The sequence below is a fragment of the Labrenzia sp. THAF187b genome (genome assembly GCF_009363375.1).
GTDB lineage: Bacteria > Pseudomonadota > Alphaproteobacteria > Rhizobiales > Stappiaceae > Roseibium > Roseibium algicola.
The window spans coordinates 3,394,503-3,509,845 of record NZ_CP045344.1; the positions used below are offsets into that span (position 1 = coordinate 3,394,503).

Annotated in this window: 97 protein-coding genes (3 of these 97 running past the window's edge); 47 read left to right on the forward strand and 50 right to left on the reverse strand. The window is 58.8% G+C overall.

The features are described 5' to 3' along the window. Positions 1 to 433, reverse strand: partial view of an Lrp/AsnC family transcriptional regulator gene (locus FIV03_RS15605; protein WP_023000605.1) — the 5' portion only. The gene continues 38 nt to the left of window position 1, outside the view; 433 of the gene's 471 nt are visible here — the first part of the coding sequence; it begins with the start codon at positions 431 to 433; its stop codon lies beyond the left edge, outside the window. Positions 434 to 615: 182 nt separating this feature from the next. Here FIV03_RS15605 and ald point away from each other — a divergent pair, with 182 nt between their 5' ends. Next, the gene (gene ald, locus FIV03_RS15610; RefSeq protein WP_023000606.1) at positions 616 to 1,755 is read left to right on the forward strand and encodes an alanine dehydrogenase; all 1,140 of its coding nucleotides are present in this window, start codon (positions 616 to 618) and stop codon (positions 1,753 to 1,755) included. 208 nt (positions 1,756 to 1,963) lie between these two features. Here ald and FIV03_RS15615 read toward each other — a convergent pair whose 3' ends face one another. The 6 genes from FIV03_RS15615 to FIV03_RS15640 form a co-directional block, all read right to left on the reverse strand. Beyond that, on the reverse strand, positions 1,964 to 2,236 hold the full coding sequence (locus FIV03_RS15615) for a hypothetical protein (protein ID WP_006932815.1): 273 nt from the start codon (positions 2,234 to 2,236) through the stop codon (positions 1,964 to 1,966). A 193-nt stretch (positions 2,237 to 2,429) separates the two neighbouring features. Continuing rightward, positions 2,430 to 2,699 (reverse strand): lipoprotein, encoded by a 270-nt coding sequence (locus tag FIV03_RS15620; RefSeq protein ID WP_023000608.1) that lies wholly within the window; start codon positions 2,697 to 2,699, stop codon positions 2,430 to 2,432. A gap of 43 nt (positions 2,700 to 2,742) precedes the next feature. Next, entirely contained in the window at positions 2,743 to 3,012 is a 270-nt protein-coding gene (locus FIV03_RS15625) for a glycine zipper domain-containing protein (RefSeq protein WP_023000609.1), read from the reverse strand. Positions 3,013 to 3,062: 50 nt separating this feature from the next. After that, positions 3,063 to 3,332: a glycine zipper domain-containing protein gene (locus tag FIV03_RS15630; protein ID WP_055655348.1), complete on the reverse strand. Its 270-nt coding sequence runs from the start codon at positions 3,330 to 3,332 to the stop codon at positions 3,063 to 3,065. Positions 3,333 to 3,564: 232 nt separating this feature from the next. Further along, positions 3,565 to 5,187, reverse strand: coding sequence for a glucose-6-phosphate isomerase (pgi, locus tag FIV03_RS15635; protein WP_152510202.1), 1,623 nt, complete (start codon positions 5,185 to 5,187; stop codon positions 3,565 to 3,567). 149 nt (positions 5,188 to 5,336) lie between these two features. Continuing rightward, positions 5,337 to 6,128: a delta-class carbonic anhydrase gene (locus tag FIV03_RS15640; protein ID WP_152510203.1), complete on the reverse strand. Its 792-nt coding sequence runs from the start codon at positions 6,126 to 6,128 to the stop codon at positions 5,337 to 5,339. Between the two features lie 236 nt (positions 6,129 to 6,364). On the opposite strand from FIV03_RS15640, the gene FIV03_RS15645 reads away from it, so the two are divergent. From FIV03_RS15645 to FIV03_RS15655, 3 genes are all read left to right on the forward strand, one after another. Continuing rightward, positions 6,365 to 6,991, forward strand: a complete 627-nt coding sequence (locus FIV03_RS15645) for a PilZ domain-containing protein (protein WP_209009674.1) — start codon at positions 6,365 to 6,367, stop codon at positions 6,989 to 6,991. A 405-nt stretch (positions 6,992 to 7,396) separates the two neighbouring features. After that, positions 7,397 to 8,245, forward strand: coding sequence for a PRC-barrel domain-containing protein (locus FIV03_RS15650; protein WP_286202196.1), 849 nt, complete (start codon positions 7,397 to 7,399; stop codon positions 8,243 to 8,245). A 207-nt stretch (positions 8,246 to 8,452) separates the two neighbouring features. Then, positions 8,453 to 8,650: a CsbD family protein gene (locus FIV03_RS15655; RefSeq protein WP_031269168.1), complete on the forward strand. Its 198-nt coding sequence runs from the start codon at positions 8,453 to 8,455 to the stop codon at positions 8,648 to 8,650. An 80-nt stretch (positions 8,651 to 8,730) separates the two neighbouring features. Here the strand turns inward: FIV03_RS15655 and eda are convergent, their stop codons facing one another. The 8 genes from eda to FIV03_RS15695 form a co-directional block, all read right to left on the reverse strand. Next, entirely contained in the window at positions 8,731 to 9,369 is a 639-nt protein-coding gene (gene eda / locus FIV03_RS15660; RefSeq protein ID WP_023000616.1) for a bifunctional 4-hydroxy-2-oxoglutarate aldolase/2-dehydro-3-deoxy-phosphogluconate aldolase, read from the reverse strand. A gap of 104 nt (positions 9,370 to 9,473) precedes the next feature. Next, complete coding sequence (edd, locus tag FIV03_RS15665; RefSeq protein WP_023000617.1) at positions 9,474 to 11,294, reverse strand: phosphogluconate dehydratase; 1,821 nt, start codon at positions 11,292 to 11,294, stop codon at positions 9,474 to 9,476. Positions 11,295 to 11,432: 138 nt separating this feature from the next. After that, the gene (gene zwf, locus FIV03_RS15670) at positions 11,433 to 12,908 is read right to left on the reverse strand and encodes a glucose-6-phosphate dehydrogenase (RefSeq protein WP_152510204.1); all 1,476 of its coding nucleotides are present in this window, start codon (positions 12,906 to 12,908) and stop codon (positions 11,433 to 11,435) included. A 97-nt stretch (positions 12,909 to 13,005) separates the two neighbouring features. Next, on the reverse strand, positions 13,006 to 13,953 hold the full coding sequence (locus FIV03_RS15675; RefSeq protein WP_152510205.1) for a carbohydrate kinase: 948 nt from the start codon (positions 13,951 to 13,953) through the stop codon (positions 13,006 to 13,008). A gap of 682 nt (positions 13,954 to 14,635) precedes the next feature. Continuing rightward, positions 14,636 to 15,433, reverse strand: a complete 798-nt coding sequence (locus tag FIV03_RS15680; protein ID WP_208984213.1) for an ATP-binding cassette domain-containing protein — start codon at positions 15,431 to 15,433, stop codon at positions 14,636 to 14,638. Further along, the gene (locus tag FIV03_RS15685) at positions 15,409 to 16,491 is read right to left on the reverse strand and encodes an ABC transporter permease (protein WP_152510206.1); all 1,083 of its coding nucleotides are present in this window, start codon (positions 16,489 to 16,491) and stop codon (positions 15,409 to 15,411) included. Before FIV03_RS15685 ends, FIV03_RS15680 begins: the two co-directional genes overlap by 25 nt. A gap of 81 nt (positions 16,492 to 16,572) precedes the next feature. Then, positions 16,573 to 17,589, reverse strand: a complete 1,017-nt coding sequence (locus FIV03_RS15690) for a sugar ABC transporter substrate-binding protein (RefSeq protein WP_023000622.1) — start codon at positions 17,587 to 17,589, stop codon at positions 16,573 to 16,575. A gap of 24 nt (positions 17,590 to 17,613) precedes the next feature. Then, positions 17,614 to 18,936: an ROK family transcriptional regulator gene (locus tag FIV03_RS15695; RefSeq protein ID WP_201030462.1), complete on the reverse strand. Its 1,323-nt coding sequence runs from the start codon at positions 18,934 to 18,936 to the stop codon at positions 17,614 to 17,616. Between the two features lie 363 nt (positions 18,937 to 19,299). On the opposite strand from FIV03_RS15695, the gene ade reads away from it, so the two are divergent. Further along, entirely contained in the window at positions 19,300 to 21,021 is a 1,722-nt protein-coding gene (gene ade / locus FIV03_RS15700; RefSeq protein ID WP_152510207.1) for an adenine deaminase, read from the forward strand. Positions 21,022 to 21,030: 9 nt separating this feature from the next. Here ade and FIV03_RS15705 read toward each other — a convergent pair whose 3' ends face one another. Next, on the reverse strand, positions 21,031 to 21,573 hold the full coding sequence (locus FIV03_RS15705) for a hypothetical protein (protein WP_023000625.1): 543 nt from the start codon (positions 21,571 to 21,573) through the stop codon (positions 21,031 to 21,033). An 81-nt stretch (positions 21,574 to 21,654) separates the two neighbouring features. Between FIV03_RS15705 and FIV03_RS31880 the strand changes: the two genes are divergently transcribed. From FIV03_RS31880 to FIV03_RS15715, 3 genes are all read left to right on the forward strand, one after another. Continuing rightward, positions 21,655 to 21,789, forward strand: coding sequence for a hypothetical protein (locus FIV03_RS31880; protein ID WP_023000626.1), 135 nt, complete (start codon positions 21,655 to 21,657; stop codon positions 21,787 to 21,789). 13 nt (positions 21,790 to 21,802) lie between these two features. Next, complete coding sequence (locus tag FIV03_RS15710; protein WP_152510208.1) at positions 21,803 to 22,960, forward strand: AAA family ATPase; 1,158 nt, start codon at positions 21,803 to 21,805, stop codon at positions 22,958 to 22,960. 305 nt (positions 22,961 to 23,265) lie between these two features. Next, positions 23,266 to 24,936 carry a long-chain fatty acid--CoA ligase gene (locus FIV03_RS15715; protein WP_173013864.1) on the forward strand — a complete coding sequence of 557 codons (1,671 nt, stop codon included), beginning with the start codon at positions 23,266 to 23,268 and terminating at the stop codon, positions 24,934 to 24,936. Between the two features lie 166 nt (positions 24,937 to 25,102). Here FIV03_RS15715 and FIV03_RS15720 read toward each other — a convergent pair whose 3' ends face one another. Further along, on the reverse strand, positions 25,103 to 25,768 hold the full coding sequence (locus FIV03_RS15720; RefSeq protein WP_152510210.1) for a YafY family protein: 666 nt from the start codon (positions 25,766 to 25,768) through the stop codon (positions 25,103 to 25,105). 136 nt (positions 25,769 to 25,904) lie between these two features. Between FIV03_RS15720 and FIV03_RS15725 the strand changes: the two genes are divergently transcribed. Beyond that, positions 25,905 to 26,543: a hypothetical protein gene (locus tag FIV03_RS15725; protein WP_286202197.1), complete on the forward strand. Its 639-nt coding sequence runs from the start codon at positions 25,905 to 25,907 to the stop codon at positions 26,541 to 26,543. A gap of 54 nt (positions 26,544 to 26,597) precedes the next feature. Here the strand turns inward: FIV03_RS15725 and FIV03_RS15730 are convergent, their stop codons facing one another. Beyond that, the gene (locus FIV03_RS15730; protein WP_208993494.1) at positions 26,598 to 27,572 is read right to left on the reverse strand and encodes a DMT family transporter; all 975 of its coding nucleotides are present in this window, start codon (positions 27,570 to 27,572) and stop codon (positions 26,598 to 26,600) included. A 193-nt stretch (positions 27,573 to 27,765) separates the two neighbouring features. Between FIV03_RS15730 and FIV03_RS15735 the strand changes: the two genes are divergently transcribed. The 7 genes from FIV03_RS15735 (at position 27,766) to FIV03_RS15765 (ending at position 36,238) form a co-directional block, all read left to right on the forward strand. Then, complete coding sequence (locus FIV03_RS15735; RefSeq protein WP_152510211.1) at positions 27,766 to 28,353, forward strand: VOC family protein; 588 nt, start codon at positions 27,766 to 27,768, stop codon at positions 28,351 to 28,353. A 215-nt stretch (positions 28,354 to 28,568) separates the two neighbouring features. Next, positions 28,569 to 29,042 carry a RimK/LysX family protein gene (locus FIV03_RS15740; protein WP_208984212.1) on the forward strand — a complete coding sequence of 158 codons (474 nt, stop codon included), beginning with the start codon at positions 28,569 to 28,571 and terminating at the stop codon, positions 29,040 to 29,042. Positions 29,043 to 29,132: 90 nt separating this feature from the next. After that, positions 29,133 to 30,038: a 30S ribosomal protein S6--L-glutamate ligase gene (gene rimK, locus FIV03_RS15745; RefSeq protein ID WP_006932769.1), complete on the forward strand. Its 906-nt coding sequence runs from the start codon at positions 29,133 to 29,135 to the stop codon at positions 30,036 to 30,038. Further along, positions 30,035 to 31,096, forward strand: coding sequence for a succinylglutamate desuccinylase/aspartoacylase family protein (locus FIV03_RS15750; RefSeq protein WP_152510212.1), 1,062 nt, complete (start codon positions 30,035 to 30,037; stop codon positions 31,094 to 31,096). Before rimK ends, FIV03_RS15750 begins: the two co-directional genes overlap by 4 nt. A gap of 282 nt (positions 31,097 to 31,378) precedes the next feature. Further along, on the forward strand, positions 31,379 to 33,676 hold the full coding sequence (locus FIV03_RS15755) for a xanthine dehydrogenase family protein molybdopterin-binding subunit (protein ID WP_152510213.1): 2,298 nt from the start codon (positions 31,379 to 31,381) through the stop codon (positions 33,674 to 33,676). 198 nt (positions 33,677 to 33,874) lie between these two features. Further along, entirely contained in the window at positions 33,875 to 35,131 is a 1,257-nt protein-coding gene (gene sbmA, locus FIV03_RS15760) for a peptide antibiotic transporter SbmA (protein WP_152510214.1), read from the forward strand. A gap of 105 nt (positions 35,132 to 35,236) precedes the next feature. After that, positions 35,237 to 36,238, forward strand: coding sequence for a DMT family transporter (locus FIV03_RS15765; RefSeq protein WP_051990128.1), 1,002 nt, complete (start codon positions 35,237 to 35,239; stop codon positions 36,236 to 36,238). A gap of 232 nt (positions 36,239 to 36,470) precedes the next feature. On the opposite strand, the gene FIV03_RS15770 is transcribed toward FIV03_RS15765, so the two are convergent. Both FIV03_RS15770 and FIV03_RS15775 read right to left on the reverse strand, forming a co-directional pair. After that, positions 36,471 to 36,878 carry a hypothetical protein gene (locus FIV03_RS15770; protein WP_023000640.1) on the reverse strand — a complete coding sequence of 136 codons (408 nt, stop codon included), beginning with the start codon at positions 36,876 to 36,878 and terminating at the stop codon, positions 36,471 to 36,473. Positions 36,879 to 36,898: 20 nt separating this feature from the next. Then, complete coding sequence (locus tag FIV03_RS15775; RefSeq protein ID WP_023000641.1) at positions 36,899 to 37,135, reverse strand: Lrp/AsnC ligand binding domain-containing protein; 237 nt, start codon at positions 37,133 to 37,135, stop codon at positions 36,899 to 36,901. Positions 37,136 to 37,507: 372 nt separating this feature from the next. Between FIV03_RS15775 and FIV03_RS15780 the strand changes: the two genes are divergently transcribed. After that, positions 37,508 to 38,707: a DUF6538 domain-containing protein gene (locus FIV03_RS15780; RefSeq protein ID WP_152510215.1), complete on the forward strand. Its 1,200-nt coding sequence runs from the start codon at positions 37,508 to 37,510 to the stop codon at positions 38,705 to 38,707. A 116-nt stretch (positions 38,708 to 38,823) separates the two neighbouring features. Here the strand turns inward: FIV03_RS15780 and FIV03_RS15785 are convergent, their stop codons facing one another. Then, a complete protein-coding gene (locus FIV03_RS15785; protein ID WP_152510216.1) occupies positions 38,824 to 41,061 on the reverse strand; it encodes a CHAT domain-containing protein in 2,238 nt (745 codons plus the stop codon). A 173-nt stretch (positions 41,062 to 41,234) separates the two neighbouring features. After that, complete coding sequence (locus FIV03_RS15790) at positions 41,235 to 44,165, reverse strand: DEAD/DEAH box helicase family protein (protein WP_152510217.1); 2,931 nt, start codon at positions 44,163 to 44,165, stop codon at positions 41,235 to 41,237. Positions 44,166 to 45,420: 1,255 nt separating this feature from the next. Between FIV03_RS15790 and FIV03_RS15795 the strand changes: the two genes are divergently transcribed. Further along, positions 45,421 to 47,910, forward strand: coding sequence for a DNA-directed RNA polymerase (locus tag FIV03_RS15795; RefSeq protein WP_152510218.1), 2,490 nt, complete (start codon positions 45,421 to 45,423; stop codon positions 47,908 to 47,910). Between the two features lie 99 nt (positions 47,911 to 48,009). On the opposite strand, the gene FIV03_RS15800 is transcribed toward FIV03_RS15795, so the two are convergent. The 4 genes from FIV03_RS15800 to FIV03_RS15815 form a co-directional block, all read right to left on the reverse strand. Beyond that, positions 48,010 to 48,738 carry a SprT family zinc-dependent metalloprotease gene (locus FIV03_RS15800; protein WP_286202198.1) on the reverse strand — a complete coding sequence of 243 codons (729 nt, stop codon included), beginning with the start codon at positions 48,736 to 48,738 and terminating at the stop codon, positions 48,010 to 48,012. Between the two features lies 1 nt (position 48,739). Continuing rightward, complete coding sequence (locus FIV03_RS15805; RefSeq protein WP_152510220.1) at positions 48,740 to 52,057, reverse strand: HsdR family type I site-specific deoxyribonuclease; 3,318 nt, start codon at positions 52,055 to 52,057, stop codon at positions 48,740 to 48,742. Positions 52,058 to 52,193: 136 nt separating this feature from the next. Continuing rightward, complete coding sequence (locus tag FIV03_RS15810; protein WP_152510221.1) at positions 52,194 to 53,408, reverse strand: restriction endonuclease subunit S; 1,215 nt, start codon at positions 53,406 to 53,408, stop codon at positions 52,194 to 52,196. Then, positions 53,405 to 54,919, reverse strand: coding sequence for a type I restriction-modification system subunit M (locus FIV03_RS15815; protein ID WP_152510222.1), 1,515 nt, complete (start codon positions 54,917 to 54,919; stop codon positions 53,405 to 53,407). The genes FIV03_RS15810 and FIV03_RS15815 overlap by 4 nt, the downstream gene beginning before the upstream one ends. 78 nt (positions 54,920 to 54,997) lie before the next feature. On the opposite strand from FIV03_RS15815, the gene FIV03_RS15820 reads away from it, so the two are divergent. From FIV03_RS15820 to FIV03_RS15845, 6 genes are all read left to right on the forward strand, one after another. Further along, a complete protein-coding gene (locus tag FIV03_RS15820; protein WP_152510223.1) occupies positions 54,998 to 55,570 on the forward strand; it encodes a hypothetical protein in 573 nt (190 codons plus the stop codon). A gap of 70 nt (positions 55,571 to 55,640) precedes the next feature. Then, a complete protein-coding gene (locus tag FIV03_RS15825; protein ID WP_152510224.1) occupies positions 55,641 to 56,693 on the forward strand; it encodes a hypothetical protein in 1,053 nt (350 codons plus the stop codon). A gap of 413 nt (positions 56,694 to 57,106) precedes the next feature. After that, a complete protein-coding gene (locus FIV03_RS15830) occupies positions 57,107 to 57,880 on the forward strand; it encodes a hydroxyethylthiazole kinase (protein ID WP_152510225.1) in 774 nt (257 codons plus the stop codon). 36 nt (positions 57,881 to 57,916) lie between these two features. Continuing rightward, positions 57,917 to 58,723 carry a bifunctional hydroxymethylpyrimidine kinase/phosphomethylpyrimidine kinase gene (gene thiD / locus FIV03_RS15835; protein ID WP_152510226.1) on the forward strand — a complete coding sequence of 269 codons (807 nt, stop codon included), beginning with the start codon at positions 57,917 to 57,919 and terminating at the stop codon, positions 58,721 to 58,723. Between the two features lies 1 nt (position 58,724). Beyond that, on the forward strand, positions 58,725 to 59,831 hold the full coding sequence (locus FIV03_RS15840; protein ID WP_152510227.1) for a TRAP transporter substrate-binding protein: 1,107 nt from the start codon (positions 58,725 to 58,727) through the stop codon (positions 59,829 to 59,831). Between the two features lie 668 nt (positions 59,832 to 60,499). Beyond that, positions 60,500 to 61,705 (forward strand): OmpP1/FadL family transporter, encoded by a 1,206-nt coding sequence (locus FIV03_RS15845; protein ID WP_209009676.1) that lies wholly within the window; start codon positions 60,500 to 60,502, stop codon positions 61,703 to 61,705. Positions 61,706 to 61,773: 68 nt separating this feature from the next. Here FIV03_RS15845 and FIV03_RS15850 read toward each other — a convergent pair whose 3' ends face one another. Then, positions 61,774 to 62,553: an SDR family oxidoreductase gene (locus tag FIV03_RS15850; protein ID WP_152510229.1), complete on the reverse strand. Its 780-nt coding sequence runs from the start codon at positions 62,551 to 62,553 to the stop codon at positions 61,774 to 61,776. Positions 62,554 to 62,822: 269 nt separating this feature from the next. Here FIV03_RS15850 and FIV03_RS15855 point away from each other — a divergent pair, with 269 nt between their 5' ends. From FIV03_RS15855 to FIV03_RS15870, 4 genes are all read left to right on the forward strand, one after another. After that, positions 62,823 to 63,626, forward strand: a complete 804-nt coding sequence (locus FIV03_RS15855) for a UDP-2,3-diacylglucosamine diphosphatase (protein ID WP_152510230.1) — start codon at positions 62,823 to 62,825, stop codon at positions 63,624 to 63,626. Then, complete coding sequence (locus FIV03_RS15860; RefSeq protein WP_023000649.1) at positions 63,623 to 64,672, forward strand: glycosyltransferase family 1 protein; 1,050 nt, start codon at positions 63,623 to 63,625, stop codon at positions 64,670 to 64,672. The genes FIV03_RS15855 and FIV03_RS15860 overlap by 4 nt, the downstream gene beginning before the upstream one ends. Positions 64,673 to 64,870: 198 nt before the next feature. Beyond that, positions 64,871 to 65,896, forward strand: a complete 1,026-nt coding sequence (locus FIV03_RS15865) for a threonine/serine dehydratase (protein ID WP_152510231.1) — start codon at positions 64,871 to 64,873, stop codon at positions 65,894 to 65,896. Positions 65,897 to 66,301: 405 nt separating this feature from the next. After that, positions 66,302 to 67,636 (forward strand): globin-coupled sensor protein, encoded by a 1,335-nt coding sequence (locus tag FIV03_RS15870; protein ID WP_173013866.1) that lies wholly within the window; start codon positions 66,302 to 66,304, stop codon positions 67,634 to 67,636. 398 nt (positions 67,637 to 68,034) lie between these two features. Here FIV03_RS15870 and FIV03_RS15875 read toward each other — a convergent pair whose 3' ends face one another. After that, entirely contained in the window at positions 68,035 to 69,174 is a 1,140-nt protein-coding gene (locus FIV03_RS15875) for a protein phosphatase CheZ (protein WP_152510232.1), read from the reverse strand. Positions 69,175 to 69,294: 120 nt separating this feature from the next. Between FIV03_RS15875 and FIV03_RS15880 the strand changes: the two genes are divergently transcribed. After that, the gene (locus FIV03_RS15880) at positions 69,295 to 70,473 is read left to right on the forward strand and encodes an MFS transporter (protein WP_152510233.1); all 1,179 of its coding nucleotides are present in this window, start codon (positions 69,295 to 69,297) and stop codon (positions 70,471 to 70,473) included. Between the two features lie 134 nt (positions 70,474 to 70,607). Here the strand turns inward: FIV03_RS15880 and dgcA are convergent, their stop codons facing one another. Both dgcA and dgcN read right to left on the reverse strand, forming a co-directional pair. Then, positions 70,608 to 71,591 (reverse strand): N-acetyl-D-Glu racemase DgcA, encoded by a 984-nt coding sequence (gene dgcA, locus FIV03_RS15885; protein WP_023000654.1) that lies wholly within the window; start codon positions 71,589 to 71,591, stop codon positions 70,608 to 70,610. Then, positions 71,588 to 72,601, reverse strand: a complete 1,014-nt coding sequence (gene dgcN, locus FIV03_RS15890) for an N-acetyltransferase DgcN (protein WP_062488239.1) — start codon at positions 72,599 to 72,601, stop codon at positions 71,588 to 71,590. Before dgcN ends, dgcA begins: the two co-directional genes overlap by 4 nt. Before the next feature lie 125 nt (positions 72,602 to 72,726). Here dgcN and FIV03_RS15895 point away from each other — a divergent pair, with 125 nt between their 5' ends. Genes FIV03_RS15895 through FIV03_RS15910 form a run of 4 tightly spaced genes read left to right on the forward strand, consistent with a single transcriptional unit; the run spans position 72,727 to position 77,341 of the window. Continuing rightward, positions 72,727 to 73,875 (forward strand): ABC transporter permease, encoded by a 1,149-nt coding sequence (locus tag FIV03_RS15895; RefSeq protein ID WP_152510234.1) that lies wholly within the window; start codon positions 72,727 to 72,729, stop codon positions 73,873 to 73,875. A 7-nt stretch (positions 73,876 to 73,882) separates the two neighbouring features. After that, positions 73,883 to 74,692, forward strand: coding sequence for an ABC transporter ATP-binding protein (locus tag FIV03_RS15900; RefSeq protein ID WP_023000657.1), 810 nt, complete (start codon positions 73,883 to 73,885; stop codon positions 74,690 to 74,692). 10 nt (positions 74,693 to 74,702) lie between these two features. Then, positions 74,703 to 76,709: an MlaD family protein gene (locus FIV03_RS15905; RefSeq protein ID WP_152510235.1), complete on the forward strand. Its 2,007-nt coding sequence runs from the start codon at positions 74,703 to 74,705 to the stop codon at positions 76,707 to 76,709. 26 nt (positions 76,710 to 76,735) lie between these two features. Then, positions 76,736 to 77,341: an ABC-type transport auxiliary lipoprotein family protein gene (locus FIV03_RS15910; RefSeq protein ID WP_152510236.1), complete on the forward strand. Its 606-nt coding sequence runs from the start codon at positions 76,736 to 76,738 to the stop codon at positions 77,339 to 77,341. A gap of 207 nt (positions 77,342 to 77,548) precedes the next feature. On the opposite strand, the gene FIV03_RS15915 is transcribed toward FIV03_RS15910, so the two are convergent. Continuing rightward, the gene (locus tag FIV03_RS15915; RefSeq protein ID WP_152510237.1) at positions 77,549 to 78,463 is read right to left on the reverse strand and encodes an AraC family transcriptional regulator; all 915 of its coding nucleotides are present in this window, start codon (positions 78,461 to 78,463) and stop codon (positions 77,549 to 77,551) included. Positions 78,464 to 78,558: 95 nt separating this feature from the next. Between FIV03_RS15915 and FIV03_RS15920 the strand changes: the two genes are divergently transcribed. After that, complete coding sequence (locus tag FIV03_RS15920) at positions 78,559 to 79,308, forward strand: SDR family oxidoreductase (protein WP_152510238.1); 750 nt, start codon at positions 78,559 to 78,561, stop codon at positions 79,306 to 79,308. Positions 79,309 to 79,392: 84 nt separating this feature from the next. On the opposite strand, the gene FIV03_RS15925 is transcribed toward FIV03_RS15920, so the two are convergent. The 3 genes from FIV03_RS15925 to FIV03_RS15935 are packed head-to-tail and all read right to left on the reverse strand — an operon-like array spanning position 79,393 to position 82,259. Next, the gene (locus FIV03_RS15925) at positions 79,393 to 80,700 is read right to left on the reverse strand and encodes a TRAP transporter large permease (protein ID WP_055655294.1); all 1,308 of its coding nucleotides are present in this window, start codon (positions 80,698 to 80,700) and stop codon (positions 79,393 to 79,395) included. Positions 80,701 to 80,718: 18 nt separating this feature from the next. Beyond that, the gene (locus FIV03_RS15930) at positions 80,719 to 81,228 is read right to left on the reverse strand and encodes a TRAP transporter small permease (protein ID WP_152510239.1); all 510 of its coding nucleotides are present in this window, start codon (positions 81,226 to 81,228) and stop codon (positions 80,719 to 80,721) included. Positions 81,229 to 81,230: 2 nt separating this feature from the next. Next, positions 81,231 to 82,259, reverse strand: coding sequence for a TRAP transporter substrate-binding protein (locus FIV03_RS15935; protein ID WP_286202199.1), 1,029 nt, complete (start codon positions 82,257 to 82,259; stop codon positions 81,231 to 81,233). A 164-nt stretch (positions 82,260 to 82,423) separates the two neighbouring features. Here FIV03_RS15935 and FIV03_RS15940 point away from each other — a divergent pair, with 164 nt between their 5' ends. After that, a complete protein-coding gene (locus FIV03_RS15940; protein ID WP_152510241.1) occupies positions 82,424 to 82,957 on the forward strand; it encodes a MarR family transcriptional regulator in 534 nt (177 codons plus the stop codon). A gap of 167 nt (positions 82,958 to 83,124) precedes the next feature. Here the strand turns inward: FIV03_RS15940 and FIV03_RS15945 are convergent, their stop codons facing one another. After that, complete coding sequence (locus FIV03_RS15945) at positions 83,125 to 83,403, reverse strand: GIY-YIG nuclease family protein (RefSeq protein ID WP_152510242.1); 279 nt, start codon at positions 83,401 to 83,403, stop codon at positions 83,125 to 83,127. A 392-nt stretch (positions 83,404 to 83,795) separates the two neighbouring features. Beyond that, positions 83,796 to 89,570, reverse strand: a complete 5,775-nt coding sequence (locus tag FIV03_RS15950; RefSeq protein WP_152510243.1) for an antitoxin — start codon at positions 89,568 to 89,570, stop codon at positions 83,796 to 83,798. Between the two features lie 282 nt (positions 89,571 to 89,852). On the opposite strand from FIV03_RS15950, the gene FIV03_RS15955 reads away from it, so the two are divergent. The 3 genes from FIV03_RS15955 (at position 89,853) to FIV03_RS15965 (ending at position 91,228) form a co-directional block, all read left to right on the forward strand. Continuing rightward, complete coding sequence (locus FIV03_RS15955; RefSeq protein ID WP_023000670.1) at positions 89,853 to 90,167, forward strand: hypothetical protein; 315 nt, start codon at positions 89,853 to 89,855, stop codon at positions 90,165 to 90,167. A 250-nt stretch (positions 90,168 to 90,417) separates the two neighbouring features. After that, on the forward strand, positions 90,418 to 90,780 hold the full coding sequence (locus tag FIV03_RS15960; protein ID WP_208984210.1) for an Hpt domain-containing protein: 363 nt from the start codon (positions 90,418 to 90,420) through the stop codon (positions 90,778 to 90,780). 127 nt (positions 90,781 to 90,907) lie between these two features. Next, entirely contained in the window at positions 90,908 to 91,228 is a 321-nt protein-coding gene (locus tag FIV03_RS15965; RefSeq protein WP_152510244.1) for a 2Fe-2S iron-sulfur cluster-binding protein, read from the forward strand. Between the two features lie 82 nt (positions 91,229 to 91,310). Here FIV03_RS15965 and FIV03_RS15970 read toward each other — a convergent pair whose 3' ends face one another. After that, positions 91,311 to 92,537 carry an MFS transporter gene (locus FIV03_RS15970; RefSeq protein ID WP_152510245.1) on the reverse strand — a complete coding sequence of 409 codons (1,227 nt, stop codon included), beginning with the start codon at positions 92,535 to 92,537 and terminating at the stop codon, positions 91,311 to 91,313. 306 nt (positions 92,538 to 92,843) lie between these two features. On the opposite strand from FIV03_RS15970, the gene FIV03_RS15975 reads away from it, so the two are divergent. Together FIV03_RS15975 and FIV03_RS15980 are read left to right on the forward strand one after the other, a co-directional pair. Then, entirely contained in the window at positions 92,844 to 93,632 is a 789-nt protein-coding gene (locus FIV03_RS15975) for a helix-turn-helix transcriptional regulator (protein ID WP_023000674.1), read from the forward strand. A 69-nt stretch (positions 93,633 to 93,701) separates the two neighbouring features. Further along, positions 93,702 to 94,127 (forward strand): universal stress protein, encoded by a 426-nt coding sequence (locus FIV03_RS15980; protein ID WP_152510246.1) that lies wholly within the window; start codon positions 93,702 to 93,704, stop codon positions 94,125 to 94,127. A gap of 73 nt (positions 94,128 to 94,200) precedes the next feature. Here the strand turns inward: FIV03_RS15980 and FIV03_RS15985 are convergent, their stop codons facing one another. From FIV03_RS15985 to FIV03_RS16035, 11 genes are all read right to left on the reverse strand, one after another. After that, complete coding sequence (locus FIV03_RS15985; protein ID WP_152510247.1) at positions 94,201 to 95,328, reverse strand: hypothetical protein; 1,128 nt, start codon at positions 95,326 to 95,328, stop codon at positions 94,201 to 94,203. A 33-nt stretch (positions 95,329 to 95,361) separates the two neighbouring features. Next, complete coding sequence (locus FIV03_RS15990; protein WP_023000677.1) at positions 95,362 to 96,537, reverse strand: VWA domain-containing protein; 1,176 nt, start codon at positions 96,535 to 96,537, stop codon at positions 95,362 to 95,364. A 39-nt stretch (positions 96,538 to 96,576) separates the two neighbouring features. Beyond that, positions 96,577 to 97,548: a glycosyltransferase family 2 protein gene (locus FIV03_RS15995; protein ID WP_173013867.1), complete on the reverse strand. Its 972-nt coding sequence runs from the start codon at positions 97,546 to 97,548 to the stop codon at positions 96,577 to 96,579. After that, positions 97,545 to 98,450 carry a Gfo/Idh/MocA family oxidoreductase gene (locus FIV03_RS16000; RefSeq protein ID WP_152510249.1) on the reverse strand — a complete coding sequence of 302 codons (906 nt, stop codon included), beginning with the start codon at positions 98,448 to 98,450 and terminating at the stop codon, positions 97,545 to 97,547. The genes FIV03_RS15995 and FIV03_RS16000 overlap by 4 nt, the downstream gene beginning before the upstream one ends. Positions 98,451 to 98,497: 47 nt before the next feature. Continuing rightward, the gene (locus FIV03_RS16005; RefSeq protein ID WP_152510250.1) at positions 98,498 to 99,034 is read right to left on the reverse strand and encodes a dTDP-4-dehydrorhamnose 3,5-epimerase family protein; all 537 of its coding nucleotides are present in this window, start codon (positions 99,032 to 99,034) and stop codon (positions 98,498 to 98,500) included. Between the two features lie 141 nt (positions 99,035 to 99,175). Beyond that, positions 99,176 to 101,506 carry an autotransporter domain-containing protein gene (locus FIV03_RS16010; protein WP_152510251.1) on the reverse strand — a complete coding sequence of 777 codons (2,331 nt, stop codon included), beginning with the start codon at positions 101,504 to 101,506 and terminating at the stop codon, positions 99,176 to 99,178. Positions 101,507 to 101,689: 183 nt separating this feature from the next. Then, entirely contained in the window at positions 101,690 to 102,736 is a 1,047-nt protein-coding gene (locus FIV03_RS16015) for a TIGR01620 family protein (protein WP_152510252.1), read from the reverse strand. Beyond that, positions 102,733 to 104,247 carry a YcjX family protein gene (locus FIV03_RS16020; RefSeq protein WP_152510253.1) on the reverse strand — a complete coding sequence of 505 codons (1,515 nt, stop codon included), beginning with the start codon at positions 104,245 to 104,247 and terminating at the stop codon, positions 102,733 to 102,735. Before FIV03_RS16020 ends, FIV03_RS16015 begins: the two co-directional genes overlap by 4 nt. Before the next feature lie 46 nt (positions 104,248 to 104,293). Beyond that, positions 104,294 to 104,818 (reverse strand): histidine phosphatase family protein, encoded by a 525-nt coding sequence (locus FIV03_RS16025; RefSeq protein ID WP_055655271.1) that lies wholly within the window; start codon positions 104,816 to 104,818, stop codon positions 104,294 to 104,296. 61 nt (positions 104,819 to 104,879) lie between these two features. Next, the gene (locus FIV03_RS16030; RefSeq protein ID WP_209009677.1) at positions 104,880 to 105,416 is read right to left on the reverse strand and encodes a hypothetical protein; all 537 of its coding nucleotides are present in this window, start codon (positions 105,414 to 105,416) and stop codon (positions 104,880 to 104,882) included. Positions 105,417 to 105,521: 105 nt separating this feature from the next. After that, entirely contained in the window at positions 105,522 to 106,367 is an 846-nt protein-coding gene (locus FIV03_RS16035) for a MoxR family ATPase (protein WP_152510254.1), read from the reverse strand. Between the two features lie 310 nt (positions 106,368 to 106,677). Between FIV03_RS16035 and FIV03_RS16040 the strand changes: the two genes are divergently transcribed. The 7 genes from FIV03_RS16040 (at position 106,678) to FIV03_RS16070 (ending at position 114,750) form a co-directional block, all read left to right on the forward strand. Next, positions 106,678 to 108,063 carry a flagellar hook-basal body complex protein gene (locus FIV03_RS16040; protein WP_152510255.1) on the forward strand — a complete coding sequence of 462 codons (1,386 nt, stop codon included), beginning with the start codon at positions 106,678 to 106,680 and terminating at the stop codon, positions 108,061 to 108,063. A 73-nt stretch (positions 108,064 to 108,136) separates the two neighbouring features. Then, a complete protein-coding gene (flgK, locus tag FIV03_RS16045; RefSeq protein WP_152510256.1) occupies positions 108,137 to 109,990 on the forward strand; it encodes a flagellar hook-associated protein FlgK in 1,854 nt (617 codons plus the stop codon). Positions 109,991 to 110,003: 13 nt separating this feature from the next. After that, on the forward strand, positions 110,004 to 111,539 hold the full coding sequence (locus tag FIV03_RS16050; RefSeq protein ID WP_023000689.1) for a hypothetical protein: 1,536 nt from the start codon (positions 110,004 to 110,006) through the stop codon (positions 111,537 to 111,539). Between the two features lie 271 nt (positions 111,540 to 111,810). Then, positions 111,811 to 112,104 carry a ribbon-helix-helix domain-containing protein gene (locus FIV03_RS16055; protein ID WP_006932702.1) on the forward strand — a complete coding sequence of 98 codons (294 nt, stop codon included), beginning with the start codon at positions 111,811 to 111,813 and terminating at the stop codon, positions 112,102 to 112,104. 113 nt (positions 112,105 to 112,217) lie between these two features. After that, on the forward strand, positions 112,218 to 112,613 hold the full coding sequence (locus FIV03_RS16060) for a VOC family protein (protein ID WP_031269183.1): 396 nt from the start codon (positions 112,218 to 112,220) through the stop codon (positions 112,611 to 112,613). Between the two features lie 23 nt (positions 112,614 to 112,636). Next, the gene (locus FIV03_RS16065; RefSeq protein WP_152510257.1) at positions 112,637 to 113,161 is read left to right on the forward strand and encodes a Twin-arginine translocation pathway signal; all 525 of its coding nucleotides are present in this window, start codon (positions 112,637 to 112,639) and stop codon (positions 113,159 to 113,161) included. Positions 113,162 to 113,178: 17 nt separating this feature from the next. Further along, entirely contained in the window at positions 113,179 to 114,750 is a 1,572-nt protein-coding gene (locus FIV03_RS16070; protein ID WP_152510258.1) for a GMC family oxidoreductase, read from the forward strand. 289 nt (positions 114,751 to 115,039) lie between these two features. Here FIV03_RS16070 and flaF read toward each other — a convergent pair whose 3' ends face one another. Continuing rightward, positions 115,040 to 115,343: the 3' portion of a flagellar biosynthesis regulator FlaF gene (gene flaF / locus FIV03_RS16075; RefSeq protein WP_075284275.1), read on the reverse strand. Its footprint extends 62 nt past the window's final position; the window shows 304 of its 366 coding nt (coding positions 63-366); its start codon lies off the right edge, out of view; it ends in the stop codon at positions 115,040 to 115,042. Then, on the reverse strand, positions 115,287 to 115,343 hold the 3' portion of the coding sequence (flbT, locus tag FIV03_RS16080) for a flagellar biosynthesis repressor FlbT (protein WP_006932693.1). 438 nt of this gene lie beyond the right edge of the window; 57 of the gene's 495 nt are visible here — the last part of the coding sequence; the start codon falls outside the window, past its right edge; its stop codon occupies positions 115,287 to 115,289. The genes flaF and flbT overlap by 119 nt, the downstream gene beginning before the upstream one ends.

A 115,343-nucleotide genomic window follows, 5' to 3' on the forward strand; every position in this document is an offset into this window, starting at 1 on the left:
CGATCGGCCGGATGGCGAAGGAGGATTTCATTCTGAGAACGCCTGGAAGCTGGGCAAGGTGGTCGCGGTGGATGCGTTCGAAGTCGATCGGGTCCCGGGCCGAGAGGCGCAGGATGTAATCAGCATCACCCGCCATCAGGAAACACTCCATGATTTCGCCGGACCGGGCCACGGCGCGTTCGAAATTCTCAAGCGTTTCCTTGGACTGGCCGGTCAGCGAGATTTCCACGAAAACGTCCATGTGCCGGCCGAGTTTCTTCTGGTCCAGAAGCGCGACGTATTTTTCGATGATGCCGGCTTCCTCCAGCGCGCGCATCCGCCGCAAACAGGCGGAAGGGGAAAGCCCCACCTTTTCCGCCAGGTCCGCGTTGGCGATGCGGCCGTCGCTTTGCAGAACGTTCAGGATCTTCTGGTCGAGGCGATCGAGTTTCATTTTGCTGCACCGCACATAATGCCAAGTTCAAGATAATACATAGCAGATAATTTGAAGAAATATCAATTCGACACAATAAAATTGCGCGTATTTGAACGGAGACCCCCGGGAACGCAAGCACATTCGACGAAAACAGGCGTAAAATCGTCGGCAATCAATAATGCTTCCAGAGGAGTCGAGTCATGCGCATTGGTGTGCCGAAAGAAATCAAAAACCACGAATACCGGGTAGGTCTGACGCCGAACAGTGTTCTTGAAATGGTGGCTCATGGCCACGAAGTTGTCGTTGAAACCAATGCCGGTGTCGGCATCGGCGCCAGCGATGCCGACTACGAAGCGGCAGGCGCGAAGATCCTGGCAACTGCCAAGGAAGTCTTCGATGCCGCGAACATGATCGTGAAGGTCAAGGAACCGCAGGCTGTCGAACGCGCCATGCTGCGCCCCGACCACATTCTCTTCACCTATCTGCACCTGGCGCCAGACGCGGAGCAGACCGCGGACCTGGTAAAGTCCGGTGCCACCTGCATTGCCTATGAAACGGTTGTCGATGCCCGTGGCGGTCTACCGCTTCTGGTGCCGATGTCCCAGGTTGCCGGCCGCCTGTCGGTGATTGCCGGTGCCAAGGCGCTGGAAAAGGCCCAGGGTGGCTCCGGCACGCTCGTGGGCGGTGTTCCCGGTGTCGAACCGGCCAAGGTCGTTGTCATTGGCGGTGGTGTGGTCGGTTCTCATGCCATTACCATGGCGCTTGGCCTTGGAGCCGATGTCACCGTTCTCGACCGGTCTACCGCCGTTCTGGGCAATCTCTCCCAGACGTTCGGTCCGGCTCTGAAAACCGTCTATTCGACCAAGGCTGCACTGGAAAAGCATGTGCTGGAAGCCGACATGGTCGTCGGTGCGGTGCTGGTTGCCGGTGCGGCGGCACCGAAGCTGGTGTCGCGCGAGCTGGTCAGCCGCATGAAGCCGGGCTCGGTTCTCGTTGATGTCGCCATCGACCAGGGAGGCTGCTTCGAAACCTCCAAGGCAACGACGCATTCCGAGCCGACCTACATCATCGATGAAGTCGTTCACTACTGCGTTGCCAACATGCCGGGTGCCGTGCCGAAGACGTCCACCTACGCGCTGAACAACGCCACCCTGCCGTTTGCTCTTGCACTGGCGGACAAGGGTGCCAAGAAGGCGCTGCTCGATGATCCGCACTTCCTGCCGGGCCTCAACGTGATCGGCGGCCAGGTGACCTGTGAGGCGGTCGCAACCGCTCTCGGCTATGCCTACGTAGATCCGAAGGTTGCTCTTGAGCAGGCCAAGGAAAGCGCTGCTGCCTGATAAGGGAACTTCGCTTCAAAGATGAGAAAAGCCGGTCCGTTGGGCCGGCTTTTTGCTTTCACAATAGGATTTTGGACTGACGTGACAGCGGTGAGCCCGTGACCTGCTGTTCTGTGCAACTTGCGTCGAAAATGTCCGGCTGTTCCGCAGGTTATTGCATTCCTGATTTCGCAGGGGGCAAACAAACCTTATTTGCTGTGCGAAGGGTTTACGGGCAGCGGACCTTGTAAGGTGTGCCCTGTTCATCCGTGGCAATGCAGTTGCGCGGGGTGGTGACGACACCGATCAGGCCACCACCGACGGCACCGAGAGCGGCGCCTGCAAGGGTCGCGTTCACCGTGGAACCGGCAACGGCGCCGATCGTGGCGCCCGTTGCCGCACCGAGACCTGCCCCGATCAGCATCCTGTCCCGTTGACTTTCGGTGTTGGCGCAACCTGTCAGCACAATGGCGAGACTTGCGGCTGCAAGGACGGATCTCATCCAGAACCCCTTGGCGAAAAACATGTGTCTGCCAAGGGTGGAGATCTATGGTTAACAGTTTCTTACCAACACGGATTTATCCAAGGCAGATCCCGAAAGCAAAACGGGCATGCCCATGAAACCACGAGCATGCCCGGTATTGTCGCTAAATTCGTCCGCTCTGACGGTGGTCAGGACGACAGAGAGCCAGACCTTACGGGCAGGCGACTCGGTAGGGGTTGCCATACCGGTCATGTGCCACGCAGTTTTTCGGCGTGGTCGCTGCACCGATGACAGCACCACCCGCTGCACCGATAGCGGCGCCGGCGAGAACCGGAGCTGCACCGGCACCGGCAGCGGCACCGACAATGGCGCCGGTCGCGGCACCAAGGCCACCGCCGACAAGCGCGCGATCTCTCTGGCTGCTTGACTGACAGCCGGCGAGGGCGATGGCCGCAAGGGCCACCAGCAGGATCTTTTTCATTTCGTAAACCTGTGAAGACCCGATTGACTCAGGTCAGTTGAGATCAGGGGCAGGCGACGCGGTACGGGTTGCCATACCGGTCGTAGGCGACACAGTTCTTGGGTGTCGTTGCAGAGCCGATGATGGCACCGCCTGCTGCACCGATTGCCGCACCGGCGAGCGCCGGGCCGACGCCGTTACCGGCGGCGGCACCGATCACGGCACCGGTCGCCGCACCAAGACCGCCGCCAACAAGCGCGCGGTCTCTTTGACTGTCAGACTGGCAGCCTGCCAGAAATGCGGCCGAAGCGGCAATCAGAAGGAGTTTCTTCATAGTTTTCTTCCCAACGGTCTATTACCGAAACGAAAAAGGATCGCCCCCGATTACGGGCAAGCGACCCGGTAAGGATTGCCGTAGCGGTCATAGGCGACGCAGTTCTTCGGAGTCGTTGCGCTGCCGACAATTGCACCACCGGCCGCACCGATTGCACCACCAACCAGGGCGCCGCCGACATCACCGGTTGCGGCAGCACCGATTGCTGCACCGGTTGCCGCGCCAAGACCACCGCCTACGAGGGCGCGGTCGCGTGAGCTATCGGACTGGCAGCCCGCCAGGGCAAGGCCAACTGCTGCGAGCAGAACTAGTTTTTTCATGAAATCAGTCTCCCTGTCGGACCGCAACCTCGGCGGGTCGAATGTATAAAATCTTTCCAAGCCTAAGCTGCTTTGCACGTTGGGGCAATCTCTGTTTGCCACAGCCGGCCCGTGTTCATCGTGAATACCAATAAGAGTTCTTCAACGATGTGAACCAGATAGGGCCGGTTGGGCAAAATTATGACGAGATCGCCTCACGTATTAACGCGTAAACAAAGGTGTGGTTCCCGCGTCAACTTTTCAGCGCGGCAAGCAAGCCTTTTGTCGAGGCGTCCTTGGAATCTGCAGAGACTTCGCCCTTGACCATTGGCAGCAGGGCAGTGGCCAGTTCCTTGCCCAGTTCCACGCCCCACTGGTCGAAGGAGTTGATTCCCCAGATCACGCCTTCAACGAAAACCCGGTGCTCGTAAAGGGCGATCAGGCGGCCGAGTGCGAAGGGGGTCAGCTGGTCATAAACAAGGGTCATGGAGGGCCTGTCGCCCGGGAACACCTTGTGGGGAGCCAGACGATCGACTTCGTCCGCAGCCATGCCCGAAGCGCTGAGGAGTGCCTTTGCCTCGTCAAGTGTCCGGCCGAGCATCAGGGCTTCGGACTGGGCGAGGCAGTTCGCGACCAGAAGGTCGTGATGATGTTTCAGGTCTTCTTCGTGGCCGTTGGCGGCAATCAGGAATTCACACGGGATGACAGTCGTGCCCTGGTGCAGGAGCTGATAGAACGCGTGCTGACCATTCGTACCTGGTTCGCCCCAGACCAGTGGTCCGGTTTCCTCGGTCACGGGGCTGCCGTCCAGCTTCACGCGCTTGCCGTTCGATTCCATGTCGAGCTGCTGCAGATACGCGGGCAGGCGTGACAGGCGCTGGTCGTAGGGCAGGACGGCGCGGGCGGAAAGGCCAAGCGCGTCCCGGTTCCAGACGCCGATCAGAGCCATCAGAACCGGCAGGTTGTTTTCAAGCGGGGCTTCGGCGAAATGGGTGTCCATTGCATGGGCACCGGACAAAAAGTCACTGAAGGCGTCCGGTCCGATGGCGATCATGAGAGGCAGGCCGATGGCCGACCAGACGGAATACCGGCCGCCGACCCAGTCCCAGAAACCGAAGACGCGGCTTTCGTCGATGCCGAAAGCGGCAACCTTGTCGAGGGCGGTGGAGACGGCTGCAAAGTGGTCGCCGACAGCCTCTTCGCCAAGAGTACCGGCAATCCATTTGCGCGCGGTCTGCGCATTGGTCATGGTCTCGATGGTGGTGAAGGTCTTCGAGGCGACGATGATCAGCGTCGTGGCCGGGTCGAGTTTTTCCAGGGTATCGGCAATATGAGCGCCATCCACGTTCGAAACATAGTGCAGCTCCGGACCATCATGATAGGGGCTGAGCGCGATTGTCGTCATGACCGGCCCGAGGTCCGAGCCGCCGATGCCGATGTTGACCACGTCGGTAAAGGCGTCGCCGGTGGATGAGGTCAGATCGCCGGAGCGAACCGCTTCGGCAAAATCCGCCATCGCGTCCAGAACCGCACGCACATCTGGCATCACATCCGCACCATCGACCAGAACCGGCTGGTCCGACTGATTGCGAAGCGCAGTGTGCAGGACGGCGCGCTTTTCGGTGCCGTTGATCTTCTCGCCGGCAAACATGGCCGCACGTTTGCCTTCCACGTCCGCAGCGCGGGCCAGGTCGAGCAGCAGGTTGAACGCCTTGTCGTCGATCCGCGACTTGGAATAATCGAGCAACAGGTCGTCTGTTCTGGCGGAGAACGTGTCGAACCGGTCGGGGGCGGCCGCAAACAGTTGCCGCAGGGAGGTGCCCTTCAATTGTTCCGCCTGCCGGTTGAGAGCCTCAAATGCTGCTTCTAGCGCCATGAACAATCCTCTTAAATCGATTTAACAGCTTGTTTTCGCGCCGACGCGCGCGGGGCATCCATTAGCATACCCGCCCGGCGAGGGGGAGAGGAAATTCAAGGAGAATGCCGCCGGAAACAGGCAGGTGGATTCCGGCGGCTGAAGGCCAATCAGTTGGAAATCGGGGCCAGCAATTCTGGGGCTGTAACAAGTTGGCGAATGCCGTGGGAGTGGTCTTCCTTGAAGACATTGCCTTTTTCCGCCCAGGCGTTGAGCGAGTTTATGTCCAGCTTGGCGCATTGCGGATGCACGCTCCAGGTCACCTGAAGTGGGGAGCATGTCGACTGGGTGAAGCTGGGCCCTGTTGTCGACCCGATGAAGGTGACCGGCGTACCCGTGCCTTCCGGCAATGACTTGGCCTGATGCAGGCCATTCACGATGTTGCCGTCATAATCGAAGTCGAGAAAGCTCAGTGCCTTGGGATCATTCACGACAAGGAAAACCTGGGCCTCGACACGAAGTTGCGGATTGGCGCAGGCATCGCTCAGGCAAGAGCCAAGTCCTTCACCCGGGGTGATGTTGCAGGATGTATGCACCCAGTGGACTTCGATCGTGTCGCCGGGCTTGACGCCATGAAAAGCTGACCCGGCGGGTTCTGCCAGTTCAGCCTCGGTCAGGTCGGCGGTCTCGTTGCACTTGTAACCGCCATGATCGCCATCGCCGGCAAAGACGGTGAAGCCCGGCCCCTTGTGTTCCGCGTTGGTGTGCGTGTGGATGTTGCACAGGTTCAGCTTGTCGGCGGACGGCGCTATCGAGAAAGAAGACGTGTTCAGTCCTGCAGTCTGCGAGATATCGCGTGGTGTTTGCGGGCCGAAACCCTGACAGAGCTCTTCTGCCTGTGCCTGGGAGAGAAAACCGAGGCCCGCGAGGGCCGCAATTGTAAGTCCGATGTATTTCGCCATGCTAATCTCCTGCAAATGTGGTTGAGGCAGGCTGTTGGGCGCATTTCAAGAAAAAGCAGCCGAAGTGGCGAGAATGATTTGAACGCGCTTTTGATAGGAACGCCAATTGCAAAAATTGCTCAGGGTAAACGACCGGTCAGGGTAAAAAGCCCGAAGTTGGCGGAAAACAACGATAAATTGAATTGTCTGACTGTATTTTAAGTGAAATGAAAGTTTGCTCAAGGTAAACTAAATCTATGAATTCCGAAAACAAATCACACGGCCTGACCCATCTGCTCGATCAACCTGATGCCGAGGAAGAAGTCCTCGTGGTTGATTTCGACAATCTTTCGGTCATCAACGCGGTTGCATCCAACGTCAGCGAGTGGGGCTTCCGGTTGACCTCTCCGGATATCGGCGAGCTTTACAAGAACATCGGGGTTCGGCCCAAGGATGCAAGCAAACTGGTGAAGGCTCACGTCACTTCCGTGAAGGGCAACGATGCCGCGGTGGTCTTCGCCAAGAGCGAGAAATCCGTTTCGGACAAGCGTCGCGAAAAACGGAACAACGTCAGCATTCCGGTAAAGATCGCCGACCTGGACGGAATTACGGAAATCAGTGGCACGATCGTTGATGCCGGCAAGAACGGTTGCCGCATAACTGCCAAAGGTCTGACAGCGCTTCCAGAGGAAGTTCTGCTGACGATGAAAAAATTCGAAAGGCCGGTCGTTGCCGAATTCGCCTGGCGAAATGACACCTCCGCCGGTATGCGTCTCTTGTGGGATCGTACGCTTGAGCAGGACGACGATCACGGAGACGACGAAGAAGAAGAAGAGAGCGACGGCAATTCCGAAGCGGATAGTGAAGAAGCCCAGAGCGTCTGACATGGCCCGCTCATGCTGCGGTCGGCGTGTGTCCCAATCAACTCCCCGCAATTGACTGAACTTCTCGCGCGGACGTGAAAGAAACGCGGCGAGCGGTGGTTTCACGCTCCATCCGTACCCTGGGGACTGGGCGAGTTTTCCGCCTGTCTTCGAATAGGTGATTGTCACTTTTTCAAAAAATTAGTTTTTAATCCGGAACTTCTTTCTCTCTCGGTTGTTCTCACAGTAACCGCCTCATCAATAGCAATACTGATGTTGCCGGCTTGGGAAATCACTGTGAGAGGATATAATATTATGAAACGGATTATCACCGCTACCGCGATGTCCTTGATGCTGACAACATCACTTTACGCGGCAAATGAAGTAAAACCGCTCCAGACTTATGAATTCAATGAGTCTGCAAACATGAGTGATGTTCTTGCGTCTGATCTGATTGGCATGCGGATCTACTCGGTCGAAGAAAACTATGACCGGTTCAACGAAGACTATCAGGCTCAGGCTGACGAAGAAAAAGACTGGGACGACATCGGTGAAGTCAACGATGTGATCCTTGGCTTCGACGGCTCGGTCAAGGCCGTTATCCTGGGTGTCGGCGGCTTCCTTGGTGTCGGCGAGAAAGACATCGCCCTTCCGATGGAACAGCTGAAGGTCGTCCGCGAACAGGATGACGCCGATAGCTACTTCCTGGTGGTCAACGCCAACAAGGACGTGCTGACCAATGCAGCGGCGTATGAAAACCCGTACGCTGACGAAGCGGAAACGGCTGCCACACAGACGTCTGAAGGCATGGAGAAGCCTGCCGATACGGCAATGACGACGGAAACCGATACGTCGACCGAAACCGCGATGAGCCAGGATAGCGACGCCGGAGTGACGGCTGCTCCGGAGACTGCGATGGCGCCCCAGACCGATGCCGACGGTCGTCCGCTTCTGCCGCGTGCCGAAGTCGAGCGTGAAGGCTATACCGACGCGGTTGTTGCCGAACTGACGGCCGACGATCTTGAAGGTGCCAACATCTACGACGCCAACGATGAAGACATCGGTGAAATCGATTCACTCATCGTGAGCCAGGACGGCACCATCGAAAAGGTGATCCTTGATGTTGGCGGCTTCCTGGGTATCGGCGAGCGTGAAGTTGCCGTCACCTTTGACGAGCTGCAGATCATTCGCAACGAAGACGGTTCCGACCTGCGCGTCTATGTTGGCGCCACCAAGGAAGAACTGGAAGCTCAGCCGGACTACGTCGCTGAGTAAGAGTAGTGGACTGCTCCGGGTGTTATCGCCCGGGGCAGCCTGACACAGCGTCCGGTTCCATCGAGATCCTTCCCGATATCCGGACGCCTATCCCGAGACAGATGGCTTCAACAGGCATCTGTCACTTTCTCAAACCTCAACACCTGCAGCAGTTGACCGGAAGCCTCCGGTCGAGAAGCTGACTGCACCCTGACTGGAGTGATGAAAATGAACTGGGACATTATCGAAGGCAATTGGAAACAGGTTAAAGGCAAGGCCCAGGAACAGTGGGGCAAGCTGACCAATGACGATCTGGACCGGATCGAAGGCAATCGCGACCAGCTTGCCGGCAAGATCCAGGAGCTCTACGGCAAGTCGCGCGACGAAGCAGAGCGCGAGGTCGATGAGTGGGCAAGCCGCCACTGATCGTCGAACAGATGAAAAAGAGCCGGGCGATCCGTCGCCCGGCTCTTTTCGTTCGAAATTGCTGATCTGCTATTTGCTGATCAGATTTTAAGGGCGGCTGCCGCTTTTGCGCGGGTTTCAATGCCGGACCAGTCGTCCTCCGCAATCGCCTTTGCGTCTGCAATCCAGGAACCGCCAACGCACAGGACGTTCGGCAGTTTCAGATAGTCCGGAGCCTTGTCGAGGCTGACGCCGCCTGTGGGGCAGAATTTGGCCGCCGCCAGCGGGGAGGAGAGAGACTTGAGGTAGGACGCTCCGCCTGCCTGCTCGGCGGGAAAGAACTTCAGCCGCTCATAGCCACGTTCCAGCAGGAACATGACTTCCGATGCAGTGGCTGCACCGGGAAGCAGCGGCACGCTGTGCTGGTCGGCTGCGTCCAGCAGGTTGGCGGTTGCGCCAGGGGAGACGATGAAACGGGCACCTGCAGAAACGGCGGCATCATATTGCTTGCCGTCCAGCACCGTGCCGGCACCCACAATCGCGCCTTCCACGTGTTCGTTGACCGCGTTGATCGCTTCCAGGGCATGGGCGGTGCGCAAGGTGATCTCGATTGCAGGCAGGCCGCCGCGCACAAGCGCTTCTGCCATGGGGACGGCCTTCCTGGGATCTTCCACGATCAGCACCGGGATAACCGGTGCCGCGCACATTACTTTCTCGATCTTTTCAATGTCCTGGGCCATATCGCCTCCAAAATCTCTTTTTTGTCGTACCTGCACCGACCGCAGCCGGAGCAGATCGCAGAATTTATCGTGCCGAATTCACCTGGCCGTTCGGGGCCTGATCCTTACTCACCAAACACATGTGCGCCAGTATCGGCCGAACCAACTGCACCACGGAAGGCGGCGAAAAGGTCCCGGCCGGTGCCGAACTGGCTCTGGCTCAGGTCAGCTTCCGCCAGCGGGCGGGCGTTGAATTCGGCTTCGTCGACCAGCACTTCCAATTTACCAGTCACCGCATCGACGCGGATCATGTCACCGTCACGGATTTTGGCGATCGGGCCGCCGGCGGCTGCTTCCGGGGTCACATGGATTGCCGCCGGAACCTTGCCGGAAGCACCCGACATGCGGCCGTCGGTAATCAGGGCGACCTTGTGGCCGCGGTCCTGAAGGATGCCGAGGCAGGGCGTCAGCTTGTGCAGTTCGGGCATGCCGATTGCCTTCGGGCCCTGGAACCGGACCACGGCGGCAACGTCGCCGGTCAGTTCCTTGTTGTTGAAGGCGGTCAGGAAATCGTTCTGGTCGTGGAAGACGCGGGCAGGTGCCTCGATGATGTGGCGTTCCCTGGCAACAGCCGAGATCTTGATAACGGCCTTGCCCATGTTGCCTGTGAGCATCTTCAGGCCACCCGTCGGCTGGAAGGCCTTGGCAACAGGAGCCAGCACCGTTTCGTCGCCGGAGGTCTCAGGAACTTCTTCGCGTTGCACGTTGCCGTCAGCGTCGAGTTTCGCTTCCACGGTGTAACCGGAAAGGTCGGTGCCGTAGACGGTCTTCACGTCCTGGTGCAGGTAACCGTCACCCAGCAGTTCGCGGATCAGGAAGGCAAGGCCACCGGCGGCCTGGAAGTGGTTCACGTCGGCCTTGCCGTTCGGATAGACGCGAGCCAGAAGCGGCACGACATCGGAAAGATCGGAGATGTCGTCCCAGGTCAGCCTGATGCCTGCAGCAGCGGCAATCGCCACCAGATGCATGGTGTGGTTGGTCGAGCCACCAGTGGCGTGCAGGCCGACGACGCCGTTGACGATCGCCTTTTCGCTGATGACTTCACCGGCGGGGGTGAACTCGTTGCCGAGGGCGGAAATCGCGATGGCGCGCTTGGCCGCTTCCCTGGTCAGGGCGTCGCGCAGGGGCGTGCCCGGATTGACGAAGGAGGCACCCGGCATGTGCAGGCCCATGATCTCCATCAGCATCTGGTTGGAGTTGGCCGTGCCGTAGAAGGTGCAGGTGCCCGGCGAATGATAGGCACGTGACTCGCTTTCCAGCAGGGCGTCACGGCCGACTTTGCCTTCGGCATAGAGCTGGCGGATCTTGGCTTTCTCGTCGTTGGAAATGCCTGTCGGCATCGGACCAGCGGGAACGAACACGGCCGGCAGATGGCCGAAGGAGAGGGCCGCGATGGCAAGACCGGGAACGATCTTGTCGCAGATGCCGAGAAAGACCGCTGCATCGAACATCTGGTGCGACAGGCCGACGGCAGCAGCCATGGCGATCACATCTCGGGAAAACAGCGACAGTTCCATGCCGTCCTGTCCCTGAGTGACGCCGTCGCACATGGCCGGAACACCACCGGCAACCTGGGCAACCGCGCCGATCTCGTGAGCGGCTTCACGGATCAGGGCCGGATAGGTCTCGTATGGCTGGTGAGCCGAAAGCATGTCGTTATAGGAGGTGATGATGCCGAGGTTCGGTACCACGTCGCCGGAAAGGGCCTGCTTGTCGGAGAGGCCACAGGCGGCGAACCCATGGGCGAGGTTGCCGCAGGACAGGCGCGAACGCTGCGGGCCCTTGTCGGCGGCCTTGCCGATGCGGTCCAGATATCTTGAGCGGCTGTCGTGACTGCGTTTGACGATCCGTTCGGTGACGTCGCCAATGCGATCCTGGATGGTCATTGCTTCAAATCCTTTGCTAGCCGCGCCGCGGCCTGGCTGGTCCTATGTCCGGCACATAGGGCGTTGCGGCGAGCTTGCCGCTCTCTAATCGATTTAAGAGGCCGGAAACGCGCAAGGCCGGGCCTTGCGCGAGAGGTATCAGTTGCCGTCGTCTTCGGCCCAGGTGCGGCCGTCACGCTCGACCAGAGCGATGGAGGCGGACGGGCCCCAGGTGCCGGCGGTGTAGCCTTTCGGCGTTTCCTTGGACGCAGCCCATGCAGCCTGGATCGGGTCGATCCAGGCCCAGGCGGCGTCAACTTCGTCACGGCGCATGAACAGGGTCTGGTTGCCGCGGATCACGTCCATGATCAGGCGTTCGTAGGCATCCGGGTTACGCACCTTGAAGGCTTCGGCAAAACTCATGTCGAGCGGAACCTGACGCAGGCGCATGCCGCCGGGGCCGGGGTCCTTGATCATGATCTGCATCTGGACTCCTTCATCGGGCTGCAGACGGATGATGAGGCGGTTGGCGGTGATCGCCCCGGCTTCCGCGTCGAAGATAGAATGCGGGATCGGACGGAACTGGACGACGATTTCCGATACGCGCTGCGCCAGACGCTTGCCGGTGCGCAGGTAGAAGGGCACGCCGGCCCAACGCCAGTTGGCGATTTCCGCCTTCAGGGCGACGAAGGTTTCCGTCCGGCTTTCGTTGTTGCCGAGCTCTTCCAGGTAACCGGGAACCGCACCTCCGGCCGAAGCCCCTGCGCGGTACTGGCCGCGCACGGTCAGCTTGTCGATGCTCTGCTCGTCGATCGGGGCAAGGGCTTTCAGGACCTTCAGCTTCTCGTCGCGCACGCTGTCGGCGTTCATGCTTTCCGGCGGCTCCATCGCCACAAGGCAGAGCAGCTGAAGGATGTGGTTCTGCACCATGTCGCGCAGGGCACCTGCGGTATCGTAGTAGCCGGCACGGCCACCGGTGCCGAGCGACTCGGCCACGGTGATCTGGACGTGGTCGATATGGGCAGCGTTCCACAGCGGCTCGAACAGGGCATTGGCAAAGCGCAGGGCCATCAGGTTCTGCACCGTTTCCTTGCCGAGATAGTGGTCGATACGGAAGATCTGGTGTTCGTTGAACACAGCGCCAACCGTGTCGTTGAGCGCCTTGGCGGACTTGCCGTCCTTGCCGATGGGCTTTTCCATGACGACGCGGGAATGGTCGTTGACGACGCCGATACGGCCGAGGTTCTCGCAGATCGTGCCGAAAAGATCCGGGCCGACCGCAAGATAGAAGGCGCGGATGACTTCAGGGCGTTCGTCCAGGATGGTTCTCAGATCTTCAAAGCCGTCGCCTGTGGCGATGTCGATCTTGACGTAGCGCAGGCGCTTCAGGAACTGCTGAAGATGCTCGTCGTCCAGATCCTTGACGTGTTCTTCAAGTGCGGCCTTGGCATAATCGCGATAGTCGTCGTCGGAATAGTCGCGGCGGGCACTGCAGATGATGCGGGCGTTTTCCGGCATCTGGCCGTCCGCGTCGCGGTGGTAAAGGGCAGGCAGAAGCTTGCGGTGGGCGAGGTCTCCGGAGGCTCCGAAAACGACGAGGTCGAATTCTTCAACTTCAATGACGCGTACCGCCATAAAACATCCCTTCTCACAGCTGCCAGTCCGATGGGCCGCTCCGGCCTGGACCGTTTTCGACTGCCTTTTAAATCGATTTAATTCTCTTGTCAGCCCCTCATTTCAGGGCCGACCACTCTTTTTCCAGTTCGCTCCTGCGCGGCAGATCCGCTCCCCGCCGGGAGCAGGTGATGGCAGCTGCCCCGACGGCGAAATCAAGAAGACGATTTAGCTGGCCGGCGTCAAGGGCTGCAAGCGCATCACGGTTGGTTGCACCAAGATGTTTCAGCCCTGCAAGCAGGGCTGCCTGGAAGGTGTCGCCCGCGCCAACGGTATCTTCAACGGTTACCTTGATGCCCGGGCGGCTGACTTCGATGCCTTCGGCAAATGCGGTTGCACCGTCTCCGCCCCGTGTGACGATGACCAGCGAAGCCCCCATGCCGAGCCAGGCGCGGGCAATGGTTTCAACGGGTTCACCGGGAGCGATCAGGGCAAGGTCCTCGTCCGAAACCTTGACGACGTCCGTCAACGGAACAAGGCTTTCCGTATTGCGGCGCCAGAGCGCCATGTCCGGCACCACGGTCGGGCGTATGTTCGGGTCGAAGGAGACCAGCGTATGGTCTCGCTCACGTTCGATCAGAGCCCTGAAGGCGACCGAAACCGGCTCGACCAGTGCCGTGTAGGACCCGATGTGCAGAAACAATGGCGGTTCGTCGAACTGCGGCAGGTCATCGACGGTCACCATACGGTCAGCCGCGTTCTCGCCGTAGAATGTATAGGCCGGAGAGCCGTGCTCATCCTTCTGGACGAGGCTGAGTGTCGTCAGGTAGTCGGTCCTCAGGATATAGCGTTCCGAAACGCCTTCACTGCGAAACTTCTGGACCAGACGCTCGCCAAGGGCATCGCGTGAAATGCCGCCGAAAAACCCGGCGTCCTCTTCAAGGCGCGCCAGCCCCATGGCCACGTTGAAGGGGGATCCGCCGATACGGGCGTCGAAAGAAACACTGTCGCCGGAACCGGCTTCTCCAAAGAGATCGAACAGTGCTTCGCCGCAAATCAAAAACATATACGTTCTGGTCTTTCGTCGTTTGTCAGGATCCGCATCGACGGCGGATTCATGAATTTGTGTCATTTCGCGGCAGCGGCCTTTCAGACCACCGTCTTATCCGAATGAGGCCGGCAAGGCGCCGAACCTGATGCCCATCCTTCGAGACGAACCTTTCGGTTCTCCTCAGGATGAGGGTGTGGGGAGGTGGGGGCTGAACCCGGTGTCTCCCGCTACCTTATTGGTTTCAACGAGGCGCGCAAATTGCGCTCGTTGTATGTGTCTTCTCTGACCCCACAGCGGCTCATCAATCCACCACCTCATCCTGAGGAGGGCCATAAGCCCGTCTCGAAGGATGGGCCACGGGCGCTGATTTTGCCGCCCATCCTTCGAGACGAACCTGTCGGTTCTCCTCAGGATGAGGGTTTGGGTGGGAGAGGGGCTGAGCCCGGTGTCTCCCGTTCCCTTATTGGTTTCAACGAGGCGCGCAAATTGCGCTCGTTGTATGTGTCTTCTCTGACCCCACAGCGGCTCATCAATCCACCACCTCATCCTGAGGAGGGCCATAAGCCCGTCTCGAAGGATGGGCCACAGGCACCGAATTTGCGGCCCATCTTTCGGGACGAACCTTTCGGTTCTCTTCGGGATGAGGTCCCGGGTAGGAGGCGCCGGATGAAGGCACCTCCCGTTTTTCTTCCCTGGCCTAGGCCGCCATGCTGTCCGGCGGATCCATGGCTCCGGTCATGATCGCCACCGCATCGGACATGGAAAAGTCCGACGGTTTGATGACACAAGCCCGACTGCCCAGCCGATGAATGTGGATACGGTCGGCAACCTCGAAGACATGGGGCATGTTGTGACTGATCAGCACGATGGGCAAGCCCCTGGCCCTGACATCCTTGATCAGCTCCAGCACGCGCCGGCTTTCCTTGACGCCCAGAGCGGCGGTCGGCTCGTCCATGATCACGACCTTGGAGCCGAAAGCGGCCGCCCGTGCCACCGCCACCCCCTGGCGCTGACCGCCTGAAAGCGTTTCAACGGCCTGGTTGATGTTCTGAATGGTGAGCAGCCCCAGTTCGTTCAGCTTTTCGCGGGCGATCTCCTCCATCTTCTTTCGGTCCAGCTGGCGCAGCCAGGTGCCGCGGAAGCCGGGTTTCTTCAACTCACGGCCCATGAACATGTTGTCGGTGATCGACAGGGCAGGGGACATGGCCAGGGTCTGGTACACCGTCTCGATCCCGGCTTCTCGGGCGTCGATGGGCGAGGTGAAGTGGACGGGCTTGCCATCGAGCAGGATCTCTCCGCCATCAGGCTGCACGGCTCCGCTGAGAGCCTTGATCAAGGTGGATTTGCCAGCCCCGTTGTCACCGATCACGGCGAGGATCTCGCCGGGATAGAGTTCGAAGTCGGCTCGGTCCATGGCCACGACACGGCCGTAGCGCTTGACCAGTTTACGCGCTTGCAGGACAGGTTCCATCACACAGATACCTTTCTGATCCATTGGTCGATCGCGACCGCGCCGATGATGAGGATGCCGATCAGCAGGTAGGTCCACTGCGCATCGGCGCCAAGCAGGCGCAGGCTGAGCGTGAACACACCGACGATGAGTGCGCCGAACAGGGTACCGAGCACGGATCCGCGTCCGCCGAAGAGCGAGATGCCGCCGATCACCACGGCCGTGATGGATTCGATGTTGGCAAGCTGACCCGTGGTCGGGGAAACAGAACCGATGCGGCCGATCATCGCCCAGCCGGCGAAGGCGCAGATAAGCCCGGACAGCATGTAGACCGATATCAGAACCTTCTTCACCTGCACGCCCGAAAGCTGCGCGGCTTCCGGATCGTCGCCAACGGCGTAAACATGCCTGCCCCAGGCTGTCTGACGCAGGGCGTAGGCCAGCACCAGCACCAGAAGCACCATGAAGATGACGCCGTAGGTGAAGACTGCGCCGCCGACATTGACCTTGTTGCCGAAGAACTGAAGCAGTGGTGCCACTTCGGCGATTTCCTGAGACCGGATGGTCTCATTGGCCGAATAAAGGAAGTTGGTGGCAAGCACGATCTGCCACATGCCGAGCGTCACGATGAAGGGGGGCAACTTGACGATGGCGACAAGGAAGCCGTTGAGATACCCGCAAAAGGTACCGCAAATCAGACCGCAGACGATGGAGACCTCCACCGGCAAACCATAGCGGAAGGTGAACTGCCCCATGACAACGGAGGACAGCACCATGATCGCGCCGACCGACAGATCGATGCCGGCGGTCAGGATGACGATGCTCTGTGCTGCCGCCACGATGCCGATGATCTGGACCTGCTGCAGGATCAGCGTCAGTGCGAAGGGGGAGAACAGTTTCGATCCGAGCAACAGCCCGAAAACGACAAGGGAGAGTACCAGGACGATCAGCGGAACCAGTGATGGGGTCTGGTGCAGCGTGTGCTGGATTTTTTGCCCGATCCCATGACGTTCGTCATCGAATGAGGCGACAGCTTGCGGTCCGGAGGTGGCAGCGGATTCGTAGTCCGCCGGCCCCTTGGCCGTTTTGCTTTCTAAGGTCATGCCCGTTTAACCTTCTTTGCGCCGGTTTTGAAAAAAGGGGCAAGGTCGCCCATGCCCCTTTTGATCTCGTCCAGGGGTGTCTTAGCCCCAGCAGAGATCCGTTCCCTTGGCGGTGTCGATGGATTCGACGCCTTCAACCGGCTTGTCGGTCACAAGGGCAACACCGGTGTCGAAGAAGTCCTTGCCTTCGGTCGGCTCCGGCTTGGTGCCATTGTCGGCCCAGGCCTTGATGGCCTCGATGCCGAGCGATGCCATCAGCAGCGGATACTGCTGCGAGGTGGCGCCGATAACACCGTCCTTGACGTTCTGAACACCCGGGCAGCCGCCGTCGACAGATACGATCAGCACGTCGTTTTCGCGGCCGATGGCCTTCAGTGCTTCATAGGCGCCGGCAGCCGCAGGTTCGTTGATCGTGTAGACCACGTTGACCATCGGATCCTTGGCGAGCAGGTTTTCCATGGCCTTGCGACCGCCTTCCTCGTTGCCTGCGGTCACGTCGTTGCCGACGATGCGCGGATCGGTTTCGTCACCCCACTTGTTCGGGTCGCCAAGCTCGATGCCGAAGCCCTGCAGGAAGCCCTGGTCACGCAGCACGCCGACGGTTGGCTGGCTGATGCCGAGATCAAGCATGGCGATCTTGGCATTGGCTGCCTCGTCGCCCAGGCTGGCCGCGGCCCACTGGCCGATCAGCTCACCCGCCTTGAAGTTGTCGGTGGCGAAGGTTGCGTCGGCTGCATCAATGGGATCGAGCGGCGTGTCGAGTGCAATCACCAGAAGGCCGGCGTCGCGCGCCTGCTGGACAGCCGGCACGATGGACGACGTGTCGGATGCGGTCAGCAAGATGCCCTTGGCACCGTCTGCAATACAGGTTTCGATCGCTGCCACCTGGGTTTCATGGTCGCCGTCGATCTTGCCTGCGAAGGACTTCAGTTCGATGCCGAGTTCTTCAGCCTTTGCGGTGGCGCCTTCCTTCATTTTCACGAAGAACGGGTTGGTGTCCGTCTTGGTGATCAGGCAGGCGGAGATGTCTGCTGCGACTGCCGGAGTGGCAGCCATGGCGGCGAGAACGGAACCGGTCGCGAGTAGTTTGCGGATCATTTGCGTTTTTCCTCCCTGGCCAATTCAGGTTGAACGGTTGGGCGTGGCCAGATGTGACCCCAACCGTGCTGCCCGTGCCGGAAAGCTGGCTCTATCCTCCGAGCTGCCAGCTCCGGCGGGTCCGGTGTCTTTCCCGCCTGTCAGGATTGCTGCCCTGGGCGAGAAATTGAAGAATTGCGGCAGGCTGGCTGCGCCGATGGCGCCTGCGTCGTGGCCAAAGCTGCCGATTTCGATGTCGGGTGAATGGCGTTTCTCCGGCGCGGCCTTTTCCACGGCCTTTTTCAAGGCGGCGCGGAAGGTTTCCGGGAACGGGCCGCCAAGGTCGCCGTCGAGGACGACCAGAGGAACATCGAGAAGCGCATAGGCCGAGCGCAGGGCAAGTGCGAGCGCTTCGGCGCAGTCTTCAAGCCACTCGGTGTATTTCGGGTCGCCGGTTTCAACCGCGTGCTGCAAATCGGAGCGGTTGAGCTTTGGAAAATCTTCGGGCGACATGTGCCGGGCGAGTGCAACCAGCGATGCGCGGGTCAGCAGCAGGTCCCAGGAATTGCGGGCCTTTGGTGCGGTGGTCAACGTGCTTGGCGGGACGGGGATCATGGCAACGTCGCCGGCGTTGCCGGATACACCGCGCACGACATCGCCCTTCAGAATCAGGCCGCCGCCGATGGCAGGTCCAAGGAAAAGATAGACGAAATTGTCGTTCTGCCGGCCCAGCCCGTAGAAGAGTTCGGCCACAGCGGCGGCCGTGCCGTCGTTCTCGCTGAACACCGGCAGGCCGGTAGCCTTTTCCAGGGCGTCGGTCAGGTCGAAGTCTTCCCACTTCATGAAATCGGCCTGGGGCAGGCCCAGTTCATGCAGCCAGGCACCAAGGTTGAACGGTTGCGCCAGGCCAATGCCGGTGATGCGGGACTGGTCTTCCTTGCTCAGATGCTGGCGCAGGAATTCCAGATCGTCCTTGAGGATTTCCATGGCCTCTTCGGGCGCGGGCAGGATCATGTCATGAAGCCGGCGGGCAATCAGCTGGCCGGAAAAATCCATCAACACGGTTTCCATGTTGGTCCGGTCCAGCCGCACCCCGAAGGAATAGGCGCCGCGCGGGGCAAGCCGGAGAATGGTTGCCGGTTGCCCGCGACTGCCGTCGTGACGCTTGCCGGCTTCCACGATCAGCCCTTCCTCGATGAGGTTCTGGATGATGGCACCGATGGCCGCGTTGGTCAGCTGTACCGCCCGGGCGAGTTCCGCCTTGGAGGCCTCACCGGCACGCCGAAGGATCTGAAGTACGATGCGTTCGTTGTACCGGCGCAATTGCGCGGAATTCGAACCACGGCCGCTTTTTGGCGTGTCCTCCACCGGTCTTGCTCCTCCCCAGGAACTGCCTGCTCTCGTCGGCGGCATCAGAATAAATAAGTTTGATAAAATTATTCGCCCAAGTGGCCCGGCTGTCAATCGCAATCTGTTTTGCAACGCACGTTTTCGATATTGTGGCGCGGTAAGTCTCTGCGCAACAACACGAAAAATTCTCGCCTGCCTCGGTAACATTTTTCCGGCAGGGGCCGGTCTGGCACATCCGCGCAGCCTGGGTGCGCGCGGGATTGACGGGCGATCCGTGTTTCAGCTCTTTCGTGCAGGACATCCTAACACACCTTCGCGAAATCGTTGCCGGAGCTTTCAACATCCGTATTGTCGGGGAGGGACGAGAATCGGAGACAAAAAATGCCGGCCACACATGATGAAGCGTTTCTGGAGCGGGCGATTGCTGCCGGGGCAGGGGAGCGTCCTGCCGATCTGGTGATCAGGAACGCCAGCCTGTTCAGCGTTGTCGATGGATCCACGATCGAAACGGATATTGCGATCGTCGGTGACAGGATCGTCGGCACACACGGGCAGTATGAAGCGGCCGAAACGATCGACGGTTCGGGACTGACAGCCGTACCCGGCTTCATCGACACGCATCTTCATGTGGAATCGTCTCTGGTCACGCCGTTCGAATTTGACCGCTGCGTGCTGCCGCACGGAGTGACCACAGCCATTTGCGATCCGCATGAGATTGCCAATGTTCTGGGTGCCGAAGGGATCCGATATTTCCTGGACAGTTCTCTGGAAACAGTGATGGACCTCAAGGTCAATCTCTCGTCCTGCGTTCCTGCAACGGCTTTTGAGACAGCCGGCGCCTGCCTGGAGATCGAGGACCTGCTGCCGTTCCGCGATCATCCGAGTGTGATCGGCCTTGCCGAATTCATGAATTTTCCAGGTGTGCTTGCGCGCGATCCCAAGGTGCTGGCGAAGCTTGCCGCCTTTCAGGACGGTCATATCGACGGCCATGCGCCTCTGCTTCAGGGCATTGGCCTCAACGGTTATCTGGCCGCAGGCATCCGCACCGACCACGAGGCAACCTCCGCCGAGGAGGCGCTGGAAAAGCTCGCCAAAGGCATGACGATCCTGATGCGGGAAGGCTCCGTTTCCAAGGACCTGGAAGCGCTGGCTCCGATCCTGACACCGGATGTTTCGGCTTTCGTCGCGCTGTGCACGGACGACCGCAATCCGCTCGATATTGCCGAGGAAGGCCACCTCGACAGCATGATCCGCCGCCTGATCGCCAAGGGCATCCGTCCGCTGGACGCCTATCGGGCCGCAAGCTGGTCGGCGGCCAATGCCTTTGGCCTGAAAGACAGGGGCGTGATTGCACCGGGCAAGCGCGCAGACATTGCGCTGTTGAGCGACTTTGCCGATTGCCGTGTGGCGCAAGTGATCTGCGGCGGTGTTCTGGCGACGGACGAAGCATTTGCAAATAGAACCATCGTCCCGGCGGTTGGCCTCGACAGCGTGCATGTCGGCCAGGTCACCGCGTCAAAGTTCGATATACCGGCGCGCAACAGCGAGGCCGACGTTATCGGTGTGGTGCCGGGCAGGATCATCACCGAACACCTGAAGCGCACCTTGCCGGTGACCGGCGGCAAGACGCTGGCCGATCTTGATCAGGATGTGCTGAAGGTCGCCGTCGTGGAGCGGCACAAGGGCACTGGCAACATCGGCCTCGGTTTCGTCAATGGTTTCGGCATGAAACAGGGCGCAATTGCTTCGTCCGTCGGCCATGACAGCCACAACATCTGCGTGGTTGGCGCGGATGAGGAAGCCATGGCCCACGCGGTCAACCGGGTGATCGCCATGAAGGGTGGATTTGCGGTTGCCGACAAGGATGGTGTGAAAGCCGAACTTGCCCTGCCGCTGGCGGGACTGATGAGCCTGGAGCCGTTCGAAACGGTGAAGGAGGAACTGGAGCACCTGCGCGCCGCTGCCAAGGATCTCGGCTGTACGCTGGCCGAACCGTTTCTGCAGGTCGCCTTCCTGCCTTTGCCGGTCATTCCGCATCTGAAGATCACCGATTTCGGCGTCTTCGATGTCAACAAGTTCGAACTGGTGGATCAGGGTAGTTGATGCTTGCGCTCAGTACTGGCGCAAACGTGCACGAAAACGTGCCCATTTCCGCGCGGATCGCAACGCCAGAAACAGGAGGACAGCTCCGGCAACAAGGGACCAGAACAGGATCTGGCTGTCGAGAGAAAACCTGTCCAAACTGCGGGTGGGATAGGCAATCTTCGGATTGAGTGGCAAATAAGTGACGTTCAGAGCGCCGTCTGTCTCTCGGATGATCTCCCCAGGCTTTATCCTGAAATCCAGAGTTTGGGCCGGTGCGTTCGTTGGGTTGATTTCAACGACGATCCTTTCGTCGTGCCAGCTTTTGAAGTTCTTGAAAGTGTTCCGGTAATTGGAACGATAATGCGCCCAAGCCTTGTCCCCATCGGGCGTGTCGTTGATAATGACCAGAACCTTGCCGGGGGTGGTTTCGCCAAAGCCCTTCAGAAGCCAGTACTTCAAACCGCTGTCGTGGTGGAAATAAATTGAGATCGCGACAGCGCTAGCTACAAAAAACAGGATGGCCAGGTGAAGCGCGTGGCTGTCTTCTGCCGCTTCTTTCGGGTTATACAAAGGCAACACCTTTCGTTCGAGTATTGCACCAAGATATGCACCTAAAAGTAGCAGTGACGCAATTCCTCAAGACAAAAATCTATGGGTCTGGTTCGCTCCAGCGTTCGGAATGCGCGCGACACCTTCCTGCCTTTGCCGGGCATTTCGCATCTGAAGATCACCGAATTCGGTTTCTTCGATGTCAACAAGCTCGAACTGGTGGATCAGGGGAGCTGAAACAGGTCTTTCGATGATCCTCACTCTTGCCGTTTCCGGATACCGCTCGCTACGCGACATCGTCCTACCGCTCGACCGCATCACCCTGGTGACGGGTGCGAACGGCAGCGGCAAGTCGAGCCTCTACCGGTCGATCCGTTTGCTGGCGGAAGTCTCGCAAGGCCAGGCGATTGCCTCGCTGGCTGCGGAAGGTGGCCTCAATTCGACGCTCTGGGCGGGGCCTGAAGCTTTTTCCAGGGCGATGAAACAGGGCGACGTGCCGGTTCAGGGAACCGTGCGCAAGGGCGTGGTCAGTCTGAAGCTCGGCTTTGCCGATGAGGATTATGGCTATGCGATAGATCTCGGTCTGCCGGCGGACGCCGGGCGGTCGCTGTTTTCCATGGATCCGGAAATCAAGGCCGAGGCCCTTTGGGCCGGCGAAGCCTTGTCCCGCTCGAACGAAATCGCGGCCAGAAACGGCCCGACGGTTCGGGTTCTCAATGCCCACGGGCAGCGCATACCGGTTTTCCAGAACCTTGCCCGCTTCGACAGCATGATGACCCATGCCGCCGATCCGAAAGACGGTCTGGAACTTCTGGTCATGCGCGAACGCATGCGCGCCTGGCGTTTTTATGATCACCTGCGCACCGACAGGGACGCTCCCGCGCGGTTTCCCAAGATAGGAACACGGACACCTGTGCTGAGCGGAGATGGCGGGGATCTGGCAGCCGCTCTTCAGACCATCCAGGAAATTGGTGACGAGCGGGCTCTGGAAGAGGCAGTCGATGACGCATTCCCCGGAGCATCCGTCAGGATTTCGGTCAACGACGGCTATTTTGAACTGCTGATGCAGCAGAAGGGGCTGCTGCGCGAGCTACGGGCCAGTGAACTGTCTGACGGAACGCTCCGGTATCTCCTGTTGACGGCGGCGCTTTTATCACCGCGCCCGGCGCCCTTGGTGGTGCTGAACGAGCCCGAGACAAGCCTCCATCCGGCATTGCTGGAGCCTCTCGCCCGGCTGATTGCACGGGCCGCGGAAAAGACGCAGGTGATCGTCGTTTCCCATGCGGACGAACTGGTGTCCGTGCTGTCGTCGGAAAGAGGCTGCATGCGCTACGATCTGCGCAAGGAACTTGGCGAGACGGTTGTGGATAGCGCTGACACACCTCGCTGGAACTGGCCAAAGAGATAAACCGCCTGTATTGCAGGGTTGTCTATAAGTTTTTGATTTGACGTCTCTATTGCCAACCGGCTCAGCTGGCTTATCTTAAGCGGATGGTTCTTCGCGCGCAAAAAAACGACGAGGTGTCGTTACGTCGCGAGTTGACGTGAACGGAAGGTTGGTTCATGTCAGGAGAGACCCAAAGAGGTGACGCCTCATTGGTGGCCGGGCCCTTGAGGAGGACCATTTCGTGGTACGGATTTTGTCCGGATCACGAAATTTCAGGATAAAGGCCCGTCCGCGCAGTGAAGCGATAAAACGCGTTGGAGAACGTAATGACGACTGCGGAGGAGTGGAACGCGGCGTTCAAGCCCCGTCCAGTACACGAGTATCTCGAGACGACCGTTGCCCAATACGGGACCCGTCCTGCCTGTGATTTCATGGGCAAGGTGTGGACTTATGCCGAATTCGGCGCGCTGGTCGACAGGACGGCTGCCGGACTGCAGGCGATGGGCGTCGGCCCGGGTGTGCACGTCGGCCTGTGCCTGCCAAACACGCCTTTCTACACGATCTTCTATTTCGCGGTTCTGAAGATCGGCGCCACGGTCGCCAACTTCAATCCGCTCTACGTCGAGCGCGAACTGTCGTTCCAGGCGCGTGATGCCGATGTGCGCATCATGGTGACCATGGATCTGAAGGTGATCTACGACAAGGTCGAGGAGGTTCGCAGGGAACGGGCGCTCGACAAGATCATCGTCTGCCCGATGGCCTGGTGCCTGCCGACGATCAAGAAGGTGCTGTTCAGTCTGTTCAAGCGAAAGGAACTGGCGGACATTCACCGTGATGACGCCCACATTCGTTTCGAAGACCTGCAGACGAGGGGCGACAAGCCCAAGCCGGTCGCAATCGATCCGGCAAACGATATCGCGGTGCTGCAGTATACCGGGGGTACCACCGGCGTTCCCAAGGGCGCGATGCTGACGCACAGAAACCTGTCGGCCAATATCGAGCAGATGCGCTGCGTCTTCGAAAAGGCGCGGCCAGGCGAAGAAAAGATGCTGTGCGTATTGCCGTTCTTCCACGTCTTCGCAATGACGGTGGGGCAGAACCTGTCAATCATTCTGGGCGCTGAAATGGTGCTGCAGCCGCGCTTTGAACTGAAGTCGCTGCTGGAAGCGGTCAAGCGAAAGAAGGTGACCCTCTTTCCGGGCGTGCCGACAATCTACACGGCCATCAACAACTCGCCCATGACGGCGAATTACGATCTGACCAGCATCAGGATCTGCTTGTCGGGCGGCGCGCCTTTGCCGGTGGAGGTCAAGGAAAGCTTTGAAAAGATCACGGGCTGCATTCTGGTGGAAGGATACGGTCTCACCGAAACGTCGCCAGTTGCCGCGGTCAACCCGCTGGACGACAGCCGCCGGGCGGGGTCCATCGGAAGGCTGGTGCCGGGGACCAGTGCCCGCTTCGTGAGTATCGAGGACCGCGAAACCGTGGTTCCGGCAGGCGAGAAGGGCGAGTTGCTGCTGCACGGGCCCCAGGTGATGAAGGGCTACTGGAAGCGCGAGGACGCGACCGCCGAGACCATCACCCAGGACGGCTATCTGCATACGGGCGATGTCGGTTATCAGGATGATGGCGGCTTCATCTATCTGGTCGACAGGATCAAGGACCTGATCCTGTGCTCTGGATACAACGTCTATCCGCGTGTCATCGAGGAAGCGATCTACCAGCACGAGGCCGTGGACGAGACCATCGTCATTGCCGTGCCGGATGCCTATCGCGGCCAGAGCCCGAAGGCCTTCATCAAGCTGAAGGAAGGCCATTCGCTCACCGCCGATGACATGAAGGCCTTCCTGAAGGACCATCTGTCGACGATCGAACTGCCAAGAGACTATGAGTTCCGTGACGAGTTGCCGAAAACCATGGTCGGCAAACTGTCGAAGAAGGAACTGGTCGAGGAAGAAGCCCAGAAGCGGGCAGCGGCGGAAGCCCGGAGCGCCTGAGCGCACCGTTCCTGAAAACACCGGAAGCGCTCTCAATCGAGCGCTTCCGTGCAATGCTTTCTGTCTAAACCGGCACAATTTTCAAGTCACGCAGAGCGGGTTTCCACCTGACAAGCGGTCACACTGCTGTCGCATTAACCCGTTGCAACGAAGCGGCGTGATTGCCTCACAGCGTCTTCAAATAGTCCTGAAATTCCTTGCCCGGCTCCTTCGGAAACCGTGTGTCGGTGATCGCGAATGACCTGATGCGATCGAGCCGGAAATTCCGGAAGCCGTTCCGTACTTCGCACCACGCAGTCAGCACCCAGACACTTTCGAAGGCAGTCAGTCCCAGCGGGCGGGTGAGGCGTTCGCTGACGCGGTCCTGCAGGTCGCTGTAGCCGAGTTGCACCTTGCGCCGTTTGCGGATGGCATCGCGCAGCGGAGACAGGGCGTCATGTCCTTGTGCCGAGGAGGCCTTGCCGACCGCGAGCAACGGACGGTTCAGCGAGCGTTCGCCTTCGGACAGAACTGCTCCAAGCTTGCCGAGCACACGCTCGGCCGTTTCGCTCATGGTTTTGTCGCCACGTGCCTTGACCATGCGAATGCCGAGCAGGATGACATCCAGCTCGTCCGGATCGAACTGCATCGGCGGCAGGAAATATCCACGCTCGAGAACGTAGCCGACACCACCTTCACCGCGAATGGGCGCGCCCATCGCCTTCAGCGTGGCCATGTCCCGATAAATGGTGCGTTCCGTCACGCCCAGCAGCTCCGCAAGCATGGCGGCCGGAACGGCGCCTCTGCGGCTGCGCAGGGCATCCAGGATGGAAAACAGCCTGATGGTTCGCATGGGTGTCGGTCTCCAGCCGGTTTCTGCAAGGAATTTGCTGCCGCCCTCTTTTGCACGATCATAGCGCATCCCCCTGACAGAAACTGTCTCTGACGCCTTCTATAGAGCTGGCAGCAGAAACACGGAAGGACATCTCATGCTGCGAAAAGAACTGGGACCGATGAAAGTGATGGGGTTTGCTCGCTACGAGGCGAAAGCAGGCGTAGGTGCGCCGGAACTGATAGCGGCCGCCCGCCTGTGGCAGAAGGAGTTCCTGAGCAACCAGCCGGGAATCGCCTTTCACTGCTTTTTAGGCAATGCAACAGGCGGTTATGCCGATGCAATTCTGGCAAGGGACGAGGCCAGTTTCGCAGCCATGTCCGAGGCGCATATGCAGGCAGCAAGCTCAAGGGCATTCATGGAACTGCTGGAGCCCGGCAGCATTCGCCTGTGTCTCAACCGTCTGATGAAAGACCTCGAAGCGGTGCCGGACGGATTTTCCGCCATCGAATTCGGTACGTTTCGTCCCAGGGACGACGGCAGCTTTTCAGAAGAGGCGCTGATGGCTGCGTCCGGACGGATCGAGAGGGAGTATCTTGCCCCCTTGCCGGAAACCAGGGCGCATCTGATGGCGCGGGCAGGGGAGGATACCTATTCGGAGATCTGCTTTGTGGAAACGGAAGGTGCTGCCAGGGAGATCTGCGGAGGCTATGTGTCGAACGCGGCCTGTGCGCCGCTATTGAACCTGTTTGATCCCGCCAGCGTCGATCTGGATTTCTGGCACGTGCTTGCCTGAGCCGGCAGGCGACCTTATCGCCTGAGCCGGCAGGCAACCTCATCGCCTGCTGCTCTAGCTATTGTACCCGCGTCCGTCCGAGGCCCTTGCCAGTTTCTGGCCGCGTTTGGCCTCGCGGCGGACCGTGTAGATCGACGCGGCGATGATGACGGCAGCGCCCACCAGTGTTTCCACGCGCGGCCACTGGTGGAACACCAGCGCACCGAAAACGGTGGCATAGAGCAGCCTGGTGTAGTCCAGCGAGGCAATTGCGGTGGCTTCGCCGGCGCGGAATGCCTGGATATTCGCCATTTGGGCCGCCCAGGACACGATGCCGATCCCAAGAAGAATTCCCCATTGTGCCAGGGTCGGGCTCTGCCAGGTCAGGATGGCGGGGATGATCATGATCAGACCGACGCCGAAAGCCTGGTAGGTTAGGATGGTGACCGGGGGATCGGTGCGCGTCAGCAGGCGGACGACAATCATCACCAGGCCGGCGCAGGCCGCCCCGGCAATGGCGAGCAGCGCAAAGGGATCGATCAGCCCGTCGCCTTGCGGGCGGAGCATCAGAACAACCCCCAGAAAGCCGACGATGGTGGCACCCCAGCGGTGCACACCGACTGTTTCTCCCAGCAACCAGATGGCGAAGATCGTGAGGAAGAACGTCTTGGAGAAGCTGATTGCCGTGGCATCGGCCAACGGCAGTTCGATGACGGCCGTGAAGCCGCAGAGCATGGCGGTCGCAGCAACCACGATACGGGTCAGCTGAAGTCCGGGACGTTTTGTTGCCAGTGAGGTCGGCAATCCGCTGAGGATCTTCGGGGCAACGATGGCAAGCATGATGCCCTGGCGGATCACCAGGATCTGGAAGACCGTCAGGTCCTTGCCGAGCAGCTTGATCAGGGTGACCATGATCGAGAACAGAAAGGCGGCCAGAAGGATCCAGAGCGCGCCGATGGTGTTCGACGGCAGGTTCTCCGTCAGGCTGGTCACCTTGCGCCGAAGACGATTGCCGGTTGCCTCGGAAGGCTCCGGCTGTTGGGTGGGCATGTCCATCGTGAATCCTTGCCGGAGGGTATGCGGATGCGGCGGCGCATTGGGGCCGGAGCACAGGCAAGACTCGGATAAGGCTGTTTGTTGCAGTTGAAACAAGCTTAGCGCTTTTCGCCGAGAAGGAAAGAGGGCGGCTGTTTGCCATCGCAGGCGGATGCAATTTAAACTGCGCCGAACGGGGAGGACATCCATGGAAAAAATCCAGACGCAGGGCGTGCATCACATCACTCTTGTCGGGGCCGACAGGCAGACTTCCATCGATTTCTGGGAAGGGCTGCTGGGAATGCCTTTCGTGTTCGAGCAACCCAATCTGGACGATGAAAACCAGAGCCATCTGTATTTCGATCCCGGCGATGGCCGTCTCATCACGATCTTCACCAACGAAGACCGCAATCCGGACCCGGAGCCGGCTCCCCAGACAATCGGCTGCGTTCATCACCTGGCGCTTGCCGTATCGCAGGCAACCTTTCGGCAGATTGCCGAGCGGCTTGATGCACGCGGCATATCGCACAGCGGTCCGAAGGATCGCGGCTTCATGGATTCCATCTATTTTCGTGACCCGCTCGGGCTGCTGATCGAACTGGCCAGCTATCGCTTCGTACCGCCGGAAGGCGTCGCCATGGGCGAGGTCATGCTGGAAGCACACAAGATCCGGGTGGCGCGGGGTGACTACAACATTCAGGAAGTCCATCTTGCCGATGCCATCGAGCAATTGACGCGCGAAACGAGACGCAGCCTGTCTGACGACCGGCGCCCGAAGAACCCGTACAAGCGGTAGGGCGTTATCCGGCTGTTGCACTTGCCGGACGATCTTTGCACGCGCGCGCAAATTCGCTTGCGCGCCGCTGTGAATCATGATGATGAGCTGCGTCCGAAATCTTGTTTTCAGACAGGATCGCAACCTGTGTTGCGCTCTCCGGCAGGCCATGCAATGCTCGGTTAACAAGGTCGTTTGGGAAAGGCCCCAGCAAGGGGGCTCCAGGGTTTTTTTGAATGACAATGGCTAAGAAGGGGCGTCCCTTGGCCGCTGCCGATATCATCGGCTGGCGTGAAATCGTGAGCCTTCCCGAACTGGGCGTTTTCGATATGCGTGCCAAGATCGACACCGGCGCACGCACCTCGGCGCTCCATGCCGAAGAACAGGAAGTGTTCGAACGCGACGGCCGGACCTGGGTACGTTTCCGGGTGCCTGCCTCGCGTCATCACAGCGATTTCCGGGCGGAGGTTCCGGTTCTGGACGAGCGCAACATCAAGAACACCAGCGGTGTTCCCGAACGGCGCATTGTCATCCGGACGTTACTTCATCTTGGAAAACATCACTGGCATGTGGATGTGTCGCTGGCGGACAGGTCGAACATGGGGTTCGACATGATCCTCGGCCGGACGGCGATCAGGCGGCACAACGTGCTGGTGCATGCAGGCCGGTCTTTCCTGGCGGGAAAGCCCGCGCTGGCAACAAAACACTAAGCTGCGCGTTTAAGCGGCAGGAAACAATCACTGAAAATTCGGTGTCGCAACACCGGTCGGAACGAGGCTGAGACCGAGGGACTTGAACCAATGAAAATTGCTATGATGGCACGGAATCCCGAGCTCTATTCCCACAAGCGCCTGAAGGACGCTGCCGAGGAGCGCGGTCACGAACTGGAAATCATCAACACGCTGCGCTGCTACATGAACATCGCCTCGCGGCGGCCGGAAATCTATTACAACGGCAGCAAGCTGACCGGCTTCGACGCGGTTATTCCGAGGATCGGCGCATCGGTCACTTTTTACGGTCTGGCCGTGTTGCGCCAGTTCGAGATGATGGGCGTCTACCCGCTGAATGAATCCGTTGCCATCGGACGGTCGCGCGACAAGCTTCGGTCGATGCAGCTGCTTGCCCGCGACGGGATCGGCCTGCCGGTAACGACCTTCGCCCACGATCCGAAGATGACCGAGGAAGTGCTGGCGACCGCGGGCGGCGCCCCGGTTGTGATCAAGCTGCTGGAAGGCACTCAGGGCATCGGTGTGGTTCTTGCCGATACGGAGCGGTCTGCCAAGTCGGTGATCGAGGCGTTTCGCGGTGCCAACGTGAACATCCTGGTGCAGGAATTCATCAAGGAAGCCGGCGGCACCGACATCCGCGCGCTGGTGGTTGGCGGCAAGGTGATTGCGGCCATGAAGCGGACGGGTGCGGAGGGCGAATTCCGGTCCAACCTGCACCGCGGTGGCAGTGCGGCCGCCATCAAGATTTCTCCCGAGGAACGTTCGACCGCCATTCGCGCGGCAAAGACCATGGGGCTGAACGTCTGCGGCGTCGATATGCTGCGGTCCAACCATGGCCCGGTGGTGATGGAGGTCAACTCGTCGCCCGGGCTGGAGGGCGTTGAAAAGGCAACAGGTATTGATGTTGCCGGCAAGATCATCGACTTTATTGCCAAGAATGCCCAGGTTGGCAAAACCAAGACCAAGGGACGCGGTTGACCACAAAAGTGAAAGCCTTCGAGATCGGCGACCACAAGATCGCACCGGGAACCCGGCGTACGATCGATCTGCCGGTCAGCGTGCTGTCGGACCACACGCCCGTGACGATGTCCGTGCATGTCCTGCATGGAAGCAAACCCGGGCCGGTCATGTTCGTCAGTGCGGCCGTGCATGGTGACGAGGTCATTGGTGTGGAGATCGCACGCCGTGTCCTGAAAGCGCCACAGCTCGAAATCCAGGAACTGGACAAGCTGAAGGGTACGCTGATGGTCATCCCGATCGTCAACGCGTTCGGCTTTCTGAACCATTCGCGCTATCTGCCCGACCGGCGTGACCTGAACCGTTCGTTCCCCGGTAGCCTGCGCGGCTCGCTGGCCGGGCGGCTGGCGCATCTTTTCATGAGCGAGATCGTCAACCGGTCCGATTATGGCATCGACCTGCATTCGGCGGCCATTCACCGGACCAACCTGCCGCAGATCCGCGTTTCGCCTTCACTGGCAGACACGCTGTCGCTCGCGAAAGCTTTCGGTGCTCCGGTCATCCTGACTTCCAAGGTGCGCGATGGGTCGTTGCGACAGGCCGCACAGCTGAAGGGAACCGACGTCCTGGTGTTCGAGGCGGGCGAAGGCCTGCGGTTTGACGAAATGGCGATCAGAGCTGGCGTTTCCGGGGTCTTGCGCGTGATGCGGTCCTTGAAGATGTTGGGGGCGAAGGGCATCACGCGGCCAAAGGCCCGTTCGATCCTCAGCAAGACGAGCTACTGGGTCCGTTCTCCGGCCGGGGGATTGTTGCGGCCGTTCAAATCGGTCGGCGATGTTGTCGAACCCGGTATGCTGCTTGGCATCACCTCTGATCCGTTCGGCGAGAAGGAACGGAACGTGCTGGCCGAACTCGGTGGGCTCATCGTGGGCAGAACCAACCTTCCGGTGGTCAACGAAGGGGACGGGCTGTTTCATATCGCCGAGTTCAACGAACGATACGACGCTGAAACGACCCTCGACAGCCTGGCTTCCCAGCTTGAGGCCGATCCGCTGTTCGACGAAGACGAAATCATCTAGAGGCGGCTTGGTTTCAGCGTTTCTCGGCGTGTGCAGCAGCTCACCCACCTATCGCATGCTTCAGGGGAGGGGCTGGCTTGTGTTGATGGAAGCGCCACTGGCACCGAATGAGCAAGCCGTCTCGGCACCCACAGCTTGCCCCGAAAAACAAATGTGCGAAGCAGAATTGTCCAAACCTCTGGCCACGTCGGCTTTCGGGCACTATGTTGAACAAAACCGGCGCTCCCGGCGCGTGGATATTTCCCAAGGGAAAGTCTTCCCAAAAAAAGCAGGTCCAGATTCATGAACCAGATGGTCACTCCGAAGTTCGGTGTTGGCGCCCCATTGCGCCGCAAGGAAGATGAGCCGCTCATAACGGGCAAGGGCATCTATACGGGCGATTACATGCCGGAAGGCTGCCTGCACGGGGTCGTCGTTCGGTCCGCCATGGCACATGCGCGCATCAGCCTTGGAAATGTGGACGAGATCCGTGAGATGGACGGTGTCCGGCTGGTGCTCACCGGAGCCGAGCTGGAAGGCCGGACGATGCCTTGCCGGGCGCGTCCGAAGCAGATCGACGGCTCCAATTTCGCAGCGCCCGATCAGCCTGTCCTGTGCTCCGACGAAGTACGCTATGTGGGCGATGCGATTGCCTTCATCGTCGCGGACGATGTCAACGCAGCCCGGAATGCCGCCGAGATGCTGGAAATCGACTACGACCCGCTGGACGTTGTCGTCGGGATCGAGCAGGCCCTTGCACCGGACGCCGTGAAGGTCTGGCCGGAATTCGGGACCAACGTCGCCTTCACCTACGGTCAGGGTGATCAGTCCAGGACCGACGCTGCCTTCGAAAAGGCTGACAAGGTCGTTTCCATCGACGTCGTCAACAACCGGATCGTTGCCAACTACATGGAGCTGCGCGGTTGCGTTGCCGAATTCGATGCTGCGAGCGACCGGTTCAAGCTGACGGTCGGCACCCAGGGCGGTCATGGTCTGCGTGACATCATCTGCAGCATTCTGGATCTGGAAGCTGAAAAACTGCAGGTGATCACGCCGGAAGTCGGTGGTGGCTTCGGTACCAAGATGTTCTGCTACCGCGAATACCCGCTGAGCATGGTTGCTGCTCGCGAACTTGGTCGGCCAGTGCGCTGGACAGGTGAGCGCATGGACCACTTCGTGACGGATGCACATGGTCGGGACAATGTCTCCCACGCGGAACTGGCGCTGGACGCCGACTGCCGGATCCTGGGGCTCAAGGTGCACGTCAGGGCTGCCATGGGTGCCTATCTGCACCAGTTCGGCCCGTTCATTCCCTTCGTCGGCACATCGATGACCTCCGGTCTCTACGACATTCCGGCCGTCTTTGCGAAGGTCGAGGGCGTCTACATGCACACGGTGCCGACGGATGCCTTCCGCGGCGCGGGCCGTCCGGAAGCTGCCTATCTGATCGAGCGCCTGATCGAGAAGGCGGGAGAGGAAACGGGTGTCGGATCGGTAGAGATCCGCAAGCGCAATTTCATCAAGCCGGAGCAACTGCCTTACACGACCCAGACGGGGCGAATGTACGACACCGGCGATTTTTCCGGCCATCTGCAAAAGGCGCTGGAAGTTGCCGACTGGGACGGCTTCAATGCCCGGCAGGACGACAGTGCGAAGCACGGCAAGTACCGCGGCATCGGCATCTGTTCCTATATCGAGGCCTGTGCCTTCCCTGGCAGCGAGGAAGCCACCCTTGAGCTCAACGACAAGGGTACGTTGACGTTGCTGATCGGTACACAGACCAACGGCCAGGGCCATGCAACGGCCTACAGCCAGGTGATTGCGGAACAGTTCGGCATCTCCATCGAGGACATCGACGTTATCCAGGGCGACACCGACCGGGTGCGCAAGGGGGGCGGAACGGGTGGGTCGCGCTCCATCCCCATCGGCCTGCCGTCTGTCCGCGATGCGGGCATTGCGCTGGTCAAGAAGGTGAAGGAACTTGCCGCTGATCGGCTTGAGGCCGGGATCGAGGATCTTGAACTCGACGGTGGCATGGTTCGTGTGGTCGGAACCGACCAGCAGGTGACACTAGCCGAGATTGCGGCAGGCGCCGGGGAAACCCTGACCGCCCGCGAAGAGGTCAATCAGACCGAGGCGACCTATCCGAACGGCACCCATGTGTGCGAGGTGGAAATCGATCCGGATACCGGTGACGTTGCCATCGTCAACTACGTGATCGTCGATGATTTCGGTGTCACGGTGAACCCGCTTCTCCTGGCCGGTCAGGTGCATGGCGGTGCGGCCTCCGCACTCAGCCAGGCCCTGTGCGAGCAGACGATCTACGACGAAGACGGCCAGCTTCTGACGGCTTCGCTGCTCGACTACCGCATGATACGGGCAGCAGACCTGCCGGACATTCATTTCGAGACCCGCAACGTTCCATCGACCACCAATGCCATGGGCATCAAGGGCGCGGGTGAAGCCGGAACCATCGGCGGCTGCGCATCAGTCATGAATGCGGTGCAGAAGGCGCTGAAGGACGGGGCAGGGGTCAGCGAGCTGATCGACATGCCGGCAACCCCGCTTCGCGTGTGGGAAGCCATCCAGGCAGCAAAATAACGGAAACTGAAAAAGGCGCCCTTTCGAGGCGCCTTTTATCTTTCAGGCAGCAAGTTGACACCGGTAAAGCCCGGTTCTCAAGATTGTGTCTGTGGTTTCTTTTAAATAAACGTATGAATTATCCGGTTCTTGCCGCAATCTTGCGGTTCATCGGTGCGTGGCGCGAATCCTTCCGCTTCAAGAAATAGGATCCTCCCGTTGTTTCAGTCCTTCTTTCCCAAGCCCAAACTTTTCTTCCTGTCTGCCTTCCTCTGGTCACTCGCCGCAATCCTTGCTTGGTACGGGTTTGCTGAAGGACTGACAGAAACACTGGGCTTCGGCACGCCGCCACAGGGTGAGCAACCACCCATCGGGCTGCCCTATTTCGTCACACCTGATTTTCTTTGGTTCTATATCTATTACGGTATCTGCACGCTGCTCTTCGGCGGTTTCTGGTGGATGTTCTCTCGCGACCACCGCTGGCAGATCTGGTCGATCTGGGGCTCATCCCTGATCATTTTCATGACCTACTACAGCGTTCAGGTGTCAGTCGCGATCAACAACTGGCGCAGACCGTTCTTCGATACGCTGCAAAACGCGCTCAATGGAGAGGAAAGCGGTGTCACCGCAGCAGACTTCTACAACCTGATGCTGATCTTCGCGCAGATCACATCGGTCTGGGTCATTCTCTACATCTTCACGCGCTTCTTCGTCAGCCACTACGTCTTCCGCTGGCGCACGGCGATGAACGACTACTACGTCGAAAAGTGGTCGAATGTGCGCCACATCGAAGGTGCCTCGCAGCGTATTCAGGAAGACACGATGCGCTTTGCTTCCATCATGGAAGGGCTTGGCGTTGCGTTCATCGACTCGATCATGACACTGATCGCCTTCTTGCCGGTGCTGTTTGCGCTTTCAAGTCATGTCTCGTCCCTGCCGATTGTAGGCGAAATTCCGGCGCCATTGTTCACCGCGGCAATCATCTGGTCGCTGTTTGGGACGGTTTTGCTCGGCCTTGTTGGCATCAAGCTGCCCGGACTGGAGTTCCACAACCAGCGCGTCGAGGCAGCCTACCGTAAGGAACTTGTGTACGGGGAAGATCATGAAGATCGCGCCAATCCGGCGACCTTGCGCGAGCTGTTCGGTTTTGTCCGTCAAAACTATTTCCGGCTCTACTTCCACTATCTCTATTTTAACCTGGCCCGCGGCATTTACCTTCAGTCCGACAACATCTTCTCCTATTTCATCCTCATTCCGACGATCGTAGTGGGCAAGATCACCTTTGGTATCGTGCAGCAAATCCTGACGGCCTTCAGCCAGGTGTCCTCGTCCTTCCAGTTCCTGGTGAATTCCTGGACGACGATCATCGAGCTCCTGTCCATCTACAAACGTCTGAAAGGCTTTGAGGTCTCCATTTCCGAGCGGGAGCTCGCGGTTGCCGGTGGCACCACTCCTGAACCGGGGGCGCAAGCTTAAGGTCAGGTCTGCGCAAGACGTTCAAGCCAGTTTTCTGTCCCGGCGGTTCCGCGGTCCGACGCACCGCCCGTGGCTTCATGAAGAGCGCCGGGCCTGGAAGTTGTCATGGCGTTCTTGAGCCAGAAGTCCCGTTTCTCCGGACCTCCGGCGCCTACCGGGATGACCCGGCAGGCACCTCTTATCGGAATATCGCTGAAAGTGGCCTCCACCATGGTGTTCTTCGTCATGGCAACGGCCCTCAAGATTGCCGCCGAGACGGTACCGATCGGTGAGCTCGTGTTCGCACGGAATTTCTTCGGGCTGTTTCCGGTGCTGATCATGGTGGCGATGCGCCGGGAACTGGGGCTCGCCTTTCGAACGGCCAACCCGCTGGGACATCTTACCCGGGCGTCCGTCGGCCTGACGGCGATGGTTTGCGGCTTCACCGCGTTGTCTCTGCTGCCCTTGCCGGATGCGACGGCGATCGGCTTTGCATCGCCGCTCTTCGTGGTGGTGCTGGCTTTTCTGCTGCTTGGCGAAAAGGTGCGGGTCTATCGCTGGAGCGCAGTCGGTGTCGGCTTTGTCGGCATTCTGGTTGTGCTGTCACCGCATCTGGGTGACGCGGAGTTGGACAGCAACTCGATGATCGGGGCCTTGATCGGCCTGACAGGAGCCGGCTTTGCCGCGCTCGCCATGATCACCGTGCGCAAATTGTGCGAGACGGAGCGCACGTCCACAATCGTTACCTGGTTTGCGGGCATGTCGTCCGTGCTGTCGCTGCTCACGCTGCCGTTGGGCTTTCTGCTGCCGGGTCAGGCCTGGATCATTCCGGACCTGCCCACGGCAGGTCTGCTTCTGCTGATCGGCCTTGCGGGCGGTGTCGGCCAGATCCTGCTGACGCAGAGCTACCGGTTCGCGGATGCCTCCACCATTGCCCCGTTCGACTATGTCAACATGCTATGGGCGATTATTGTCGGCTGGGTGGTGTTCAGCGAAACGCCTTTGCCCGCTGTGGTGCTGGGGGCGCTAATCGTGATAGCCGCCGGTATTTTCGTCATCTACCGCGAGCACAAGCTCGGGCTGGACCGGACAAAAGCACGCCGGGCGTCATCGCCTTCGCGTTCGTAGGGCGAGAGACAAGAGGGCGGGTCACGCTGTCTTCCCGCGTCATTCCGGACAAGCACAGCAATGCTGTGCGCAGATCCGGAAACCAGACTTATTACGCGCCTTAGGCGCGGCATTACACAAAGAGAGAAGAGTTCGCTTTGCTCACGCTGATGCGCTGGATCCCGGATCGGCGCGCAGTTTTACTGCGCCGATCCGGAATGACGGCGAATGCGGGTGGTTTCCGAAATCGGCCTTACTGCGACTTGTACTCGAACCGCTCGACAGCGCTCTTGGTGCCGTCCTTGAAGATCAGCTGCACGCTGATCGACTGGGCCGACCCCAGGGGCAGCTCCAGATAGGGCTTGTCCTTCAGAACGACATTCTGGTTGTCCGGGTCACAGGCTTCCAGTTGCCATTCCTGCTCAATCGGGTCGTCGTTCAATCCGTAGAAGACATAGTCGATGCCGCACTTCCAGGATTCCAGGTGGGTGAAATAGATCAGCTCCTGGCCCTGCCAGTCGCGGAATGACACCCAGTTGGCCTTGGTCAGGTCCAGGATCTGCTTGATCTGCTCCGGTGGCATGCCTTGCGCGGACGCGGTCGAGCCGATCGGAGCAAGAGCGAGGGGCAGGCAAAGGGCGGCGATTTTAATGAGTTTCATGGAAATATCCGGGTCTGAGTTTAGAAGGCCTTGAAGGTAATGATGGTTTTGGTGTCCTGAATGCCGTCGATCGGGTGGACCTTCTCGTTTACGAAGTGGCCAATGTCCGAACCGTCATCGACATAGAATTTCACCAGAAGATCGTAGTCGCCGGAGGTGGAGTAGACTTCGGACGCAATTTCCGCATCGGCGATCGCATTGGCGACCTGGTAGGTCTTGCCCAACTGGCATTTGATCATCACGAAAAACGGTACCATGAGGCGCTCCGGGCAGTTGGTGTTTGAAGGGGGTGAACGTGTCACCTGAACCATCAGCCGGGCTGTTCGGTTAGCCAAACATGCCGGGCAACAGATTCACGAAAGCAGACTAGGACATCGCCTATCTCCTCCCGCCAGTCAATTGCCGAGTAGCCGCTCTGCACAAGGCGGGTCTTGCAATCGCACGGCCGGCTTGTTAGCAGTGCAATCATCTCATGGGGGGGCCCGGCCATCCTGGACCGGGCTGAGAGGCGGCCTGCCAACTCCTTGAACCTGATCCATTAATTCGCTCTAAGTCCTTAAACGCTTGACGTTTTTATGTTTTTCAGCTTGTGTGTTGACATTATCTGTTGACCCAAGGTGTTTACACACATGCCGAAATTGCCCCCATATACCTTCAGGCGAAACTCTACAATTTACGCTCGGTTGAAGGTGCCCAAGAAGTTCCAGGACGTAGTCGGGTTGCAGGCGTTCGTTGCCTCGTTGCAGACCGATAGCCCAAGCGAGGCGGCGCGGCTGGTAAGGCCCTACATTGCCCGTTGGAAGCACCGGCTGGCTCAGCTGCAGTCTGAAGATGTTGTTGAGCGTGAGGCAGCACTTTGGCGCGAGAACCTTGAATTGATGGGTGAGGAGAACTCCGATCAAAGGGAAGCGCTTGAAGATGCGATGGTTGATCATCTCCGAGCCAAAGCTGAAACGGGGGTGATATCTGAAGCGCAGGCGAAGGCGGTATTGCTAACCGTCACCGGGAACACTGATGACGCCATCAGCAATCATATTGAAAACTACATAGTTGCCCAGGATCTCTCAGAGAGGAACCAGAACGACTACCGGCGTGTGCTCAAGGAAATTGCCAAGGAAAAACCCCTGGTATCTCAATGGACACGTAAGGCAGCCGTGGAATACGCAGTAGACCTCTGTGAAAAGCACCCACAGTCAACCGTCAGCAAATATCTCGCAGCCCCTAGAGGGCTCTGGAACTACCTATTTGATCGGGAAATGGTTGAGGGGAACCCATGGCGTGCCATCAAACTTCCTAAGAAAGATGCCCACAAAAATGCCGACAAGCGCCCGTTTCGCGATGATGAGGCTGCTTTGGTCCTCTCTCAGTGCCCAGAGAACATCAAGCCACTGGTGACCTTTCTGGCTGCATCTGGCGTACGGATCAGCGAAGCTTTGGGGTTGACTGCGGCAGATGTAACGGTCGATGGCGACTTCGTTTGGGTTGATATCAAGGAGGGTAAGACCGACAACAGCCCCAGAAAGATCCCGGTGCTTGGCACTTGGACCTTCCCGTTAACTGATGAGCCCGACATGGCCCCAGACCGCGTTAGGAACCTAGTTAAACGCAAGGTGGGGCTAAGTGACCCTGCAATCAGTGCCGCACACAGTTGGCGCCATAGGGCATCTACGAAAGCATTTGCAGCTGGTCATCCCGAGACCGAAATCGCAGCCTTCCTGGGACATGGCCACCAAAACATTTCTCGTTCTCGTTACGGTAAGACTGCGGTCAATGAAGTAGCGCAGAAGGCTATTGCACGGAGTGTGGCAAGCGAGTTGGGTAGCCGCTAGGTTGAGACCCTACTGTCGTGGCGCTTCGCGACCGTGTCTTGGTGACATTGCAATCTAGTAACCTGTACCGAAATTGGCCGTTAGTTGCAGGAGCGTAAACGCAGCGAGTAAATGTGTTACGCTTCTTGCACTTTTACAACTTCGTTGGCCCAAGCCGACAGATTCTTTTCCGTGTTGATTAAGATCGTTTCCGGTCTCCCCAGGTGGAGATAGCTGATCGTGCTGGAGGCAGCGATTGCTACTTGGGTCTCGCGCTCAAGCTTGGGCTCTGAGACTCCATAGTCCAGTAAGCATCGACGAACATCATCGAACCCCTCTCCACCCTGAAGGTCCACCATCGCGCTTAGTTTCAGATGCAAATTATGCCAGTCTTCTTTTGCTATTAGCCCTTGCGTTTCGAGGTGGCGCAATATGTCTGTCACAAGTTGACGCCTCAGCATACCCGAGACTACCTCAAGCCAAGTCAGTGATCGCTTGAACATCCCAATCGCCGCCGGAATATAATCTGAGACGCGAAAAAGCAAACGTGCTGCAAAAATAGCAGCATGGGACGCGTGAAGCGGGAATACCGAACCCAGTACTGACCTGCATCCCAGAGCAAGGAAACCATTGGCGACCGTGGCATGGTTGCGATCTGCGGCGTGCGTATCACAGGCGCTCAGGATGACGATAGGAGGCGGGCGTGTGATTTCTCCGCGCAGCTTCCAGACATCAACCGCCTCGTCACGGAGCCACAGCACACCGGGATTATCTGGTTTATGCGAGCCGTGCCCGTCAAAGAGCATCAGAACACCCTCGAATGCATTGATAGCTTCGATCAACTCCCGTCGAGATGCAACTCTAACGAACTTTACGTTTAGTTTGTCACGCCAATGAAGGCCGAAGTGTTCAAACGCTATGGTGAATTGTTCAGCTATCACATCACCTTCTTCGAGACCGCTTACAACCAAGATATCTTGGAAAGAATCGGGCGTAATTAAAATAGGAGGCAGAGACTTTAATGTGTCGATGAACAGATTCCCCGGAGTGACGGGGATACGCGATACATTATAGCGCAACCCTAATGGGATTCCTTCAATTTCCAGCCATTCAATATGGGCATCGGCAATGACGCGGATTCCATCTTGCGATCTTGCAATAAGGGCTTGCAAATCATGCGGAAAGTTCTCCGATAGAGAGCGTTGGACACCGCGAAACATTTCAGTGCGTTTGAGGTTTTGGGGTTTGTCGGAACGATAGTTTTGCGCAAATTGGCGGATCGCCCCTCTCGTGCGGTTAAGTCGGTTAGGCAGCCGGATTACGGCAGAGAGTTCAGAAGACGCGAGGCAGGCAACAGCCTCTGTTCCTAACAATAGCTCGAGTCGTCGGATAGCCATTATGGGATTTGAGCCTGGTTTCGCGCCCTCCTTTAATTCTTTTTTCGACTTTCCGCCCATCATAGCCTTGATTTGAGGCTCACTTTCGACTGTAAAATTGTAACTCGATTGCCGTTCTAGTAGCCGAAGCGTGGTTCGGAAATGCCGCCGGGTAGCATTGTCCAATTCATGACTAATCCCTGAGAATCTTCGGAGGTCATAGGTAGCTGGCAGGTATAGATTGAGGTCGGGTTGTCTAGGGTAGAGCTGATTAGCCAAGGTTCTAGAGTGGGCTTCACGTTCTTCGAATATCGCGCTGGTTGTGCGAACTATCTGCTCAACATAAGGCTGTTCGCCGTCAGCGATGCGATCAAATGGCTGAATGCCGAGGTCATAATAGCCGCAAATTCGTAGAGCTGCGATGTTTGGAGCTACCGTTCCATGTCCCCGAATTTCGTAATCTGCACTTTTGTTTGGCGGACTAGTCCACGCATTAATCGCGGCTTCGATTTCATCGATATGCGCAAAATTCCCAAGTTTTCGGATTTCAATACAAACTTCCAGAAAGCGGTTACGAATAGCCTCGTACGAAAGCTCATCATAGCGAATGGTACCGCCGTCTACGGCTACAACCGTGACCGGTCCCGGACAGCTCTCCAGCCATTTCTGGTAATTGGCAACGTCCTCACTCCGATCAAGCATGATAACAGTGAAAGGCGCCTCAATTGGCATCGGCATTGATCGAATCGCTCTTGGCGACTGGCCGTACCAGTTGATAGGTGACTGACCGCCAATGCGCCGATCGATCAGGTAAGGAAGGAAGTCTGGCGCCAGTTCGAAAACATCAGTCGGCATCTGCTGAATGAAGTTTAGCAATCTGCTGTTATAGCAGAGGCTAATCGCAAAGCCCTGAAATGGTGAAGCCTCCTCCGGACGCCAATCTGGAATGCTTATGATAAAACGTATTTTAGTGTCTATCTCGATAACTGCGTCGCTCATAGCTTGCCATTTACAGATTGTGGTCGAGAAGGCATTTGTTCTTTCCTCGCGCCAACAAATCGACGAAGGACGGCTTTACTTGCATTTGCGGAAAATACCCGCTTGCCATTCCCAAGTCCGAAAACAAATAGGCTGACGTTGGCATCACGAGCCAATCAGCATTTCAGCTTCTTTCATGCGCTGACGAGCCATTTGGCAAGTGAGGCACCACCTCGTTGCGCGTATTCCAACCCGTAGACCATTAGATCAGCAAGATGCGCATCTACCGCTCCTCTGGATATCCCGGGCTGAACTCCGAATACTTCAAAAGTCAGTCCTGTTGGCGGTGCCCCTTCCAAAGTTTGCTTGAATGTCCGCAAGTCACCGATCGCAAACCGGGATGGGGTGCGGTGGCGGCCTTCATTTGTACGATGCTCGATGTGCTGGACCAGTACCGAGGCATCGCAGTAAGTGATGGATTTCAGCATCTGGCCGGAGACTTCGTAGACATCGTTGACGCGACCACCAGACGGGGCCCCACCAGCACCTTTACAGTGATATAGTTTGACCACGACGGTGCCATCAGGGTTTTGCACCACGGCAATGTAGTCTGCGGCCTCGCCGCTTCGGTGGTCGTAAATCAGCGCAATAGTGTTGGGCACAGCCGTCAGATATTGCTCAAGCCATCGATGGACGCTCAAACTACCGTCCGGTTGATCCGGTCCGAATTCCATATCGATCTTGCAATTTTCCCAACCAAGGGCCTCCGCGTCATCGTCACCCAGTTGGCTCAAGACTCCCGTTGCAGCTGCGATCAAGTTCACACCGACGAATGAGGATTTATCCGCCGCGTAGAAAACCGGAGGGTGTTCAGACAGCCAAGACGCCAAATCCGTCCATTCGTCATAGCCAGCATGGATCTCGACATCCTTTGGGCCAACTTTCGTGAACAGCGCACCACCATGGATACTAAAATTGAAGCTCTCACTGAAAATGTCAGAGGCGATATCGAAGGTCATCCTAGAGCGCGTGGCATCCACTTGGTAATTGGCCGGCTCGAGGTCTGTAACATTTCCATACGACCACGGCTCGCCCGCTTGGTTCCTCCATCGAATCCGCGGCGCAAGCCGGTACGCCTGTTTGTGCCAACCAGCGGCGATAATTCGCTCAGGAAGCTGCCGAAGCGTGCGAGAGTGCTGAATAATATCTAGTTGTGAGGCCGATATGCCGACCCTACCGCCAAGTCTGCCGTTGAGCTCGGTGATCCACTCGATGTATCCCGCCACTGTCAGGCGTTGATTGGACCAGATGCGCGAGCTACTGCTAGCGCCAATCGTCTCGCGGACGTCATCACCGCCAACACCGCTGCCGAAGAAGTGGCCTTGGGAATAGGCTCGGGCGTCGCCACTCGTTATCGCTCGCTCGGCAGCTGGACCTGTCATCACGCGATAAGACTCGGCCTGCGAGTTGAGCGCTGTGTTCCTGAGGCCAACATTGTAGAACCTGAGACTGTTCAGCCCACTTAATGCTTGGCGTGTTCGCTCGTAGCTAATCGGCCTGTGCTGGTCTGGCAGTGCGGTCTGGATAAGGTTTTGATAGATGCGTGCCGTTCGACGAGTCGAACCGATGAAGCACAGATGAGAGGCATCGTTGTAGGCTAGGAGGAATGCATCATGGCGCACGTTGATCAGTACGTCGGATGTCGCCCAACTTGGTGGCGAGGTATCCACGGTTAGAAGCAGCGATATGAGCCCATCCTCAGAGGACCATTGCTTGGCCACCCTCAGATTACGACCTATTGTATCATCAAACTTTGAAAAGTCGGGTTGCGACTGGCAATCGAAGATCTGCGCGTGCGCGTAAAGCTCCAGCAAAAGAGGTGTAACGGAATCGTAGTCCGAGTCTGCCTGCTTGCTGATCTTGAACAGGTCCAAGACTTCCCGATCCGCCTCAGCTTCCGCGATCTGCGCCCGAGCGACATCATCAATCAACTCGGCGATATCGATCCCCTCCTTAAACAGCTTTAGCGACGCTGCCTTGAGTCGAGAAAGTGGTGCCACGAGCGTGGCGTCACCGGTCGCAGCGTCGTTAGTCCGTGCAAAGCGACCGATGAACTGCAATGTAGGCACCAGGGAACGATGAGGCGCGTGTAGAGCAGCGATCTTCAGCTTTGGAAAATCGTAGCCTTCGCCGAACATGTCGACGCAGACCACACCATCGATTTCCCCAGCGAGCAGCTCTGCCTCCACCGCGTCCTGGGTGCGCTTGGAAGCGTGGCTGTCAATGTTCCTAACGCGGGCGCCTGCCTCGGCATAGATCTCAACCAGCTTCCGTGCAGAAGCGATTGTCGCCGCTCGGGCAAAAATACGATGGTCAAAGCCATTCGCCTGGTCGGCTCGCAGCCGCGCGACCGCAGTTGCAGCTACAGAACGATCGATCTCCTCGTCATCGTTTACATTCCGCACTGGCGCCGGTGTGAAAGCCACACGCCCAAATGCCGACTCCTTGGCCGCTTTCGATACCGGGTAGTAGTAAGCCATTCTTCCCGGGATCGTTTTTCGATCGCGACGAAAGGGCGTGGCGGTTAGGAAGACGAACTTTGCGTTTCGGTAATAGGCAAGAAAGGCTGCCCAGGTTTCTGCGGGTGCGTGATGCGCTTCGTCGAAGATGATTACGTCGAACAGATCTGGCGACGCTTGATGTGCAATGGCCGGCGATAGGCTCTGCGGCGTGGAGATCACTAAGTCCTGATCTGCCAAATGCGACCAATCGGCCGCGTGTTCAGGCGCTCCCTTTTGGCTGTGTACTTTGGGGTTGGGCGTGGCCTCGTCGATAACCCGGAGCCGTCGTAGTACAGAAAGCTCCTTGAAATGGCTGGTAGTCTGCCGCCGTAGTGCGTCGGAAGGCTCGATGACCAAGAGCCTTTTTGCTCTTAGCAAAAAAGGCAACGCCATAATTAGAGCGGTCTTTCCGTAGCCAGTAGGCAAGGTAAGAATTGCCGGTTCGTCGTAGACTGAGAAATGCGCGAGCGAAGAATGCAGGGCACCCAGCTGACCAGGACGAAAACCTGTATTAGGCGCACCTACCAGGTTCAATGAGAGATCATTTTCAATGAAATATGGCATCTAGTCCCCCCATTACATTGGACTAGATTCAATTTTAGCTTGCAAGCTTTTCTAGCAAACGCGATTTGATGACCGCTTCCCTAACTGTCTGGGATGGGGCCAGAGCAACGATAAGTGGGAAAAGCTTAAGGTATTTCACCGGCGGCGTGAATGCGAATAGGGGCGAACCGTTGGCCTAGCATGCCTTTGATCGCAGGTTATTAATGTTGGACACTGGTTGCCGTTAGGACCTAAGCAACCATTCAGCTCTCTGACGATTACAGACACTCATTTCACCTACTTTGAGCTTCGACAGACTGTTTGAACGTGCGTTTTCAATGCGCTTATTAACATGCATCAATTAGAGGGCTGGTCCTACATTTGCGGTGTTGTATTACCGGAGGGACGACTAGTTGCGACCAAGCCGTCCCATAAACTCAAAATGTTTTGGTGCAAAAACGCCAGCCACCAATCGAACAGGAATGATGGGCAGAATCCCCCCAGTACCCCCCGAGGAACTACCTCGAATGCACTCATGGGCTTTGCGAGAAATGAATGCAAAAGCGTGCTGCCGACCGTCCTCACCGATAACGTGCTGGAGGCCTTGTGGAAAACTCTTTGAGTTCCCTGGGGTGGGGGCCTGTTTGCGTGCCCGTTCATAGTCGATGAGTTGGCTTTGGGCGGGGCTACCGGTTTTTGAATTTCCATCAGTGTAGAGTTGGTAGCTCGTGTTGATCCTCCCGTCCTTGCGAACAACCGTTTCTTTTTTGTTTGAGATCGAAGAGCACCGCACCCTACCTCAGAGGGCACTTGCCCAAGTTCTTCCGTGTACGATGCCGGAAGTCGCGGTGGGTGGTCACTCGAAGACCATTCTCCACGACAAAGCTGTCGATCAAATTTGAACGACATTCGAGCAGCGTTGGCATCGAGAATCTGCCTGATTTGAAGCCCACGCGTGCACAGTGCGGCTACGGACGGAAGCCATCCATTTCGGAAAATTATTCCGAAAAACCGCACATTTTGCACTTGAATAGGAAAATTTTTATATTTCGATATATATCGAATAGTCAGCTTAAGCTTATGAAATCATTGATTAATTAAAAGGCGTCATATGAGCGGGAAGAAACCGGAAAAGATATTCCTTCTCGCAAGCCCGGGTACCAGATGCGGTTGACACACTAAACCGCTTCTCGAAATTCCCGATCGAAACACGAAAGCCCAGCAGCTTTCCCTCTCACCGACATCGTCAACAAACCAACATTGGAAAGCAACGCCAATGAATGCACACGTGCGTCCTGAAACAAGCGACCAATTGACCATCGATCTCTTCAACGAACAGAAGGAACGGGAATTCGCCTCCTCGAGCGAAGCAGTCCGAAAATTCAAAATAAACCTCCAGGGCGCTTTCGAGAACGGAAACCTAGCTGACCACAGAGCTGGGCAATATGCGATCCGCAAGCTCATTGGTGGCCTGCTCCCTCGAATGCAGGCTGAATTCGACAGCTGGAAGACTGGCAACCCGCGCCGTGCTGCCATCTGGAAAGTTCCGCTTCGGGAAATGGACCCGGCTGTCGTGCTCTTCGATGCGCTCCATGTGGTCCTCGACAGCTTTTCTCGCGACAACCGAGAGGTCAGTTTCGGTCCGCTTGCAGACCGTATTGGTAAGCACCTGATCGAAAGACAGGAGTGGGAGAAGTTCGAAGCCGAGCGGCCACAGCTGGTTCAGCAATGGCGGGACCAGGCGAAGACCCTGGGTTCGTCCTATAGGTTTCAGCGGACGGGTTGGAACGTCATGCTCAACAGGCAGTTCGAGGCCCAGGGCTACAATCCCTATGACCCTCATAAATGCGGTCAGATTGGTGCCATCGTGCTCGGTTTCCTAGAAGAGCAAGGTGTCATCACGACCGAAATCATAAACATGCGTCCTAACAAGGGAAGCCGCTCGGTCTCCCATAACCGCATGCACAAAGTGCAGCTCTCGGATCTGTTTCTAAAGCTTATCTTTAGCGACAAGATTCCACACTTCATGCTTCAACCCAAAAAGAGGCTTATGGTGTCACCTCCGCTTCCTTGGAGGACCGTCAATGATGGTGGGTATCAGACCACCGTCAACAAAGTGAAAGCCATTAAGGTCAGCCCCAAGCGATTCCAAAGCTTGATGGTCGACAATGATGAAAAATCATTCGACCCCGTAGCTGAAGCATTAGACTATCTCGGGTCTACAGCATGGCGCGTGAACCATGAAGTGTTAGCCATAGCTGAGCGCCATGTTGAACTTGAGCTCAGTGTTGGTTCATTGAAAAGAACAACACCACTTCAAGCTCCCAGCTTTAAGGACTTCCCACAAACAGCCGCTGGTCTTGAACGCTTTAAGAAGGAAGCAAAGGAAATCCACGATTGGAACCGGTCTTCCCTCTCACAGCGGATAAAGACAGCTTCAATCATCAACGAAGCCAAGGCCAACACCGAGTTTGATCGTCTTTGGTCTCCTTTCCAGATCGACAAACGGGGAAGGATGTATGCTGTGGCTTCCAACTCGGTCTACGGCAATGACCTATCCCGAGCCCTCCTCATGCTCGCTGAGGGACAACCCCTCGACACACCAGAAGCCGTCTACTGGCACAAGGTCCAGGGCGCTAATCTCTATGGTCACGACAAGTTGCCATTCGACGAACGAGTGGCCTGGGTAGATGCCAACGTCGAGAACATCCTGCGCACGGCGGAAGACCCGATGGACTTCACTTGGTGGCATGATGCCGATGCCAAGCATGAATGGCGGTTTCTCGCATGGTGTCTGGATTTCGAGCGCACACAGAATGGAGGTCTTAGCCACATCTTGGTGCATCAGGACGCAACATCCAGCGGATACCAGATTTTCAATGCCCTGGTTCGCTCAAAATCCGGCTGCGAATTGGTCAACATGACACCGAGTGAGCATCCAAACGACTTCTATTCTCAGGTGGCAAGTCATGCGATGTCGCTGATCAAGGCCGGGCCAACACACGAAGGCGAGTATGCCAATTGGTCTCGCCAATGGATAATCGAGAAGCCTGCACTTCAGATTAACCGCAAGCAAGCCAAGGAAGTCCTCGTGCCGTGGATCTACGGTGGCACTCACCGGTCTCACGTCGAGAACATCATGGTGACGCTCAAGGGTCATCACGATGTCCCAAGCGAGCGTATCAGCGATCTTGCTGTCACGATCACCCATGCTCTGGAACGGTCGGTCGCGGTCTTCATGCCCGAAGCGGTCGCCGCTCGTGCGTGGCTGGTCCGAGCCGGTCGTCAGCTGGGGAAGCTTGAGATCGAACCCGTGTTGTCCCACCCGGACGGCTTCAAGTGGGTTCACAGTGAACGCGAACAGGAGACGGTGCGGATCACCACCACGTACTTTTCTCGTCGCCAATTCACTCTGGCCACAGGCAAAGAGGAGAAGTTCAAGGTCAGTAAGATGGGCTCTGCTTTGCCGCCCCATGTGGTTCAAGGCATCGATGCGCTGGTCTTGCGCATCTTCCTGAAGAAGCTGAAAGCGAAGGGCATCAGGAATGTGCTGACTGTCCATGACGACATCGGCATCCATGCTCGTGATGCAGCCAGGGCGAAGGAGTTGTACCTCGAGGCCATGCAGGAAGCTATCGAAGGCACGACCATCTTCCAGCAGCTCTACGATATCATTATCGAGCAGGGTGGGGAGATCGATGAGCCTCCGGCGCTGGGCTCTTACGACACGAGCGTAATCCCACAGGCGGTGTACGCCTTGGGCTAAGTCTCGTACTCCCAAATGTCAGGCTCTTGGAGCTTCTCAACTGTGTCGCTGAGAGCCTGACTCAAGGGGCTGACCTTCAAGCTCATGGTCGTTGATGCTTCACTCGTTCAGCAACACCTCGGCCATCCCGTCCAGCCGCCGCTTGTATTCTTGCCAGCGGGGCATGTGGCGGTCCAGGAGGGTATAGAAGCGGGGGCTGTGGTTGTGTTCGGCATGGTGGACCAGCTCGTGCAGGACGACATAGTCAATGCATTCACGCGGGGCCTTGATGAGGAAGGGGTTGAGGCGCACGGTGCCATCGGTGGAACAGCTGCCCCATCGCTTGTCGGTCTCGATCAGATGGAACGGGGGCACACTGTCGATCCACGGTAGGGCCTCTGAGACAGCGCTGAGGCGAGTCTTGAGGTAAGCCTGGGCCCTGACCTTGTACCAGCCTCTCAGACGCCCTCTGATGGCCTGTGGGTCCGTGTTCTCGGTCCTGACCTCCATAGTGCCACGGTAGAGCCTGACGGACCTCTCAGGCCTGGCGACAGGGATGACCTTCAGGACATGCCGCCGACCGAGATAGTGCACCTGCTCGCCGCTGACATAGGACCGGGGGAGGACATGGGTGAAGCGCTCACGGGCTTCCTGAACGTTCCGGTAGATCCAACCAGCCCGCTTGCCGACAGCTTCCTTGATGCGCTGGGCTTCCGTTCCCTCAGGGGCATCAACGACGACAGATCCGTCCTGTTCGACATGGATGGCAACCTTGCCCGAGCGCCCGGCCTTCGACCGCACAGTATAGGGAATGCGTTCGTCCCCGTAGGCAAGTACCCAGTCGCTCACGTCAGCTGTCTTCCCGCCCAGCGCCGCGTCTGACGATTTCGAGGACACGCGAGAGTATTCCTTCTGCCAGCTCCATACCGCCGCCATAGGCACTGAAGTAGCGCGGCAGCAGCTTTTGCCGTATCTCCTTCATGGCATTCTCCGGGTCAAGGGAGTGGGCGGCAATCGCGGACTGGACGACACCGTCGATGTGGATGGCTTCGTCGATCAGATGGTCTTCACCCTTCTCCCTAACAGTCCCCTCGGGAAGAGCCTGCAGGAGAGCCCCAAAGTATGCTCTGTGGTGGCGGTTGTCGGCGATCCTGTCGGGAATACCCGGAGCCCGACCCTTTTTGACCTGCGCCTCCAGATCCTTCAGCAGGACATAATGCTTGTGCGGATGGTCGAAAAGATCCGCTGCTTCCCGAATGGCCTTCTTGAGCAGCTCGGAGAAGGCTGCCTGGGCATAGGGATCTTCAGCCAGGTCCTGTTCTATCGTCCGGGTCAGGCGCGACTTGATGAGATCGGCTTCTGTCCGTGTCTTCTCGTCACTCCAGCTTTTCGGGTCGTCGAGCGAGTAGCTTGCCTGCCCGTCTTCAGCGAACCCTGTGATGTCGATGACACCTTCGCTGCCTTTGACGCCGATGCCGATCACCTGCTTGTCGATCAGGTCGCGGATCTGCTTCTCATAGGCCGAGAAGTCGACTGTCTCCTGGCTTGCCTGCTTGGCCCAGATGCGCAGCTCGGAGAACCACCTGAGGTCGCTCTTGTAGGTCGCGATCTTCTTCTCGCCGACGGCGCTGTCCTCGAAGAAACTGCGGGTGGAGAGGGCAAGCTTCAGGCACATGCCGAACTCCGACAAGGCCGCGTAGAACTCGTCACGGACCTTCTGATGCCTGTCGAAGCTCTCTCCCGCCTCGTCGATCTCGACCTTGGGAACGAGGACACGGCGGAACTGCTCCATGTCCTGCCTGTTCTTCACATCCTTGAAGATCGCCCAGAGATTGCGATGGAGCACGGGCAGGCGTTTGTACTCGCTGGAGACGTTCTCGTAGAGGCCGACAAGATCGTCGATCTCGTAGCCGCCCTGGGTGCGCTCGGCGAGGTCCTGATAGGCGGTCAAGGAGGTGTCCAACTCCTTCAGGATGCCGCGATAGTCGATCAGGTAGCCGTATTTCTTGTCCTCGTGCAGGCGGTTCACCCGGGCGATGGCCTGCAGCAGATTGTGTTCCCTCAGGTACTTGTCGATAAAGAGGACCGTGTTACGCGGCTCGTCAAAGCCCGTCAGCAGCTTGTCGACAACAATGAGGATGTGCGGCCCACCATCGGTGCCGAAGTCCCTCAGGACGCCCTTCTCGTAGCCCTCGGCGCCTGCAGGATGTTTGGCGACCGTCTCGGCCCACCACTTCTGCACTTCCGGCGAGTTGGCTGCGCTGGTGTCCTCATGGCCCTCCCGCGTGTCGGGCGGTGAGATGATCACGGCACTTTCGACAAGACCCAGCGCATCGAGGGCCGTCTTGTAGCGGATCGCCGAGAGTTTGCTGTCCGTGGCGAGTTGCGCCTTGAGGCCAAGGTCCTTCCAATTGCGCGAGAAATCTTCGGCGATGTCGAGGGCAATGCAGGTGATGCGCTGGTCGGCCCCGTAGATCGTTCCCTTGGTGGAAAACTTCTTCTTGAGGTCCGCCCGCTGGTCGTCGCTGAGGTTGGCGGTCCGCGCCTCAAACCACGCATCGACAGCCCGATCATTGATCTCCAGCTCTGGCTGCCGCTCCTCATAGAGCAGTGGCGTCACCGTCTTGTCCTCGACCGCTCTTTGCATAGTGTAGGCATGGAGGATCGGGCCGAACTTGTTCTGGGTCTTGTCGTCCTTCAGGAGCGGCGTACCGGTGAAGGCGATGAAGGCGGCATTGGGCAAGGCCTTGCGCATGCGCTCATGGCTTTCCCCGCCATGGCTTCTGTGGCCCTCGTCCACCAGCACGATCAGGTCGGAGGAGTCGTTGTGGCACTCCGGATAGGACGCTGCTGAGGTGAACTTCTGCAGCAGCGTGAACATGATCCGTTCTGTACCGGAGCCAATCCTCTTGGCGAGGTCACGTCCGGACTGTGCCTTGGCCTTAGCGCCTTCCTTCTTGGTGGCCATGGCCGACCCGAAGGCTCCACCCGACATGAAGGTGTTGGCGAGCTGCCGCTCAAGGTCCGTCCTGTCGGTGATGACGATGGTGCGGCAGTTGGCAAGCTCGGAACGGAGCAGCAGGGCCTTCAGCAGGAAGACCATGGTGTAGGACTTGCCGGAGCCTGTCGTGTGCCAGATGACACCGCCTTCCCGGCCACCTGTCTTGTTACGCCGTTCCACCTGGGTTAGCATCGACTTGACGCCGAAGACCTGCTGGTAGCGGGCCGCGATCTTGCCGACCTTCTGGTCGAAGAGAAGGAAGTAGCGGATGAACTCCAGCAGCCTGTCAGGCCGCAGCAGACTGTTGATCAGCGTGTCCTGTTCCGTTGCCAGGATCGCCCGCGACCAGAGCTGCTCGAAGTAGTCCCGGATGTACTTGGGGCGCTGGGCGAAGAGCGTGTTCTTGGCTGCAGGTGAGAGAGGCGCATTGAGGATACCGGCTACGTCCTTCTCCGGGATCTCTTCCTCCCGCCATGCTGCCCAGAATTTCTTCGGTGTTTCCGTGGTGGCATAGCGCCCGGTCTCGCCGGAGATGGAGACCAGTAGCTGGGCATAGGCATAGAGCAGAGGGATGCCGCCGGTCTTCTGATTGCGAAGGTGCTGGGAGATGCCTTCGTCGACCGTGGGTTTCCCGGTCTTGCTGCTGACAGGCCGCTTGGCTTCGATCACCACGAGCGGCAGACCGTTGACGTAGAGCACGATGTCGGGCCTGTAAGTGCCCTGGGCTCCGTCCCGTTCGACACTCAGTTCCTCGGTCACTTCCAGCCGGTTGGCGGATGGGGTGTCGAAGTCGAGCAGCGGGATGGTGAAGGACTGGCGTTGACCGTCCGGCATGTGCTCGGTGACCGTGACACCATAGACCAGCAGCTTGTAGAGCTTCTCGTTGGCAGCTTTGAGGCCTTCGTTCAGACCGGTGTTGGAGACAGCCTTCAGGACCTGCTGAATGGACCCCGAGGAGAGACCATGGCTTGTTCCCCTGTAGGTGTAGCGATAGGTCTCCAGCCAGCTCCTGAGGGCATCCTCGAGCAGCGCCGAGCGTTCACCACCGCGCCGCTGAAGGCAGACTTCAGGAGAAACGTAGGTCCAGCCGAGTTTCATCAACAGCGCCAGCGCCGGGATCTTGGCCTGGGTTTCTTCGCTGGAGTTCGGTCGGTTGTGCTGGTTCATCTCAAGTCACTGGAAGTGCTGCAGGAGCCATCAAATCAATGACTTACTATCGAACGGATGCGTGTACGCTTGCAAGTTTAGTTTTGAAGGAACATACAACTGTAGTATCTGCTTTGTTGAACGACCCTAGGGATCGTCAGAAAGCGACCCGTCTCTTTCCTGTAAGCAGCTGCTGCATGAGAGCTCGTTTTTCTTCCTTCAGCTTTGCAAGTTGTTTTTTTCTACAATGCAGATCCCAATCGGAAAATTGAAGAATTTTGGCGATGGCCTTCTGCTCTTTCATCTCAATTTTGGGTACTAGAATATTTCCAACTATTGATGTGTTTAGGTTTTTTTGCGTGCCGGGTTGTCCGCCACTTGCCAGCCTTGGAGCGATGAGCTGAAGAAAATAATACAGAAATAGGGTATCGATTCGATCCGAAAGATTGCGAAACACAACAAAACCATCATGAATACACACAGGTATTCCAACTATTTTTGGCACCCCTATCGTCGCGCAAATAGACATGATCAGTTCACCTGGTTCAACAGAAACGCTTCGGGCAGCCCCTTCTTTCGAAAGATATTGTTCGGTTCTTGTGAGCCGTTCTGTCTCGGACGAAGTAACGTCACTAATTCGAACCCAACCGCGTCCCTGATCAGAGAACCATCGAGCATCCGTGATGGGCCGGGGTGAAGCTCCCCGACGTATGGTTATTCTGTCACCAAGTTTCGACATAGCCCACTCCCCCTCGAACCCCTTCAGTCGCCAGTTGCCGGTCAGCAGCTGCTGCATGAGCGCTTTCTTTTGGGCTTCGGCGTTGGCAAGCAACTTCGCAGTCGTCTCGATGGCCTCGTCCCACGTCGATAGGATCTCTGCGATCTTCTTCTGTTCGGGGAGAGGAGGAAGTGGAATTTGAAATGCTCTTGCAGTGGCAATAGAAAACTCAAGCCTTGTGGAACCGACTGTGGAGGCTTTCACGCTGCGCTGCGTATCAGGTGCTTGTAGTTGGAAAGCCAAGTAGTGTCGGTCAATTTTATCGTTAGGTCGTATGCGGGCAATTTCACGAGCGATGTTGCCTTCAAATCCATCGGGGACGACACCTACATTTCCGATAGTGCCTTTTACTGAAATGAGTACATCGCCGCCTTGTATTCGACTCCCAGTGTACTTCTTTTCAATTTCCGGTGCTGCGCGGTGCAGAGAGGCATTCGCAATGCGGTTGATATGTTTGATGGGAACAATAGGAACGCCACCGGGTGTATTCGGACCAATTTGTACCACTCCGTATCTGATTGGGGCGTCGGGGTCTGTAACTTCTTGCAGAGTTGTTAGGCTCCAATCGTCAGGGAGCTCTTTTGGTTCGTTCATCGCGAATATCCAAGCTCCATCAGGAATCCGTCCATTTTGGCCTCTAAATCCACCATCTCTGCCTTCAGTACTTCTCGCTCCTGACGAACAGCCATGAGGTCGATCTCTTCCTCCTCCTCGAAGGTATCGACGTATCGCGGGATGTTGAGGTTGAAGTCGTTCTCCCGGATCTCCTCAAGGTTTGCGAGATAAGCGTACTTGTAGACATTCTCCCGGTCATCGAAGGTAGCGAAGATCCTGTCGAGCTGCTCGTCCCCCAGCCGGTTCTGGTTGGTGCCCTCGATGTACTCCCGCGAGGCATCGATGAAGAGCACCTTGTCATCGGCCTTCTTCTTCCTGAGGATGAGGATCGCAGCGGGGATGCCGGTGCCAAAGAACAGTTTCTCGGGTAGGCCGATCACGGTATCCAGCAGGTTCTCCTCAACGAGTTGCTGACGGATCTTGCCCTCGGAAGAGCCCCGGAAGAGCACTCCGTGGGGCACGACGACAGCCATGCGTCCGCTCTTAGCCTTCAGCGTTTCCACCATGTGGGAGATGAAGGCATAGTCCCCCTTGGTCTTGGGCGGCAGGCCACGGTTGAACCGGCCGAAGGGATCGTTCGACGCCTTGTCGTAGCCCCACTTGTCGAGGCTGAAGGGAGGATTGGCGACGACCACGTCGAAGAGCCTCAGTTGATCGTCACGGGTGCGCAGCTTCGGGTTGGAGATCGTGTCGCCCCATTCGATCTGGTGATTGGTCTCGCCATGCAGGAACATGTTCATCTTGGCGAGCGCCCAGGTGGACCCGATGGCCTCCTGACCGAAGAGGGCATAGGGCGCCTTGCCGTTGGTCGACTTGATCTGACGAGCACACTTCAGGAGCAGGGAACCGGAGCCGCAGGTCGGATCGCAGATCTCGTCGCCTTCCTGGGGCTCCACCAGACGGGCCATTAGCATGGAAACCTCGGCAGGGGTGTAGAACTCTCCGGCCTTCTTGCCAGCTGTTGCGGCAAAACGGGAGATCAGGAACTCGTAGGCCCCACCGATGATGTCCAGAGTGCCCACCCTTGAAGGCCTCATGTCCAGGGTCGGCTTGGCGTAGTCCTCCATCAGGTGGCGCAGGATGTCGTTCTTCTGTTCTTCGTCGCCCAGCTTGTTGGCGTTGAATGAAATGTCCTGAAAGACATCCCTCAGCTTCGCCCCGTTGGCTTCTTCGATGGCGTGGAGCGCCCTGTCGATCCGCTCCCCGTTCCCGGCCTTGTGGCGCTGGGCATGAAGGGCATCGAAACTGGCCCCCTCGGGAAGCACGAACTGCTCGTCCTTCATCATCGCCGCGATCAGCTCCGGGTGGTCGCCGTGTTCCCGCCTGTAGCTCTCATAGTGGTCCTTCCAGACATCCGAGATGTACTTCAGGAAGAGCATGGTCAGGACATAGTCCTTGTAGATCGACGGATCGACCACCCCCCGAAAGGTGTCACACGCTGCCCATGCAGCCTTGTTGATCTGATCCTGAGATACTCTTTCGGCGGACATATGATTCCCGGTGGTTGTCTGAATTTGGGGTGACGTTAGCCGTGGGGAAGCAAGAGGGGAAGGGGGTGCCACGTCCATATGGACAACTGGGCATTTCTTCTCGTAGTTATGTTTTTAGGATATTGCCAGCGAGAATTGATTAGGGAGCTCATCGTGTCGGATTTCACTGTTGCTGAAAGTGCTGAGGAACAAGCTGAGTGGGAGCTCCAGATCGCCAAGTCCCGTTTCGAGCAGCTTTTCATTGCAACGTTCAGAGCCGTTACGCGTGGCGAGAACTCCTATGACGCTACCCAGGCTCTTGTCAGTTTCGTGGAACATGCAAAAGAGACAAAAGTCCCCGTCGCAAAAGTCGTCGATGAAGCGACCAAATCGCTATACGAGCGGTCGTTTGGAACAGAGCGATCGATGGCTTACGAGCGCGAGCAGCAAGAGATTGTCCATGATGCGCTCTTGGTCGCTGCAGAGTATTTCTCAACGGACAATATGGCACGTGCTCGTCTTTCAAAGCGTCAGGATGGTTTAGATCAGAGCATAGAAGCGCATGTCCATGGCAAGGAGCGCCGTTCGAGGGAGAACGGCCACAGCTATTTTGAGAAGTTGTTAGACGAAGCTGGAGGTCCGCTAAACTCCAGAGGCCGCAAAGGTCGGTGAACGTAGTTGGATTGTCGCTGCCTTCAAGAAAATCGAGCGCGGCAGTGCCAGAGGGTTTGGGAGGTGGGCTGTGACGAACCTGTTTGAAGTCGCTGCAGGTAAATTGAAGCCTGTCTCGAGGGCATCGCTCGCCACAGAAGGGCAGATTGAGACTTGGGTTGCCGAGAACCCTGAGATTCTTGGTCTGGATCTTCTGATCATTGGCCGCCAAGTCGGAATAGAAAACCGTGGCAGACTGGATCTTCTTGGTCTGGACGTTTCTGGTGACCTAGTTATCCTCGAGTTGAAGCGGGATAAGACTCCTAGGGAAATCGTTGCTCAGGTTCTGGATTATGCGAGCTGGGCCGTGATGCTAAATACCCGCGATGTGCATGATATTGCCAACGCCTATTTGGCAAAACCGTTACCGGCCGCGTTTCAAGACCGTTTTGACCGGAGCTTGCCGGAGACACTTAATGGCGATCATCAGCTTGTTATCATCGCGAGCGAACTCGATCCCACTACAACACGAATAGTTGAGTACCTCTATGATCGTCACGACGTCGGGATAAACACGGCGCTGTTTCGTGTCTTTCAAGACGGTGATCGGCAACTTCTCGCGACCGATTGGCATCTCGATCCGGAAGAGGTCGAGGAGCGTTCAGCTGCAAAGGTTAAAGCACCGTGGACAGGGTACTGGTATGTCAACGTCGGCGATGGTGAGCGCCGCTCATGGGAGGACATGCGCCGCTATGGCTTCATTTCCTCTGGTGGCGGGCGGTTCTATTCCGGGAAACTCAACCAGCTATCTGCCGGGGACAAGATCTTCGCCTACCAGAAAGGGCAAGGCTATGTGGGATATGGTGAGGTAGCGTCACCCTCTGTCATGGCGCGGGATTTCGAAACAATCGCTGGTAATCTTCTGTCCGTCGAACTGGTGCAGCCGGGTCTTGCCCGCGACAGGGACAACGAGGAACTCGCCGAGTATGCGGTCGGGGTGAACTGGATTAAAACATTCCCTTTGGCCCAAGCGAAGACATTCCGTGGCGTCTTTGCTAACCAGAACATTGCCTGCAAACTTAGGGATGCGGCGACGCTGGAGTTCTTGTCTGGTGTCTTTGGAAGTCCGCTCGATGCCAAATAAGCTTATCGGGCATGACTAGCAAATACCTCAACCGTGATGGGATCGGAATGCAGAAAAGTCCGATGTTGCAATGCGTGTCGCAGTCTTTGATTTTGTTCTTGGCGTATTCGTAAGGCAGTTGATCTTTGGAAGACGGGTTTCCTATGGTCAACAAATCAACTACGAAAGGCTCCAAAAGGAAGAAACTGTTTGCACCAGATGTTGACACTGTGTGTTGACACCATCCTTGTCGTTGGTTGAATAAGTTGCTGAAACTTATGAATAAAATCCCTTGCCCTTTGCTATGTAGGTTCATTGAACCTGATCCGGCTGATACCGGCGGAGGGATTTGAGATCATGATGCACACACCACTCCCTTCAACACGTCCTTTCCGGAATACCGGCAACGGGCTTTCTGTCGCAGGAGAGCCGTCATGAGCCTTTCCGTTGCTGCTTCCACGCAAGCCCTGAGCGCCGAACAAGTCTTCACCCTTCTGGAAAGGGTGCGGCAGAAAACGCCGCGCGTTCACGCCATAACAAACGCGGTCGCCCAGAGTTTCACCGCCAATGTGCTGCTTGCGCTCGGGGCGGTTCCTTCCATGACCATCGCGCGGGAGGAAGTTGCCGCCTTTGCCGGTGGGGCTGATGCACTGCTGGTGAACCTCGGCACCCTTGACGAGGAACGCCGTGCAGCCATTCCGCTAGCGATCGAAGCTGCCAGGACTGCCGGACGTCCGGTTTGTGTCGATCCGGTCTTCGTCAACCGGTCACCCGTACGCTGCGCCTATGCGCGCGAATTGCTGGGCCTGAAGCCGGATCTGGTGCGGCTCAATCCGGAAGAACTCACCGCTCTCTTGCCGGAGCGGGCGGATGCTGATGCCTTGATCGAGGCCGGTACGGTTTTTGCCGTCACCGGCCCGGAAGACAGGGTCGAGAGCCGCGGCGAGGATTTCCTGCTGCGCAACGGCGATCCGCTGATGTCACGCGTGACGGCCACCGGCTGTGCCGGCGGTGCCGTTCTGGCAGCGTTCCTGAGCATCGAAAAGGACAGGGCGCTTGCAGCTGCTTGCGGATTGTCCGTCTTCAACATTGCCGGCGAAATCGCGGCCAGCCGGTCAGGCGGGCCAGGCAGTCTGGTGCCGGAGTTGCTCGACGCACTCTATTGCCTGACTGACCGCGACATTGAAGCCCGTTTGAAGACCGGCTGACGCAGGCTTTTCGGCATCTACTCCCAGGAGGTTCCCATGACCGCAATTGCGGTAACCATTGCAGGATCGGATTCCGGCGGCGGAGCCGGCATTCAGGCTGATCTCAAGACCTTTTCCGCAAATGGCGTCTTTGGTGCCAGTGTTATTGCAGCCCTGACGGCGCAGAACACGCTTGGCGTCAGCGCCATTCATGATGTGCCGCCAGAGTTCGTGCGGGCCCAGATGACAGCCGTCTATTCGGACCTTGCCGTCAAGGCGACCAAGATCGGCATGCTGTCGCGTGTCGATACGATCGAGGTGGTAGCTGAAGGGCTTCGGGCACATGAGACAGGTCCGGTCGTGCTTGACCCGGTGATGGTGGCTGCCTCCGGTGACCCGTTGCTTGCGGACAGTGCGGTCGACACGCTGATTGCCTTGCTGCTGCCGCTGGCCGATATTGTTACCCCGAACCTGCATGAAGCTGCCCGCATGTTGCAAGGCAACGTTGCCGCGGACGAACCGCAAATGCAGGCGCAGGCAGAACGTCTGCTCGGTCTTGGAGCCAATGCGGTTCTGCTCAAGGGCGGGCACGGGTCTGGTGCGAAGAGCGCCGACCTGCTTCTGGATCGAAACGGCAATGCGGTCTGGCTCAGGTCAGAGCGGATCAAGACCGACAACACGCATGGCACCGGTTGCACCCTGTCATCCGCGATTGCCTCGGGTCTTGCCAAGGGGCAGGACATGGAAGCAGCCGTCAGGTCCGCCAAGTCCTATATTCAGGCCGCCATCGCCGCTGCCGACACGCTTCACATCGGCAGTGGTCACGGGCCAGTCCATCATTTCCACGCGTTCTGGAGCAAGTGAGATGACCGATCAGCCAAAGACCGAAACCGGACGGATCAGCCGTCGCGGACTTCTGGGGGCTTCCGCCGCCGCCGGTGCAAGCGCATTGGCCGCCCCGGCGGTGGCGCAGGAGCAGGCGACGCTGGAATGGAAGATGGTCACGTCCTGGCCAAAGAACCTGCCGGGGCCCGGGGTCACGGCACAGCGCATTGCCGACAGGATCGAGCTGATGTCCGGCGGCCGCCTGCGCGTTCGGCTTTATGCTGCCGGGGAACTGGTGCCGGCTCTGGGCGTGTTCGAGGCCGTTTCAGCGGGGACGGCGCAGATGGCGCATACAGCCTCGTTTTTCTGGCAGGGAAAGATCCCTGCTTCTGTCTATTTCACGGCGATCCCTTTTGGTTTGCTGCCGCATGAGCATATCACCTGGATTGAGCAGGGGGGCGGTCAGGCGCTCTGGGATGAGCTTTATGCCCCGTTCGGACTAAGGCCCGTTATGGCCGGTAACACCGGCGTTCAGATGGGGGGCTGGTTCAAGCGCGAAATCAACACTCTTGACGATCTCAAGGGGCTGAAGATCCGCATGCCGGGCCTTGGCGGCGAAGTGATGCACCGGCTTGGGGCGACGCCTGTCAGCCTGCCGCCTGCAGAGTTGTTCCAGGCGTTGGACAGCGGCGTGCTGGACGCCACCGAATTCCTGGGTCCCTGGTCGGACAGGGCAATGGGGTTCCAGAAGGCAGCAAAGTCCTACTACACGCCGGGGTTCCATGAACCCAACGGCACCGGTGAAGCGCTTTTCAACATGGTGGCGCTGGAAGGCCTGCCGGAAGACCTTGGCGCCATTGTTCTGGAGGCCTGCAAGGCAGAAAACGGCCGCTCGCTAGCAGAAAGCGATTGGGAGAATGCAGGCGCACTGAAGCTCCTGCAGGAAGAGGACGGCGTTACCGTCCGTCCTTATCCGGACGACGTTCTGGATGCGTTGCGGGAGACTTCGGCAGTCGTGCTGTCCGAGTTCGCGAGCAAGGATGCGCTTAGCCAGAGGATCTACGACAGTCATATGGCTGCGCGGGCGCGCCTTGCCCCCTGGAGTGACGTTGCCATGCGCCGCTTCCTCGAAGCTCGCGACAGCTAGGCTTGCCGCTTGAGGCTGTAAGCAAGGAATGGAGTGCGGCCCTGGACCGTCTCTTTCTGCGAGCCGGTGCAACCCACCGGTTCGCAGCTTGCAACCTGCCTTGCCGGAAGAGCGGTAATTGACCTGGCGGTAGCGCGTCGCCTGCTGACAAACATCCTGACAAAAATTCAATTTCGAATGGAAAGGCTACCGTGCAATGGTGTGCCGACACGGTTTCCGTTAGGAAAGGTGATTGGCGTTTTTACCAAGTAATATCAAGGGACTTGTCCTACAAAAGATCCACATTCCGTCACGAAACCTGTGGCAAAGCCGCAACGATTCACTGTTAAATTACGTTATCGGAAACTGACATTTCGAGTGCCTTTTTTTTAGGCAAATGTCTGAAAGTGTGTCGGTGTGATGACGAACAGACTCTGAACCTGTCGTTTTTGAAGTGTTTTGAATGTCTACGCAGCAATACCTACCAGAAAAGCCGCGCATTTCGCATTGCAGCATGAAAAAACGACCGCATAACTGACGTAAATATTCAGTTGAAACGGACGGCATTCTCCTAAAACCCTGTCTCAGGTTGTCATCAAGCATCCGGTGGCTAGGGGATGGGAGGAAACTCAATGCCGTGGGTAAACAAGAAATCAGTTCTACTTGCTTCTACAGCTGTAGCTCTATCAATGGTTGCAAGCTCTGCATTTGCAGGTGCTTTTGCACTTAGAGAACAGAGCTCGTACTTTCAGGGTATGTCTTTTGCCGGGTATGGTACGTCCGGCGGTTCGATCTCTTCGATGTACTGGAACCCGGCGTCGCTTATCGGCGCTCAGCAGGGCCTCACCATCGAAGCGCACAATACGGGGCTCTTTCCAAGTTCGGATATCAACGGCACGCTGTCCGGCGGGTTCCTCGGTACGTCTTCGATCGGCAGTGGCGACATTGCTTCCGACGCATTCATTCCCGCTTCCTATGCAGCTTACCGGCTGAATGAAAAGCTGATCTTCGGTGTCGGTATCAACGCACCCTTCGGCCTGTCGACAAAACCGGAGCAGAACTGGGCGGCCCAGTTCTATTCCCGTTCGTCTTCCGTGTTCTCGTTGAACGTCAATCCGACGGTTGCGCTTCAGATCAACGACATGTTCGCGATCGCGATCGGTGTTCAGGCGCAATATCTGGACGTGTCGCTGAAATCCGCCGACGCCACTTCCGGAGCGGGCTTCCCCCGTTCGAACCAGATCTCTGGTGATGACATCGGTTTCGGTGTGACGGCTGGTCTGACGGTGCGACCGTTCGAGGGGACGGAAATCGGTCTCGGGTATCGCTCCGGTGTCGGTCACGATCTCGACGGCGACCTGTTCGCCGGTGGTGTCACGACGGCGATCGGCCTGGGTGTCGTTACGCCGGACATGATCAACCTTTCCGCAAAACAGAAGGTGACCGACAAGATCCGCGTTCTTGGAACGGTGGAATGGACCAACTGGAGCCGGCTGAAGTCACCCCGTGCGATCAACGATGCGACCGGCGCAGAGGCCACCGTCCTGCATTTCAACTATGACGACGGCTGGTTCTTCTCCCTTGGCGGTGAATACGACTTCAACGAGAAGCTTACCTTCCGCGGTGGTGTCGGCTACGAAATCTCGCCGATCGACGAAGACATCCGCTCCACGCGTCTGCCGGACAATAACCGCTGGTGGCTGTCTGCCGGTGCCAGCTACACCTTCAACGAGCACCTGGCGTTCGATGTCGGTTACACGCACATCATTCCGGAATCGACCGATATCAACATCGATTCCAGTCACCAGGACTACAACGCGGTATTCGGTACCTATTCGGGGGATGTCGACAGCAGCGTCAACATCATTTCCGCCGCGCTGCGCTACAAGTTCTGATCAGAAAGATCAGCCGTTCAGGAAAGGCCGGGGCATATGCTCCGGCCTTTCTTCATGCCACAGGCGGCTCAAAACGCCGCCGGATAGAGCCCGCCATCCATCAGGATGTTCTGGCCGGTGATGTAGCCGGCGTGGCGGGAGCACAGGAAAGCGCAGGTCTGACCGAATTCCTCGGCTGAACCGAAACGTCTTGCCGGAATTTCCGCCGCCTGTGCCGCCCGGACATCCTCGATGCTTTTACCTGACTGCTGCGCGACGCGCTCGAAGCCGCCTTTCAGACGATCGGTGTCCATCTTGCCGGGCAGCAAGTTGTTGACCGTCACGCCGTGGGGGGCAAGCTGGCGGCAGACGCCGGCCAGGAATGCCGTGAGCCCCGCCCGAGCACCGCTGGACAGATCGAGCCCTTCGATCGGCATCTTTACCGAAAGCGAAGTGATGTTGACGATGCGGCCGAAACCGCGCTCCTTCATGCCGGGAACAACCGCCTGGATCAGCTCGATGGGGGTGACGAAATTCTGCACCACACCTTCCATCAGCGCCGCACGGTCCAGCTCGGAATAGTCGCGCCGGGGCGGGCCACCATTGTTGTTGACCAGAATGTCCGGATCCGGGCAGGCCGCCAGAAGCGCTTCTTGTCCCTCCCGTGTGGAAACATCCGCTGCGATGGCGGCAACGCTCACGCCGAAGCGGTTCTGCAGCAGGGTGCGGGTTTCTTCCAGAACCGTTTCGTTACGTCCGTTCAGGACGATGTCGCAGCCTGCTTCCGCCAGCGCTTCGGCGCAGCCCTTGCCGAGGCCGCGGCTTGACGCACAGATGATTGCCTTTTTGCCCTTGAGGCCGAGGTCCATGAACGTTCTCCTTGATGCAGGTTGGACATGCTTTGTGGCTGGCAAAACCCGATGCTGTCAAATGCCGTCAGGGACATATGGAGCCGGTCAGCATCCGGCAAGATGTTCGTGAAGCAACGGAATGAAGTGAGGGAGGCCAATACCCGATCCGTGCCGGTGTTAATCATTAAGCTGGAAAACAAACAGGCCCGGGGAAGTCACGCCGTTTGTCATAATAGTGATACTTGAATCGCGTCTATAGCGCTCCAAAGGGAATTTGGAGAAGTGCTATGTCTACCGCTGAGGCATCGCGGCATTACCGGGCCTTGTTTATTTCCGACGTCCATCTTGGCACGCGCGGTTGTCAGGCGGAGATGCTGCTGGACTTTCTGAAGGACAATGAAGCCGAGACCATCTATCTGGTCGGCGACATTGCCGATGGCTGGCGTCTGCGGCGGTCCTGGTACTGGCCACAGCTTCACAACGACGTGGTGCAGAAGATCCTGCGCAAGGGGCGCAAGGGAGCCCGGGTCATCTATATTCCGGGAAATCACGACGAGTTTCTGCGCAGCTTCCTCGGTACGCATTTCGGCGGCGTCGAAGTGACCGACAGCATCATTCACGAAGCTGCCAACGGCAAACGCTACCTGGTCATTCATGGTGACCAGTTCGACGTGGTGATCCGCCATGCCAAGTGGCTGGCCTTCTTTGGCGACAAGGCCTATGTGACCGCGCTCGGCGTCAACACCTGGCTCAATGTGGTCCGGCGCCGACTCGGCCTGACCTACTGGTCACTGTCCGCCTGGGCCAAGTTGAAGGTCAAGAACGCGGTCAGCTTTATCGGACGTTTCGAAGAAGCCCTGTCCGACGAGGCGCGCCGGCAGGGCGTCGATGGCGTCATTTGTGGTCATATTCACCACGCCGCGGACCGTGATATGAACGGCATTCACTACATCAACACGGGTGACTGGGTGGAAAGCTGCACTGCGGTTGCCGAGCACCACGATGGAACATTTGAGGTGATCCGATGGGTGGACCGTACCCAGGAGGAGGCCGTGCCGGCGAACGCCAAGGAAGCACCGGTCGCCGCATGAGTTCCATTCTGATTGTGACGGATGCCTGGCATCCCCAGATAAACGGTGTGGTTCGCTCGCTTGAGCGCACGGCCGAAGAACTCGAGAAGATCGGTGTGCGGGTGGAATTCCTGACCCCTCAGGAATTCACGACGCTGCCGTGTCCGACCTATCCGGAAATTCGCCTGTCGTTGACCCATCGCGGCATCGTGCGCCGGAAGATCGAGGATTACGGCTGCGAGCATCTGCACATTGCAACGGAAGGCCCGCTCGGGCTTCTGGCGGCAAGCGTCGCCAAGAAGGCTGGGCGTCCGTTCACCACGAGTTACCACACCCGGTTTCCAGAATATGTTTCAGCCCGGCTGCCGGTTCCGCTGACTTGGTCCTACAGCTGGCTGCGCCGGTTTCACAATTCCGGCTGCGGCTGCATGGTCGCAACACGGTCGCTGGAGCAGGATCTGCGTGACCGTGGTTTTACCAATCTGATGCGCTGGTCGCGCGGCGTGGATGAGCAGCAGTTCAAGCCTTACGAGGGCTCCGTTCTGCCAGCCGACCTGCCGCGTCCGGTGTTCATGTATGTCGGCCGGGTCGCAATCGAAAAGAACATCAAGGCGTTTCTGGATCTCGACCTGCCGGGATCGAAAGTGGTGGTCGGTGGTGGCCCGCAGCTCGACAGTCTGCGCCGGGAGTACCCGGGGGTGCATTTTACCGGTTCCAAGGTGGGCGAAGATCTCGCAAGGCATTATTCCGACGCGGATGTCTTCGTGTTTCCCTCACTCACCGACACCTTCGGCAACGTTATGCTTGAGGCCCTGGCCTGCGGCGTGCCGGTTGCCGCTTTCCCGGTAATGGGCCCGCTCGACGTCATCAGCGATACGGGGGCGGGTGTCTTGTCGGAAGATCTGCGCGAAGCGGCTGAAGCCGCGCTGGATATCCCACGCGAACATTGCCGCACGATTGCCATGAACTACACCTGGGCGGCCAGCGCACGTCAGTTCCTGGACAATTGCATTGAAGCCCAGGACATACACAACGCCCGTTCGACGCAGGGAAAAGCCGCCGAATAAGACGGCTGCCCTGATGTGCGATGACGCTGCGCAGTGCGGCAAACGAAATTGACACCAAGACAAGTTCCCGCTGGAACTGCCCGCTTTCCTGTGAAAACACTTGCATCGAGACCCGGCCCTGAAAGGGGCCAAAGCATTGCCTTGTGCGCTTCTGCGGCAGGCCTCCGAGCAGTTGTTTGACGTTTAGAGCGAGTTCCGATGACGAATATGCAATCGCTGCCTGTGTCTGAAGCAGGTTCGAAATTGGCTGGTAAAACCGTTTCCATAGAGGATGTTGAAGCCGCAGCGGAGAGGATCCGAAGCGAGGCGCTGGTGACACCGCTTCTGAGGCATCCGTTGCTGGATGAGGTAACCGGGGCAACTGTCGTCGTGAAACCGGAAAACCTGCAACGTAGCGGCTCGTTCAAGTTTCGCGGTGCCTTCAACCGCCTCAGCCTCATCCCGCTGGCAGACCGACCCAGGGGCGTTGTGGCCTGTTCGTCCGGAAACCACGCACAGGGCGTTGCTGCAAGCGCGCAGCTGCTCGGTATGCCCGCAACCATCGTCATGCCGTCCGACGCTCCAAGGATCAAGCTGGAGCGCACACGCGGTTACGGGGCGACCGTCATCACTTACGATCGTGAGACCGAAGACCGTGACGCGATTGCAGGCGACCTGTGCTCCAAGTCAGGAGCGACGTTTGTCCACCCCTACAATGATGTCGGTGTCATCGCAGGGCAGGGCACAGTCGGACTGGAGATGGCAGCCCAGGCAGCTGCGCTGGGCCTGCATCTGGACGATGTGCTCGCCTGTACCGGCGGTGGCGGATTGTCCAGCGGCATTGCCCTGGCGCTGGAAGAGAAGTCGCCCGGTACGGTCTTCCATACTGCTGAACCGGAACTGTTCGACGACTACAAGCGCTCGCTTGAAGCCGGTGAGAGGCTCTCCAATGCCGTAAAGACCGGCTCTGTCTGCGATGCGCTCCTGTCCGAATCGCCGGGTGATATCGGCTTTTCAATTCTAAGCCGCGTTGCGGGCGAAGGCGTGACTGTCACGGACGAGGAAGCTCTGGCTGCCGTCGCCTTTGCGTTCACCGAACTGAAGCTCGTCGTTGAGCCCGGCGGAGCAGTTGCACTTGCAGCACTTTTGGCCGGAAAGCTGCCTTTCAAGGGCAAGACCGTCGGTATCGTTTTGACGGGCGGAAACATCGATCCACAAATGCTAAAGACTGCGCTGTCCCGTTAACGCGCCTTTAGGGGGCTACCCGCTAGAGCGGTTCCACAAGCATGACTTGCCGAAGTCGGGTGGAGGGGACCGGGCCAGGCAGTCCTGTTTGCCTTTTCGTCGGGACGGCGCGAACAGGGCTGCTGAAAATTGAATTCCAGCGTGGATTGCCGGGCAACGGCGCCGCGTCTTCTCCTTTCATCACCTGAACATTGCCAGCGTACCGATGCATCGAGCATGGCGCGGAACGCCTTGTTGTGCCTTTCAACAGCCCGCACGGGTTCGCGAGGGAACAGGTGACACGTGCTTTATTGAATCAGGATCTCCTGCCTCTTCACTGAGAGGCTCGGAGGTCCGGCAACTGAAAAGCGATCAGCACACGGGCCCGGTAAACCGGACCTCCATCGGCTGATCCAAGAGGCATTCATGCAGACAAACACCTTGAAAGATCGGCTGAAGTTTTTCCGTTTCACGGATGAGGATCGGGCTGTGGCCCAGTCCGTGTGGCCGGCAATCAAGGAAGCCTTGCCGAGCGTTCTGGACGGGTTCTACGTACACGTTAAAACCGTGCCGCATCTGGCGGCGCTTGTCGGCAACCAGCAGTCGCGCCTGGTGAAGGCACAGATGAGCCACTGGGAAGGGCTGTTCGCAACGGGCCCGGATGAAGCCTACCACGAGCGCGCTGTGCAGATCGGCCTCACACATGTGCGGATCGGCCTTGATCCCAGCTGGTACATCGGTGGCTATTCCTTCGCCCTCACGCAACTCACGGAGACGGTTCTGAAGAAGCGCTTCATGTCGACGGGCAAGCGCATTCGGGCCATGCAGGTGATGACGAAGCTGGTCATGCTGGACATGGATGTCGCGATCTCCACCTATCACGAGAAAATGGTGGCAGACGCTGTCGGACGCGAGACCGAACTGAAGGCCGCCATCCAGGAATTTCAGGGCGTTCTGGGCGGTACTGTCGGCACGCTTGGCGCGGCTTCCGAACAACTTGAAGTGTCTTCGGGCAGTCTGCGCCGCGAGACGGGCTCCATCGGAGAGCGGATGGTCAAGATGGACAATACGTCTGCCGAAACCGCAAGCGGTGTCCAGTCAAGCGCGACGGCAACGGAGGAAATGTCCGCTTCCATCACCGAGATCGGTCGCCAGGCAGGCCAGTCCCGCGAGATGGCGCTGAAGGCCGTGGAAGGTGCACGCAGCACAAACGACTCCGTAACGAAACTTGCCGGCTTCGCGGATCAGGTCGGATCGGTGATCGGGCTGATCTCTGAAATTGCCGAACAGACCAACCTGCTGGCACTTAACGCTACCATCGAAGCGGCGCGTGCCGGAGAAATGGGCCGCGGATTTGCGGTTGTCGCAGCCGAAGTGAAGGAACTCGCCAGCCAGACCACCAAGGCGACGGAAGAAATCACCGAACAGGTCGCCAGCATTCAACAGGCGACCAGACAGTCTGTGCAGGATATTGAAGGCATCACCTCGATAATCGGTGCCCTGTCCGAAATCGCGACCGGCATTGCCTCCGCGGTGGAGCAACAGGCGTCGGCAACGGCAGAAATCTCGGCCAACGTCCAGATCGCTGCACAGGGCACCCAAGCCTTTACCGACGAGATTACCGCTGTGCGCGGGTCGGTCGAAAATGTCGAGGGGGCTGTCGGCACCATTCAGGACATGTCGACGGCGCTGAAAGACCAGGCCGGCCAGCTCGGCCAGCAGGCGGAACAGTTCTTCGCCAAGATCAATTCCGGCCGCTGACCGCCACCTTGCTGTCCCGGCCTTGCGCCGGGACCTCGGAGGCAAAGGGTTTTCCGCTCGCACGCCCCGGCTCCCCGATCCCGGCTCCCGGATCCCGGATCTCCGCTGCGCTGCGTCCGGGATGACCGACTGAGAGGGGGGGAGTGCGAGAAGCGGAAAGAGCGCCAAACCTTAGCTTGCCCGGAAAACCAGCCTCCCCATCGTCATCCCGGCCAAGCATAGCGCGAGCCGGGACCGGAGAGCCGAGGCGCAACCTTTTTCGCGACCTTACTATTGCCGGCCTTCAGTTCACCGATCTCGGAAATTCATAGCGTTCCATCCGCAAGAATCGATAGGAGAGGCAACAAAAAAAGGCGCCGCAACGGGCGCCTTTTTCGAATTTCCTGCCGGATGCATTCTTAGTTGAAGAGTGCCTGGCGCTCGGCTTCGGACAGCTGTTTCAGCGGATCTTCGCCATCTTCTTCACTGACTTCCTCGGTCAGCTCCCATTCGGCGTCGGCCTCGGCTTCGTCTGCCGCTTCATGAGTGCCACCACCCACTTCGCTGTCGAACAGGCGTTCGATGGCAGCTTCATCCAGAGTGGCGTCCGGGTCGGCACCGGCGAACTCGTCGTCTTCTTCCTCTTCGTCGGCGGCAGGAGCGGAGGCGAACATGTCGTCGATAGCGGCTGCGTCCATCGGCTCGTCACCGCCGGCCATGATGGCATCGACGTCGGCTTCGCTTGCCATGATGGCATCAACATCAGCTTCGCTGGCATGCTTCGGAGCTTCTGCCGGGGCTGATTCCGCGCCGGTTTCCTTCAGTGCGGCGTCAAACACGTCGTCGCTGACGGACATCAGCTCATCGACGTTGTTCTGGGAAACGCCGCCCGCAAGCTGCGGGCCGTTCAGGAGATGTGCATCCGGACGAGTGTCGACCGGGCCAGCCGTTGCTTCGGCTTCCAGCTCCTGGATGCCCCAGATGTTGATCATCAGGTTGATGCGGCTTTCAAGATAGCGCAGTACCTGAACAACCTTGTTGGTCCGCTGGCCGGTCAGATCCTGGAAGGAACAGGCCATGAAGATTTCGGTCGCCTTGGCATCGATGTCGTCGCACACGGCATCGTCCGCACCATTCTCGCGCAGGACCCAGGCCTTCTCCTGAATCTGCTCTGCAGCTTCCAGAATGGATTGGGTCGCGCCTTCGGTCTGGGTGACGATGGCATCGAGTTCGTGAGAGGCGTCGACAAAGCGGTTGCTTTCCTCGCCTTCCGCCTTGATGTTGGCAATCTCGGCCTTGGTACGCTCGATAGCCTCGTGCATGTCGGCAATGTCGAGACGGATCTTGTCGAGATCCGGCACCTTGCGCTGCCGGGTCATCATTTTCTCTAGCCGGCCAATCGCGGTCAGGATCTCGGTGGTTTCCGGGGTCTTGTTGCGATTGAGAAACTCTTTCAGAAACCTGCGCCCGCGATCGGACTCCATCAGGGTCTGTTCGAGAGTCTGGTATTCGGCTTCGCCGATCAGCTCCGGCTGTTCCTGTGCTGCTTCCGCTTTCATGTGGACGCGAATCTCAACTTGCCTAAGGGTCGTTTATTGCCGTAACACGGACAACTTCGCCCCCAAGGTAAGGCGGAAAACGTTAACATCCTTTTAGGGCGCTACTTCGCCCGGTATCCCATGTCGCTCGACCGTTCCAGTATCAGCAGCCGTGTCTCGGCCCTGTTCGCCAGCCATTTCTTCGGCGTTGGCCTGTTTCTGCCGTTTATTCCGGTCGTGCTCGGGTTTCGCGGGCTGACAGCGGCTGAAATCGGATTTGTTCTGGGGATAGGCACGATTGCCCGGATCGCGGCAAGTCCGCTTCTGTCGAATCTCTCCGACCGCACCGGCCAGCGCAGGCTGTCGATTCTGATCTATTCGCTGGCGGCTGCGACCTTCATCGGGCTTTATTTCCTGCCCCTGGGGCTTGTGTTCCTGTCCGTCGCGGTGATCGGCTACATGGTCATGAATGCGCCGGTGGTGCCGCTCAGCGATGCCTATGCGCTGGATGTCCAGCGCAATACGGGAGCGGATTACGCCCGCATGCGGCTGTGGGGCTCGGCCGGTTTCGTGGTTGCCAGCATCTTCGGAGGTTCACTGGCTGCGGAAGGTACGTCCTGGCTCATCGTGGTTGCCGTCGGCCTTGCTTCCCTGGCAACGGGTGCTGTTGCCATGTCGCTTCCCCGGCAAAAACGTGGTGAAACGCCTTCCGAAGCGGCCGACGGGACTTCGGACGACCACAAGGACACGCCGTTCAAAAGTGTCTGGTTCTGGCCGTTGTTGATGGTACTTGGATTGTACCAGGCGAGCCATTCAGCCTTTTACGGCTTCGGGACGCTCTACTGGCAGGCGATGGATGTGCCTGACTTTGCGATCGGTCTCTTGTGGGCGACGGGTGTTGCGGCTGAAATCGCCCTGTTCACGGTTGCCGGAAACCTGGCGCAACGGTTTGATCCGCCGATCTTTCTGCTGGCCGCCGGGGTGGCGGCAACCTTGCGTTGGCTGCTGTTTCCCTTCGCCGACACGCTCCCCGCCATGGCTGCCTTGCAGACTTTGCACGGCCTATCTTTCGGCGCGGCCCATCTGGGGGCCGTCGCGATCCTTGCACGGGTCGTGCCGAGCCGTTGGGCGGGAACGGGGCAGGGGCTGCTTGCGACTTCCGTAGGCATCCAGATGGCGATCGGCCTCAGCATTTCCGGCGCCATTTACGAGATCAATCCGGACTGGCCCTTTTTCGTGATGTCCGTGGTTGCGGCAATCGGCACGCTGTTGACGCTGGCGATGACCCCAATGCTGCGAAATCGCATGGCGGCGGAGTGAGGTTGGGGGATTTCCCTATATCCCGCTGAAGAGGCATTTCAGCGCCCTTCGATAGTCCAGATATGCATACCCACAAAAAACGCCGGCCCAATGACAAGGAACCGGCGCTTTTCTTTTGTTCAGCGCTGAAGTTCTTACCCCCACAGCTCCGGCTGAGGCGGATAGAGCGTGCTACCTTCGAACTTCAGTCCCGGTGAGCGGTCTTCGGCCAGGAGCAGAGGTCCGTCGAGGTCGACAAAATCCGCCTTCTGGGCGATCAGGACCGCAGGCGCCATCGCGAGAGACGTGCCGAGCATGCATCCGACCATGACCTTGAGATCCTGGGCGCGCGCTTCATCGCAGAGCTTCAGCGCAGCCGTCAGACCACCTGCCTTGTCGAGCTTGATGTTGACCGCGTCATATTTTGCGCGCAGCCCATCGATGCTCTTGCCCGGATGAAGGCTTTCGTCCGCGCAGATCACCACACGCCGCTCGAGCCCTGCCAACAAGCCGTCGTTCTTTGACGGCAACGGTTGTTCGATCAGGGCAACGCCTGCTGCTTCGCAGGCGGCCATGTTGATCTCAAAGCAGCTTTCGTCCCAGGCTTCGTTGGCATCGACGATCAGGGTGCTGTCAGGAGCGGCAAGGCGTACGGCGGCAATCCGCTCGTCATCACCGGGGCCGGCAAGCTTGATCTTCAAAAGCGGGCGATGAGCTGCGGCGCGGGTCTTTTCAGCCATCTTTTCCGGCGTGTCGACACTGATGGTGAAGGCTGTCGTGACCGGCTTCAGCGGACCGACACCGGCAATGTCCGTTGCCGGTGTTCCGGATCGTTTTGCTTCCAGGTCCCAAAGAGCGCAGTCGACGGCATTGCGGGCTGCTCCGGCGGGCATCGCCTCCAGAAGCTGTTCCCGGCTGAGGCCGTTTTTCAAAAGGGGCGCGATTTCCTCGATCTGCGTCTGAACGGTTTCGAGCGATTCGCCGTAACGCGGATAGGGCACGCTTTCGCCATGGCCGGTTGCCTTGCCGTCACTCAGGGTGACGACCACGACCTGGGCATGGGTTCGGGTCTCGCGGGAGATCCTGAAACCTCCCGCGATTTCGAAGCGTTGCGCTTCGATGCTGACCTCAAGGCTCATGGCGCACCGAATTCCGCCGAGACCTTGTCAACGATGGCTTCCATGCCGTAGCGGACCGGATCGGTTGCCGGCAGGCCGTGCTTTTCACCGACCTTTGCCAGGTAAGCGAGGGCCTCATCGTCATCGAGTGCGGTGGTGTTCACCGCAATGCCGACGCAGCGGATGTCCGGATTGGTGAGTTTGCCGCAGGCAATGGTCATGTCGATGACCTGCTGGATCGTCGGAAGTGCCGCTTCGACGCCGCGCATCTTGGTGCGTGTCGGTTCATGGCAGACGATGAAACCGTCCGGCTGGGAGCCGTGCAGAAGACCAAGTGTGACGCCGGCGAAGGACGGATGGAACAGGGAGCCCTGGCCTTCGATGATCTGCCAGTTATCGGGATCGGTCTCCGGAGAGATCCACTCGGCAGCTCCGGAAATGAAGTCGGCAATTACCGCGTCGAGTGCGACACCGCGGCCGGAAATGAACACGCCGGTCTGGCCGGTGGCGCAGAAGGTGCTGGAATAGCCCCGGTCGTTCATTGCCTTGTCCATGGCAAGGGCGGTGTATTTCTTGCCGACGGAACAATCGGTACCCACGGCCAGGATCCGTTTGCCGGCGCGTTTGGTGCCCTTGCCGGTGGCAAAAGCCATGCTGCTGTGGCGCACGTCGTGGAGCTGTCGACCGTTCCGTTCTGCGGCTTCCTTGATCGCCGGCACGCTGGCAAGGCGCACATGGAGGCCGGAAGCGACGTCCATGCCGGCATCGAGTGCTTCGACGACAGATTCGACCCAGTGCTCCGGCAGGCGACCGCCGGCATTCACAGCTCCGATGATGAACGTCTTGGCGCCAGCTTCCGCCCCCTCTGCAATCGACATGTCGGCAAGGCCTGTGTCGGCGGCGCATCCGGGCATGCGGACCTGGCCCAGGCACCAGTCCTTGCGCCAATCGACGATGCCGATCGCGGTCTTGGCGGCGAGGGCATCGGGAACATCACCGAGAAACAACAGGTAAGGACGTGCAATTTCCATGGATTAAGCTTTCAAGTGGCTGCTGGAGGGTTTACCAACTTCATGGTGAATGACGGTTGGTATTGAACTTCTCCATCAGGTATACGAGGGATGGTGAACCAGCGGCAAGAGGGCAGCCAGCCGGAATGGCATTCTTGGAAAAAAACATCGCACCGGAGATGGTTCTGGAAGCAGACGGGCCGGATCATCAATACCTTGCCCTTTCCGGCGACTGGACTGTCAGCACCATCGCCGATGCAGAAAAAGAGCTGAACAGCCTCACGATCGACAAAAAAAGTCTGACCTGCATCGATGTGTCCCAGATCGAGCATCTGGATACGAGCGGCGCCTGGCTGATCCACCGCACGCGCGGCCGACTGGAATTCGAGGGACGCAAGGTTGGCCTGACCGGTGTCTCTCCCGTCCGCCAGACCCTGTTCGAGGAAATCGAGAGCCACCATCCTCCGAGATACAAGCCTGACAGGAACGGATTTTCCATTGCCGGCTTCCTGGAAGCCACGGGCCGCCAGATGGTGGACGTCTATCACGACGCCCTGGCGATGCTGCATATTCTCGGCTCGCTCGGCCTGGTTCTGTCGACAGTTCTGCTGCAGCCCAAACGCCTGCGCAGCATATCGATCGCGGTTCAGTTCGACCGGAGCTGCATTGGAGCCGTACCGATCGTCGCGCTGATGAGTTTTCTCATAGGCGCCATCATATCGCAGCAGGGCGGCTTCTACCTCAGGCAATTCGGTGCCGACATCTTCGTGGTCGACCTTGCAGGCATCCTGGTCCTCAGGGAAATCGGCGTGATCCTGACCGCCATCATGGTGGCAGGGCGCTCGGGATCCGCCTTCACGGCGGAACTTGGGGCGATGCGGATGCAGGAGGAAGTCGACGCACTGCATGTGATCGGCCTCAGCGTGACTGAAGTCCTTGTTTTGCCTCGAATTCTTGCGCTGATGATCGCGCTGCCGATCTTGACGTTCATCTCGGATCTCTCGGCGCTGCTTGGGTCAGGCATCGTGACCTGGGCCTATCTGGACATACCACCGGCCGCCTTCTTGACCCAGTTGCAGGCGGCCATCACGATCAATACGCTGGTCGTGGGTCTGGTGAAGGCGCCCTTCATGGCGCTGATCGTCGGCCTGATTGCCTGTGTGGAAGGGCTGAAAGTCGAAGGCTCCTCCGAATCTCTTGGCCGTCACACCACCATGTCGGTGGTGAAAGCGATTTTTCTAGTCATCGTGGTGGATGGTTTCTTCGCCATATTCTTTGCCGCGATTGGAGTTTGACCGACCGATGACGCCAAGCCAAAGCGTGACGCCTGCAAAAGAGACCGCCGCGACGGGCGAGAAGTCGGACAATGTCCTGTCCGTGCGCGACATCACCGTTGGATTCGGTTCCAAGATCATCCTGCAGGATCTCGACCTGGATGTGCGCCGGGGCGAGGTGCTTGGTTTCGTCGGTGGATCGGGAACCGGCAAGTCGGTGCTTATGCGCACCATCCTGGGCCTGACTCCCAAGCGAACCGGGCAGATTTCGGTTTTCGGACACGACCTGTCGACCGCGAGCCCGAAGGAACGCACGGCAATCGAGCGCCGCTGGGGGGTGCTTTTTCAGCAGGGCGCGCTGTTTTCCTCGCTTTCGGTCAAGCAGAACATCCAGGTGCCGATGCGGGAGCACCTGAAGCTTTCGCCGCAATTGATGGACGAACTGGCGACCCTGAAACTGGAACTGGTCGGGCTGCCGCAAGATGCCGCCGACAAGCTGCCGTCGGAACTTTCAGGGGGCATGATCAAAAGGGCCAGCCTGGCTCGCGCCCTTGCACTCGACCCGGATTTGGTGTTTCTGGACGAACCGACGTCCGGACTCGATCCGATCGGGGCGGCGGCCTTTGATTCGCTTATTGCAAATCTCAGTTCGACCCTCGGACTGACCGTTTATATGGTCACCCATGATCTTGATAGTTTGCATTCTATCTGTGATCGGATTGCTGTTCTTGGGAAAAAGCGGGTTCTGGCCATCGGCACGATGGACGATATGATGAAAAATGATGATCCCTGGATTAAATCTTACTTCAGGGGTGAACGGGCCCTGCGCCGAGTATAGGTTGGACTGAATGGAAACCCGCGCGAACTATATTCTGATCGGCGCCTTCATGGTCGCAATCCTGATCGGTGCGTTCGGCTTTGTGTATTGGCTCGCCGTTACCGCGGAATCCAGGCAGAACGTTGAACTGAAAATCGTCTATCCGGGCCCTGTGACAGGGCTTCCGGTCGGGGGGCAGGTGCTTTTCAACGGCATCAAGGTCGGCGATGTGAAATCGCTGGACTTTGCACCGGGGGATCCGACCAAGGTTGTGGCCACCGTTGGCATCAAGCCCTCGACTCCCTTGCGCGAAGATACCAAGGCAACGCTGAATTTTACCGGTCTGACAGGTGTCGCGTATGTCGACCTCAGTGGCGGAACATCTGAATCGCCGCTTCTGCTGAGCATGGCCGACGACCAGGACGAGGACAAAGTTCCGGTCATCTACGCCGAACGGTCCTTCTTCGATGACATCGTGGATGGTGCCCGCGATGTTCTCAAGCGTGCGGATTCGACCATGAAGACGGTCGACGACCTGCTGAAGGACAACGGTCCAGCAATCACCGAGATCGTCAACAACGCAGAGACCTTTTCGGCCGCGCTGGCCGCCAATTCCGATGGCGTGAAGGATTTCATGGCCAGCATCGGCAAGGCTTCCGATGCGTTTTCCAGCCTGTCCGGCCGGCTTGAGACGCTGGTGCAGGAAGGTGAACGCCTGCTGGCTGCCGTGCCTTCCGACAAGGTCACCGCCATTGTCGATGACCTTTCCAAGTTTTCTGCAAGTCTCGGCAAGGCCAGCAGCGACATCGATCTCCTGATGGCCGATGCCCAGAGCGCGGCCAAGGAACTGCAGACCTTCACGGTGAACCTGAATGAAGGGCTCGATCGCGTTCACAAGATTGTTGGCGCGGTTGATCCCGAAGATGTCCAGAAGGTGGTGCAAGGGGCCGCAGCCCTTGGCGAGGTGCTGCAGAAGCGCACCGGGGACATCGACAAGCTGATCAGTTCCACCAGCGAAACCATGCAGAACGTCAATGCGGTGGTGGAAAACATCCGGAACCAGGAAGGCGCGATCAAGGATATCGTGCAAGGCGGGCGTGATGTCGTGGTCAAGGTGGATGCCATCATGACGCGCGGCGTGGAAATTGCCGCTGCCATTGATCCGCTGAAGGTCGAAGAAGTGGTTGCCAATGTCAGCACCTTCACCGACAGCCTCAATGCATCGCTGGGTAAGGTCGACGAGCTTGTGGCGAGTGTCGATCCGGAGAAGGTCAGCAAGGCCGTCGACAATGTTTCCAGCATCATCGACAACTTCAACAATCAGCAGACGCAGATCAACGAGATCATCGCTTCGACCAAGTCCACCGTTCAGAACTTCGAGGCGGTTTCAGCGACGGTTCGTGGCCAGGATGACCGGATCGCGGCGCTGATAACGGATGTTCAGGCGGCGGCCGAACGTTTTGCGACGACGCTTCAGACCGCGAACGACCTGATGAAGGCCGTGGATCCGGAAAAGGTTGCGAATATCGTCGGTTCCGTCGAAACGGCGACAGCAGGACTGGCAAACCCGGAAGACGGCATTCCGGCCATCCTGGAAAGTGCCCGCAAGGCTGCGGACAACGTTCAGCAGATGACGGACGATCTTTCGAAGCGCACACCTGACGTCGACCAGATCATCACCGATGCCAAGCAGATGACCGCGACGCTGAATTCCACCTCGGTGCGCGTCGAAAGCCTGGTCGAGAAGGTTTCCACAATGGTGGACGGCGATGGTGAAGGCTTGATCAAGGAAGCGACCTTGGCCGCGCAGGCAATCCGCAAGGTTGCGGTTGCGTTTGAAAGCCGGGCAGATTCGATTGCCGGCGGGCTTTCCAAGTTTGCGACCCAGGGCTCTGCGGATTTCGCTGCGGCGCTGGCGCAGGTTAACCGGACACTGATCTCGATCCAGCGGGCGGCGGAAAGCTTTGAACGCAGTCCGAACCGGGTGATCTTCGGCGGTGAAGATGTGCCGACATATTCCGGCGGGCGGCGCCGGTGAGACTGAATGTGCAGAGGCAGGGGCGTATGACGAAGGCAACCACTGACATGACCCGCCGGGGCGTCTTGACCGCTCTCGGGCTCGGCGTGCTTGTGTCCGGATGCGCCAGTTCCGCGCCGTCGGCCTACTACAGCATCGGTGCGGCCGACGTCGGTGGCCTTCAGGGCCGGTCCAGCCGCGTTCAGGTTCTCGTTTCCGCGCCCCGGGCACTGAAAGCGCTCGACACCAGTTACATCGCGGTTGTCGACAAGGGGCCGGTCTACAGCTACTACCCGGATTCTGCCTGGGCCGACACGCTGCCCAACGTGGTGCAGCTGAAACTTGTCGAAACCCTGCAAAACACCAACCGCCTGCGCGGGGTTGGTCTGCCGGGCGACGGCCTGCTGATCGACTATCAGCTCCAGACGGAAATCCGTGCCTTTGAACTGCAAGTGGCCGGAGCCAATCGTGGTGTCGTCGAAATTTCGGCCCGCATCGTCAATGACCGCAACGGCCGCACGGTTGCCAACAAGGTCTTCAGGGCGGAAACCTCTTCCGGCAGCACGACCGTCGACAAGGCGGTCGAGGCCATGAACGCTTCAGCCGACCGGGTGTTTGCAGAAATGGCTGCCTGGACGCTGCAGAACGTCTGAGGCCGAAAACGGGCTCCTGACGCAGTCGGGCCACAATAGCCTGAATTTTCCTGCTGGCCCCGGGCTCTGAGAGGTTCAGGGTATTTTTTATTTTGCCTGCCAGCAACCGCCTTCTGTCATCAAGCCTAAATTGGGGAGCTTTTCAGTTCCTGATGATTGCTTGCCGGGTAATTCCCAGTTGCGAAATGGTCAACGGTCGTCGCTGCATCAGCTTGTAGCACCTGCCTTGCCGTATCTGACGGGCGGGCAGCCAACGTGCCGGGTAAAGGCTGTGCTGAAGGCGCTGGTGGAGCCATAGCCGGTCCGGCTGGAAATCTCGCCGATGCTGTGGAGGCCTGAGCGCAGCATGTGCTTGGCTAGCGTCATGCGCCAGTTGAGCAGGTAGCTCATTGGCGGCAGGCCGACAATGCGGTTGAAACGGGTAATGAACGCGGAGCGGGAGAGGCCTGCCTCGCCGGCCAGCGCCCGGATCGACCAGGCCTGTTGCGGTGCGCCGTGCATGGCACGCAGGGCAGGGGCCACCCGAGCATCCGCAAGGCCGCTGAGGAGCCCGGTGGAAGCGGTGGACTGGACGCTTGAACGGAAGGCCTCGATCAGGAGGACCTGCAGAAGGTTTTCCAGCACCACATCCCTTGCAGGGCGATCGGCTCGTGCCTCGTCGCGTACCAGGGCTGCCAGCGACGCCAGACGATCTTCGCCGCGCACAACCACCATCTCCGGCAGAAGAGAGACCAGCAGTTCGGCATCCGGGCTGCCGAAGCTGCAATGGCCAACCAGCTGCTGAACCTGGGGCGGGGTTTCACGCGGGTCCAGCATGCCGACGCGCACAACACCATCTTCCCCGTAAACAGGCTGGCTGAAATAGCCTGGCGGTGGTGGCGGATCGAGACTGGTGACAGTCAGTCCGCCAACGGCGGGCAGCAGGGCGAAATCGCCCGCTGACAATATCACCGGTGCTTTTCCGTCCACTTCCAGGTTGAGCCGCCCCATCAGCACCAGGCAATAGAACGCTTCGTTGACATCGTCCCGTCGCACCCGGAAGGGGCCGGAGGCTTCCCCAATTTTCGAGAAGGGGGCTCTGGGCCGCAGAAGTGTGATCACTTCGGACAGGGGATCTGCCATTTCGGACTTTCGATAAAAAGACTGAGACTTCTCATGATAGAAAGTTTTGTCAGTCGTGTCGATATGGGGAGCATCCAACAACAGGAGACTTTGTCATGAAGACGATCATGATTACTGGATGTTCCTCCGGCTTCGGGCTGGAAACGGCGCGGCATTTTCTGAACGAGGGCTGGCGGGTGGTTGCGACCATGCGCAACCCCGACGCCACCTTGCTGCCGGCCTCCGAACATTTGCGCATTCTGCCGCTGGACGTGACAGATCACACCAGCATTGCCGAGGCCGTCGCCGCCGCCGGTCCGGTCGAAGTGCTGGTCAACAATGCTGGTGTTGGCTGGTTGTCGCCCTTCGAGGCAACGTCGGAAGAGGTGGTGCGCAGGATATTCGACACCAACACCTTCGGGACGTTCGAGATGATCCGCGCAGTGCTACCGCAGATGCGGGAGAAGGGCGAGGGCGTTATCGTCAATGTGTCGTCCAGTGTGACGTTGAAGTCCTTGCCTTTACTGCCGATCTATACCGCCAGCAAGGCGGCGGTGAATGCCTATACCGATTGCCTGGCTCTGGAGCTTGCGCCGCTTGGCATTCGCGTCCAGCTGGTTTTGCCGGGCCGCGCACCTTCGACCAGCTTTGGCACGAATGCACGAGCGTTGATGGCGGATGCATTGGAAGCACCTGTGGCCTACAAGCCCTTTGTCGACGAAGTGATGGGAGCCTTCATGGCAGATGCCGACAAGGAACCGACCCGGTCGGAGGATGTGGTCAAAGCCATCTGGCGGGCGGTAACCGATCCGTCATGTCCCGCCCACCTTCCTGCCGGCAGCGACGCAGAGGCGCTGGCGGCCTGATGAAAGGTATGCCGGGCGGTGTGGCCACCGTCCGGCAATTCTTTGGAGTTCGGTTTTCCTGGCCATGCACCGGCCGGTAAAGCCTCAGATGAGCGCCAGTGACAGCAGCGGAACAGCAATCAACAGCGCCAGTCGCAGGATGTCGGCCAGCCAGAACGGCAGAATGCCGGCAAACATCGTTCTCAACGGCACGTCCGTCAGCACGGAGCGAAGCACGAAGACGTTGAGGCCGATCGGCGGCGAGATGAGGCTGATTTCGGTGACCACCACCACGATGATGCCGAACCAGATCAGCACCATCTCCGGATCTGCCAGCAAACCGCCGCCGAAATCGAGCGAGCTGACCAGCGGGAAGAAGACCGGGACCGTCAGCAGGATCATCGACAGGCTTTCCAGCACTGCCCCCAGCACCACGTAGATCAGCACCAGAACCAGAATGACGACATAGGCGTTCACGTCGAGCGACTGAACGAAGGTCAACAGCGCGTCAGGCACACCGGCATAGCTGATGAAGTTGGAAAAGACTTCCGCGCCGATGATGATCGCAAAGATCATCGCCGTGGTGCGCGCGCAGTTGAGCGCGGCGGTGTAGAGCTTTTCAAACGTCAGACCACCGGACACGAGCGCGATCACGAAGGCGGCGGCAGCACCGATGCCGGCTGCTTCTGTCGGCGTGAAGAAGCCGCCGTAGATGCCGATCATGATCACGGCAAATAGCCCGACAACCGCCAGAACACCCCAGACGTCACGCTTTTCGAGCTTCATGTCTTCGGAAGCTGTTGGCGCAAGCTCGGGTTTCAGCAGAACCGTGACGTAAATGGCGCCGAGATAGAACAATACGCCCAGCAGGCCCGGGATGATGCCGGCAATGAACAACTTGCCGATGTCGGCCTCGGTCAGCAGGCCGTAGATGATCAGGATGACGGAAGGCGGGATCAGGATGCCAAGCGTGCCACCGGCAGCGATGGAGCCGGTTGCCAGACTGTCGGCATAGCCTGCCTTGCGCATGGAAGGCATGGCCACCTTGGACATGGTGGCGGCCGTTGCCAGAGACGAGCCGCAAACTGCCGAAAAGCCGCCACAGGCGACAATGGCCGCCATGGCAAGGCCACCACGCATGCGGTGAAGCATGTGGTGAGCGGTCGAGAACAGCGACTGGCTGACACCGGAAATGGTCAGGAGGTTGCCCATCAGAATGAACAACGGGATCACCGAAAGGGTGAACGAAAGGCCGGTTTCGAAGGCCGCATTTCCGAGAAGGTTCAGCGCGGCATTCCAGTTTCGCAGGGCCGCGAACCCGGCAGTGCCGACGATGATCATCGCAATTGCAATGGGCACGCGCAGCAGCACGAGCGCGAAAAGCGCAACGAAACCGATCAGAGCTTCAAGCATATTCAATACTCACTGGTATCAAGCTTTTTCGCGGAACCGCCTGGCCGCGAAGACTATGGCGGCGATGGCGGAGAGCGCGAAGGAGGCAGCTCCCAGCCAACCGATCAGCGAGAGCGGGATCTGAAGGGAATCCGTCACCTGTCCGCGGCGGTCCATCTTCTCGGCATGCTCGAACAGCTTGAACGCGATCAGGGCCAGGACACCGACCGTGCAAACAGCGGCAACCAATGTGCCGAGCCGTTTGAGAAGGGCGCTCTTGAGCCCGTCGAGAAGTTCCACCTCGATATGTTCGCCGGCAGCGGTCGTCAGTGGCAGGGCCAGGAAGATCAGCGTGGCCAGCAGCAGCTCCGTCAGCTCATAAGCACCGTTCACGGGGCTGTTGAAGGCATAGCGTGCGACGACGTCGACACAGGTTAGCCCGATCAGGCCGGCCAGCACACATAAACAGGCCAGCCCGAGCAGGAAACCGACCCCTCGCCGGATCGTATCGATCCGGCGAGGGGCCTGGCCGTTGGATTCGGCAGACATGCTTAGTGCTTGATGCCGGTTTTGTCGCGGAACTCGGCCAGAGCGGCGGTGCCGTCAAAGCCGGTTTCGGCAACGGCAGCCGCCCAGGTAGCTTCATGCTTGGCTGCAAGTTCCTTGACCGCCTCCAGAACCGGGGCCGGTGCGTCGTAGACCTCAATGTCCTTGTCGGCAATGTAGGAAGCCGCACGGGCATCCGCGCCATCCCAGACGCCGCCGGCCATTTCGGCAAGGGCTTCACCGGAAATCTTGTCGATGGCCGCCTGGTCTTCTTCCGACAGGCCGTCCCAGACATCTTCATTCATGACCATGAACCAAGAGGTGTTGTAGAAGCCGCCCGGCAGGCTCATGGAGTATTTGGTGTAGTCGGTCAGATTGAAGGCCTGCAACGCTTCCATGGGGAAGGTAACACCATCGATAACACCGCGGGACAGCTTCTCGTAAACTTCGCCCGGGCCCATGAACTGGGTGATGATGTCAAGTTCCTGAGACAGGTCCGCAACATAGCCGCCCGGAGTGCGGATCTTCAGACCGGCAAAATCTTCAGGCTTTTCGATCTTGCGCTGGTTGTTGTGGAACATGCCGGGGCCGTGAACCCAAAGGCCGAGCAGCTTGGTGCCCTTGTGTTCGCCTTGCGCGTCGAGGGTGCCGCCATAGACGTCCCAATAGGCCTTGGAGCCTTCTGTCGCAGTGTTTGCGATGAAGGAGAACTGGCCAATGCGCGAACGCAGGAAACGGTCGTCGCGCGTGAAGGAGTGCAGGCCGTAGGTGATGTCGACGATGCCTTCGGCGGCAAGGTCGAAATGCTCAGGCGGCGAGCCGACCGGCTTGGGCAGAATGCGCACGGTTACGCGGCCATCGGTAGCCATGGCGACTTCCGCTGCCCAGGGCTCCATCACGTCGGTAACGAGCGGGTGTTTCGGCGGCAGCCAGGACGACAGAACCAGTTCGTCGGCGGATGCGCTGGCGATGAAACCGGTCAATGCGGACGCTGCCACACCTGCGAGAATGGAAAGACACTTCAACTGTTTCACGATTTTCTCCTCCCCTTCATTTCATGAAGGCCGTTCTTGCCGGTATGATCCCGGACTTGAAACGTGATGCCAAACATAGTTACATATGCAACAAAATAGTTACACATGAAACCAAGTCAATCGTAAAATCGTGCAGACGACCTAACCAATACTGTTGAGCGCCGATGACCAAGCTGACCAATCCGGAGACCGAGACCCAAGAAGCCATTGGGATTGCGAGCGAAACGCCGGAGACGCCATTGCCCGACTTCGAGCTGGAAACATTTTTTCCCTATCGGGTGCGTGTCTTTTATTCCGACGTCACACGGGCTCTTTCAGCGGTTTACCAGCGCGATTACGGCATGATGCCTGCCGAATGGCGCACCATGGCCATTCTCGGCTCGGCCTCTGGCGGACTGCAGGCAAGCGAGATCGTTTCCCGCTCCAGCATGGACAAGGTGGTTGTCAGCCGGGCCGTGAAACGCATGGAAGAGCGTGGCTTTCTGACACGCGAAAGCAACGAGGCTGACGGCCGCAGTTTTCTTTTGCAGCTTTCAGAGGAAGGACGCGCGGCTTTCGAGGATCTTGCCCCCAAGCTGAAAGCCGTCGAACAGAAAATGCTCAGCGGCCTCTCAGCCGAGGAAATCGAGGGGTTTCTCGCGGTTACCCGGCGGATCCGGGAGAACCTCTCGGACGAGTTGGATGGGGTGAGTGATTGAGAGGCGGTGGTCATTCGACTTCCAGTGGCCGGGCGATGCCCTAAGACGGCATTGCGTGCCGGATCTTGAGTCCGACTTGAAAGAGGCATCGCCTCATCCAGCTCTCATACGCTCTGCAAACGAGTAGGCCCCGGGTCTCGCGCTGCTCGCCCGGGGTGACACTGGGGTTAGGGTGCCATTAAATCATGCCACTCGGGATTGGACTTCTCGATTAGTTGAACTTTCCAGGATCTGCGCCATTTCTTGAGGCGTTTCTCCATGGCGATGGCTTCGCTCACATCATCGAACGCTTCTGCAAATACCAAATTGCCGATGCCGTGCTTGCGGGTGAAATCGCCGCCTGCCCCACCGCGATGCTCCTCAACGCGCCGGGCAAGACCGTTTGTCACCCCGATGTAGAGCGGGCCGTTCATCCGGCTTGCCAGGATGTAAAAGTAATAGGTCAAACTTCACCTCTGAAGTGAATTGCATTTGACGGTACAACCGTTTTGCATATTCAAGTCAAGCGGCGTCGGTCGCTTTGCGTCCCTGGATCAATCCAGGCAGGGCGTCACCCCGGGCGAACCAAGTGAGACCCGGGGCCTACTCGTTTGCAGAGCGTTGGTGGGTCGGTGCGGGCGTTACTTTGGAATGCCCGCAGTCCCATCCAAGCGGAAATGCGGGTGTCCCCCGACGCTCCGCTTCGCTTGGGAGGATTTTGATGCCGTTTTGAGCTCATGCAGGTAATTGGCCTTGAAAGGGATGCTTGCGTACAGCGATGAAGTCGGCGGCCGTTTTTTGTCCCTGCAAACAAAAAAGGCGGCCAGTGGCCGCCTTTTCGTGTCTGATTGTCCGTCTCTTAGTCGAGCCGGCCGCTGGCGTGGGCCAGCATGGTGTAGACCTTGCCGGTGTCCGACGTCAGGTACGTCTGGCCGAGCATGTTGTCGCGGTCGTTGCGCGATACCTGGGCCAGGAGCTGCTCGAAGTCTGCCACATACCGTTCAACGGCGGTGCGGAACTCCGGATCGCGAGAGTACTTCTGACGGATTTCGTCGAAGGTCTGCTGACCCTGCAGCGTGTAGAGGCGGCGGGTGAACACGTGGCGTTCGCCATTGCGGTAGCGGTTCCACAGATCAACGAAGGTTTCGTGATCGATGGCGCGGGCAATGTCGACCGACAGCGAGTTGAGGCTTTCAACCGTGTGCAGCGGCGTGCGGCTCATGTCCGTGTCCGAACCGGCATCGTCGTCGCGCGAGGCGCGGCGCAGCAGGTCGGCAACCCAGCCCTTGCCACCGGAACTGGTGGTTTCGGCAGGGGCCGGCTGCTGCCGGCGAGTGGTGACCGGTGCCGGACGCGGTTCGCTTGCCGGGGCGCTCTGCTGACGGGCAGGGGCTGCCGGAGCATAGTTCACCGGAGCTTGCTGCTGCGGGGCAGGAGCAGGAGCGGCGCTTGCCACTGCTGCCTGGGCCTGCGGCCGGGAGATGTCGAGCGCGTTGGACTGCTTGGCGACAATCTCGGAGAGTTCCGTCAGAGCGCGGATCTGCTCGTTGACCACCTTGCGCAGCGCGGCGGAAGATTCTTCCGCTTCTTCCGGCAGGTTCAGGACACCCTGTTTCAGTTCGCTGCGGGTTGCTTCCAGCTCGCGGTGAACGTCGCGGGCAACATCGCGCATCCGGGCGGCCGCATCGTTGAAGCGATCGGACGCTTCGGTAACGGTGCGGGTCATCTCGGCAATGATGTCGTCCTGTGCGGAGCGGATCGCTTCGCGGGCCTTCTGGCCCTCCATGCCTGCCGTGAGGCGCATGGATTCGAACTGCTCGGACACCTGCTTGGACGCTGCTTCAGCCGCCGCGGACAGCATGTTGGCTGCATCGCGTGCCTTGTCGTCTGCCGATTCCAGCGTTTCGGACAGGGTCTTGGTGAAGGAGCGCATGAGCGTGTCGACGGCTTCGGTCTTCGCCAGAAGCGTGTCCGCAACGTCCTCGATTGCGGTCCGGCGCTCGGAAACACGGCTCTCGACGGAGCGGTTGGTGTCTTCCAGGTGACGGGCTGCCTTGGTCAATTCCTCCGACTGGTCGCCGAAGCGGCCGGTGAGGTTCTTGATGTCCGCCAGCGTGGTGTCCGTCACATCGCGCAGGTTTGCAACCTGTTCGGTGATGAGGGCCGTGGTGGAGTTGGTTTCCGAAACCGCCCGGTCGACGGCAGAGCGGAACTCGCCGGCGCGGCGGGCCAGGTTGCCCTCCACCTCGTTGAGGTTCTCGCCCGCAGTCGCGACGATGCCCTGCAGGTTGCTGTTGGACGTCTCGATCTTGTTGAGGATCTCGGTAACGTCCGCTTCCAGCCGACGCTTGGTGTCGGTGAGCAGGGTGGTTGCCTGTTCGCTGCGCTCGTTGATGCTGGCGACGATACGGTCGCCGGCTTCCACCAGCGAGCGGGTCGCGTCGAGGCCGGTATGGGCGAATGTGTCGGTGACATCGCGGCCCTTGACCGTGATGGCTTCCAGGATCGCCGTGTGGACCTCCGACAGGCGTCCGGTAAGGTCGTTGGCACGCAGTTCGATGGCGCTGATGAGTTCGTTGCCATCGGTGCCGACGATCTTCGCCAGCTCGCCGGAACGGGCGCCGAAGGCTTCGTTGAGCGCGGTTGCCTTGTCCAGCAGTTCGTTGGCGACCTCGTTGCCGCGGCCGACCAGAAGGTCTGCTGCTTCGGTAACTGCGCTGTTGACGCGAGCACGAACCATGCCGGCTTCGCTCGACATCTGGCCGCGGATTTCCTCCAGCGTTTTCGCCAGTGTCATGCGGGCCTGTTCGCTTTCGGCGGACAGGTTGCCGGAGATTTCGGCAATCAGGCCGGACAGTTCGTTGCGGACCTTGTCGCTTTCGCCGGTCAGAGAACCGGAGAACTCGGCCAGGGTGCCAGCGTAGAGTGTACGGGCCTTTTCGCTTTCGGCAGCCATGGCACGGGCGGCATCGCCAACCGCGCTGAGCACCAGCTCGCGGATCTTGCCGCTTTCACCGGACATTGCGCCGGTAGCCTGGCTCATTGCAGAGGTAACCGCATCGGCTGCCTTCTGGCTTTCGCCAACCAGGACGCCGCGAGCTTCGCCGACGGAGCCCAGGACGATCTGGCGCATGCGATCGCCTTCACCGGAGAGCTTCTCCGTCGCCTGGCTGAGAGCACTGTCGACGATTTCGACCGTACGATTGCGTTCGTCGGAGAGGGTCTGGACAGCGGCAGTGACCGCTTCCTGAACCACATCACGCAGACGCGTGCTTTCGGTGGAGAGCGTTGCTCCGGCTTCGGAGATAACGGCCGTGAGAATGTCACGGGCACGCTCGCTCTCGCCGGTGAGGGTGCCGGAAATGCTTTCCAGACGCTCGTTCAGCAGCGTTTCCAGCTGGGTGGCGCGGCTGTCGAGGGTTTCGGCAACCTCGAACACCTTGGCACCCAGGGAGACGTTGATCTCGGCGATCCGCTCGGACAGGGATTCCGTCAGCTGCTCGCTCTGCTTGCCCAGCACGCTGCCGGCTTCCGCCAGACGGTTGTCGAGGGCAGAGGTCATCTCGTCCTGACCGTCGACAAAGGCCTTGGCGATTTCCTTTGTGCGGGAAATCAGGGTTTCGGAGATCTGGCGGGCACGCGCATCGAGGGTCTCGTCGATCCGGTCGGTACCGCTGGTCATGGAGGCGGAGATCAGCTCGGCCTTGTCAGCCATTGCAGACGTTGCTGTATCAACGCGCTGCGACAGGGACTGGCCGATTTCCTCGGCGCGTTCGGCAAGGGTGTTGCCGGCCGCCTCGATGCGCTGACCAAGCTGCAGCGTGATGGCGTCGGACCGGTCCGCAAGAACATCGGTGATGTTGCGGGTCTTTTCCTCCAGCGCATCGCTGATGCCGGTGGTGCGGTTCTCGATGGCATCGGACAGGATCTGCGTACGGGCTTCCAGGGTTGCCTCGAAGGCCGCGGTCCGCTGATCGAGCGTCAGGTCCAGGGTGTTGATGTGGCTGCCCAGAGAGGAGTCCATCGTGGAGATCCGCTCGCTGAGCGAGCTGTCCATCGACGACAGGCGATGCTCAAGCGAATTGTCCAGCGTGCTGATGCGATCGGTGAGTGTGGCGTCCATCAGGGCGTAGCGCTGTTCCAGCGACGCGTCCATGGTGCCGATCCGCTCGCCAAGGCCCGCATCCATGGTGGTGAAGCGATGCTCCAGAGAGCTGTCCATGGTGGCGATACGGTCGGTCAAGGTCGTGTCGATGGCGGTGTAACGCTGTTCGAGGGTCGCATCCATGGTGGCGATACGATCGGTCAGGGTCGTGTCGATGGCGGTGTAACGCTGCTCGAGGGTCGCATCCATGGCCGCGATACGGTCGGTCAGGGTTGCATCGATTGCCGAATAGCGCTGGTCGAGCGATGCATCCATTGTCGCGATGCGATCGCCCAGAGAGGCGTCCATGGAGTCGATACGGGTGGCGAACGTCGTGTCCAGCGTGGACAGGCGTGAATCCAGCGCTTCGGACAAGAGCAGGGTCTTGGTGTCGAAAGCGTCGATCAGCTGGCCGCCGCGATCGGTGACGATGGTTTCCAGCTCGGTGAGGCGGCTCGACAGGCCGTCCTGCAGCGCCTGGCCGCGCACTTCCAGAGTTTCGGCGATCTTGCCGCTGATCTGGTTGATGTCGCCGGCGACGCGGTCGCCGCGGCTGCCGATGAGTTCGGCAAGCTGGGTTCCGGTTTCCGCCAGTTTCTGGGTAAGCGCACCGGTCTGGTCGCCAAGGCTCGCGGAGAATTCGCCGGAGACGCTTTCCAGGGTCTCACGGAAGCCAATGGTCTGCTGTTCCAGGATGGTGGCCATCTCGTTGCTGCGGGCAGCCAGACGTTCGTCCAGTTCGCTGCCGTTGATGGAGATGGCGGTGTAGATACGCTCGGAGATGTTGTCGAGTTTCTCGGCCAGCTCACCACCGCGAACGGAGATGGTCTGGGTGAGGGACCCTGCGGTTTCGTCGAGCTTGGAGGCGATTTCACCGCCGCGCAGCGACAGATCGACCACGATGCTCTCGCCGGTGCCACGCAGGATTTCCGCAACTTCCGTAGACCGGCTGGACAGGGTCTCGACGATTTCCGCACCCCGGATGGAGATGGTGTCGGTAACCGCCTGGCCTTTTTCGGAAATGCTCTCGACGACACGGTTGCCGGTTTCGGCAAGGGACTCGTCCAGCGTGGTGACGCGGTTGTCGACGGTTGCCACCAGTTCCTCGGTACGCGAGGTGATGGTGTCGATGAGACGGCCGGAGGTGAGCGACAGGTTGGCGTTGATTTCCTCGCCGCGCGCCGTGATCACTTCGCCGACGTTGTTGCCGGTCGTTTCCAGGGTGAGCCGGAACTCGTCCGCCTTTTCGCTCAGGGTGTTGATCACCGAGTTGCTGGAGGTTGCCAGGGTCTCGTTGATCGTCGTGCTGCGAGCGGACAGGGTTTCCACGAAGGTGTTCGCGGTGTCCGCGAAGCGTTCGTTTACCTCGTTGCCACGTGCCGTGAGCGTTTCCCACATGGTGGAACCGGTCTCTGCCAGGCTGTCGACCAGATCGTTGCCGGTAGACGAGAGGCGGGCGACATAGTCTTCCGCGCGGACCGTGAGGCTGTCGACGAGTTCGTTGCCGGAGGCGTTCAGCGTTGCACCGAGAGACTCGATGCGGCTGTCGACGGTGGATGTGAGTTCTTCAACACGGCTGTTGACCGCATCAATCATGCGCTGGGTTGCATGGTCCACAGTGCTGCCGAGTTCACCGGAGGTGCTGGAGAGCTGTGAGGCGAAGCTCTCATGGGCACCGGCGATGGTTTCGCGCACGCGCTCGGCGTTCATGACGATGGACTCGCGCTGGCTGATCAGTTCGTCGATCAGGGCGCGGATCTTCAGTTCGTTGTCATTATAGGAGCGTTCCAGCGAAGACACTTCATTATGGACAAGGACTTCCAGCTCGCTGGCGCGCGCGATCGCCCGTTCGATGCCGTCGCCCATGGCGGCGACTTCGCGGCGGATGGCCTGGCCAACGCTGAGGATGCTTTCCTTGGCCATGTCTTCAGGTTCGGCAAGACGCAGGGCCACTTCGGTCATGCCACGGGCGACAATGCGCATCTCCTGCGCGCGCCAGATCATCATGGCCATGACGAAGAAGAAGATGATCGGAACGACGATGCCGACGACAGCCAGGATCATCTCCGGTGAGCTGAGCAGCGTCTGGGGATCGGTCAGCGATCCGACCTTGTCGGGGAACGCTGTCATGAAGAGGCTGCTGCCAAGCGCTGCCCAAAGGGCGCTGAGGGCGAGGGCGCCCCAGAACGGCGCTGAAGAGGGACGGCGCTGCAAGGAGTAGATCAGGTTGCCGATGTTCCGGCGATCGTCGTTGGCTGCCGGCGGGCGTCCGCCGCGGCCACGGCGTCTAGACTGACGCTGCTCTTCGCGCTGGGACTGGCCTCGCGTTTCCCCCTGGGACCGGCGTGCCGGTTCTGCCTGGGCAGGGCTGGCCTCTGCCGCGGAGGTTGTTTCTGTGGTATCCGGGCCGCCGAAATCAAGTTTCAGGGCTTCTTCAACTGCTGAGAGAGCCGCTTCTGCCGGATCTTTCGCCTTTGTCGGATTTGCCATTTAGGGTCGCCTCACATCCGTACTCATTACACACCGGTAATCGTGCAGAGCCGCTGGCGCAGCTCTTTACAGTTATCTACCGGATGCGTCCTCGTTGCGAGCGTTGCCCAGCTGTGGCAACGCCGCAAAACCTGTTCGTGCGAGAGGGCCGCCGCTGACCGACCGTGAACTTTCCGTTCGACGGTACACTCCCCACCTTGCCGCATCAGTAACTGTAATGGCACAATCTCTCCTAACGAACAAGAAACGGCAATAGCGTGAGTCACTTAGGGGGCGGATTGGATGCCGGATTCAAAGCAGGTTGACGCATCGGCAGATGCTGAAAATACGGTTCTGGAAGTTACTCTCAAAGCGGGAAAGTTGACAGCCGCGCAAAAGCGCTGGTTGCAAAAAGGGCTCGGGCAGGCGGGGGGCAAGCTGCCTCTGTTCGATGACAACGGCCGGGAAATTCCGGCACGCACAATCCGCGCCTGCATCGATGCAGGTTGGGCAGAGCCTTGGTTTTCCAACCCAATCAAGCCCGACTGGCTGGTCTGCAAGCTCACGCCCGCCGCCATCGAAGCACTTTCTGCAAGTCAAAAAGTCAAAAAAAGTTAACGGCGAATCAGATCATTAAAATTTTAGCGATTCAGGAAATCGGCGGAAACGCAAGGACTTTTTTAATCCTGTTTCGTAACCTGCGTTAAAACGCATTAACCATGAAATCAATTTTTTGGGGACATGGGCCGAAAGGGACGGTTTGAGCAACCGGTTTAACCGGGTGTTTGGGCTTGGGGCGCATTGTTATGGCTCTACAGCTTGCGGCGGGGTGCCGTCAGGCAGGTATCGAGTAATGTGGAGCACCCTTATGGCCCCTTCTTCCATGGCCCGCGTCGCCGGACGCGCCGGTCCGGAGGCACCGATCGATCTGGTGCAACTGGCAACCAATACGCTGGGTAACCGGGATCTAGAAGTGCAGGTCCTGCATCTGTTCAAGTCACAGTCCATCTCGACGCTTGAGCGATTGAAACAGGAAACCGACAATTCCGTTCGCCTGGATCTCGTGCATACGCTGAAAGGGTCTGCCCGGGCCATCGGCGCGGAGCGGGTCGCGATCGTTTGCGAAAATCTGGAAGGCAAGATGCGCTCGAGCACCGATACGGCCACCGAAGGCCTGATTGCGGCGGTCGATGAGGCAAACCGTTACATCCGGGACCTTCTGGAAGGTTGAAGGACAGACCCCGCCCAGGACGGGGGGAGGCAGATTGCCGCGTGGAAATGGCACGGTCCTTGACCTTTTGCCGTAAATCTTTATGTCGTGCTTCGAAGACCCGCAAATTCAGGCTTGGACGCGACATATGCCGAAAATCACATTTGTAACCGCCGATGGAACCCGGACCGACGTTGACGCCACTGAAGGCTCTACGGTGATGGAAAACGCCATCAAGAACATGGTCCAGGGCATCGAAGCGGAATGCGGCGGTGCTTGCGCCTGCGCTACCTGCCACGTTTATGTAGATGATGCCTGGAGCGGCAAGACCGGATCTCCGGAGCCGATGGAAGAGGACATGCTCGACTTTGCCTACGACGTGAAGCCGACCTCGCGCCTGTCCTGCCAGATCAAGGTGACTTCCGATCTCGACGGCCTTGTGGTGCATGTACCTGAGCGGCAGGCCTGATCAGGTCAGTTCAGACAAGATTTCAAACAAAACGCCCGCCGGATCACTCCGGCGGGCGTTTTGGTTTGTCCAGGTACAGAGTTTACTCTGCAGGTTGGGCAGAAGGCTTGCGGTACCAGAAGTCAACTTCATGGCCTTCTTCCGGATTGCTCGGGATCAGGGTTGCCAGAACAAGGCTGACCAGGGCCATGGCAGCGCCGGCCAGGAAGACCGCAGCCGGGGACACCAGCCAGATGAAGCCGAATATCACCGGAATGAACACCGCGGCGATGTGGTTGATCGTAAAGGCGACGCCGGCGGTGGGGGCGATGTCGGCAGGATCGGCGATCTTCTGGAAGTAGGTCTTGATGGCGATGGCGATCGCGAAGAAAGCGTGATCGATCACATAAAGGCTGGCCGCCAGTGTCGCGTTGGTGACGAAGGCATAGCAGATGAACACCAGGACCAGGCCGACATACTCCAGAACCAGCGCCTTTCGCTCGCCGAAGCGAACAATCAGTTTTCCGATCTTGGGTGCCAGCACCATGTTGAAGGCGCCGTTCAGGAGGAACAGGCCTGCAACTTCGTGAACGTCATAGCCGAAGCGTTCAACCATCAGGAAGCCGGCGAAAACCGTGAAGATCTGCCGCCGCGCACCAGCCATGAAGGTGAGGGCGTAATAGAGCCAGTAGCGTTTTCTCAGGATCAGCTTCTTGTGCTGCGGCACGCCTTCACGGAAATGCGGATAGGCGAAGATCAGGAAAACAAGAACGACCAGTGTCAGCCCACCGGCAATGGCGAAAACCACCGTGAAGGACAGTTCGAACATCTTCCACGCCAGGAAGATGACACCATAGGCGATCAACTGGGCGAAGGCGCCAACGGCCAGGATCTTGCCCATGCTTGCAGCGGCCGTTGCCTTGGGCAGCCATTGCAGCGACAGCGACTGCGCCATCGTCTCGTAGTAATGGAAGCCGATCGACATGATCAGCGTCGTTACATAAAAGCCGATCGCGGTCGGAAAATAGCCCGTGACGGCAACGCCGACGCCCAGGAGCAGCAGCGACACATAGGCGAGCGTCTGCTCGCGCATCATCAACAAGAGATAGACCGCAAGGAAGCTCAGGAAGCCCGGGATTTCCCGGATCGATTGCTGAATGCCGATCTCCCGGCCGGTGAAATCCAGCTCCTGGACGGCGAAGTTGTTCATCAGGTTCCACCAGGCAGCAAAGGAGAGCTGCATGGCACCTGCCATGATCATCAGGAGAACCACAGGAGACCGCCAGCCGGTCGCCTCGTTCGGGTGCGCATTCTGGGTGAAGTAAGACATTGTGTGGCCGTGGAAAAAGAAAACGTTCGGCAGTGTTGCGAGCCGTTTCTAACGCCAATTGCGGTTTGCGTGTTAGCGCTGTTTTGTCATGAGATGTTTCCGACACGCCAAATTCTGGCTGGTGCAGAGCTACGCATCCGGCAATAAGGCGAAATTATCCTTGTGGATCATGGCTTGGTGCGAGGAAAGCCTTTCACCTTGCCGGCAGGACCTGGGCATAGTTGCCGCGATTGTGCTGCGTTGCCGGGGCCTCCGGTGCTATTGGCCCTCTGTGCAATATCGGGGTGAAGGTATACGATCCGGCGCATGAGCATTCATCCTGAACTTGCCGAGTTTCCGAAAGAGGCGGTCGCCGCGCCGATTATCGGATATGCGCGGACCCAGTTGCAGGGCCGGAACAATGGCTGGCATTCGCATGATGCGGCGCAGCTCTTCCATGTGATCAGGGGATCGATTGCCATCGACACGGAGATGGGCACCTATTTCGTGCCACCCGAGCGGGCGGTCTGGTTGCCGCCCAGGGTCAGCCACCAGACCCGGTATCTGACCGACACGGAGCTGCGTTATATCTATGTCCAGTATGATTACACGAGGGATCTGCCGCAAACACCGCAGGTGATGCAGGTGACGACCCTGCTCAGGGCACTCATTCTCGAGTTCATGTCCTATCCGCGCTCCGAGACGGACAAGGGGCCGGCGGCACGGATCGCCGCGGTAATCCTGGATCAGTTGAAGATGCTGCCGGTTGCCCCCCTGCAGCTACCGATGCCGCAGGATGCCCGGCTGCGCGACCTGTGCGAAGGCGTCGTCCGCTGTCCGGCACATATTCCCTCGCTCAGCGAGGCCGCGGACCGGTGTGCGACTTCCGTGCGTTCTTTCGAGCGGCGCATAAAAGCGGAGACGGGGCTCAGCTACCGTACCTGGTGCCGCCAGGTGAAACTGTTCCGGGCTCTGGAGTTGCTGGCGTCCGGGCGAAGCGTTTCCGACGTCTCCCACAAGCTCGGTTACGAGGGACCGAGTGCCTTCGTGTCGACCTTCAAGAAGGCCTTCGGCGTGACACCCGGCCGATACTTTGACGGTGTCGAAGCCGATTGATCCTTGTCATGGCGGTGCATGTTTTCCGGGCGCACAAAAAGTCGACCTGATTTTTTGGGGAGACAAGACATGTTCAAGAAAATCCTCGTTCCCGTTGACCCGGCCGAAAGCGGCTTTGCCACGGAGGCGCTTGCCAAAGCCTCGCAGATTGCTCGCGACTATGGCTCCAAGATCCACCTGATGGCGGTTTGCCCGGAAGTTCAAAGCTTCGTGGCGAGCCAGCTTCCGGAAGGCTGGCAAAAGCGGGAATTCGAGGAAACCGCGAAAATCCTCGACAAGATCGCATCTGATCTGGATGTTCCCGAAGGCACTGTCGATGTGACCGTGCGTATGGGGTCGGTGTATCATGAAGTGATCGAGGAAGCCGAAAAGGCGAATTGTGACCTAGTGCTGATGACATCGCACAAGCCGGGCCTGTCGACCTACTTCATCGGCTCGAATGCCGCCCACATTGTCCGCCATGCACCGTGCTCGGTCATGGTGTTGCGCAGCTAGAGCGACAAGCAGCGATCTGGCCGTTCGATGCTGCCGGGCCTTGAAAGGCCGATCGGCTCGTGAACCTCAGCCGTCAGCCATTGCGCGTCAGCAACATGGCGACGGCTGCATAACGGAAGGGGTAGAGGCTGGTGTCAGCCTTCAGGCGGTCTTCGGCCCTTGCAAAGATCCGGTTGATCAGATCCTTCCGTGATGGGCTTTCAGGCAGGGCGGCGCGCAACACCGCTTCGGTGAAGGCGCGGAAGAAATTGACATAGTCGCGGGCATAGCGGTCAAGATCGCCGTCCTGCTTGAAGCGGTCGACGAACGGGACCGCAATTTCGTACTCCATTGACCGGTCGAGTGAATAAAGTCCGGCAGCTCCATACGTATCGTTGGTGACCGGGTCTGCAAGTTCTTGCAGGTCTCGCATGTATACCGGCTGGTAATAGCGGTCGTAGACGTCCCTGCTGATGTCTCCGGTCTCGACGAAGTCCAGAACCGCGTCGTTCAGAAGATCATAAAGGCCGTCACAGGTTCGAGCCGGTCCCTTGGAGCCAAACACCTGAACCAGCAGCTTGCCACCCGGAACCAGTTCCCTTGCGCGGACGGTGAGGAAACGGGCGATGTCGTTCTTAGCTTGTTCGGCAAAGGCGTGCCGGTCTTTTTCGGAAACATAACCATTTGCCCGTGCCACACTTGGGCCGTTGGGCAGGATATAGCCGGGCAACCTGTAGACGGGGCGGCAGGAGAGAAAGCCGATGGCGTTGAAGGTGGTGGCAAGGTGCAAGCTCCGCGGCGGGCAGAGCTGATCGTACATCGAGCCACCGATTGCGGCCGAGTAAATCCTGTCAGACCCAAAGACCGAGCCGCCATCCGGTCTGAGGCTGCGGAAAAGTTCAGAAAAGTCGTTTGTGGGAAGATCTGAATGGATGGTCTGGATCGGCCGTTCGGTGCGTGTAAGCAATGCCGGGAGGGCGTGTTTCATGACCGCAACAGAATTGCGGCCCTCCGAGCAGCCGTAGTCGGCAATGCCGACGGAGCCGGTACCCTCAACCGGCAGGTTCGCAATCGCCTCTTCAACGAGTGGCAATATCTGTTCGATGGCAGACCATTGGGCAGCCGAGTTGGCGTTGTAAAATCCCCCACCGGACATGCCGGTGGTGGTTGCACGGGAAACAGGTTGCGAGAAAGAGTGCTCGGGTTTCGCGGTCGGTTCCATTTCATCCCCTTCTGCGCCTTGTGTGCGGAAGATCTACCTGGCCAGTTCCTTCATGGCATCCGTCAGGCCCTCGACCGTCATGGGAAACATGCGGCCTTCCATCAGTTCGTTCAACATCTGGATGGAATGTGTGTAGTGCCAGTGTTCCTGCCGAACCGGGTTCAGCCAGACCGCACTCTTGTAAAGCCCGGTGATCCGCTGCATCCAGTCGGCTCCGGCTTCCTCGTTCCAGTGCTCTACCGAGCCGCCGGGATAGGCAATCTCGTAGGGGCTCATGGACGCATCGCCGACAAAGATGATCTTGTAGTCGGCAGGGTACTTGTGCAGCACGTCCATCGTCGGCATGCGCTCGGTATGGCGGCGGCGGTTTTCCTTCCAGACATATTCGTAAAGGCAGTTGTGGAAGTAGAAGTGTTCCATCACCTTGAATTCGGAACGTGCGGCCGAAAACAGCTCCTCACAGACCCGGATATGATCGTCCATCGACCCGCCGATATCGAAGAACAACAGCACCTTGACCGCGTTGTGACGTTCCGGCCGCATCTTGATGTCCAGAAGGCCCTTGTGGGCTGTTGCACGAATGGTGTCGTCGAGGTCCAGTTCTTCAGCAGCACCCGTTCGAGCGAAGTTGCGCAGTCGCTTCAGGGCGACCTGGATGTTGCGGGTGCCTAGCAACTGGGTGTCGTCGAGGTCCTTGAATTCGCGCTTGTCCCAGACCTTGACCGCACGACGGTGCCGGCTTTCGTGCTGGCCTATGCGCACACCTTCCGGATTGTAACCATAGGCACCGAACGGCGACGTGCCGGCTGTCCCGATCCATTTGTTGCCGCCCTGGTGGCGCTTTTGCTGCTCCTTGAGGCGTTCGCGCAGGGTCTCCATCAGCTTTTCAAAGCCGCCGAGTGCCTCGATCTGGGCCTTTTCCTCTTCACTGAGGTGCTTTTCCGCCAGGCGGCGCAGCCATTCCTCCGGTATCTCGGTGGTGGCAACCTCGCTCATGAGGTCGAGCCCCTTGAAGACGTGGCCGAAGACGCGGTCGAACTTGTCCAGGTTGCTCTCGTCCTTCACCAGCGTGAGCCGGGCGAGATAGTAGAAATCCTCGACGCTCTTTTCCGCCAGATCCTTATCCAACGCTTCCATCAGCGTCAGATATTCGCGGAGCGAGACCGGGATGCCGGCCGATTTCAGTTCGGTGAAGAAGGTAATGAACATGTGCGAAAGGTAAGTTCCAGGCAGTTGCCTGTCGAGGGGTCAAAAAGGACGCTTCGACAGGAGTTTGCGAAGCACCCTGCCACTTTTGCGAAAGGGCGCCGTCATCTTCCAGGACGACGAGGCGAGGATTGCTTCGTAACGGCGCTTCTGCAGGTCGAGTTCGGCCTGCAATTCGCGGATTTTCCCCTGCTGGGCGGAAACCGTTTGCGTCTGCCGGGCCGCGTTGTCCGCATGGTGCCGGCTTTCGGACCTGAGGTGGTTGATCAGCATTTCATTGCAGCTGGTCTGGAAATCCTGCCTTTCCGCCGGATCGGCAAACCTTTGCATCAGCGCCATCATTTCACCCTGCCTCTCGGCAAGCGACATGTCCTGACGGTGCACGGCGGAAGGCTTGATGCATTGAACCGTGGGCCGTGTTGCAAAGGTGAAGTCCGGCCGTGCCAGGAACTTTCGCCACATGAAGAGATCGGTCCAGAAGTCAGGTGGTGCTGGGCTCCAGCCAACATCCAGAGACCGATAGGCCTCAAGGGAATAGCCGACCGTCGACGGGCCGAAGAAGTTCCAACGCGTCTCCAGCATCTTGCGGCGCGTGTCCGCGTCCGACAGGTCTCCGATATGAACCGTGAACGTCCCGTCAGGCAGAATTTCAGCCTGAAGCAGATTACCGAAGTCGCAGGTTTGCAGCAGGCGGGCCAGTTCCGACAGATGTTCGGGAAACCAGATGTCGTCATCGCCGATCTGGGCAACAAATTTGCCGTTTGCCTGCTTGAGAGCCGAGTCCCGATGAGCTTCGCCGTGCCTTTCTCCCTTGGGGAAGGAAAAAACGCGGATCCTCTCGTCACGCCCTGCCAGCTTCTCCGCTTCCTGCACGGTCTCTTGGGGGGCGCCGTCACAAACGATGAACAGTTCGAAATCTTGCAGGGACTGTCCCAGAACACTCTCGACGGCGAAAGGCAGAAGCGCGGGCGGTCTGTTGACAGGCAGCAGGACGGTGAAGCGCGGATGGGTCACGGCAATCCTGCGAGCGCTCTGAGTTCGGCAATCCGCCTGACGATCAATGCGCCTTCTGCAGCCGAGGACTTTGGAGCAGGCCCCCCTTCCAGATGCGCGACGAATGCTTCCAGTTCGGCCAGAAGAGGCATTTTCGTGCCAACCTCGATTTGCTGAGGCCTCTGGCCGTGATCTCTCGGGGCAAGGAGAACGCGATCGTCATAGGATGAGGCAAGTTGGGCCACCGCCTTGCTGCCGATTACGACGGCGGAGCGTTTTGGGGCCGGATGGAGGGATGAGATCTCCATGGTGACGGTGAGCGGTTTCCCGTCGTTTTGAAGACGGGCAGTCAGGTCCTCACCACCCAGGCCCGGGATCTGGGCGATCGCCGAATGTGCCTTGGGCAATGTTCCCAGGATTTCGAGCGCGATCGAAAGATCATGCGGCATCAGGATCCAGAGGCTGTCGACATCCTTGTGAGGATTGCCCCAGCCGAGCCGATAGGTGCGTACCGCTTCGATCTGACCCAGGGCGCCGGATTTTGCCAGTTCCGCAAGTTTCAAAATGCCGGGATGATAGCGCCACTTGTCCATGACGAAGAGACGTTCCTGCAGCGTATCGGCAAGTCTTTGCGCCGCGTGTGCGTCGTTGGTGACCGGTTTCTCGCAGAAGATCGGCCGGTTCCGCGGTGCAAGTGCGTCGATGCAGGCCGCGTGAAGCACGGTTGGGGGCGCAACGACATATCCCGCGCAGTCAGGAAGCTTGGCGGCGCTATCGCACACCGAAGCGGCTCCGGCCTCCCGGGCTGCGTGCTGGCTGTCCGAACCGGGCACCGCCACGTGCACGTTTAGACCCAAGCTGCGCAGATCGCGAAAGATGAGCTTTCCCCACCGGCCAAAGCCAACCAGACCGATATCAGTCATGGCTGTGTCCAACAGCCGGCGATGTGAAATTGCAGGTCACTGCGTAATCAGGCATTGGCGTCCGCATAGAATTTATCAAGCATCTGCGCATAGTTGTCGGCTGTTCTGTCTCTATCGGAAAGGATGGGGTCCTTCGTTGGCCAAGACAGGTTCAGTTCAGGACAATCGAACTTGCAGCCTAAATCGTCCGCCGGGTCGAAGTAGGTGGAAACGGAATAAAGATGCGTCGCGGCTTGCGGAAAATAAAATCCGTGGCAAACCCCCGGCGGAATTGAAACAGCTCGTCTGTTTTCCGCTGAAAGATCGAGAAACTTAGAGGTTCCAAAGGTCGGGCTGTCGCGGCGTATGTCATGCAGACCAAGCAGCATCTTTCCGGACAGGACCATCAGATAATCGTAGTGATCCTTGTGCACGTGAACACCGCGCAATGTGTCTTCTTTCGAGGTGACGATGTTCCACTGGATCGACTTGAACCCGGTGAGCCAGGTCTCCCGGTAGATTTCGGTGAAACTGCCGCGGTCATCGATGTGCGAAACCAGGTCATGGACAATCACGCCTTCAATTGACGTTTCTTCGGTTTTCATCGAATTGCCTGACCCCAACGACCGTTTTTCTCGCGCAAGCTTCGCGGCCCATCCGGACCCAGGGACAGACTAACAGGTTTCACGACGATGTGGAGGCCAGCATCGGAACGGCGTTTGAGGGAAGGGGGCTTTCCCAAGTCCTCAGAAACTGATCTTGGCGCCCAGGCGAACCGATGCGGAAAGTGTATCGGCGCTGTCGTAACCGCCTTCTATTCCGGCGAGAAATTTCGTGCCGTCATTGACCTGCCACACGGCATCGGCTGCCGCAAAACCGCGGAGCACCGCGTCATCGTCGTCGACGGACAGGTTCAAGGCGGCTCCCTGGAGGGTGGCGTCGACACTGTCGTTTAGCGTGAAGATGCCGTCGATACCCGCATTTGCACTGAGATAGAGCGTGCCGCCATTCTGGACGATGGGGGCATGATCGTAGGTCGCCTGCGCGCGCAGTTCCAGAACGTGCAGCGACCGGCCGGAAACCGAAAGGCCGGTGGCGCTTTCATCGGCGTCACCCGTTTGCCAGAGACCTGAGTAGCGCACTCGAGCGCTGGGTGTCAGCGTACCCTCACTCAGGGCGAAGGCATGGCCGAGGCGCGCGGAGGGCGTTACGTAGACATAGTCGTAGTCGATGGAAAGGTCCTGCAGGCCACCGACAACCATGTTGTTGAGGACGGTGACGTCTTCATCGCTCTTCAGGTAGCCGCCGAGAAGGCCGAATTGAGCAAAGGTCGCCTGCCAGGAGCGGCTGAGATAGCCACCGGCGTGGATGCTGTAGCTGGAGGCCGAGTGAATGTCGCCGTCGCTGGTCGTCCTGCCGATGGTAAAGCCACCGGCAACACCGGCGGCAAGCCCTTCGGCGAATGTCTTCTCAGCCCCGGCGGTGATGCCGCCGAATGTATGGTCGAACCCGTCGCTGCCTTGCCTGGAAAGAACACCGCCAAGAGGCGTGACCCAAAGCGCGGTGGCGTTTTGCTCTTCCGGAGCTGGACCGTTGGTTGCGACGAAGGACGTGCCGCCCAGTCGATTGAGGTCCATCTGCTGTTCAAGGCTGCCGGTGACAGCGCGCGTCATGGTGTTGAAGGTCTGGGCAACCGTGTCCAGCCGGAAATCGTCCGGATTGAGGATGGTGATCGTGTTGCCGTTGGTCGCTGAAGTGAGACCTGCCGTCGTCAGCGTTCCCGGGATGCCGCTGAAGGTCAGGATCGCCGTTCGCCCGGCCGCGTAGTTCAGGGTTGCGGTGGTCGGATCGGTAAAGGTCAGAACACCCTGAAGTATGGTGCCATTGTTCAGGGTAACGGTTGCATCAGAACCATCGACATAGATCGAGGACCCGTTGCTGCTGTAGATCTCGCCGGAGTTGGTGATCGTGACATTGTCGCCGTCAACGGCAATGCCATGCCCGACATCGTCGTCGCTTCCGGAAACCGTACCGGTGTTGCGAAGCGTGCCGCTGTTGGAGATGGTGACGTCATCGCCATTGGATTCGATCGGGTTGGCGTCTTCCCCAGAAACAGTAATCGTGCCCGAGTTGGTGATCGCGGCGCGGTCGCCGTCGTTGTCGATGCCGTCTGCCAGCGAACCGGACATGGTCATCACACCGGTATTGATCAGGATGACATCGTCGCCGTCGCTGTCAAAGCCGTCCGCGTCCTTGCCAGACGTGGTAATCGTTCCGGTGTTGGTTACCTTCGCGTCGTCTTCATCGGTGTCGATCGCATAGGCGTCGTCACCTGTCGTTGTGATCGTACCCGAGTTGAAAACTGTCGGTCGGATTCCCACGGCATTGATGCCATAGGCGCCTTCACCGGTTGTGGAAATCGTGCCGGAGTTGGTGATTTCCGCGTCCGTACCCCCTGACCGAATTCCGTCCGAGTCCTTACCAGAGGTCGTAATGGTACCCGAATTGGAAACCGTTGGGTTGTTGGAAGTAGCATTGATGCCATCGGCATCTTCCCCGGTGGTGAGAATCGTTCCGAAGTTGGTGATTTTTGTGTTCGCGCCAAGGGACAAAATGGCGTCGGATACCTCTCCCGAAGTGGTGATGGTGCCCGAGTTGGTGACCGTGAAGTCATCCCCGTCACCGGCAATGCCGAATGCACGGCTGCCCGTGGTAGTAACGGTTCCGTTGTTGTGAACGGTGGCATTGTCCTCATCGGACCCAATACCGGCAAAATTAGGTGTGCCAATGGTTGTCTTGTTGACTGTGATGGTGCCGTTGTTGGTTGCTGTCTGGTCGTCGTTGCCGAGAACCAGGCCATCCTGATCGGTAACGTCGATGGTGCCGCCGCTCTCGACTGTTCCGGTGTCGCCAACGTCCGTCAGTGTCTGTGTTGTGGTGACCGTGGTGCCCGAGCCGATGGTAATGTCACCGGCAAGGCTTTTTTCCGGACCAAGCAAAACCAGGGCGCAACTGCAAAGCAGAAAAGCCTTGAGTTGGCGGCGATGCTGAAGGGCGGATTTCGTCTGGGTTGGCAACGGCCTGTCGCTACACAAGTTAACGTCTCACCTGGCAATTATTGTTGTATTCCGAGGAAGACGCCACTGCTCGTCCGCAGAAACCTTAACGAATAAGACGTTTATGGGTCATTGGTAGAAATAGCAATCGGTTTGGTTGCTTTATGCGCAGAACCATGCCGTGTATTATTTGAAATCTAAACTTTAAGACTTGTCGGCCGGGTCTTCTTTTTTTGCAAACGAGACAAGCTCACCCATGAAGTCCGAGATGGTCGGTCCGGTGCCGGCCACGAACGGTGCCGGCCTGCAGACTGCAATTGCCGCAATGCCGATGCGGGCCGTGAGCAGTCCATTGACCACACCTTCGCCCAGGCGGGCGGAAAGTCGAGCCGCCAGACCGTGACCCAGCACCTGCGAGGCAAGGCTGTCGCCTGCCGCCATGCCGCCGGTCACTGCCAGATGTGCCATGACGTGTTTTGCGAGGCGCAGGAAGCCAAGTGTACCGGGTCTCCCGCCGTAAAGGGCGGATAGGCGCCGGATCGTGCGCAGGTTCTCGAACAGGACCGCCAGCAGATCGACCAGTGCCCGTGGGCTGACGGCCGTGACGATGGAAACGCGTTTTGCACTGTTCATCACGATGCGGCGGGCTTCCAGGTCGAGCGGGCTTAGCAGATCGCGTTCGGCCAGTTTCACCAGATCCCGGCCGTCGATGACTTCCCGCATATGCCCCGCCAGCGCCTTGCGGCCCTGGGCCGTTTCGGGACGGTCCTTGTAGAGTGTGAGCAGTTCCTTCAGGCCGGCTGATGCCGCCTTCGCGTCATCTGCTTCGGCGGCGCTCTGCAGCCGGTCCCGCAGGTGGTCTATTCGGCCAAGGCGCATGAGGCCCGCGATCTCGCGAATGACCAGGCCGAGTAGGCCAAGCGCCGCAAGAACGGCAAGAGCCACACCCAGCCATCCCAGCCAGTCGGTCCGGGCAAAGAGATCCCGTATCAGGCTGTCGACCGCAAGGCCGACAGCCAGCGACACGAGGCCGGACAGACCTATCATCAGCCACTTTCCGAACCGAAATCCGGATCTGGGAGTGCTGGCGGCGCGAGGAAGGCGAGGTTCCTCGTCATCAATGAAGGCCTGGGTGACCAGGGCTTCGCCGGCCGAGGGCATCCTTGTTTCGTCATCGGTCATCCGCACCTTGGAATCATCGAGACGGAAGGCGGTCGGTTTGCGATTGGACGGGGGCTGGGAACCGGTCATGCCAGGCGATCTCCGATCAGGAATTCCAGGGCGCGGTCAAGCCGGATATGCGGCAGAGACAAAGTCAGGCCTTCTGCGGTCTTGTCGAGTTCCGGTGGCCGGAACCTCAGGAACTGAAGGTCTGCCTGAGCGGTTTGAAAGCTTGCTCGAAGTGCTTCAGAAACTGAGTCAGCTTGTCCAAAAAGTGATTCAGGGTCGTCCGGCAAGTCACCGGGAAACATGGCGATTTCGGTTTTTCCGTCGTAGGTGTCACCGTTCAGCCGTTCGCCCGGCAATGGCGTTCCAAGGATCGCAGGCAAAGCTTCGCCGCGATGCTTGACCGTTGCTTCACGCGTCGCACGGACCGCAGCCATGGCCAGCACTTCGACCTCCGCTCCCTTGAATGTTGCCTTCTCTTCTGCTCGGGCAACCAGTCTCTTCAGGATCAGCTCCAGTCGGTCGTGATCCGATCTGTGCAGGTGGTCTGCCTTGGTCGCCGCGAACAGGATGCGGTCGATCCGTCGCGACAGGATGGAGGACAGCCAGCTGCGTTTGCCCGGACGGAAAGCTCCGAGAACTTCGGTGAGGGCGGTTTCCAGATCGGCAATCGCGTGCGGCCCTGCGTTCAGGGCATGAAGGACATCGACCAGCACGATCTGGCGGTCGAGGCGCGCGAAGTGATTGCGGAAGAACGGACGCACGACGTGGGTCTTGTAGGCCTCGTATCGCCGCTCCATCATCGCCCGCAACGTGCCTGTCCTTGCCGGGGCGGCGTCTGCCGGAATGTCCAGCGGCGCGAAGGTCAGGGCCGGAGAGCCGTCGAGATCCCCGGGCATCAGGAAGCGTCCCGGGGGAAGCATGGACAGGGCGTGGGCGTCGGCTCTGCAGGCAGCCAGATAGGTTTTGAAATTTGCCGCCAGCTCTTGTGCTGCCGGTTCGCTTTCTTCTGCGTTTGCTTCCGTGGCGGCCAGGATCTTCAGAAACGGCGCGGCGATCTCCGCCCGGTTTTCCGCCCGGGCGCGCTGCATTGCCTCGGCGGAGAAGGTGGCATAGTCCTTGCCGAGAAGCGGCAGATCCAGCAACCACTCGCCGGGATAATCGATCAGGTCGAGATGAAGGCGGCCGGGACCAAGCTTGCGGTGGAAGTAGGAGGCGCTCTCATAGTCGATGGTCAGGCGCAGTTCGGAGACCTGACGGGTCGATTCCGGCCAGATACGCTCACTCACCAGGGCACGCACGTGCGCTTCATAGTCGAAGCGCGGCACGGCGTCGTCAGGTTGCGGCTGAAGCCTTGCTCCGGTCATTCGGTGCCCGGAAGCGGCGCTGAAGAGCGGCAGGCGGCCACCATGAACGAGGTTGTGCACAAGCGCGGTCAGAAAGACGGTCTTGCCTGCGCGCGCAAGTCCGGTCACGCCCAGCCGGACGCTCGGCACAGCCAGATCGGTTGCCGCATCGGCAAGATTGGCCAGTGTCAGCCGGGTTTCTTCTGCAAGTGTCGTCAATGGGTTCACAAGGGCCTCCAGCGCGTTCATGTAGGCGCAGGCGGGAACAAGTACAATCCGGGACTCGGCTGATGCTCTAGTCGAGATCTTCCTTCAGGTCCCGTGGTTTGACGAAACGTTCCAGATGGCCGGTCTTCGGCTGCAACTCCGACCAGTCGGCAATGTCGAAATCGATCACGGCAAGAGCACCAGTCGGAAACTTTTCCTGAATATCGGCAATCGCGTCGCTGGATGCCGTGCCGCTGAGGCTCAACGCCGTGTCCTCGGTAGCCGGGTTATGGCCAATGACCATGAGGTTCTGGGCTCGGCCACCATAGCGGCGGATCAGCCCGACATAGTCGTCTTCGCTTTGCTGGTAGAGATCGGACACCAGGTGGATCTGTGTTTCCTGCGTGAGGGTAGGCAGAAGGCGGGCCAGAGTTTCCCGGGTCCGCTGCGCGGTAGAGCACAGGATCTGGTTGGGCTGCAGGCCCTGTTCCTTCATGTAACGGGCCATCTTGACGGAGGCGGCCTTGCCGCGGCTGTTCAGAGGCCGGTCGATGTCGGCCAGGTTCGCGTCGCCCCAGTCTGATTTAGCGTGTCTGAACAAAAGGAGCCGCATTGTCTTTCCTGGTTCCTTGAAAGTGGAAAGTGTGCCGGCGGGTCAAAGGCCGGACTGCCGGTCAGTTCTGGTTGGCAAGCGCCATGGTGAAGGCGGTTACTGCCGGTCCGATCTCCACTTCCTGAGTCGGCAGCGTGTAGGACAGCCACAATGTATAGTCCGATGTGGCACCGGAAAAGTACCACATCGTTTCGCACAGGCTTGTCGGTGTCCAGTTGCGGGTCCGGAAGGAGATGCCGGAGGCGGCAGCGCCCGTCAGCTTGATCGGTTCGAAACCGGCTGCCTTGTAATTGCGGGAAAATGTCAGCGCTTCGCGGCGGCCGGTGCCCTGCAGGTGTTTGCGCAGGACAGCGGTAATGCCGTCGCGGCCGGTGTAGATGCATCCCGCCTGGCTGACGGCATCACCTTCCATCACCTTGATGCGGTAATAATCGCCGATCATGTCGGGGCAGCGCAGGCCGGTGAAATGGCGCAATCCGCCGACATCGCTTTGCCAGCCCGCGTCCTTTTCAGGGGGCACTTGTGCAAGAACAGGCCCGTTCGCCGCCATCGGCAGCGTGAGCATCGCCAGCACCAGAAGAGCGGTGGCCTGTTTCACCAAGTCAGTCTCCTTGTCACCCCGACCCGAAGATCGCGTTTTGCCCGGCCAGCCGCCCGGGCGCTCAGCCTCGACCAGCTTTCACCTCGAGGCTTGCCCGGGACTTCAGGACCGTTCCCGCCGCGCCATGAATGCCAGGCGTTCGAACAGGTGCACGTCCTGTTCGTTTTTCAACAGCGCGCCATGCAGAGGCGGTATCAGTTTGGAGCTATCTTGTTGACGAAGGGTTTCAGGATCGATGTCTTCGTTCAGCAGCAGCTTGATCCAGTCGATCAGCTCCGAAGTCGAGGGCTTCTTCTTCAGTCCGGGGACGTCGCGTACGTCATAGAAGAGGCGCAGCGCCTCCGACAGGAGCCGTTGCTTGATGCCGGGAAAATGCACTTCAACGATTTCCGCCATGGTGTCGGCATCGGGGAACTTGATGAAATGGAAGAAGCACCGGCGCAGGAAGGCGTCAGGCAGGTCCTTCTCGTTGTTTGATGTGATGATAACCACCGGGCGCTGCTTTGCGCGGACGGTCTCACCGGTCTCGTAGACGTGGAACTCCATGCGGTCGAGTTCCAGGAGAAGATCGTTCGGAAACTCGATATCGGCCTTGTCGACTTCGTCAATCAGCAGAACCGGCCGCTCTGAAGCGTCGAATGCTTCCCAGAGCTTGCCCTTGCGGATGTAGTTGTTGATGTCCTTGACGCGCTCGTCACCGAGTTGGCTGTCGCGCAAGCGCGAAACGGCGTCATATTCATAGAGGCCCTGCTGAGCCTTGGTGGTGGATTTGACATGCCATTCGATCAGCGGGGCTTTCAGGGCGACCGCAACCTGTTCGGCGAGCACGGTCTTGCCGGTGCCGGGTTCACCCTTGATCAGCAACGGCCTCTCCAGGGCGACTGCGGCGTTGACCGCGACCCTCAGGTCTTCCGTGGCAATATAGCTTTCAGTTCCTTCAAAGCGCATTTGGCCGTCCGTTTTTCCTAGGTTGGCCGCAAGGTGGCAGGCCGCGCGCGGCTGTGCAAGCCCGTAAAAGGCAGGAGTGCCGGCGCACGGCAATTTTGAACATCTGCCACCGGCCAGAGCGGAAGTTTTTGCCTGTCGGGTCGTGACCTGCCGGGTTCTTTTTTCCGCTTCTGGAAAAGGAAAATTTCCTAAGCTTATGAAACAAAACGATAAATTATGTCCTCATCAAACTGGCACGGCCTTTGCGGAGGAAGGCCGATTATGGGCGTAAGCCCGCGTCGCAGTGCCCGATCTATAAAGAGGACCGCAAATGGGTATTTATGGGGCTATCAACTCGGCTGTCTCCGGACTGGCTGCGCAGGCTACGGCTCTGGAGAATATTTCCGGTAACGTCGCAAACTCGCAGACGACCGGTTACAAACGGCTCGACACGACCTTTTCGGATCTGGTTTCCGGGGGTGGGTCCAAGCAGGCCCAGCAGGTTTCCGGAACCACCTTCGCCACATCCCGTGCCACCAACACCGTGCAGGGTGATATCACGTCGGTCGACGTCGATACCTACATGGCCATCAACGGCGCAGGCTATTTCGTCGTGACCAAGGCGTCCGACGTGGTCGATGGCTCGACCACCTTCGCAGATGAGACCTACTACACCCGCGCCGGTGACTTCGAGCGCGACAAGGAAGGTTATCTGATCAACAGCTCCGGCTATTATCTGCAGGGCTTCCCGCTGGACCCGAACACCGGAAATGCGATCGGTGACAACCCGGCCGTAATCCAGATCGAGAACCAGCCGCTGGCGGCATCCGCAACCACGACTGTGGACTACCAGGCCAACCTGCCACGAGTTCCCGCGACTGCCGACTATGATGGCACGGATGAAACCACTGCCCTCCTGAACGCTTCGGTCGGTGCCGGTAACGTTGCCGTTGCAGATGAAACCGACTTCCTGAACAGCTCCATTTCCGGTGGATCCACTACGATCTATAATCAGAACGGTACGGCGATGAACGTCGAAGTCCGTTACGCCAAGACGGCTAACGACGACGGTGGTGCGGTGAGTGATACCTGGAGCATGTACATCAGCACCGGTGGTGATGCTACCACTGCATGGTACGATGTAGGTCAAATTCAGTTCGATGACACGGGCGAAATGACCACCCTGACCGCCGGTGCCATGGGCGGTTCCGCAGTGAACGGTACGGGCGACGGCTTTACAATCTCCTCGCTGACCATCGGCGGCACGACGGCAACGGACGTCGAGTTCTCCTTTGCCGATGGCTCCCTGACCCAGTATTCCGACAAGGACGGCAGGGCCAGCTCCGTGTCGCTGGAGCCGGATGGATATCCTGCAGGTGAGCTGATCGGGGTGGCTGTAGACGCTTCCGGCCGCGTCATTGCCAGCTATTCCAACAACCAGCAGCGCCCGGTTTACCAGATCCCGCTTGCGACGTTCGAGGCCGAGCAGGACCTGCAGCGCGTTGACGGTGCCGCGTTTGCGGCAACGGCCGGATCGGGAGACGCGGACCTTTCCGGAGGCGGGCAGATCCTTGCCAAGAAGCTGGAACTCTCCAACGCCGATATCGCGGACGAGTTTTCCAAACTGATCATCACCCAGCAGGCCTATTCGGCAAACTCGAGGATCGTCACCTCAGCAGACGAAATGCTCGACGATGCCCTGAATATGGTCCGGTAACACCGCCTAGGCCGGCGGGGCACTGACCCGCCGGCCACCTGGCCTGGTCGCGTATAAGGAAGGAGAAGCCGCCATGGGTCTTACAAGTGCCCTGAATACCGCGGTTTTCGGAATCACCTACAATCAGCGTCAGCTGGACGTCACCGCGTCCAACATTGCGAACGCGGATACGGCCGGCTATTCGAAAAAAATAATTTCGGCGAATGTCTACTTCGACGGCAACGGCAACGTCGCCGGAATGAATGCGACGGAAGTGCGCCGGATTGTCAACGAGCAGATCCAGTCCGACTATTTCAACTCTCTCGCCGACACCAGCTACTCCCGGCAGATTGCGGATTTTACCGACCGTCTGGACGATATCTTCGGCACGATCGACGACAAGAGTTCGTTGTCGTCCCTCGCAGGCAATCTTTCTGCTGCACTGGCCGGCCTGGTGAATGATCCGGGCAACTATGCCGTTCAAAAGGATGTGGTTTCGGCTGCGGAAGCTTTTGCGCGGGAAATCAACTCATCCTATGAGCAGATCGCGGACCTGCGCCAGGAAGCGGACAACGCACTGGCTTCCCAGACAGATAGCGTGAACGGCCTGCTCTCAAGTATCGAAGACATCGACGAGGCGATCCAGAACGCGACCCAGTCCGGTGTTTCAACCGCCGACATGGAAGACGAGCGCGACCGGCTGATTGAGCAGTTATCCGGTTATATCGATATCGACGTCACCAAGAACGACAACAATTCGATTTCCATCCGTACCGCCAACGGCGACCAGCTCTACGCCGACGGTCAGGCATCTACGCTGACCTTCGATGCCACGCATCTGTTGCAGCCGGGCCAGGAAGGCAACTCGGTGATGGTGAGGACGCCAGGCGGCACCCAGTTTGATCTCATCGGGTCGTCGAAATCAGGTTCGATGCAGGCAACTGCTGAACTGCGCGATGATATCCTGGTCGAGGCGCAGACGCAGCTCGACACGATTGCCGCCGAACTGTCACTTGCCTTTTCCAATGTGAATGTTGAAAGCACGGCAGCGACCGTCGGTCTGGACAGCGGTTTCGATCTCGATGTGTCCGCGCTTCAGCCGGGCAACACCATCACGCTGGATTACACCGACAGCAGCGGCAATCCGCAGACAGTCACCCTCGTGGCCGTGGACGATCCCGCACTGCTGCCGTTGGACAACTCCGCTACGGCAAATCCGGGCGACACGGTCTTCGGTATCGACATTTCGAGCGGTGTTCCGGCAACCTATATCACCAACATCACCGCAGCACTTGCCGGTACAGGTCTTCTGGTCAGCAATGACGGGTCGGACAACCTTCGGGTTCTGGGCGACAACACGGCGCCGACCAGCGTTGAAAGCCTGAGTGCGAATGTCACCGTGACGGCGAATTCCGATCAGGGGCTGGGACTTGCGATCTTCGTTGACCAGCGGGCTGGAACGGACCTCTTCACCGATGCGCTTGAAGGCGGTGGCCAGCGGCTCGGTTATGCCTCCGGAATCAGCGTCAATCCGGATCTTCTGGCCGATAGCGCGCTTCTGGTGAACTATCAGACCACGCCGACACCGAACACGACCAACGATCCTGCGCGTGCGCAGTTCCTGTCGGATGCGCTTAGCGTCGGCACGAAACACTATGACCCGGGCTCGGGTATCGGCAGCGCGTCGACACCGTTCCAGGGAACACTTCTGGGCTTTGTCAACCAGACCGTCGCGTTTCAGGGCAACCAGGCGGAAGACGCAGCCACATATGCGGATTCCAAGGAAGCGCTGACCATGAACCTCGCCATCCGTTACGAGCAGAGCTACTCGGTCGATCTCGACGCCGAACTGGCCTTCATGGTTCAGCTGGAAAACGCCTATGCGGCCAATGCCCGCGTCATGCAGACCATCAAGGAACTCTTCGAAGAGCTCCTGAACATCGTTTAAGGTTGGGTGCGTTATGGCAGTTTCGAATATCACCACCTCCCGGACTTACCTGACCCGCCAACTCGGCGAGCTCAACGATCTGCTGGCAAGCAAGACAACCCAGCTCGCCAGAGGCAAGGTCGGTACCACATACGGCGAAGTAGGCGACCGCCGGCTTCTGGACATTCAGCTGACCCAGAAAGTCAGCATGATCGAGAGCTACCAGGACACCATCACCATCGCCAATTTGCACCTGCAGACCTCGACCATGTCGCTGGAGCGTCTGGAGGACATCCGGCAGGATGCTAAATCCGCGCTTGATACCAACGATTTCGTGCTGCAGGACGACGGGCAGACGCAGACCCAGTCTCGCGCCAAGCTGCTGTTGAATGAAGCGCTCAACATCCTGAACACGGAAGTCGCCGGATTTTACGTCTTTGGCGGCACGGATGCCGTTCAGGACCCGGTTGCCAAGATCGATGCCATTCTGGAAGGGGCGAACGGCCGAGACGGGCTGAAAACCGTCATGAGCGAGTATTCCCAGGCAAATCTGGGTGCCGGCAACAATGGCCGCACATCGACCTCCGCGCTGACAACCAACTACGCCGGCCCCGTGCCGACGGATTCCACCTTCACCATTGCGGAAGATGGAGCACATGATTTCGGTTTCGACATCGCATCTGTTGCCTCGACCCTGACCAACGTCGCGATCACCGGGCCTTCGGGCACCGATCCGGACAGCTTCGACGTTCAGTTCACCGGGCAGCCGGAACTTGGCGAGACCATTACGGTGGAATTCTCCTTGCCGCCTGATCACAGCGAGACGATCTCCATCGAGCTGACGGCAGCAAACAGCACGGCTGAAGACGGAACCTTCGCGATCGGCGCCGATCTTGAGGAAACGGCGCAGAACCTGCGCGATGCCCTGGAAGCGGAGATCGAGCACCAGGCTCAGACAACCCTTCGCGCCGTGTCGGACGAATGGGCTGCAGAAGAGTTCTTCAGGACGTTCGGTGGGGAAGAGCCACAGCGGGTAGACGGACCTCCCTTCGACAGCGCAACCGCGCTGATCGGTGGCGGCTCGACGACTGTCGCCTGGTATACGGGCCGCAACACGGCCACGGACGATCCGCGCACGGACAAGAACGCGGTGATCGACAGCAATCTCACGGTGAGCTACGGCGTTCGGGCCAATGAAACACCGCTGCAGGAACTGGTCCAGTCGCTTGCGGCTTTCATCGCTGCGGATTTTTCGGGCGGCTCGACGATCGACGAAGAGTATTACAATACCCTGTCGACCAACCTGCGCACGACCTTGCAGCCGCCAGGTGTCGATCAGTCCGGGATCACCGATATTGCCACGGACATTGCCATCACGCATCGGACAGTGTCGCTGACCGATGACCGGCATGTGCAAATGAAGAGCAGCTACGAAGGCACGATCGCGGATATCGAGGGAATCGACCAGGATCAGGTCGCGGCCGAGATCCTGCAATTGCAGACCAATATCGAGGTTTCCTACAGGGCCTCGTCGATCGTCTTCAATCTGACCCTGTCCGATTACCTCTAGGATCGCCCGGAACTTCCGGCTTTTCCCCGGGCGGTCTTCGCTCACCGTTGCCTGGACTGCCGGTCCGGGCCGGGAAAGGCCTTGAAATATTCCCCCTTTGGGGAAACACTCTCCTAGTTGCCTTTCTTCCCGACGGATATCCTCTGGTGTCCAGTTCCAACCGGTTTGCCGCCGGGGCCTTTGGCAACGGCGCGTTCTTTTCATTATCCCTTTTCAAAAAAATAGATCGCGGCATACCGCGAAAAGATCGACACCATGGGAGGGAGAGCCGATGTGTCACGTATTTGCCGGACAGGATCCGGAACGCTACGCCAGCCAGACCCGGCGGTTGCGGCTCAACGGACAGAGCACGAGCATCAGACTGGAAAATTCCTTCTGGGCGATTCTGGATCAGATTGCCGCGTCGGAAGGGGTGACGACACCGCATTTCATCTCGACGCTGCATTCAGAAGTGATCGAACTGCGCGGTGAACCGAAGAATTTCACATCGCTGTTGCGTTGCGCCTGTCTGAAGTTCCTCGAGATTTCGTCGAACCAGCACGCGGCTTCGATTGCCGCTGAATGACATTTTGCGCTGCAGCGCAAGTTTTACCGCTCGCAGTATAAGCATACTACCCGGGCGATAGTTGCCACGCGCTACGCTTCCGTCATGCAAATACAAGCAGAGCGGAGTAACGCGTGGCGAAAGCAATACATTCTATGATCCGTGTTCTGGAAGAGCACAGGTCTCTTTCCTTTTATGAAAAAGCATTCGGGCTGACCGTAGCGGATCGTCTGGATTTTCCCGATTTTACCCTGATCTACCTGCGTAACAGCGACTCCGGCTTCGAGCTGGAACTGACCGTCAACAAGGGGCGCACAGAGCCCTATGACCTGGGTGACGGCTATGGGCATCTGGCGTTCAGTGTCGATGACCTCGACAGCGAACACGCACGCTTCGAAGCAGCAGGTCTCAATCCAAGAAAACTGGTCGATTTCGCACCGGCGGGAGACGTCATAGCGCGCTTCTTCTTCGTTGCGGATCCCGATGGCTATCAGATCGAGGTGCTTCAGCGCGGCGGTCGATACGAATGAATTGAATTGAACGGGAGGAGAGCATGAAAACCGAAAACAGTCCGAGAGGTCTGACCAGACGACAGCTTCTGGCCCGGGCGACGGCGGCAGGCGCTGTCTTCGTCACCGGGACCGGATTTCTGGCAGCAAGGGACGGCGCCTGGGCGACGGAGCTGACGGCACTCAAGCCGGACAGTTTCGCGACGCTGGTGCAGATGGCGCGGGACATCTACCCGCACGACCATGTCGGCGACGAATACTATGTCATTGCCGTCAAGGGATATGACACGCCCGACCACGCCGAGGATATCGAGGCCGGTATCGAGGCCCTGAACGGAGCAGCCCAGGGGAGAGGGCATGCTTCCTATCTTGCGATCGGCTGGGAACGTGACAGGGCAGACCTGCTGCGGTCCATGGAGGACAGCCCGTTCTTTCAAAGGGTCAGGGGCGGACTGGTAACGGGGCTCTACAATCAGAAAGCAGTCTGGCCGCTGTTCGGCTACGAGGGAGCTTCCTATGAACTGGGCGGCTACATCGACCGGGGCTTCAACGACATCAACTGGCTTTGAGCCTTAGGGAGGAAACCATGGCTGCACCATTTGACCTGAATGACGACACGGTTGTCGTCGTGATCGGAACGGGCGCCGGTGGCGGTGTGCTTGCCAACGAGCTGGCGCAGAAGGGCGTGAGTGTCGTGGCTCTGGAGGCGGGCGGACGCTATCTTCCGGATGATTATGTCAACGACGAGTGGGAAAGCTTCGGGCAGCTTGCCTGGGTCGACCCCAGAACCACGTCGGGCGACTGGCGGGTTGCAAAGGACTTTTCCGGCCTGCCGGCCTGGATCGTCAAGGCCGTCGGGGGAACCACCGTTCACTGGGCCGGGGCGTCGATCCGCTTCCAGCCACATGAGTGGAAGGCAAAAACGTCCTACGGCAACGTCCAGGGAGCCAATCTGCTCGATTGGCCGCTGGATGCGGAGGAAATGGACCCCTGGTACACGCTTGCCGAAACAAAGCTGGGCGTGACGCGCACAGGGGGGCGGGCCGGACTGCCGGGCAACAACAACTACCTGGTGTTCGAAAAGGGCGCCAAGGCGCTCGGCTACAAGGAAGTCCATACAGGCCGGATGGCCATCAACTCGGACGACTACGACGAGCGTATTGCCTGCCAGCAGACCGGTTTCTGTTTTCAGGGCTGCAAATGGGGAGCGAAGTGGTCCGCCGCCTACACGGATATTCCGCGGGGCGAGGCAACCGGAAATCTGGAAGTTCGCGACCAGGCCCATGTCGCACGAATCCTGCACGACGATGCAGGCAAGGTGACCGGGGTCGAATACTTCGACAAGGACGGCAATCTGCAGCTTCAGAAAGCCCGTGTCGTCTGCGTTGCCGGCAATTCCTTCGAAAGCCCGAGGCTGTTGCTGAATTCAGCGTCTTCCATGTTCCCGGACGGTCTTGCCAACAGCTCCGGCCAGGTCGGTCGCAATTACATGCGCCATACTACAGGCTCGGTCTATGCCATTTTCGACCAGCCGGTGAAGATGTGGCGTGGAACAACGATGGCGGGGATCATTCAGGACGAAGCTCGTCACGACCCGTCCCGCGGCTTTGTCGGCGGATATGAACTTGAAACCCTGGCTCTTGGACTGCCGTTCATGGCGGCGTTTCTTGATCCGGGGGCGTGGGGCCGGGAATTCACAAGTGCGCTCGACGGTTACGAGAACATGGCAGGCATGTGGATCGTCGGTGAGGACATGCCCCAGGAAACCAACCGAGTCACGCTCAATCACGACGTGAAGGATGGTTTTGGCCTGCCGGTGGCGAATGTCCATTTCGACGATCATCCCAACGACGTCGCAATGCGAAATCATGCCTACAGGCAGGGAATGGCCATCTACGATGCCGTCGGGGCGACCCGGACCTTCCCGACGCCGCCTTACCCGTCTACCCACAATCTGGGCACCAACCGGATGTCGGAAAATCCGCGCGACGGGGTGGTCAACCGCTGGGGGCAAACCCACGACATTGCCAATCTGTTCGTGTCGGACGGGTCCCAGTTCACCACGGGCGCTGCCGAAAACCCGACCCTGACGATCGTGGCACTCGCCATCCGTCAGGCCGATCATATCGCGCGGGAAATGAGTGCCGGCAATCTGTAGTCCCGTGAGGGCCGGCTTCCGGAAGGCTGGGCTTTCGAAGCCTGGCCAACGCGGAGGCTTTGAATGGATTGCCGGGCTCGCACAGGGCTGGTGCTGAATATCTCATGGCTGCAAATCCTGCCCGCAGCTTGAGGACCCGCTGATCTCCGGTGGAGGCTTCCTCCGTTTCCGCTGGAGGAGGGCAGGTGAACGTTGCAGTCAAGAGAAAGGCCGCCGAGGTTACCCTGGCGGCCTTTCTTGATCTTCTATCTTGTTTTCCGAGGCTGTTCTTGAACCGGCCGCGCCGGGATCAGGACCTCAGACCCTCGGCAATCGAACGATTGATGCTGATGAGGGTATCGAGCTTGTTTTCATCGTCAGTCGTCATGACTGTCATGGTCTGCTTGAACACGAACACGCCCAGCGAGGCGATGTTGTTCTTGATGTCCTGAGGCAGTTCGCTTTCAGGACTGGTCGCGGACGTCACGAGAATTGTCCAGAGCTTGCGGTTGTACACCAGGGCGTCATCTTTTTCCGCAAGCGAGGAATTTGCCCATTCATCCTTGATCAACTGAAGCCGGGCTGCGGCCTTCATCAGCAGATTCGCTTCCAGC

Coding starts and splice junctions, on each gene's coding strand:
- ald (WP_023000606.1), top strand. CDS start 616: ATGCGCATTGGTGTGCCGAAAGAAATCAAAAACCACGAATACCGGGTA.
- FIV03_RS15615 (WP_006932815.1), bottom strand. CDS start 2,236: ATGAGATCCGTCCTTGCAGCCGCAAGTCTCGCCATTGTGCTGACAGGT.
- FIV03_RS15620 (WP_023000608.1), bottom strand. CDS start 2,699: ATGAAAAAGATCCTGCTGGTGGCCCTTGCGGCCATCGCCCTCGCCGGC.
- FIV03_RS15625 (WP_023000609.1), bottom strand. CDS start 3,012: ATGAAGAAACTCCTTCTGATTGCCGCTTCGGCCGCATTTCTGGCAGGC.
- FIV03_RS15630 (WP_055655348.1), bottom strand. CDS start 3,332: ATGAAAAAACTAGTTCTGCTCGCAGCAGTTGGCCTTGCCCTGGCGGGC.
- pgi (WP_152510202.1), bottom strand. CDS start 5,187: ATGGCGCTAGAAGCAGCATTTGAGGCTCTCAACCGGCAGGCGGAACAA.
- FIV03_RS15640 (WP_152510203.1), bottom strand. CDS start 6,128: ATGGCGAAATACATCGGACTTACAATTGCGGCCCTCGCGGGCCTCGGT.
- FIV03_RS15645 (WP_209009674.1), top strand. CDS start 6,365: ATGAATTCCGAAAACAAATCACACGGCCTGACCCATCTGCTCGATCAA.
- FIV03_RS15650 (WP_286202196.1), top strand. CDS start 7,397: ATGAGTGATGTTCTTGCGTCTGATCTGATTGGCATGCGGATCTACTCG.
- FIV03_RS15655 (WP_031269168.1), top strand. CDS start 8,453: ATGAACTGGGACATTATCGAAGGCAATTGGAAACAGGTTAAAGGCAAG.
- eda (WP_023000616.1), bottom strand. CDS start 9,369: ATGGCCCAGGACATTGAAAAGATCGAGAAAGTAATGTGCGCGGCACCG.
- edd (WP_023000617.1), bottom strand. CDS start 11,294: ATGACCATCCAGGATCGCATTGGCGACGTCACCGAACGGATCGTCAAA.
- zwf (WP_152510204.1), bottom strand. CDS start 12,908: ATGGCGGTACGCGTCATTGAAGTTGAAGAATTCGACCTCGTCGTTTTC.
- FIV03_RS15675 (WP_152510205.1), bottom strand. CDS start 13,953: ATGTTTTTGATTTGCGGCGAAGCACTGTTCGATCTCTTTGGAGAAGCC.
- FIV03_RS15680 (WP_208984213.1), bottom strand. CDS start 15,433: ATGGATCAGAAAGGTATCTGTGTGATGGAACCTGTCCTGCAAGCGCGT.
- FIV03_RS15685 (WP_152510206.1), bottom strand. CDS start 16,491: ATGACCTTAGAAAGCAAAACGGCCAAGGGGCCGGCGGACTACGAATCC.
- FIV03_RS15690 (WP_023000622.1), bottom strand. CDS start 17,589: ATGATCCGCAAACTACTCGCGACCGGTTCCGTTCTCGCCGCCATGGCT.
- ade (WP_152510207.1), top strand. CDS start 19,300: ATGCCGGCCACACATGATGAAGCGTTTCTGGAGCGGGCGATTGCTGCC.
- FIV03_RS31880 (WP_023000626.1), top strand. CDS start 21,655: ATGGGTCTGGTTCGCTCCAGCGTTCGGAATGCGCGCGACACCTTCCTG.
- FIV03_RS15710 (WP_152510208.1), top strand. CDS start 21,803: ATGATCCTCACTCTTGCCGTTTCCGGATACCGCTCGCTACGCGACATC.
- FIV03_RS15715 (WP_173013864.1), top strand. CDS start 23,266: ATGACGACTGCGGAGGAGTGGAACGCGGCGTTCAAGCCCCGTCCAGTA.
- FIV03_RS15720 (WP_152510210.1), bottom strand. CDS start 25,768: ATGCGAACCATCAGGCTGTTTTCCATCCTGGATGCCCTGCGCAGCCGC.
- FIV03_RS15725 (WP_286202197.1), top strand. CDS start 25,905: ATGCTGCGAAAAGAACTGGGACCGATGAAAGTGATGGGGTTTGCTCGC.
- FIV03_RS15730 (WP_208993494.1), bottom strand. CDS start 27,572: ATGCCCACCCAACAGCCGGAGCCTTCCGAGGCAACCGGCAATCGTCTT.
- FIV03_RS15735 (WP_152510211.1), top strand. CDS start 27,766: ATGGAAAAAATCCAGACGCAGGGCGTGCATCACATCACTCTTGTCGGG.
- FIV03_RS15740 (WP_208984212.1), top strand. CDS start 28,569: ATGACAATGGCTAAGAAGGGGCGTCCCTTGGCCGCTGCCGATATCATC.
- rimK (WP_006932769.1), top strand. CDS start 29,133: ATGAAAATTGCTATGATGGCACGGAATCCCGAGCTCTATTCCCACAAG.
- FIV03_RS15755 (WP_152510213.1), top strand. CDS start 31,379: ATGAACCAGATGGTCACTCCGAAGTTCGGTGTTGGCGCCCCATTGCGC.
- FIV03_RS15765 (WP_051990128.1), top strand. CDS start 35,237: ATGGCGTTCTTGAGCCAGAAGTCCCGTTTCTCCGGACCTCCGGCGCCT.
- FIV03_RS15770 (WP_023000640.1), bottom strand. CDS start 36,878: ATGAAACTCATTAAAATCGCCGCCCTTTGCCTGCCCCTCGCTCTTGCT.
- FIV03_RS15775 (WP_023000641.1), bottom strand. CDS start 37,135: ATGGTACCGTTTTTCGTGATGATCAAATGCCAGTTGGGCAAGACCTAC.
- FIV03_RS15780 (WP_152510215.1), top strand. CDS start 37,508: ATGCCGAAATTGCCCCCATATACCTTCAGGCGAAACTCTACAATTTAC.
- FIV03_RS15785 (WP_152510216.1), bottom strand. CDS start 41,061: ATGAGCGACGCAGTTATCGAGATAGACACTAAAATACGTTTTATCATA.
- FIV03_RS15790 (WP_152510217.1), bottom strand. CDS start 44,165: ATGCCATATTTCATTGAAAATGATCTCTCATTGAACCTGGTAGGTGCG.
- FIV03_RS15795 (WP_152510218.1), top strand. CDS start 45,421: ATGAATGCACACGTGCGTCCTGAAACAAGCGACCAATTGACCATCGAT.
- FIV03_RS15805 (WP_152510220.1), bottom strand. CDS start 52,057: ATGAACCAGCACAACCGACCGAACTCCAGCGAAGAAACCCAGGCCAAG.
- FIV03_RS15810 (WP_152510221.1), bottom strand. CDS start 53,408: ATGAACGAACCAAAAGAGCTCCCTGACGATTGGAGCCTAACAACTCTG.
- FIV03_RS15815 (WP_152510222.1), bottom strand. CDS start 54,919: ATGTCCGCCGAAAGAGTATCTCAGGATCAGATCAACAAGGCTGCATGG.
- FIV03_RS15820 (WP_152510223.1), top strand. CDS start 54,998: ATGGACAACTGGGCATTTCTTCTCGTAGTTATGTTTTTAGGATATTGC.
- FIV03_RS15830 (WP_152510225.1), top strand. CDS start 57,107: ATGAGCCTTTCCGTTGCTGCTTCCACGCAAGCCCTGAGCGCCGAACAA.
- thiD (WP_152510226.1), top strand. CDS start 57,917: ATGACCGCAATTGCGGTAACCATTGCAGGATCGGATTCCGGCGGCGGA.
- FIV03_RS15840 (WP_152510227.1), top strand. CDS start 58,725: ATGACCGATCAGCCAAAGACCGAAACCGGACGGATCAGCCGTCGCGGA.
- FIV03_RS15845 (WP_209009676.1), top strand. CDS start 60,500: ATGGTTGCAAGCTCTGCATTTGCAGGTGCTTTTGCACTTAGAGAACAG.
- FIV03_RS15850 (WP_152510229.1), bottom strand. CDS start 62,553: ATGGACCTCGGCCTCAAGGGCAAAAAGGCAATCATCTGTGCGTCAAGC.
- FIV03_RS15855 (WP_152510230.1), top strand. CDS start 62,823: ATGTCTACCGCTGAGGCATCGCGGCATTACCGGGCCTTGTTTATTTCC.
- FIV03_RS15860 (WP_023000649.1), top strand. CDS start 63,623: ATGAGTTCCATTCTGATTGTGACGGATGCCTGGCATCCCCAGATAAAC.
- FIV03_RS15865 (WP_152510231.1), top strand. CDS start 64,871: ATGACGAATATGCAATCGCTGCCTGTGTCTGAAGCAGGTTCGAAATTG.
- FIV03_RS15870 (WP_173013866.1), top strand. CDS start 66,302: ATGCAGACAAACACCTTGAAAGATCGGCTGAAGTTTTTCCGTTTCACG.
- FIV03_RS15875 (WP_152510232.1), bottom strand. CDS start 69,174: ATGAAAGCGGAAGCAGCACAGGAACAGCCGGAGCTGATCGGCGAAGCC.
- FIV03_RS15880 (WP_152510233.1), top strand. CDS start 69,295: ATGTCGCTCGACCGTTCCAGTATCAGCAGCCGTGTCTCGGCCCTGTTC.
- dgcA (WP_023000654.1), bottom strand. CDS start 71,591: ATGAGCCTTGAGGTCAGCATCGAAGCGCAACGCTTCGAAATCGCGGGA.
- dgcN (WP_062488239.1), bottom strand. CDS start 72,601: ATGGAAATTGCACGTCCTTACCTGTTGTTTCTCGGTGATGTTCCCGAT.
- FIV03_RS15895 (WP_152510234.1), top strand. CDS start 72,727: ATGGCATTCTTGGAAAAAAACATCGCACCGGAGATGGTTCTGGAAGCA.
- FIV03_RS15900 (WP_023000657.1), top strand. CDS start 73,883: ATGACGCCAAGCCAAAGCGTGACGCCTGCAAAAGAGACCGCCGCGACG.
- FIV03_RS15905 (WP_152510235.1), top strand. CDS start 74,703: ATGGAAACCCGCGCGAACTATATTCTGATCGGCGCCTTCATGGTCGCA.
- FIV03_RS15910 (WP_152510236.1), top strand. CDS start 76,736: ATGACGAAGGCAACCACTGACATGACCCGCCGGGGCGTCTTGACCGCT.
- FIV03_RS15915 (WP_152510237.1), bottom strand. CDS start 78,463: ATGGCAGATCCCCTGTCCGAAGTGATCACACTTCTGCGGCCCAGAGCC.
- FIV03_RS15920 (WP_152510238.1), top strand. CDS start 78,559: ATGAAGACGATCATGATTACTGGATGTTCCTCCGGCTTCGGGCTGGAA.
- FIV03_RS15925 (WP_055655294.1), bottom strand. CDS start 80,700: ATGCTTGAAGCTCTGATCGGTTTCGTTGCGCTTTTCGCGCTCGTGCTG.
- FIV03_RS15930 (WP_152510239.1), bottom strand. CDS start 81,228: ATGTCTGCCGAATCCAACGGCCAGGCCCCTCGCCGGATCGATACGATC.
- FIV03_RS15940 (WP_152510241.1), top strand. CDS start 82,424: ATGACCAAGCTGACCAATCCGGAGACCGAGACCCAAGAAGCCATTGGG.
- FIV03_RS15950 (WP_152510243.1), bottom strand. CDS start 89,570: ATGGCAAATCCGACAAAGGCGAAAGATCCGGCAGAAGCGGCTCTCTCA.
- FIV03_RS15955 (WP_023000670.1), top strand. CDS start 89,853: ATGCCGGATTCAAAGCAGGTTGACGCATCGGCAGATGCTGAAAATACG.
- FIV03_RS15960 (WP_208984210.1), top strand. CDS start 90,418: ATGGCCCCTTCTTCCATGGCCCGCGTCGCCGGACGCGCCGGTCCGGAG.
- FIV03_RS15965 (WP_152510244.1), top strand. CDS start 90,908: ATGCCGAAAATCACATTTGTAACCGCCGATGGAACCCGGACCGACGTT.
- FIV03_RS15970 (WP_152510245.1), bottom strand. CDS start 92,537: ATGTCTTACTTCACCCAGAATGCGCACCCGAACGAGGCGACCGGCTGG.
- FIV03_RS15975 (WP_023000674.1), top strand. CDS start 92,844: ATGAGCATTCATCCTGAACTTGCCGAGTTTCCGAAAGAGGCGGTCGCC.
- FIV03_RS15980 (WP_152510246.1), top strand. CDS start 93,702: ATGTTCAAGAAAATCCTCGTTCCCGTTGACCCGGCCGAAAGCGGCTTT.
- FIV03_RS15985 (WP_152510247.1), bottom strand. CDS start 95,328: ATGGAACCGACCGCGAAACCCGAGCACTCTTTCTCGCAACCTGTTTCC.
- FIV03_RS15990 (WP_023000677.1), bottom strand. CDS start 96,537: ATGTTCATTACCTTCTTCACCGAACTGAAATCGGCCGGCATCCCGGTC.
- FIV03_RS16000 (WP_152510249.1), bottom strand. CDS start 98,450: ATGACTGATATCGGTCTGGTTGGCTTTGGCCGGTGGGGAAAGCTCATC.
- FIV03_RS16005 (WP_152510250.1), bottom strand. CDS start 99,034: ATGAAAACCGAAGAAACGTCAATTGAAGGCGTGATTGTCCATGACCTG.
- FIV03_RS16015 (WP_152510252.1), bottom strand. CDS start 102,736: ATGACCGGTTCCCAGCCCCCGTCCAATCGCAAACCGACCGCCTTCCGT.
- FIV03_RS16020 (WP_152510253.1), bottom strand. CDS start 104,247: ATGAACGCGCTGGAGGCCCTTGTGAACCCATTGACGACACTTGCAGAA.
- FIV03_RS16025 (WP_055655271.1), bottom strand. CDS start 104,818: ATGCGGCTCCTTTTGTTCAGACACGCTAAATCAGACTGGGGCGACGCG.
- FIV03_RS16035 (WP_152510254.1), bottom strand. CDS start 106,367: ATGCGCTTTGAAGGAACTGAAAGCTATATTGCCACGGAAGACCTGAGG.
- FIV03_RS16040 (WP_152510255.1), top strand. CDS start 106,678: ATGGGTATTTATGGGGCTATCAACTCGGCTGTCTCCGGACTGGCTGCG.
- flgK (WP_152510256.1), top strand. CDS start 108,137: ATGGGTCTTACAAGTGCCCTGAATACCGCGGTTTTCGGAATCACCTAC.
- FIV03_RS16050 (WP_023000689.1), top strand. CDS start 110,004: ATGGCAGTTTCGAATATCACCACCTCCCGGACTTACCTGACCCGCCAA.
- FIV03_RS16055 (WP_006932702.1), top strand. CDS start 111,811: ATGTGTCACGTATTTGCCGGACAGGATCCGGAACGCTACGCCAGCCAG.
- FIV03_RS16065 (WP_152510257.1), top strand. CDS start 112,637: ATGAAAACCGAAAACAGTCCGAGAGGTCTGACCAGACGACAGCTTCTG.
- FIV03_RS16070 (WP_152510258.1), top strand. CDS start 113,179: ATGGCTGCACCATTTGACCTGAATGACGACACGGTTGTCGTCGTGATC.